At 71.6% G+C, this 112,050-nt stretch carries 104 protein-coding genes and 1 riboswitch (1 of these 105 running past the window's edge); of the genes, 57 read left to right on the top strand and 47 right to left on the bottom strand.

The window, feature by feature from the left end:
• Positions 1–92 carry the beginning of an esterase/lipase family protein gene (locus ACZ45E_RS29450; protein WP_468226215.1) on the bottom strand. It extends 649 nt beyond the left edge of the window, so 92 of the gene's 741 nt are visible here — the first part of the coding sequence; it begins with the start codon at positions 90–92; its stop codon lies off the left edge, out of view.
• A gap of 482 nt (positions 93–574) precedes the next feature.
• Here ACZ45E_RS29450 and ACZ45E_RS29445 point away from each other — a divergent pair, with 482 nt between their 5' ends.
• On the top strand, positions 575–1,516 hold the full coding sequence (locus tag ACZ45E_RS29445; protein ID WP_468226212.1) for an oxygenase MpaB family protein: 942 nt from the start codon (positions 575–577) through the stop codon (positions 1,514–1,516).
• Positions 1,517–1,545: 29 nt separating this feature from the next.
• Here ACZ45E_RS29445 and ACZ45E_RS29440 read toward each other — a convergent pair whose 3' ends face one another.
• The 3 genes from ACZ45E_RS29440 to ACZ45E_RS29430 all read right to left on the bottom strand — a co-directional run bounded on the left by ACZ45E_RS29440 (position 1,546) and on the right by ACZ45E_RS29430 (position 5,140).
• Positions 1,546–2,172, bottom strand: coding sequence for a TetR/AcrR family transcriptional regulator (locus ACZ45E_RS29440; RefSeq protein ID WP_468226210.1), 627 nt, complete (start codon positions 2,170–2,172; stop codon positions 1,546–1,548).
• Positions 2,173–2,211: 39 nt separating this feature from the next.
• The gene (locus tag ACZ45E_RS29435; protein ID WP_468226207.1) at positions 2,212–4,050 is read right to left on the bottom strand and encodes an AMP-dependent synthetase/ligase; all 1,839 of its coding nucleotides are present in this window, start codon (positions 4,048–4,050) and stop codon (positions 2,212–2,214) included.
• Between the two features lie 64 nt (positions 4,051–4,114).
• Positions 4,115–5,140 (bottom strand): LLM class F420-dependent oxidoreductase, encoded by a 1,026-nt coding sequence (locus tag ACZ45E_RS29430; protein WP_468226205.1) that lies wholly within the window; start codon positions 5,138–5,140, stop codon positions 4,115–4,117.
• 376 nt (positions 5,141–5,516) lie between these two features.
• On the opposite strand from ACZ45E_RS29430, the gene ACZ45E_RS29425 reads away from it, so the two are divergent.
• From ACZ45E_RS29425 to ACZ45E_RS29415, 3 genes are all read left to right on the top strand, one after another.
• Positions 5,517–6,254: a TetR/AcrR family transcriptional regulator gene (locus tag ACZ45E_RS29425; RefSeq protein WP_468226202.1), complete on the top strand. Its 738-nt coding sequence runs from the start codon at positions 5,517–5,519 to the stop codon at positions 6,252–6,254.
• Positions 6,255–6,355: 101 nt separating this feature from the next.
• Entirely contained in the window at positions 6,356–6,865 is a 510-nt protein-coding gene (locus ACZ45E_RS29420; protein WP_468226199.1) for a DUF4334 domain-containing protein, read from the top strand.
• Complete coding sequence (locus ACZ45E_RS29415; RefSeq protein ID WP_468226197.1) at positions 6,862–7,953, top strand: NAD(P)-dependent alcohol dehydrogenase; 1,092 nt, start codon at positions 6,862–6,864, stop codon at positions 7,951–7,953. The genes ACZ45E_RS29420 and ACZ45E_RS29415 overlap by 4 nt, the downstream gene beginning before the upstream one ends.
• An 82-nt stretch (positions 7,954–8,035) precedes the next feature.
• Here ACZ45E_RS29415 and ACZ45E_RS29410 read toward each other — a convergent pair whose 3' ends face one another.
• Positions 8,036–9,235 carry an oxygenase MpaB family protein gene (locus ACZ45E_RS29410; RefSeq protein WP_468226195.1) on the bottom strand — a complete coding sequence of 400 codons (1,200 nt, stop codon included), beginning with the start codon at positions 9,233–9,235 and terminating at the stop codon, positions 8,036–8,038.
• 348 nt (positions 9,236–9,583) lie between these two features.
• Between ACZ45E_RS29410 and ACZ45E_RS29405 the strand changes: the two genes are divergently transcribed.
• The gene (locus tag ACZ45E_RS29405) at positions 9,584–9,814 is read left to right on the top strand and encodes a hypothetical protein (protein ID WP_468226193.1); all 231 of its coding nucleotides are present in this window, start codon (positions 9,584–9,586) and stop codon (positions 9,812–9,814) included.
• A 159-nt stretch (positions 9,815–9,973) separates the two neighbouring features.
• Here ACZ45E_RS29405 and ACZ45E_RS29400 read toward each other — a convergent pair whose 3' ends face one another.
• Positions 9,974–10,627, bottom strand: a complete 654-nt coding sequence (locus tag ACZ45E_RS29400) for a hypothetical protein (protein WP_468226190.1) — start codon at positions 10,625–10,627, stop codon at positions 9,974–9,976.
• Between the two features lie 171 nt (positions 10,628–10,798).
• Positions 10,799–11,254 (bottom strand): VOC family protein, encoded by a 456-nt coding sequence (locus ACZ45E_RS29395; RefSeq protein WP_468226188.1) that lies wholly within the window; start codon positions 11,252–11,254, stop codon positions 10,799–10,801.
• A gap of 164 nt (positions 11,255–11,418) precedes the next feature.
• Between ACZ45E_RS29395 and ACZ45E_RS29390 the strand changes: the two genes are divergently transcribed.
• Positions 11,419–11,751, top strand: a complete 333-nt coding sequence (locus ACZ45E_RS29390) for a hypothetical protein (protein WP_468226186.1) — start codon at positions 11,419–11,421, stop codon at positions 11,749–11,751.
• 51 nt (positions 11,752–11,802) lie between these two features.
• On the opposite strand, the gene ACZ45E_RS29385 is transcribed toward ACZ45E_RS29390, so the two are convergent.
• Entirely contained in the window at positions 11,803–12,678 is an 876-nt protein-coding gene (locus ACZ45E_RS29385) for a LysR family transcriptional regulator (protein WP_468226183.1), read from the bottom strand.
• Between the two features lie 55 nt (positions 12,679–12,733).
• Here ACZ45E_RS29385 and ACZ45E_RS29380 point away from each other — a divergent pair, with 55 nt between their 5' ends.
• From ACZ45E_RS29380 to ACZ45E_RS29350, 7 genes are all read left to right on the top strand, one after another.
• Entirely contained in the window at positions 12,734–12,985 is a 252-nt protein-coding gene (locus ACZ45E_RS29380) for a hypothetical protein (RefSeq protein ID WP_468226182.1), read from the top strand.
• On the top strand, positions 12,982–13,344 hold the full coding sequence (locus ACZ45E_RS29375; RefSeq protein ID WP_468226179.1) for a DoxX family protein: 363 nt from the start codon (positions 12,982–12,984) through the stop codon (positions 13,342–13,344). The genes ACZ45E_RS29380 and ACZ45E_RS29375 overlap by 4 nt, the downstream gene beginning before the upstream one ends.
• A 309-nt stretch (positions 13,345–13,653) precedes the next feature.
• A complete protein-coding gene (locus ACZ45E_RS29370) occupies positions 13,654–13,860 on the top strand; it encodes a hypothetical protein (RefSeq protein ID WP_468226176.1) in 207 nt (68 codons plus the stop codon).
• A 76-nt stretch (positions 13,861–13,936) separates the two neighbouring features.
• Complete coding sequence (locus ACZ45E_RS29365; RefSeq protein ID WP_468226173.1) at positions 13,937–14,749, top strand: DUF2637 domain-containing protein; 813 nt, start codon at positions 13,937–13,939, stop codon at positions 14,747–14,749.
• A 213-nt stretch (positions 14,750–14,962) separates the two neighbouring features.
• Positions 14,963–16,606, top strand: coding sequence for an alkaline phosphatase D family protein (locus ACZ45E_RS29360; protein ID WP_468226171.1), 1,644 nt, complete (start codon positions 14,963–14,965; stop codon positions 16,604–16,606).
• A 227-nt stretch (positions 16,607–16,833) separates the two neighbouring features.
• The gene (locus tag ACZ45E_RS29355; RefSeq protein ID WP_468226168.1) at positions 16,834–17,568 is read left to right on the top strand and encodes a dienelactone hydrolase family protein; all 735 of its coding nucleotides are present in this window, start codon (positions 16,834–16,836) and stop codon (positions 17,566–17,568) included.
• A 201-nt stretch (positions 17,569–17,769) separates the two neighbouring features.
• A complete protein-coding gene (locus ACZ45E_RS29350) occupies positions 17,770–17,994 on the top strand; it encodes a hypothetical protein (RefSeq protein WP_468226166.1) in 225 nt (74 codons plus the stop codon).
• A gap of 78 nt (positions 17,995–18,072) precedes the next feature.
• On the opposite strand, the gene ACZ45E_RS29345 is transcribed toward ACZ45E_RS29350, so the two are convergent.
• From ACZ45E_RS29345 to ACZ45E_RS29295, 11 genes are all read right to left on the bottom strand, one after another.
• Complete coding sequence (locus tag ACZ45E_RS29345) at positions 18,073–18,933, bottom strand: DUF72 domain-containing protein (protein ID WP_468226163.1); 861 nt, start codon at positions 18,931–18,933, stop codon at positions 18,073–18,075.
• Positions 18,934–19,027: 94 nt separating this feature from the next.
• A complete protein-coding gene (locus ACZ45E_RS29340; RefSeq protein ID WP_468226160.1) occupies positions 19,028–19,894 on the bottom strand; it encodes an AraC family transcriptional regulator in 867 nt (288 codons plus the stop codon).
• A gap of 17 nt (positions 19,895–19,911) precedes the next feature.
• The gene (locus ACZ45E_RS29335) at positions 19,912–20,685 is read right to left on the bottom strand and encodes a phytanoyl-CoA dioxygenase family protein (protein WP_468226158.1); all 774 of its coding nucleotides are present in this window, start codon (positions 20,683–20,685) and stop codon (positions 19,912–19,914) included.
• Between the two features lie 30 nt (positions 20,686–20,715).
• Entirely contained in the window at positions 20,716–22,995 is a 2,280-nt protein-coding gene (locus tag ACZ45E_RS29330; RefSeq protein ID WP_468226155.1) for a SpoIIE family protein phosphatase, read from the bottom strand.
• Positions 22,996–23,021: 26 nt separating this feature from the next.
• Positions 23,022–23,465 carry an STAS domain-containing protein gene (locus ACZ45E_RS29325; RefSeq protein ID WP_468226153.1) on the bottom strand — a complete coding sequence of 148 codons (444 nt, stop codon included), beginning with the start codon at positions 23,463–23,465 and terminating at the stop codon, positions 23,022–23,024.
• Positions 23,466–23,574: 109 nt separating this feature from the next.
• Entirely contained in the window at positions 23,575–23,730 is a 156-nt protein-coding gene (locus ACZ45E_RS29320; RefSeq protein WP_468226151.1) for a DUF6131 family protein, read from the bottom strand.
• Between the two features lie 129 nt (positions 23,731–23,859).
• Positions 23,860–24,771: a Gfo/Idh/MocA family protein gene (locus ACZ45E_RS29315; RefSeq protein WP_468226148.1), complete on the bottom strand. Its 912-nt coding sequence runs from the start codon at positions 24,769–24,771 to the stop codon at positions 23,860–23,862.
• A 38-nt stretch (positions 24,772–24,809) separates the two neighbouring features.
• The gene (locus ACZ45E_RS29310) at positions 24,810–26,039 is read right to left on the bottom strand and encodes an ROK family protein (RefSeq protein ID WP_468226146.1); all 1,230 of its coding nucleotides are present in this window, start codon (positions 26,037–26,039) and stop codon (positions 24,810–24,812) included.
• A gap of 16 nt (positions 26,040–26,055) precedes the next feature.
• The gene (locus ACZ45E_RS29305; RefSeq protein WP_468226306.1) at positions 26,056–26,922 is read right to left on the bottom strand and encodes a carbohydrate ABC transporter permease; all 867 of its coding nucleotides are present in this window, start codon (positions 26,920–26,922) and stop codon (positions 26,056–26,058) included.
• Positions 26,923–26,936: 14 nt separating this feature from the next.
• Positions 26,937–27,959, bottom strand: a complete 1,023-nt coding sequence (locus ACZ45E_RS29300; protein ID WP_468226144.1) for a carbohydrate ABC transporter permease — start codon at positions 27,957–27,959, stop codon at positions 26,937–26,939.
• 41 nt (positions 27,960–28,000) lie between these two features.
• Positions 28,001–29,413 carry an ABC transporter substrate-binding protein gene (locus ACZ45E_RS29295; protein WP_468226141.1) on the bottom strand — a complete coding sequence of 471 codons (1,413 nt, stop codon included), beginning with the start codon at positions 29,411–29,413 and terminating at the stop codon, positions 28,001–28,003.
• A gap of 130 nt (positions 29,414–29,543) precedes the next feature.
• Between ACZ45E_RS29295 and ACZ45E_RS29290 the strand changes: the two genes are divergently transcribed.
• The 6 genes from ACZ45E_RS29290 to ACZ45E_RS29265 all read left to right on the top strand — a co-directional run bounded on the left by ACZ45E_RS29290 (position 29,544) and on the right by ACZ45E_RS29265 (position 35,375).
• Positions 29,544–30,590, top strand: a complete 1,047-nt coding sequence (locus ACZ45E_RS29290; RefSeq protein WP_468226139.1) for a zinc-dependent alcohol dehydrogenase — start codon at positions 29,544–29,546, stop codon at positions 30,588–30,590.
• Between the two features lie 11 nt (positions 30,591–30,601).
• Positions 30,602–31,402: a sugar phosphate isomerase/epimerase family protein gene (locus tag ACZ45E_RS29285; protein ID WP_468226136.1), complete on the top strand. Its 801-nt coding sequence runs from the start codon at positions 30,602–30,604 to the stop codon at positions 31,400–31,402.
• Positions 31,399–32,751, top strand: coding sequence for an MGH1-like glycoside hydrolase domain-containing protein (locus ACZ45E_RS29280; RefSeq protein ID WP_468226134.1), 1,353 nt, complete (start codon positions 31,399–31,401; stop codon positions 32,749–32,751). Before ACZ45E_RS29285 ends, ACZ45E_RS29280 begins: the two co-directional genes overlap by 4 nt.
• Complete coding sequence (locus ACZ45E_RS29275) at positions 32,748–34,655, top strand: amylo-alpha-1,6-glucosidase (RefSeq protein WP_468226132.1); 1,908 nt, start codon at positions 32,748–32,750, stop codon at positions 34,653–34,655. The genes ACZ45E_RS29280 and ACZ45E_RS29275 overlap by 4 nt, the downstream gene beginning before the upstream one ends.
• Before the next feature lie 99 nt (positions 34,656–34,754).
• Positions 34,755–34,901: a hypothetical protein gene (locus ACZ45E_RS29270; protein WP_468226129.1), complete on the top strand. Its 147-nt coding sequence runs from the start codon at positions 34,755–34,757 to the stop codon at positions 34,899–34,901.
• 6 nt (positions 34,902–34,907) lie between these two features.
• Positions 34,908–35,375, top strand: coding sequence for a YdcF family protein (locus tag ACZ45E_RS29265; protein WP_468226127.1), 468 nt, complete (start codon positions 34,908–34,910; stop codon positions 35,373–35,375).
• Here the strand turns inward: ACZ45E_RS29265 and ACZ45E_RS29260 are convergent.
• Positions 35,354–35,929 (bottom strand): hypothetical protein, encoded by a 576-nt coding sequence (locus ACZ45E_RS29260; RefSeq protein ID WP_468226124.1) that lies wholly within the window; start codon positions 35,927–35,929, stop codon positions 35,354–35,356. The genes ACZ45E_RS29265 and ACZ45E_RS29260 overlap by 22 nt on opposite strands.
• A 184-nt stretch (positions 35,930–36,113) precedes the next feature.
• A riboswitch (cobalamin riboswitch) is annotated at positions 36,114–36,232 on the top strand.
• Between the two features lie 192 nt (positions 36,233–36,424).
• On the opposite strand from ACZ45E_RS29260, the gene ACZ45E_RS29255 reads away from it, so the two are divergent.
• The 3 genes from ACZ45E_RS29255 (at position 36,425) to ACZ45E_RS29245 (ending at position 39,339) form a co-directional block, all read left to right on the top strand.
• Positions 36,425–37,453 carry a FecCD family ABC transporter permease gene (locus ACZ45E_RS29255; protein WP_468226303.1) on the top strand — a complete coding sequence of 343 codons (1,029 nt, stop codon included), beginning with the start codon at positions 36,425–36,427 and terminating at the stop codon, positions 37,451–37,453.
• A 57-nt stretch (positions 37,454–37,510) separates the two neighbouring features.
• Complete coding sequence (locus tag ACZ45E_RS29250) at positions 37,511–38,272, top strand: ABC transporter ATP-binding protein (protein ID WP_468226122.1); 762 nt, start codon at positions 37,511–37,513, stop codon at positions 38,270–38,272.
• A gap of 62 nt (positions 38,273–38,334) precedes the next feature.
• Positions 38,335–39,339, top strand: coding sequence for an ABC transporter substrate-binding protein (locus tag ACZ45E_RS29245; protein ID WP_468226120.1), 1,005 nt, complete (start codon positions 38,335–38,337; stop codon positions 39,337–39,339).
• 91 nt (positions 39,340–39,430) lie between these two features.
• On the opposite strand, the gene ACZ45E_RS29240 is transcribed toward ACZ45E_RS29245, so the two are convergent.
• Positions 39,431–40,435, bottom strand: coding sequence for a YdcF family protein (locus ACZ45E_RS29240; RefSeq protein WP_468226118.1), 1,005 nt, complete (start codon positions 40,433–40,435; stop codon positions 39,431–39,433).
• A gap of 150 nt (positions 40,436–40,585) precedes the next feature.
• Here ACZ45E_RS29240 and ACZ45E_RS29235 point away from each other — a divergent pair, with 150 nt between their 5' ends.
• Positions 40,586–40,939, top strand: a complete 354-nt coding sequence (locus tag ACZ45E_RS29235) for a hypothetical protein (RefSeq protein WP_468226116.1) — start codon at positions 40,586–40,588, stop codon at positions 40,937–40,939.
• Positions 40,940–41,078: 139 nt separating this feature from the next.
• Here the strand turns inward: ACZ45E_RS29235 and ACZ45E_RS29230 are convergent, their stop codons facing one another.
• Entirely contained in the window at positions 41,079–41,321 is a 243-nt protein-coding gene (locus ACZ45E_RS29230; protein ID WP_468226113.1) for a DUF7848 domain-containing protein, read from the bottom strand.
• Positions 41,322–41,630: 309 nt separating this feature from the next.
• Positions 41,631–42,578, bottom strand: a complete 948-nt coding sequence (locus ACZ45E_RS29225) for an MBL fold metallo-hydrolase (RefSeq protein WP_468226111.1) — start codon at positions 42,576–42,578, stop codon at positions 41,631–41,633.
• A 160-nt stretch (positions 42,579–42,738) separates the two neighbouring features.
• On the opposite strand from ACZ45E_RS29225, the gene ACZ45E_RS29220 reads away from it, so the two are divergent.
• From ACZ45E_RS29220 to ACZ45E_RS29200, 5 genes are all read left to right on the top strand, one after another.
• The gene (locus ACZ45E_RS29220) at positions 42,739–42,945 is read left to right on the top strand and encodes a hypothetical protein (RefSeq protein WP_468226108.1); all 207 of its coding nucleotides are present in this window, start codon (positions 42,739–42,741) and stop codon (positions 42,943–42,945) included.
• The gene (locus tag ACZ45E_RS29215; protein WP_468226105.1) at positions 42,932–44,323 is read left to right on the top strand and encodes an amidase; all 1,392 of its coding nucleotides are present in this window, start codon (positions 42,932–42,934) and stop codon (positions 44,321–44,323) included. The genes ACZ45E_RS29220 and ACZ45E_RS29215 overlap by 14 nt, the downstream gene beginning before the upstream one ends.
• 70 nt (positions 44,324–44,393) lie before the next feature.
• The gene (locus tag ACZ45E_RS29210; RefSeq protein WP_468226102.1) at positions 44,394–44,954 is read left to right on the top strand and encodes a TetR/AcrR family transcriptional regulator; all 561 of its coding nucleotides are present in this window, start codon (positions 44,394–44,396) and stop codon (positions 44,952–44,954) included.
• A gap of 97 nt (positions 44,955–45,051) precedes the next feature.
• Positions 45,052–47,763, top strand: a complete 2,712-nt coding sequence (locus ACZ45E_RS29205) for a hypothetical protein (protein WP_468226099.1) — start codon at positions 45,052–45,054, stop codon at positions 47,761–47,763.
• A 100-nt stretch (positions 47,764–47,863) separates the two neighbouring features.
• Complete coding sequence (locus ACZ45E_RS29200) at positions 47,864–48,550, top strand: TetR/AcrR family transcriptional regulator (protein ID WP_468226097.1); 687 nt, start codon at positions 47,864–47,866, stop codon at positions 48,548–48,550.
• Between the two features lie 51 nt (positions 48,551–48,601).
• Here ACZ45E_RS29200 and ACZ45E_RS29195 read toward each other — a convergent pair whose 3' ends face one another.
• The 4 genes from ACZ45E_RS29195 to ACZ45E_RS29180 form a co-directional block, all read right to left on the bottom strand.
• Entirely contained in the window at positions 48,602–50,209 is a 1,608-nt protein-coding gene (locus ACZ45E_RS29195; RefSeq protein WP_468226094.1) for an FAD-dependent oxidoreductase, read from the bottom strand.
• Between the two features lie 61 nt (positions 50,210–50,270).
• Entirely contained in the window at positions 50,271–51,239 is a 969-nt protein-coding gene (locus tag ACZ45E_RS29190; protein ID WP_468226092.1) for an AurF N-oxygenase family protein, read from the bottom strand.
• Positions 51,240–51,339: 100 nt separating this feature from the next.
• Positions 51,340–52,875 (bottom strand): flavin-containing monooxygenase, encoded by a 1,536-nt coding sequence (locus tag ACZ45E_RS29185; RefSeq protein WP_468226090.1) that lies wholly within the window; start codon positions 52,873–52,875, stop codon positions 51,340–51,342.
• 231 nt (positions 52,876–53,106) lie between these two features.
• Positions 53,107–53,559: an Lrp/AsnC family transcriptional regulator gene (locus tag ACZ45E_RS29180; RefSeq protein ID WP_468226087.1), complete on the bottom strand. Its 453-nt coding sequence runs from the start codon at positions 53,557–53,559 to the stop codon at positions 53,107–53,109.
• A gap of 147 nt (positions 53,560–53,706) precedes the next feature.
• Here ACZ45E_RS29180 and ACZ45E_RS29175 point away from each other — a divergent pair, with 147 nt between their 5' ends.
• Entirely contained in the window at positions 53,707–54,669 is a 963-nt protein-coding gene (locus ACZ45E_RS29175) for a DMT family transporter (RefSeq protein ID WP_468226084.1), read from the top strand.
• A 114-nt stretch (positions 54,670–54,783) separates the two neighbouring features.
• On the opposite strand, the gene ACZ45E_RS29170 is transcribed toward ACZ45E_RS29175, so the two are convergent.
• The 7 genes from ACZ45E_RS29170 to ACZ45E_RS29140 all read right to left on the bottom strand — a co-directional run bounded on the left by ACZ45E_RS29170 (position 54,784) and on the right by ACZ45E_RS29140 (position 61,675).
• Positions 54,784–55,269, bottom strand: a complete 486-nt coding sequence (locus ACZ45E_RS29170) for an iron chaperone (protein WP_468226083.1) — start codon at positions 55,267–55,269, stop codon at positions 54,784–54,786.
• Between the two features lie 54 nt (positions 55,270–55,323).
• Positions 55,324–55,755 (bottom strand): helix-turn-helix transcriptional regulator, encoded by a 432-nt coding sequence (locus tag ACZ45E_RS29165; protein ID WP_468226080.1) that lies wholly within the window; start codon positions 55,753–55,755, stop codon positions 55,324–55,326.
• Positions 55,756–55,855: 100 nt separating this feature from the next.
• Entirely contained in the window at positions 55,856–56,266 is a 411-nt protein-coding gene (locus tag ACZ45E_RS29160; protein WP_468226078.1) for a VOC family protein, read from the bottom strand.
• Positions 56,267–56,384: 118 nt separating this feature from the next.
• The gene (locus tag ACZ45E_RS29155) at positions 56,385–57,551 is read right to left on the bottom strand and encodes an acyl-CoA dehydrogenase family protein (RefSeq protein ID WP_468226075.1); all 1,167 of its coding nucleotides are present in this window, start codon (positions 57,549–57,551) and stop codon (positions 56,385–56,387) included.
• Positions 57,552–57,615: 64 nt separating this feature from the next.
• Positions 57,616–59,247: a succinic semialdehyde dehydrogenase gene (locus ACZ45E_RS29150; RefSeq protein WP_468226072.1), complete on the bottom strand. Its 1,632-nt coding sequence runs from the start codon at positions 59,245–59,247 to the stop codon at positions 57,616–57,618.
• A gap of 228 nt (positions 59,248–59,475) precedes the next feature.
• Positions 59,476–60,639, bottom strand: a complete 1,164-nt coding sequence (locus ACZ45E_RS29145) for a TetR/AcrR family transcriptional regulator (protein WP_468226069.1) — start codon at positions 60,637–60,639, stop codon at positions 59,476–59,478.
• A gap of 202 nt (positions 60,640–60,841) precedes the next feature.
• On the bottom strand, positions 60,842–61,675 hold the full coding sequence (locus tag ACZ45E_RS29140) for a PIG-L family deacetylase (protein WP_468226066.1): 834 nt from the start codon (positions 61,673–61,675) through the stop codon (positions 60,842–60,844).
• A 357-nt stretch (positions 61,676–62,032) separates the two neighbouring features.
• Between ACZ45E_RS29140 and ACZ45E_RS29135 the strand changes: the two genes are divergently transcribed.
• From ACZ45E_RS29135 to ACZ45E_RS29115, 5 genes are all read left to right on the top strand, one after another.
• Positions 62,033–62,560: a hypothetical protein gene (locus ACZ45E_RS29135; protein ID WP_468226064.1), complete on the top strand. Its 528-nt coding sequence runs from the start codon at positions 62,033–62,035 to the stop codon at positions 62,558–62,560.
• 528 nt (positions 62,561–63,088) lie between these two features.
• Positions 63,089–64,501 (top strand): family 2B encapsulin nanocompartment shell protein, encoded by a 1,413-nt coding sequence (locus ACZ45E_RS29130; RefSeq protein ID WP_468226061.1) that lies wholly within the window; start codon positions 63,089–63,091, stop codon positions 64,499–64,501.
• A 125-nt stretch (positions 64,502–64,626) separates the two neighbouring features.
• Complete coding sequence (locus ACZ45E_RS29125) at positions 64,627–65,964, top strand: family 2 encapsulin nanocompartment cargo protein terpene cyclase (protein ID WP_468226059.1); 1,338 nt, start codon at positions 64,627–64,629, stop codon at positions 65,962–65,964.
• Positions 65,965–65,980: 16 nt separating this feature from the next.
• Positions 65,981–66,868, top strand: coding sequence for a geranyl diphosphate 2-C-methyltransferase (locus tag ACZ45E_RS29120; protein ID WP_468226056.1), 888 nt, complete (start codon positions 65,981–65,983; stop codon positions 66,866–66,868).
• A gap of 366 nt (positions 66,869–67,234) precedes the next feature.
• Positions 67,235–69,112: a transketolase gene (locus ACZ45E_RS29115; protein WP_468226054.1), complete on the top strand. Its 1,878-nt coding sequence runs from the start codon at positions 67,235–67,237 to the stop codon at positions 69,110–69,112.
• A 12-nt stretch (positions 69,113–69,124) separates the two neighbouring features.
• On the opposite strand, the gene ACZ45E_RS29110 is transcribed toward ACZ45E_RS29115, so the two are convergent.
• The 5 genes from ACZ45E_RS29110 to ACZ45E_RS29090 form a co-directional block, all read right to left on the bottom strand.
• The gene (locus ACZ45E_RS29110; RefSeq protein ID WP_468226051.1) at positions 69,125–69,310 is read right to left on the bottom strand and encodes a hypothetical protein; all 186 of its coding nucleotides are present in this window, start codon (positions 69,308–69,310) and stop codon (positions 69,125–69,127) included.
• A gap of 77 nt (positions 69,311–69,387) precedes the next feature.
• On the bottom strand, positions 69,388–69,810 hold the full coding sequence (locus tag ACZ45E_RS29105) for a lipocalin-like domain-containing protein (RefSeq protein ID WP_468226048.1): 423 nt from the start codon (positions 69,808–69,810) through the stop codon (positions 69,388–69,390).
• 75 nt (positions 69,811–69,885) lie between these two features.
• The gene (locus tag ACZ45E_RS29100) at positions 69,886–71,136 is read right to left on the bottom strand and encodes a PucR family transcriptional regulator (protein ID WP_468226045.1); all 1,251 of its coding nucleotides are present in this window, start codon (positions 71,134–71,136) and stop codon (positions 69,886–69,888) included.
• Positions 71,137–71,315: 179 nt separating this feature from the next.
• The gene (locus tag ACZ45E_RS29095; protein ID WP_468226042.1) at positions 71,316–72,638 is read right to left on the bottom strand and encodes a lipase family protein; all 1,323 of its coding nucleotides are present in this window, start codon (positions 72,636–72,638) and stop codon (positions 71,316–71,318) included.
• 206 nt (positions 72,639–72,844) lie between these two features.
• Positions 72,845–74,332, bottom strand: coding sequence for an MFS transporter (locus ACZ45E_RS29090; protein WP_468226039.1), 1,488 nt, complete (start codon positions 74,330–74,332; stop codon positions 72,845–72,847).
• A gap of 258 nt (positions 74,333–74,590) precedes the next feature.
• Between ACZ45E_RS29090 and ACZ45E_RS29085 the strand changes: the two genes are divergently transcribed.
• The 3 genes from ACZ45E_RS29085 to ACZ45E_RS29075 all read left to right on the top strand — a co-directional run bounded on the left by ACZ45E_RS29085 (position 74,591) and on the right by ACZ45E_RS29075 (position 81,561).
• Entirely contained in the window at positions 74,591–76,354 is a 1,764-nt protein-coding gene (locus ACZ45E_RS29085) for a fatty acyl-AMP ligase (RefSeq protein ID WP_468226036.1), read from the top strand.
• The gene (locus tag ACZ45E_RS29080; RefSeq protein ID WP_468226033.1) at positions 76,351–80,370 is read left to right on the top strand and encodes a beta-ketoacyl synthase N-terminal-like domain-containing protein; all 4,020 of its coding nucleotides are present in this window, start codon (positions 76,351–76,353) and stop codon (positions 80,368–80,370) included. The genes ACZ45E_RS29085 and ACZ45E_RS29080 overlap by 4 nt, the downstream gene beginning before the upstream one ends.
• A gap of 132 nt (positions 80,371–80,502) precedes the next feature.
• Positions 80,503–81,561, top strand: a complete 1,059-nt coding sequence (locus ACZ45E_RS29075) for an alpha/beta hydrolase (RefSeq protein WP_468226031.1) — start codon at positions 80,503–80,505, stop codon at positions 81,559–81,561.
• A gap of 40 nt (positions 81,562–81,601) precedes the next feature.
• Here ACZ45E_RS29075 and ACZ45E_RS29070 read toward each other — a convergent pair whose 3' ends face one another.
• The gene (locus ACZ45E_RS29070; protein WP_468226029.1) at positions 81,602–82,585 is read right to left on the bottom strand and encodes an acyl-CoA desaturase; all 984 of its coding nucleotides are present in this window, start codon (positions 82,583–82,585) and stop codon (positions 81,602–81,604) included.
• 425 nt (positions 82,586–83,010) lie between these two features.
• Here ACZ45E_RS29070 and ccrA point away from each other — a divergent pair, with 425 nt between their 5' ends.
• A complete protein-coding gene (ccrA, locus tag ACZ45E_RS29065; RefSeq protein WP_468226026.1) occupies positions 83,011–84,336 on the top strand; it encodes a crotonyl-CoA carboxylase/reductase in 1,326 nt (441 codons plus the stop codon).
• Between the two features lie 92 nt (positions 84,337–84,428).
• The gene (locus tag ACZ45E_RS29060) at positions 84,429–84,920 is read left to right on the top strand and encodes a glutathione peroxidase (RefSeq protein ID WP_468226023.1); all 492 of its coding nucleotides are present in this window, start codon (positions 84,429–84,431) and stop codon (positions 84,918–84,920) included.
• A 207-nt stretch (positions 84,921–85,127) separates the two neighbouring features.
• On the opposite strand, the gene ACZ45E_RS29055 is transcribed toward ACZ45E_RS29060, so the two are convergent.
• The 3 genes from ACZ45E_RS29055 to ACZ45E_RS29045 all read right to left on the bottom strand — a co-directional run bounded on the left by ACZ45E_RS29055 (position 85,128) and on the right by ACZ45E_RS29045 (position 87,455).
• Positions 85,128–85,796, bottom strand: coding sequence for a class I SAM-dependent methyltransferase (locus tag ACZ45E_RS29055; protein WP_468226021.1), 669 nt, complete (start codon positions 85,794–85,796; stop codon positions 85,128–85,130).
• An 82-nt stretch (positions 85,797–85,878) separates the two neighbouring features.
• Entirely contained in the window at positions 85,879–86,793 is a 915-nt protein-coding gene (locus ACZ45E_RS29050) for an ANTAR domain-containing protein (RefSeq protein ID WP_468226018.1), read from the bottom strand.
• Positions 86,794–87,011: 218 nt separating this feature from the next.
• Positions 87,012–87,455 carry a glutaredoxin domain-containing protein gene (locus tag ACZ45E_RS29045; RefSeq protein WP_468226016.1) on the bottom strand — a complete coding sequence of 148 codons (444 nt, stop codon included), beginning with the start codon at positions 87,453–87,455 and terminating at the stop codon, positions 87,012–87,014.
• A gap of 143 nt (positions 87,456–87,598) precedes the next feature.
• On the opposite strand from ACZ45E_RS29045, the gene ACZ45E_RS29040 reads away from it, so the two are divergent.
• The gene (locus ACZ45E_RS29040) at positions 87,599–88,714 is read left to right on the top strand and encodes a serine hydrolase domain-containing protein (protein WP_468226013.1); all 1,116 of its coding nucleotides are present in this window, start codon (positions 87,599–87,601) and stop codon (positions 88,712–88,714) included.
• Positions 88,715–88,842: 128 nt separating this feature from the next.
• On the opposite strand, the gene ACZ45E_RS29035 is transcribed toward ACZ45E_RS29040, so the two are convergent.
• Complete coding sequence (locus ACZ45E_RS29035; RefSeq protein WP_468226010.1) at positions 88,843–89,298, bottom strand: GNAT family N-acetyltransferase; 456 nt, start codon at positions 89,296–89,298, stop codon at positions 88,843–88,845.
• A 274-nt stretch (positions 89,299–89,572) separates the two neighbouring features.
• Here ACZ45E_RS29035 and ACZ45E_RS29030 point away from each other — a divergent pair, with 274 nt between their 5' ends.
• From ACZ45E_RS29030 to ACZ45E_RS29020, 3 genes are all read left to right on the top strand, one after another.
• Complete coding sequence (locus ACZ45E_RS29030) at positions 89,573–90,595, top strand: LacI family DNA-binding transcriptional regulator (RefSeq protein WP_468226007.1); 1,023 nt, start codon at positions 89,573–89,575, stop codon at positions 90,593–90,595.
• A gap of 251 nt (positions 90,596–90,846) precedes the next feature.
• Positions 90,847–91,977: a glycoside hydrolase family 12 protein gene (locus tag ACZ45E_RS29025; RefSeq protein ID WP_468226003.1), complete on the top strand. Its 1,131-nt coding sequence runs from the start codon at positions 90,847–90,849 to the stop codon at positions 91,975–91,977.
• A gap of 156 nt (positions 91,978–92,133) precedes the next feature.
• Positions 92,134–93,216, top strand: coding sequence for a lytic polysaccharide monooxygenase (locus tag ACZ45E_RS29020; RefSeq protein WP_468226000.1), 1,083 nt, complete (start codon positions 92,134–92,136; stop codon positions 93,214–93,216).
• 67 nt (positions 93,217–93,283) lie between these two features.
• Here ACZ45E_RS29020 and sigJ read toward each other — a convergent pair whose 3' ends face one another.
• Positions 93,284–94,243 (bottom strand): RNA polymerase sigma factor SigJ, encoded by a 960-nt coding sequence (sigJ, locus tag ACZ45E_RS29015; RefSeq protein ID WP_468225998.1) that lies wholly within the window; start codon positions 94,241–94,243, stop codon positions 93,284–93,286.
• A gap of 168 nt (positions 94,244–94,411) precedes the next feature.
• Between sigJ and ACZ45E_RS29010 the strand changes: the two genes are divergently transcribed.
• The 7 genes from ACZ45E_RS29010 (at position 94,412) to ACZ45E_RS28980 (ending at position 103,323) form a co-directional block, all read left to right on the top strand.
• Positions 94,412–95,899: an MFS transporter gene (locus ACZ45E_RS29010; protein WP_468225995.1), complete on the top strand. Its 1,488-nt coding sequence runs from the start codon at positions 94,412–94,414 to the stop codon at positions 95,897–95,899.
• Positions 95,900–95,953: 54 nt separating this feature from the next.
• A complete protein-coding gene (locus ACZ45E_RS29005) occupies positions 95,954–96,130 on the top strand; it encodes a hypothetical protein (RefSeq protein WP_468225992.1) in 177 nt (58 codons plus the stop codon).
• Between the two features lie 249 nt (positions 96,131–96,379).
• A complete protein-coding gene (locus ACZ45E_RS29000) occupies positions 96,380–97,864 on the top strand; it encodes an alpha/beta hydrolase domain-containing protein (RefSeq protein WP_468225989.1) in 1,485 nt (494 codons plus the stop codon).
• Positions 97,865–98,130: 266 nt separating this feature from the next.
• Positions 98,131–99,000 carry a nucleic acid/nucleotide deaminase domain-containing protein gene (locus ACZ45E_RS28995; RefSeq protein ID WP_468225987.1) on the top strand — a complete coding sequence of 290 codons (870 nt, stop codon included), beginning with the start codon at positions 98,131–98,133 and terminating at the stop codon, positions 98,998–99,000.
• A 52-nt stretch (positions 99,001–99,052) separates the two neighbouring features.
• A complete protein-coding gene (locus ACZ45E_RS28990) occupies positions 99,053–100,741 on the top strand; it encodes a hypothetical protein (RefSeq protein ID WP_468225984.1) in 1,689 nt (562 codons plus the stop codon).
• A gap of 221 nt (positions 100,742–100,962) precedes the next feature.
• A complete protein-coding gene (locus ACZ45E_RS28985) occupies positions 100,963–102,654 on the top strand; it encodes a WXG100-like domain-containing protein (RefSeq protein WP_468225981.1) in 1,692 nt (563 codons plus the stop codon).
• 63 nt (positions 102,655–102,717) lie between these two features.
• Positions 102,718–103,323, top strand: coding sequence for an SUKH-4 family immunity protein (locus ACZ45E_RS28980; protein ID WP_468225978.1), 606 nt, complete (start codon positions 102,718–102,720; stop codon positions 103,321–103,323).
• A 150-nt stretch (positions 103,324–103,473) separates the two neighbouring features.
• Here ACZ45E_RS28980 and ACZ45E_RS28975 read toward each other — a convergent pair whose 3' ends face one another.
• Complete coding sequence (locus tag ACZ45E_RS28975) at positions 103,474–104,367, bottom strand: NADP-dependent oxidoreductase (protein WP_468225975.1); 894 nt, start codon at positions 104,365–104,367, stop codon at positions 103,474–103,476.
• A gap of 70 nt (positions 104,368–104,437) precedes the next feature.
• Between ACZ45E_RS28975 and ACZ45E_RS28970 the strand changes: the two genes are divergently transcribed.
• The 7 genes from ACZ45E_RS28970 (at position 104,438) to ACZ45E_RS28940 (ending at position 110,712) form a co-directional block, all read left to right on the top strand.
• Positions 104,438–105,025, top strand: coding sequence for a TetR/AcrR family transcriptional regulator (locus tag ACZ45E_RS28970; protein WP_468225973.1), 588 nt, complete (start codon positions 104,438–104,440; stop codon positions 105,023–105,025).
• Positions 105,026–105,369: 344 nt separating this feature from the next.
• On the top strand, positions 105,370–105,630 hold the full coding sequence (locus ACZ45E_RS28965) for a hypothetical protein (RefSeq protein ID WP_468225971.1): 261 nt from the start codon (positions 105,370–105,372) through the stop codon (positions 105,628–105,630).
• Between the two features lie 151 nt (positions 105,631–105,781).
• The gene (locus tag ACZ45E_RS28960) at positions 105,782–106,753 is read left to right on the top strand and encodes an ABC transporter substrate-binding protein (protein WP_468225968.1); all 972 of its coding nucleotides are present in this window, start codon (positions 105,782–105,784) and stop codon (positions 106,751–106,753) included.
• Complete coding sequence (locus ACZ45E_RS28955; RefSeq protein ID WP_468225966.1) at positions 106,750–107,535, top strand: ABC transporter permease; 786 nt, start codon at positions 106,750–106,752, stop codon at positions 107,533–107,535. Before ACZ45E_RS28960 ends, ACZ45E_RS28955 begins: the two co-directional genes overlap by 4 nt.
• Positions 107,502–108,341, top strand: coding sequence for an ABC transporter permease (locus tag ACZ45E_RS28950; RefSeq protein WP_468225964.1), 840 nt, complete (start codon positions 107,502–107,504; stop codon positions 108,339–108,341). Before ACZ45E_RS28955 ends, ACZ45E_RS28950 begins: the two co-directional genes overlap by 34 nt.
• On the top strand, positions 108,338–109,945 hold the full coding sequence (gene mdlC, locus ACZ45E_RS28945) for a benzoylformate decarboxylase (RefSeq protein WP_468225962.1): 1,608 nt from the start codon (positions 108,338–108,340) through the stop codon (positions 109,943–109,945). The genes ACZ45E_RS28950 and mdlC overlap by 4 nt, the downstream gene beginning before the upstream one ends.
• A gap of 8 nt (positions 109,946–109,953) precedes the next feature.
• On the top strand, positions 109,954–110,712 hold the full coding sequence (locus ACZ45E_RS28940) for an ABC transporter ATP-binding protein (protein WP_468226300.1): 759 nt from the start codon (positions 109,954–109,956) through the stop codon (positions 110,710–110,712).
• 41 nt (positions 110,713–110,753) lie between these two features.
• Here the strand turns inward: ACZ45E_RS28940 and ACZ45E_RS28935 are convergent, their stop codons facing one another.
• Entirely contained in the window at positions 110,754–111,863 is a 1,110-nt protein-coding gene (locus ACZ45E_RS28935; protein ID WP_468225959.1) for a peptidase C39 family protein, read from the bottom strand.
• Between the last annotated feature and the right edge of the window lie 187 nt (positions 111,864–112,050).

Genomic DNA, 112,050 nt, shown 5'->3' with positions numbered 1-112,050 from the left:
GCCGAGGCCGAGGAGAAGAGGGTGAAGGCGACGGCGGTGGCCGCCAGTACGCCGAGCAGCCGGCGCGGGGAACGACGAGGTGTGGAGCCCATGGAGCCCTCCTGGGGGGTGCGGGTACCTGGCCCGACCAGGGTGGTGCGGCCGGGTCCGCGCGCCATCGGCTAAATCACCAGTGCCCGTGATGAACCGCACCCGTGACCCGCTGCCGGCGGAGGTCCAGGGGAACGTCGTGGCCCCCGGCCTTCAGGCCGACATGTCAGGTGTCGGCGCCGACCACCGAGCCGGTGACCGGCGGGCCGCGCATGTTCCAGACGGCCCGTCATCTGCGCTTAGTTATAAGGGAGTTGGTGGCGTACGCGGCTTCCGGGGCACAGCCATGGGCGCCTTCGCGCCCCGTCGCGTCCGGAGTATTGACGCCCGGTGAAACACTTCAATAGTTTCAGTATCTTCGACTCATAAGGGGGCTCCCCATGCAGTCCGGCACAGTCGTCACCACGACGATCCGCTCCGCAGCGGGGGCATGACCGCTCGCACCGCGAACCGACGGCCGCGATTGCCGCAGGAGGGATCACCCATGGGGCGCTACAGCCGGCTCCGCCGCATCCAGCAGATGGATCCGCGGCAGGACTTCGAGCAGATCTACCGGTGGATCACCCTGTACGAGTTCCCCCGGGACTATCTGCACGGGACGTCGATCGCGTTCCTGCGCGACTACGGCATCCCCCGCATATCCCAATTACTGGATCGCACGCAGGAGTTCGAACGCGCCGGTCAGAAGCGGTACGACGACACGGTGCTGCTCGCGTACGAGATGGTCCGCGAGGGAATGGACTCGGAGCACGGCCGGGCCGCCGCCCGCCACCTGAACCGTATCCACGGCCGCTACCAGATCCCCAACGAGGACTTCCTCTACGTCCTTGCCACCACGGTGGTGGGTCCGAAGCGGTGGATCGACCGGTTCGGCTGGCGACGCCTGTCCGCGCAGGAGATCGAGACGCTGGCCCTGGTGGGCCGCCGGACGGGCGAGATGATGGGCATTTCCGGCGTGCCCGACACCTACGCCGCGTTCGAACGGCTCCACGACGCCTACGAGCGGCAGATGTTCGCCTATCACCCCGCCAACCGCCGGGTCGCGGCGGCCACTTTGCGGATCATGGCTTCCTGGTATCCGGCCCCCATACGGCGGTCGGCGATTCGGGCCTCGCTCGCGGTCCTGGACGAACCGCTCCTGAAGGCGCTCGGCTTCCGGCCGGAGCCGCGCCCGGTCCGGGCCGTCGTCCACCGCGTGTTCCGTGCCCGGGCCGCCCTGATCCGCCTCCTGCCCGGGCGGCCGGAGAGGTTCCCGCGCAGACCCAGGCCGCGCACCTACCCTTTCGGCTGGACACTGGACGATCTGGGTCCGCACTGGGCGCATTCCCGCCCACTGGCCCCGCTCCAGGACGAGGCACTACCGGAACGGGCCGCCGTCCCGGAGCAGCTGTCCGCACCCCGTGTTCCCCATCAGGGGAGCTCCTGACCGGCGCCGCCCCGGCCGGCGCGGGCCGTTCAGGCCTTGAGGAGCGGGGCCAGGTAGCGGCGGGCGAAGGCCCGGGCCTGGTCCTCGTCGTCCAGCTCGATGCAGCCGGCGGGGTTGAGCAGGAAGGACACGGCGATCCGCACCATCAGTTCGGCCATCGGCCGGGGGTCCTCGCCGGGGCGGCCCTCGGCCTGCTGGGCGCGGCGCAGATGTCCCGTCAGGTAAGCGACGGTGGCGGAGAGCGAGGAGCCGCCCTGCACCGTCAGGTAGGGCAGCACGACCTCGGGTTCGAGGCGCAGCAGGCCGCCGAGGAGCGGATGGGCGCGGGTGTGGCGCAGGGCGACCACGAACCCCTTGACGACCCGCTCCTCCATGGTCGGCAGCGTCTCCACCGCAGCGTCGAGGTGCTGGAAGAAGCGGCCGAGCTCGCGCAGCAGGGTGGCCTCGACCAGCTTGTCCTTGGTCTGGAAACGCCGGAACACGGTGACGCGGGAGACGCCGGCGCGCTTGGCGACGTCGTCCACGGAGGAACGGCGCAGGCCCAGCAGGGTGAACTGCTCCAGCGCGGCGTCGAGAATCGCGCGCGCCGTACGGTCCTCCGCCTCCGGCCGGGCGATGACGCGCGCGATCCCTGAGTCGTCCGTGTCAGTCCTCATGGCGCCCAACGATACCGGCGCGCCCCCGCCCGGCAGCGGTTACCGCCGCGCCTCGTAGAGCCCGTGCAGCAGGTCCGCGTACTTGTCCCGGATGACCCGGCGGCGCATCTTCAGCGACGGTGTCAGCTCGCCGGTCGCCGGGCCCCACTCCCCGGCCAGCAGCTCGTACCGCTTGACCTGTTCGGTGCGGTTGAGCCTGGCGTTGGCGGCGGCCACCGCGCGGTCCACCTCCGCCCGGACGGCGGGGTGTTCCGCGAGGCCGGCCGCTCCCCCTTCGGCGGTGACGCCGTTGGCAGCGGCCCAGGCAGGGGCGGCGTCCACGTCGAGCACCAACAGGGCGACCAGGTAGGAACGGTTGTCGCCGTGCACGAACGCCTGGCCGATCAGCGGGTGTTCCTTGAGCGCGTTCTCCACCAGGGCGGGCGAGACGTTCTTGCCGGTGGAGGTGATGATCATCTCCTTCTTCCGGTCGGTCAGCCAGAGGTAGCCGTCCTCGTCCGTGCGGCCGATGTCGCCGGTGGCCAGCCAGCCGTCGGCGTTCAGGGCCGAGCGCACCGAGCCGTCCCGCTGGAGGTAGCCGGAGAAGACGGATGCGCCCCGCACCAGAATCTCGCCGTCCTCGGCGGTGCGGATCTCCACGGACTCCACCGGGCGGCCCACCGAGCCGAGCCGGAACCCGGTCCGGGGGCTGTTGCTGGTGGCCACCCCCGTGGTCTCGGTCAGCCCCCAGGCGTCCATGATGACGATGCCGAAGCCCGCCCAGAACCGCACCACCTCGGCGGACATGGGCGCCGACGCGCTGGCCGCCCACGTCACCCGGTCCAGTCCGCCCGCGGCCAGCATCGGCAGCAGGACGTCCTCGCGGACACGGGCGTACCGCTTGTCGAGTTCGGCCGGCGGTGTCTCGCCCCGGTCGCGGTAGCCGACGTGCTCGCGGGCGACCTCGAACGCCGCGTCGATCTCCGCCCGTTGCTCGGCCGGCATCAGCGAGAGGAGTCCCCGCACGGCGGCGGACAGCTTCTCCCAGATCCGCGGCACACCGAAGAACTGCGCGGGGCGTACCTTGCGCACCACGGCGGCGACGCCCGTCGGATCGGCACAGAGGTAGACGTGCGAGGCCCGGTGGCAGGGCAGGTAGATGCCCAGCATCCGCTCGGCGATGTGGGCGAAGGGCAGGTAGCAGATGTGCTCGACGTGCGGGGGCAGCTCCACGACGGCGTCGAGCGCCTCGGCGTTGGACATCACCTGGCGGTGGGTGATGACGACACCCTTGGGTTCGCCGGTGGTGCCGGAGGTGTAGACGACGGTCAGCGGATCGTCGGGGCGGGCGGCGTCCAGTTCCTCGGCGAACCGCTGCGGTACCGGTGCGCGGAGCAGGGCGTCGAACGAGAGGTGTCCGCCCGCCTGCTCCGCCTCGGCCACCACCAGCCGCTCCAACGGGGTGTCGGGGTCGGCCAGCAGCGGCTCCCACACCGACACCTGCGCCGCCCCCTCGACCACGGCGACGCGGGCCCGGCAGTTCCGGGCGATGTGGCTGATCTGCTCGGGGGCCGCGGTGCCGTAGACACTGACCGGGACGGCGCCGAGGCGGACCAGTGCCAGGTCCGACAGCCAGTGCTCCGGCCGGTTGGCCATCATCAGCAGTACGTGGTCGCCGCGGCCGACGCCGAGGGCCCGGTAACCGGCGGCGAGGACCCGGGTGCGCTCGTGGGCCCCGGCCCAGCTCAGCGTCGTCCAGTCGCCCTCCGGGCCCGCCGACTGCCAGGACAGACAAGGGAGTTGAGGGTGCTCGCGCGCGTTGCGGGCCAGCAGCCGCGGGAGCGTCCGGTCGGCCGGGGTGTCGGCCGGGTCGCCGGTGATATCTGGTGCTGATGTCATCGTGGCGTCCTTGCGGGTCGGAAGGGAGCGTCTGGGGAGGCCGGGGCCGGTGCCCGTTCCGCTGTCACAGCCAGCTCCTCACCTTCTCGATCAGCCGGGCGGGATCGGGGCCGACGGGGGTGACGTTGAGCATGGTCACGCCTGCCGCACGGAAGACCTCGACGCGGTCGCGGACGTAGCCCTCCGGGCCGGCCAGGCAGAGCTGTTCCAGCAGTTCGGCGGGGACGGCGGCCTCCGCGTCCTTCTTGCGGCCCGCGAGGTAGTGCTTCTGGATGGCGGCCGCGGCGGACTCGAAGCCGTAGGAACGGACCAGGTCGTGGTAGAAGTTGCGGCCGGGCGCGCCCATGCCGCCGACGTAGAGGGCGACGGTGGGGCGCATCAGGTCGCGGACGGCCCCGGCGTCGTCGCCGATGGCCAGCAGGCCGCCGGCCACGACCGAGAGCGGGCCGAGCGCGGGGTCGCGGCGTGCGGCGCCCTCGGCGAGCGGCTTCTCCCAGACCTTGGCGGCGTGCTCGGGGGCGTAGAGGAACGGCAGCCATCCGTCGGCGATCTCGGCGGTCATCCGGACGTTGGCCGGGCCCAGCGCCGCGACGTGGACCGGGACGGTGTCACGGACCGGGTGGTTCAGCAGCTTCAGGGGCTTGCCGAGCGTGCCGCCCTTCTCGGCCGGCAGGGGCAGGTCGGTGATGCCGTGGTGCTCGATCACTTCGCGGCGCCAGATCCGCCGGGACAGTTCGATCACCTCGCGGGTACGGCCCAGCGGGCGGTCGTACCGCCGGCCGTGCCAGCCCTCGACGACCTGGGGCCCTGAGGCGCCGATGCCGAGGAGGGCGCGGCCGCCGCTGAGGGCGTCGAGTCCGGCCGCGGTCTGGGCGATGAGGGCGGGGGTGCGCGAGTAGACGTTGAGGATCGCGGAGCCGATCCGCAGCCGTTCGGTCCTCGCGGCGAGGTACCCCATGATCGTCGGGGAGTCGAAGCCGTACGCCTCGGCCACCCAGACGGCGTCGAGGCCCGCGGCCTCCAGGGCGGCGGCCCGGTCCGCGGCGGCGCGCGGGTCGCCCGTGTAGGTCAGGGGTGTGGACAGTTCCATCAGCGGTGGTCCTTCGGCAGTTCGGGGCACGCCCCGGTCGCGGGCCACATCGGGGTGTGCGCGCCGGGGGAGCCGGGTGGTGCCGTACGCGCCGGCTCATGGGATCCCTTCGCGGTGCACGGCCCTCGGTGCACGGCGGGCTCACTGCCGCCGCGTCGGGGTCTTACTTAGCGCTCGCTAAAAACGTAGAATCGCGATGCGGGTTGGTCAACTCCCCGCGCAGCACGAGTTTTTATCGATGCCCCGCCCGGAAACGACACCGGGCAGGGCACCTGCTGCTAGGTTTCCTGATCGATCGCTAAGTAGCCGGAAGAGGATGCTTTCGGAAGCACGGTCGTACGCTGCCGCCGATCGCCGCCCGCCCCGAGGAGAGTCGTTGAACATCGAGCCGAGCCAGGACACCGCGCCCGCGGCGGAGCACTGGCGCTCCTACGGACCGCTCGGTCTGCACCCGATCCTGGTGCGCACCATGGAGGCCTTCAACGAGCAGGGCTACCACGGCACTTCGGTCCGGGACATCGCCGGCCGGGTCGGCGTCACCGTGCCCGCGCTGTACTACCACTACGAGAACAAGCAGGCTCTGCTGGTGACGTTGCTGGAGACGTCCATCAAGGACGTCCTGGACCGCTGCTGGGCGGCGGCGGCCGAGGCCGGGGACGACCCGCTGGCGCGGTTCTGCGGCATGGTCGAGTCGATCGTGCTCTACATGGCCCACCGGCAGCAACTGGCCTTCCTGGACACCGAGATCCGCAGCCTGGAGCCCGAGAACCGGGCGCGCTACGTCGCCCTGCGCGACTACCTGGAGCACATGCTCCTGGACACGGTCGAGGCGGGCCGCGCCCAGGGTGTGTTCACCACGCCGTTCCCGGCCGACGCGGTGCGTTCGGTGCTCATCATGTGCCAGGGAGTCGCCAACTGGTTCCGCGCGGACGGCCCGCTCACCGCGGAGGAGGTCGCCGAACGCCACGTACTGCTGAGCCTCGGCACCGTGGGCCACCCCGGCGCGGTCACCGGCGCCCCTCCCCTGCCGTTCCCGCGCCGCACGTCCGCCCGGCCCGCCTCCCCCGCACGGAGCTCCGCCTCCCGGGGCCCCGCTCCGCACACCCCCCGGTGACTCGGCGCAGCGCGGCCGTCGCCGCACGTCTCGTACCGGCACCATCCTGACCTCCCCCCTCTCCGTTTCTCCGTGTGTCAGCACCGACGAAAGGACCCCGCATGGACGTGTCCGAGGCCCGCGCCCGCTTCCAGGAGCTACGGAACAAGGACGTTCCGGTCGCCGCCTCGGAACTCGACGCGATCTGGGGGGCGTTGGCCACCGTCCGCCCCGAGGAGATACTCGGCGAGTGGAAGGGCGGCGAGTTCCGCACCGGCCACCCCCTCGAGGGCATGCTGGCCGAGGCCGGCTGGTACGGGAAGACGTTCGTCTCCTTGGCCGACGCCAAGCCGCTGATGTGCCGCAACGAGAGCGGCGAGCTGTACTCCAACCGCGAGCTCGGCCAGGGCGAGGCCAGCCTGTGGACCGTCGAGTTCCGCGGCGAGTCGACGGCCACGATGGTCTACGACGGCCGGCCGGTCCTCGACCACTTCAAGCAGGTGGACGACACCACCCTGATGGGGATCATGAACACCAAGGGGGTGCCCGACGAGGGGCCGTTCTACTACTTCTTCCTGGAGCGCGCGACCGGGGCGCCGCGCGAGGGCGCGCCCGCCGGAGAAGGTTCATGAGGCGGGTCCGTGCCGCGGTCGCCGAGTCGCCGGGAGCGGCGTTCACCGTCCGGGACGCGGACCTCGGGGAACCCGGGCCGCACGAGGTGCTGGTGCGGATGGCCGCGGTCGGCGTCTGCCACACCGATCTGCGGATGCGGGACACCTGGCCCCGGCAGCTCACCCCCATGGTCTTCGGCCACGAGGGTGCCGGCCGGGTCGAGGCGGTGGGCGCCCAGGTGACCGGCGTCGCGTCGGGGGCATCCGTCTGTCTCACCTTCGCCAGTTGCGGGGTCTGCGCGCAGTGCGTGGCGGGCCACCCGGCCTACTGCCATGACGCGCGGGCCCGGAACCTGTCCGGCGGACGCCGCGACGGCACCACTCCGCTCGCTCTCGACGGCTCACCGCTCCACGCGGGCTTCTTCGGCCAGTCCAGCTTCGCCACGTACGCCGTCGTCCATGAACGCGGCGTGGTCGAGGTGGCCTCCGACCTGCCGGCCGTGCTCGCCGCGCCGCTGGGGTGCAGCGGCCAGACGGGCGCGGGCACCGTGCTCAACCGGCTGCGCCCCGAACCGGGTTCCTCGCTGGTCGTCCTCGGCTCCGGCGCGGTCGGCCTGAGCGCGCTCATGGCCGCGGTCGCCGTGGGCTGCGACCCCGTGGTGGCCGTCGACCCGGTCGCCGCCCGTCGCGCCCTGGCCGTCGAACTCGGCGCCATGGAGGCCCTGGACCCCGGGGACAGGCTGGTGGCGAGGGTGCGGGAGCTCACCGGCGGGGGCGCGCACCACGTCGTCGAGACCACCGGCCGTCCGGAGATGGCCCGCCGGGCCGTCGCCGCGCTGCGCCCGCGCGGCGAGCTCGCCCTCCTCGGCCTCGGCGGTGAGGTGACGTTCGACGTGATGGGCCTGCTCGCCAAGGGTGTCCGCGTCCACGGGGTCATCGAGGGCGACTCCGACCCCCGCCGTTTCATCCCCGAGCTGATCGGCCTGCACCGGCGTGGCCTCTTCCCCGTGGAGCGGCTGGTCACCACATTCCCGTTCGAGGACATCGGGGCGGCCGTGGCCGCCATGGAGGACGGCCACGTGATCAAACCGGTTCTCACCTTCACCTGACACGGCCGCGGCGACACGGGGAACGCGATCCCCCTGGGGACCGCGCCCCGAGCCTGTGGGGCACTGGTCGCGGAGCGACGGCTCAGGCTGCCCTGTTTCCGGTGGGGATCGTGATGGGGGTGGTGGTCCCCGAGGAGCCCTTGTTGAGGAACAGCATGGCCAGGGCGCGGATGAACTGGTCGAACGTGTAGAAGGCGCCGGGCATGACGGGCGACAGCCCCTCACGGAACAAGATGAACGCCGGCCAGACGGTACGGACGAGGGCCGCCGAGGCGTAGTCGCGTTTCAGGCCCAGCCAGTCACCGACCTGGTCGTTGAGGACGTAGCGCACGAACTCGTTCAGGAACCCGCGTGTGACGCCGAGGTCGATCTGTGCGGTCAGTCCGAGCAGGTCCTCGGCCAGTGCGATGCCCTCGGTCGACGGGGTGAGGATCGGGGTGAGCACCTGCGCCGCCTGCTTCTCGGCCGCCGCCCAGGTCTTGGGGATGTGCTCGTCCGGCACACCGAGCAGGTGGATGGCGACCTGCCACGAGTGCAGAAACGCCTCCTGGTCCGCGGCCGGGAACGGGATCTTCCAGTCGAGCAACTTCCTGTACACGTAGGTGCCCAGGCTGTGGAAGGTGACCAGGATGTCGGCGGCGCTGATCGGGACGGTCTCGTCGGCCACGGCCCGCCAGTGCGGTGACTGCGGCAGCAGGTGGCGTACGGCGGCGTGCACCACGCGCGTCTTGTTGGCGGTCACGACGAACTGACCCGTCGGCTTGAAGGCCCCCAGTTGGGACAGGTCGTAGCCGAAGGTGAACGTCTTGGCGGCGCGGTCCTGCATGTTGGCGCCCCCGGCGGACCAGTAGACGCTCTTGGCCTCGCGCGGAATCACGGTGCTCATGATCCCGCTGCCGAGGCCGTACAACATGAAGAGGTACGTGTCCCTGCGCCGGTTGAAGTCGGCGGCGCGGGCCAGTTTGACGGGGTCGGCCCAGGAGGGCAGCCGGTTGACCTGTCCCAGGTAGGCGGCGAACTCGGTCGGCAGGCCGCTGGGCAGCGGGTCGTTGTTGTTCACCCACGACGCCCAAGCGGTGTTGATCGCCGGCACGTGGCCGTTGTCGACCATCGAGGCCATCAGCGGGTCAGCCGCGCCGTCCCAGATCCACGCCGGGCCGGTCCCCGCGGTGGCACCCGTCACCGAATCCGTCGCCGCCCACGCCTGAACGGGGTTCGCCACGCCGGCGAGACCGAGTGCGGCACCGAGGGAAAGAATCTTCCGTCTGTTGAGATTCTCCATTGACTTACCTGCTCTCCCTGATGGGGGCCAGATGGTTAAAGATCCTTTGCAGAACAGCACATTGCACGACAAGGGCGCGAGGAGCCTCGTCGCACAGATGTGATTTTTGATTAACATAGCGAGGCGCGTAGCTGTCGGCAATGGGGGCGACGGAGGGCATGCGGTCAATGTCGTTCACGGGGCGGCGGGCGGCGTGCAGCCGCGATGCCCCTTGCGGCGAGCAGCCGCCGCCCCGCACATCCCGCCCGGCCACCGCACGGGGTCGGGTACGCGTGGCGAACCTGGCGCAAGGCTGGCGCTTCGCCGGCAGGCCATGTCCGTGGCGCCTCCCGGACCGTTGCTCCGGGCATGCACGACGACGACGTCAACACCGCGGCGGGAATGGTCCAGTTGACCGACGCCTACTGGCTCAGCACGCCGCCCGCCCTGAGGGCGCACAAGCCCTGCCCGTACTGCGCCCCCGTCTCCCCCGGCCACGCCCCGCCGCTGCAACCGGTGTGGTGCCGGCACACGCACACGGTGATGACGGCCGTATCCGTACTGACGGTGGCCGGCGCGCTCGTCACGGCCGTGCGATAGACCTGGCCCCCCGCATGTCGGGCCGGTACGAGGTCGGTGCCCGCGCGGTCAGTCGGGGCACGACACGAAGCCCGGCAGTCCGTCGCGCTCTGAGCCGAGAAGCCACGAGGGCAAACGGGAGCGGAGGATGACCAGGTGGGCCGCAGTGCCGGGGGGCAGCTACTTCACGTCTCCGGTGAAGATCGCCGTCTCCGTCCCGGCGTCCGGCGACACCTCGATCTGGATCGTCTTCTCCGACTTCGGGAGCGCGCACGCCCACGTCACCGTGATCGACCGGCCCGCGAGGAGCCGCGTGGTCGGGCCACCGTTCAAGCCGTCCTCGGAGTCGAAGATCGACTCCCCCATTGCGCCCTCCTCGCCGTAGGAGCAGTTCGCCGTGAACGACGACGTGTCGACGGTCGACGTCCCGCCATTCTTCACCCGTACCGCGAACTTCACGTAGGGCGTGTTCTTCGGCTCGGCGTACTGCCCGGACGCGCCGCGGGAGAACTTCGAGAGGCTGACCTCGACCTTGTTGATGTACGAGACGGTGTCGTTCAGGCCGGACACCTGGGGGCCGGTCTCCGCGGGCTCCGGCTCCTCCGGCGGCTCGTTGTCCGCGGCGATCATGTCATCGGACGTGGCGGACTCGGCGGTGCTCGCCACGTCCGAACTCACCTTGTCGTCCCGGCTGTTGACGACGACGATGCCCGTGGCGACGACGGCCGCGATCACGGCGGCGGCCGAACCGATGACGACACCGTTGCTGAGACCCTTCTTCGCCGGCGGAGGCGGCGGGAAGGCGGGCGGCGGCGGTGGCACGGTGTTGCTCATGGGTCCCCCCTGCGCTGATGCTCTCTCTGCGCATGATGCGGCCTCATGCGGAAGGCGTGAAGCAGAAGTGTTCGATTCGTGACACAAAGTAGACGCCAACACGTCAGGCAGACGAGGTGGGGAAACCGAACAGAGAAGCGCGCGGCCGGCCCGTCACGCCAGGGAACCGGATCAGTGCACGCAGAACTCGTTGCCCTCCGGATCACGCATGACGACGAAGCAGGAACCCGTCCCCTCGTCGCCCTCGACGCGCAGGCTTCGGGCGCCGACGGCCTCCAGTCGTGCCACCTCGGCGAGCACGCGTTCCTTACGGACGGCATAGGGGACGCTCCGGCCTCCGCTCACTCCCAGATCCAGGTGGAGGCGGTTCTTGGCGACCTTGGGCTCGGGCACCTGCTGGAACCAGATCCGAGGACCGCCGCCCCCCGGGTCGATGACCGAGTCGCTGCAGTCACCTTCGCCCAGCTCCTCCTCGGGCAACCCCTCCGCCAGCCAGTACGCGCGCCAGGTCGCGAACGGTGCGGGCGGCGGTTCCACGGAGTAGCCCAGCGCGGTGGCCCAGAACGCCGCGAGCAGCTCAGGATCAGCACAGTCGATGGTCAGCCCGAGCGTGGGATGAGTGTTCATCGGCCAACCGTACGGGCCGTACGCGGCACCCCGACCGGCGAGGCAGGTCGTAGGGTTGTGGTTGCTCCCGGCTACCGAGCCACCAGGCTCCGCTCGGCACGGAGAGGGCCGGTCACGGCATGCCGCGCCTTCCTGAGGCTGACATGCTGAGGCACCAGGCATCCATGAGGCGGGACATTATGGTCAGTTGTGAGCAGTCCAGCACCGCGCCGCAGCCGCGGCGTACGGGATGCCACGCGCAACGGGCCGAGCGTGCTCGCGCCCGCTCCGCCGTCGCGCTGGGCTTCGCCGAAGACCACGAACTCGCGGCGGAGTTCGGGGGCCGGGCCTTCCATCAGCGCATGAGTCTGCTGTTCCGCTCGAACTCCCGGATGCACCTTGCCACCGCTCACGCCCACGACATTTCCGCGCTCCTGCTCCTGCGCCGCGGAACACCCGTGGCAGCCGTCCTCGGCGTGCGGGTCGAGCTTCGCCCGACGGTGGGTGAAGTCGCCTGAGAATGAGCCGCGGGCAGGGCTGTCGGGCTCACGCTTTAGGGCGTGTTTCCCTCAGGGGCGGTACGCGGCCGTCGCGATCTCGACGAACGAGCGGATCAACGGGTTGGTGTCCCCTTCGTTCCACGCCGCCACCACTCGGCTCGGCGCCATGTCGATCAGCGGCACCACGGCCAGCTCCGCGGTCAGATCGTGTCCGAGCGGGGCCAGGCCGACCGTGCCGTTCCACAGCACGGCCTGAAGACACTCCTGGACGACGCGCACCACTGGGCCCTCACGCGGCTCGCCACCGTTCCAGTACGCCTGCCAGACCGGGTCGGTGCCCTGCGGGAACTGGAACCAACGGCGCTCCCCGAGGTCGGCGAGGCGCAGCCGGCCCCGGCGGGCCAGCGGATCGTCGGCACGCAGGACCACGCCCACCGGATCGGTACGCAGTTCACGTACCGTCAGGGCGCTCTCGTCGAACGGCGCCCGGGTCAGGGCCACGTCGACCAGTCCGGCGCGCAACCCGCACGTCGGGTCGGTCAGATCGGTGTCGCGGATGCGGATGTCGACACCGGGGTGGCTCCGGCGGTAGGCGGCGGCCAGTCTCGTCGCTCCCGGATCGGTGCTGTCGCCCAGGATGCCGACGGTGATGGTCGCGGCTCCGGCCGCCTCGCTCACGCGGACCCGGACGCGTTCGGCGTGGTCGAGCAGCGCCCGCGCCTCGTCGAGCAGGACCGCGCCCGCGGGGGTGAGCGTGACTCCCTGGGGCGAGCGGACGAACAGCAGGGCCCCGATCTCGCTCTCCAGCTGCTTGATCGCCCGGCTCAGGGGCGGCTGGCTCATGTGCAGTCGGGCGGCGGCCCGGCCGAAGTGCCGTTCCTCGGCGACCGCCACGAAGTAGCGCAGGGTACGTAGCTCCACGCTGCGACGATACCCACACGGCATCGGCGCTGCGGAACAGGTCTTGGACAGTCGCGGGGAACGGCGGTGCACTTGGATCATGACCGAAGAAGCGAAGACCGGCGCATCGCGGACCGACCCCGCCGTATCGGTGGTCGGCCCCGGCGACGGCGAAGTGATCATCCTGGGGGCCGCGCGCATGCGCGTCCTCGAAGACGGCAGCCATACCGGGCGCCGCCTCGCCCAGGACGTGATCGCCGCCGGCCGGCCGCTGACGCCGCAGGCCGGCGCCCACGCGATGAGCCGCTACGCGACCGAGTCCGCCACCGGTGAGCGTGGACAGGAATCATGAACATCGCATATTGGATCGTCGCCGGACTGCTCGCCCTCTTCTATCTCTACGCGGGCGCGGTGAAGGTCACCCGTGACCGGGATCGGCTCCGCCCGATGATGGCCTGGGTGGATCGCATGCCCCTGCCGGCCGTGAGGACGCTCGGGGTGGTCGAGATACTCGGCGCGGCCGGGCTGATCCTGCCGCCTCTGACCGGCATCGCCCCCTGGCTCGCCCTGGTCGCGGCCATCGGGTTCGTGCTCCTGCAGATCGGTGCGATCGCCGTCCACCTGACCGGCGAGGACCGCAGGATCGCCCTCAACTTCGGGCTCATCGCCTCGGCGGCCGTCCTCGGTCGGCTGGCCACGATCTGGCTGTGAGGCAGGACGCCTGCTCGCTCGACGCCTCCCCTCAGCAGGCGTTCCGGTCGGCTCGGCTGTCCCACCCATCGCATCGCCGCTGCGCGTGTCTTCGGCGGGCACGGCGGAGCCGTGGGTGGGCGGGTGGCCGCGACTCACTAGCCCGAAAGACTCAATATGCGACAAAGAGGTCACTCGATTGCCGCGCACCCTACGTAATGCGGGCGCGTTGGTGAGGATATGACGACAACAAGGCCGAGGTCTGCTACGGCTGACCTCCTGGCCGGCACGACGAGCAGTTCCGCCGCCGCGATTCGCATGGGGGGCTGGGTGTACACACCGGCCCGTACCGAGGGCGGGCACGCGACCCTGCACAACGCCTTCGAACGAGTCGACCTGCGCCACTGCGCCGAACTCATCGGCACCCTTCTGACCGGACTCGGCTGCATCGAGGCCGACTTCGCGGCCGGAGCCGACCGCCCGAAGGGGTCAGGACACCGCTCCCGCGAGCCTCGAACGCAGCTTTCCCATGTATGAGGCGCGAGGCCGGCACAGCCGCCCGGAACCGTCCGTCCCGGGCCCTGCCACAGGGTACGAGGCGCCGGCCGACCACATGCCGGCGTGGGAACAATCCGCGGCCCCGCTGGACGCGGTGGACATGCAGTGGGATCCGGCGGAGGAACTCGCCCACCTGCTGCACCAGGCCGTCGAGGACGAGCGAAACGGTACTTCTCCTGTCGTGGAGGACGCCTACCTTTCGGACGCCTACCTTTCGGACGTCCGCGTCCCGGACGCCGGTCTGCCGGACGCCGGTCCCCTGGACATCGGCCCCCCGGACATCAACCTCCCGGACGCCGACCGGTTCGCCGAGGAGCCGCTCGCCAACCTGACCCGGATCACCAGCGAGCTGCCTCCGCTGCGCCCCGCCCCCGACCGCCGACGTCGTCGACGGTCCCGTTCTCGTAAGCGGGCGCCCGGGGTGCTGCGCACCACCAGCTTCCTGCTCGCCGCGGCCGCCGCGGTCGCCGTGTGCATGGTGTGCGTCTTCGGCGGCATCGTCAGCTACGACCCGCTGCGCCACCTCGCCCTGTACCGCACCTCCGCCCACGCGGTCGGCTGGTGGCCCCTGCTGATCTACGGACCCTGGACCGTCGCCTCCCTGTCGATCCTCCGCGCCGCCCTGCACCGGCGCCGCGCGGCCCACTCCTGGGCGGTCGTCATCGCGTTCTCCGGCGTCTCCATGCTTCTGTGCGTCGCGCAGGCGCCCCACACCCCGGTCGACGCCACCGCGGCCGCGCTCCCTGCCCTGGCCTGTCTTGCCTGCTTCCAGCAGCTCGTCCGACAGGTCACCCTCACCCGCCCGCCCCGCCAGGCCAACCCCCGCCACCGCACCCCGGCACGCCCCGCGGGCCAGCGCCCCTCATGACCGTGACCGGCGGCACGGGTCGAGGCGACGTGGTGCTCCTCCGCCGCTGTGGCCCGCACCGGTTCCGGGGCGGGTGCCCCGAGGCGCAGGGCACCCGCACCTCCCCTTCCGCCAACTACCGCCCGCAGTTGGGCTGTTCGTTGCTCCACCGTCCCTCCGTCTCACCAGGCTCACCCGGGTCGCCGCACCTTCCCCACCCGCGAAGGAGAACTCGTGAGCCACAGCCCCACCCCGGCCAGACGCACCGTCCTCACCGGCGGAGGTCTCGCGCTCGGCGCGTTCGCCGCGCCCGCGCTGCTCGCCCCCTCCACCGCGACGGCCGCCGAACTCAGCGGCAGCGCCGACCGGTTGCCGGCCGGCCTCTTCACGCTCGGCGTCGCCTCCGGTGACCCGCTGCCCGACGGGGTCGTCCTGTGGACGCGGCTCGCCCCGGACCCGCTCGGCGGGGGAGGCATGGCGCGGCGCAACGTTCCCGTGCACTGGCAGGTCTCCGACTCGCCGCGCTTCACCCGCGTCGTCGCTTCCGGCGTGGAGGTCGCCCGCGCCGAGCACGCGCACAGCGTCCACGCCGAGGTGCACGGCCTGCGCCCCGACCGCGAGTACTACTACCGGTTCCGCGCGGGCACCCAGCTGTCAGGGACGGGCCGCACCCGCACGGCGCCCGCCCGCGACGCCCGCCTCTCCAACCTCCGCTTCCTGTTCGCCAGTTGCCAGAACTGGCAGGACGGCTACTTCACGGCCTGGCAGCACGCGGCGCAGGAGGACGTGGACTTCGTAGCCTTCCTCGGCGACTACATCTACGAGTCCACGCCGAGCGCGACCACCGTCCGCCGTCACGAGGGCACCGGCGAGCCGTACAGCCTCACCGAGTACCGCAACCGGCACGCGCAGTACCGCACCGACCCCGCCCTCCAGGCGGCGCACGCCCACGCGCCGTGGATCGTCACGCTCGACGACCACGAGATAGACAACAACTGGGCCGACGATGTCCCCCAGGACCCCGCGGCGCAGTCCCCCGAGGTGTTTCGCGCCCGCCGCGTCGCCGCGCTCAAGGCGTACTGGGAGCACATGCCACTGCGCCGCTCCTCGATGCCGCGCGGCCTGGACATACAGCTGTACCGGTCGATCGGTTACGGGCAGCTCGCGACCGTCCACGTCCTCGACACGCGCCAGTACCGCAGCGACCAGATCACCACGCTCGCCGAGTCCTACGACGCGTCGCGCACGATGACGGGCGACGCGCAGGAGCGGTGGCTGACGCGCGGCATGGAGCGCTCCGGCACCCGCTGGAACCTCCTCGCGAACCAGGTGATGTGGGCGCAGAACGACCGCAAGGCAGGCCCCGAGAAGGTCTACGACTTCGACAACTGGGACGGTTACCAGGCCCAGCGTCGCCGCCTCCTGGAGTTCTTCGGTTCGGGACGCGCCGCCAACCCGGTGGTCCTCACCGGCGACCGGCACGCCACCTGGGCATGTGACCTGAAGCCGGACTTCGACGACCCGGACTCCCCCGTGGTCGGCGCCGAGATCACCGGTTCGTCGATCACCTCGGGCGGTGACGCCGACGTGGCCGGTTTCCACACCACGTACGACCCGATCATGGCCGAGAGCCCGCACTGGAAGTACATCGACAACCGCCGCGCGTACGTCCTGTGCGACGTGACGCGCGAGCGGATGGTGGCGTCGCTGCGCACGGTCGACACCGTGTGGCAGCCGGGCGGGACCTCGATGGCGACGGCCGCCGAGTTCGTCGTCGAGTCCGGCCGGCCGGGCGTCGACGTGACGGCGGAGGCGAAGACCCCGCAGGCGATGCGCCTGTCCGGCCGCCGGTACGACGTGGACGACGACCAGTTCTGACCCCGGTCACCCCCGGTCTCCGTGGTCGCCCGGGCATGCGGCCACGGAGCCGCCACGTAAAACCGTTTGGCAGAGCGTGCCGGCCGCTGCTACTTTGCCGGAGGCCGTGCGAGAGAACGAGGAGATGGTACCCGTGAACGTTTCCACATGGGTGCTCTCCTCCGGGGTCACGGTCGGGCGATAGGTCGTCCGGGAGCGCCGTCAAGGCACTCGCGAAAGGCACGACCATGCACTTCACCTCTGAACAGCGTCTCGACGACAGCACTCTCGAACGCCGTTTCACCCTCGATGAGATCCCCGGCATCCTGTGGACACCTTCGTCCGCATCCGTGCCGGTGCCGCTGATCCTGCTCGGACACCCCCCGCTCGGGCTGGACAAGATGTACCCCCGGCTGGCGGACCGGGCCCGGCGCGCCGCGGCGGACGGCTTCGCCGCCGCCACCATCGAACTCCCCGGCAGTGGTGACCGGCCCCGTCAGGCCGCCACCGAGCAGGCCCGGGCCGACCTGCGCCGGGCCATGGAGGCCGGTGAGCCGGTCAGCGACGAGATCGTCGACGCCCTCGTCCTCCCGCTCGTCGAGAAGGCCGTCCCGGAATGGCGGTCCGCCCTGGACGCCCTCCTGTCGCTGCCCGAGATCGGCGGCCCGGTCGGGTACTCGGGTGGTGTGATGGCCCTCGCGACCCGGCTGGCGCTGGTCGAGCCGCGGATCTCGGCCGCCGTTCTGTTCGCCGGGAGTTTCGTGCCACGCGTCACGTTCGAGGACGCCCGCCAGGTCACCGTTCCGCTGCACGTGCTCCTGCAGTGGGACGACGAGGGGAACGACCGGCAAACGTCCCTGGACCTGTTCGACGCTTTCGGCTCGAAGGAAAAGACGTTGCACGCCAACATGGGCGGGCACGCGGGCGTCCCGCAGTTCGCGGGGGACGCCGCGGCGCAGTTCTTCACCCGGCACCTGAAGTGAGGCGAGGCCGCCGGGCCACCGGCGGCCGGTAGGCGGCGCGTACTGGCTGCCTGTGGCCGGAGAGTCAAACGGATGGGCGATGTCCTGCGGACGACCCCGCTCGTTGACCGATTGCTGATCTTGCACGGCGGTGGTCGAGCCGACGCAGGACGGCATGGATCTCCGGAGCGTTCCGCTTCGGCGCGAGAAGAGGAGAACGTAGTGCGTCGGATGAGCATGGCCCTGGCCCTCGTGGTGGCCGCAGGTGGGCTCGGTCTGTCGGCGGTGTCCGCCGAGGCCGCGCCGGCATCCCCTGTGCTGGGGCCCCCGTTTCCGTACCAGGACTGCCTCAACGCGACCAAGCAGAAGGGCGAGAGCCCTTCACAGGGCAAGTGGCACTGTGACCAGCTGGTCAAGAAGGGGTGGGTCAAGCCGCCGACCAGGTGACCTGCGTTTCCGGGGCCACCTTCACCGGTGGCCCCGGGCCGGGGCGCCCCTCCCTCATCGAGAGCGCCGAGGAAGTTGCTACGCGTGCAGGCGGGCCTCGCGCAGCAGCCGGCTCATTCGTTCGGCGGCCCGCACGGCGGCGTCACCGCAGCAGTTGTTGAACAGCACGTGAACCCGCTCGACGCGCTCGGCCAGTTGCCGCAACCGTGGCAGCCACTCGGCCAGTTCGTCCTCGGAGTACGCGTACCGGAAGCGGTCCTCCTTGCTCCCGCGGCCCCATGAGGCGCTCCGTCCGTGGAACCGTACGATGGCTCGCCGAGAGTCGGTGACAGGCGTGACCGGGGGCAGGGAGGACGACAGCCCCTGCGCCATGTCGACGGCGACGGCGGCCATGCCGTGGTCCGCGAGGAGTGCGCGCGTCGTCTCGGCCTGCTCCGCACGCCACCAGTCCGGGTGCCGGAACTCCACGGCGACCGGCCAGCCGGCCGTGCGCCGCGCGGTCTGCGCCAGTACCCGTTCGGCTCGCTCCCCGGGCCGCAGCCACGGCGGGAACTGGAAGAGCACGCTGCCGAGTCGCCCGGCCTGCCGCAACGGTGCGACGCCTTCGGTGAACCGTGCCCACACCTCGTCGATCACACCGGGATCCTGTGCGTCGGCCGGCAGTCCGTCCGGCATCACCGCCTCGCGCGTGGGGTGGCCCGTCAGCAACGAGAACGCCTTGACGTCGAAGGTGAACCCGTCCGGGGTGCGCTGCACCCACATCCGGCTGACGCGCTCTTGAGGCAGGGCGTAGTACGACGCGTCGGCCTCGACGATCGGAAACCGCCCGGCGTAGTACCGGAGCCGTCCTTCGGCGTCCCGGTGCCCGGTCGGGTACCAGCCGCTGCGCACCAGCGCCGGGTCTGTCCACGAACACGTGCCTATAAGAATGTCGCCCATGGAGATCCAGTACCCACGGGGCGCGAGACTGCGCCTGCGTTTGTGTGCTGTGCGGACAGGCGCGAACTCCGGGGCCCGCGGGCGTACACCGGTCTCAGCCGTGCTCGGGCTCCACCGGGAGCCACAGTTCGGCGTCGGCCTCGTTCTTCTCCGGTGACAGGCGGGTGCGCAGGATCTCGGGGCCGATGCGGGTGCGGTAGGGGTTCGACGGGAACCACTCGGTGAACACGTCCCGCCACAGCTCCTGGATGGCTTGCGGCGCCGGGCCGGAGGTGGTGAAGACCGCCCAGGTGCCGGCTGGGACGGCCAGCGCGGTCGTGCCCTCCGGAGCGGCCTCGGAGGTGATCACGCCGTGGTGGTAGTCCAGTTCCGTACCCTCGGCGCGGCTGGGATCCATGTCGTCGCAGACCGAGACGATGCCGTAGGGCTCCTGGTCCGACAGCTTCTCCAGGCGCTCGACGGTCCGGGGATCGATCCCGCGCACGAAGTCCATGAGGGCCTGGTTCGGGCCGGCGTGCACCAACGGGATGCGGGTCCTGAGCCCGACGACAGCGAAGTGCGCCTTCTCCACGACGCGGTACCGCATGGTGCTGCTTCCTTCGATGGTGAGGCGGAAGGCCATCCGGGACTGGGAGTTGAGCGCGGCGCCGGTACGTCGGGCCTCGCCCGGTCCGATGCCGTGCATGGCACGGAACGCCCGCGCGAACGCCTCGCCGGAGCCGTAGCCGTACCGCACCGCGATCTCCAGCAACGTCCGGCGTCCCGCGAGTACTTCGGCGCCCGCGAGGGTGAGCCGGCGGCGCCGGACGTACTCCGACAGCGGCATGCCCGCGAGCGCGGAGAACATCCGGCGCAGGTGGTACTCCGAGGTCGCCGCGATGCGTGCCAGCTCCTTCACCTCGATGGACTGGTCGAGATGGCGTTCGATGTGCTCCATGGCCTGGTTCAGCCGCTCCAGCATGCCCGGCTCCTTCTCCCTCACTCGCCGCTTCCCAGGCCCCGGCGGATCGCGATCTCCACCGGCGAGTACGCACCGTCGGCCCGCTCCAGTTCGTACGGCGTAGCCGGCAGCAGCGGCGGCTGCGCCATGAAGCGTGGCCGCGCCCCGTGGTGCGGCTGCGCCGCGTGCACCAGGAACGGATGGCAGAGGAACACATCGCCCGGAGAGCCCGTGGCGAGAGCGACGGACCGGTGGTCGGAGGCCGCCATCAGATCGGGGGCGAGGGTCAGCCCGCTCGCTCCCTCCTGCCCGTACTTCTCCAGCACCTTCGGCACGTCGAGGTGCGAACCGGCCCGGATCCGGGTCGGGGCGTCCTCCTCGCCGACCTCGCTGAACAGGAAGAGCATCAGCAGCGCCCGGTCCCGCGAGCGCAGGTTCGTGAAGTACCAGCTCTCCCCCTCGGGCAGATAGCTCCCCTCGATGTGCCAGCCCGCGTCGTCCGGCTCCTCCTCGTGCGGAAAACGCAGCGGGAACGTGCCCATCGAGTAGCGCGGCTCCCAACGCCCCTCCCCGACGAGCAGGTCGTACGCGCGCTGCAGACACGGCGAGTTGGGTGCGGCGGCGAACGGTCCCTGCGCCATGCCGCCCACCCAGTGCACGGGTTTCGTCCACGTCGACGGGTCCTCCGGGTCGCAGCCCGTCTCCCGCCACAACAGGCGCGCGCAGTCCGCGGCCACGCGCGGCGCGACGGCACCCTCCAGCTTCACGAAGCCGTCGCGGAGGAAACGGGAGACCAAGGTCGTGTCATCCATGACCTCATCCTGCGGCGGCCCCGGCGCCGGTCACCCGACTTTCTCCGCACCGCTTGTGTCGGGTCCGCCCCGCGGTCGAGCCGCCGCGCGGGCCCTGTCGTCGTCCGGGCCGGCGAGCTGCCTGCTTTCTTCGTTCGCCGTGCGCTGCTCGGTGGCCGGAACCGGGAGGGTGGCGGTCAGGACGAGTACGGCCTGGTCGTCGTCGACGTCACGGCCGTCGGTGAAGGCGGCGACCGCGGCGGTGAGGACGCTCAGGACGTCCGGGGCCCGCTGCGGCGGCGGGGTGAGCGCCTGGGCGAGGCGGTCCTCCTCGAACTGCTCGTCCGCGCTGTTGCGGGCTTCGGTGATGCCGTCGGTGTAGAGGACGAGGCTTTCCCCGGCGGCGAGGGTGATGCGGCGGGAGCCGAGGTCGGGGTCCGGCAGAACGCCCAGGAGCGGACCGTCACTGCTGACCGGGCGGGCTCCGTCGGCGGTGAGGTGCAGGGGCAGGGTGTGGCCGGCGCGGACGAGTTCGATGTCCAGTCCGGTGCCGGTGGGCGTGAAGTGGCCGTAGACGAGGGTGACGAAGCCGGTGCCGTGACTGCCGTGCCGCTTTGTCAGGGCGCGGTTGATGGCCTCGACGACGGCCCGTGGTCCGGGCAGGAACGAGGCGACGGCCCGCGCGGTGTGACGTACCAGGGCGGTGGTGGTGGCGGCCAGCGCGCCACGGCCGCAGACGTCACCGAGCATGAAGGCCCAGCCGCCGTCGTCCAAGGGGAAGACGTCGTAGAAGTCCCCGCCGATCTCCAGTCCCTCGCCGGCCGGGTGGTAATAGGTGGCCAGCTCCGCACCGGGCAGGGTGGGCAGGTCCGGCAGGAGGAGGCCGGCCTGGAGGTCGCGGGCGAGGGCGGCGCGCCGGGTGTACTGGCGGGCGTTGCCCGCGGCGGTGGCGGCGCGGCGGGCGAGCTCCTCGGCCAGGGCGACGGCGCGCCCGTCGAGGACGTCCTCACCGGTGGTGAGCAGGGTCAGGGTGGCGAAGGTCTGTCCGCGGTCGGTCAGGGGCACACACAGGTACCCGGTGACGCCCAGGTCCTGCCAGGGGCCGGGCCCGGTGGGGACGCGACGGGCGATCTCGGAGAGCGAGGAGGCCAGCACGCGGGCCACGGCGTCGTAGACCGGGATGTGCGAGGCCAGCTGCTGCCGCGCGTGCTCGGTCGGGGCGGCCGTGGCGATACGGCGTACCCGGCCCTGCTCGACGACGTCGACCGCGCACAACGAGGCCAGGGCCGGCACGCACAGCGCGGCCAGCCGTTGCAGTGTCTGGGCGTAGTCGAGGTCGGCGCTCAGCGCGGTACTGGCCCTGAGGAGGAAGGCCAGGTCGTTGCGGGCGGCCTTCTCCCGTGCCTCGGCGGCGAGGCGGGCCCGCTCGGCGTGGTGGCGTTCGACGGCCAGCGCCGCGGTGTCGGCGAAGACACCGGCGAGCGCGAGGTCGGCCTCGTCGGGGGCGCGGGGCACGCGGTGGTACATCGCGAAGGTCCCCAGCAGCTGCTCGTCGCGGCCCAGTATGGGAGTGGACCAGCAGGCGGCGAGCCCGGCGCGCTTGGCCAGATCGCGGAAATCGTCCCAGAACGGGTCGGTGGCGATGTCGGAGACGATGACCCGCCGGCGACGGTACGCGGCGGTACCGCAGGAGCCGACGCCCTCTCCGGTGGCGATGCCGTCGATGGCCTGGTTGTAGAAGTCCGGCAGGCTCGGGGCGGCGCCGTGCCGCAGGTGACGACCGTCGTCGTCGGCGAGCAGGACCGAGACCAGCACGTCGGGCGACAGGTCCTCGATGGCCTTCGCCATACCCTCCAGGACGTCTTCCAGCGGGGCCTGGCGGGCGATCTGCTCCAGCAGGGCCCGGTGCTCGGCCGTCATCCGCTGGGCGTGCTTGACCTGGGTGGTCTCCACCCCGATCAGCCGCACCCCCATGACGTTGCCGCCTTCGTCACGGCGAGGCTCGTAGGTGAAGTCGAAGAACGCCTCGCGCAGGTGCGTTCCCTCACCCAGCAGCACGCGGGCATCACGTCCGGTGTAGGGGCGGCCGGTGCGGTAGACCCGGTCCAGGAGGGCGGTGAAGCCCTGTTCGGCCAGCTCGGGCACCAGCTCGCCGATCGGCAGCCCGGTACGCTCCGGAGCGCGGCCGACGGCCGTGTAGAAGGCCGGGTTCGCGGCCTCCAGGAGATGGGCCGGGCCGGACATCGAGGCGAACACCACGGTCGACTCGCCGAACAGCGCTCGCAGGTCCGCCTCCGCGGCGGACGGCGCGTCACCCTTGGGACTGCGCACCGCAGCCGCTCTCTTGGGCGTGCCGGTCACGCCGTCCCCCCTTCCCCCGAAGCCATCCCCGTACGTTCGCCGGACACCTTGTCATGACCGGTCCGGGCGGCGGCAAGGGCCTCCCCGGTGCTGGAGTGCACGGGGATCACGACGTCGAGGCCCGTCAGCGAGAAGACCCTGGCGACCGGTGCCGGCGCGGACGCCAGCCGCAGCTGTCCTCCCTGCGCCGACAAGCGCTGGTAGAGCCGCACCAAGCCTCCGATACCGGACGAGTCGCAGAAGGTGAGCGACGTGCAGTCGACCACGACCAGCCGCGGAGCCGGTCGCGCGGCGAGCGCCGTCTCCGCGGCCTCGTTCAACTGCACCACGCTCTCGACGTCCAGTTCCCCGAGAAGCCGGAACGACACAGCCCCTTCCAAGGCTTCGACCTGTACCGAAAACACGCGCCGCCACGCCTCCTGTCCGTCGGTCAAGAACACCGGACCTCATGGTAGAAGCGTGTCTTTCGCCTGGTGAAGGCAGCCTGGGGGACGGCGCAGGGGCAGCGGCCCGGGGCGCCGATGGCAGCCTCGGGCGCTACCCTGCCGATCACCAATAGTGCTTGCGACCGCCCACCGCGTGGCCCGCGGCTCCGAGGATCCACAGCGCCGCGCCGATGACGACGAGGACGACGCCGATGGTCCACAGGATGGAGATGCCGGCGATGAGGCCGATGATGAGCAGGATGAGTCCGAGTGCGATCATGGAGTCCTCCGACCCTCAGAATTACTTCGAGTATGCACCTTTCCAGCCTGTTCGGCCTGGTCGAGGCAGGCTCTTCCGCATGCCCCGAGTCGCACGGTCCCCCGGAGCACCTGCCGCCCCGCGGCCGGATCAGCTCCGCGTCGCCGCTTGCGCGAGCAACCGCTGCAAACGCAGGCCGCGGTGGGCGTCGAGGTCGCCGGAGTGCCCGGACCTGACCGCCGCGGCGAACTCGCGCCGCAGCACCGGCCAGCACTCCTCGTGGTTGATGCCCGCGGTGTCGTAGACGAGCTCCGGCTGCGGGCCGAACAGCTCGATCCGGGTCAGCGCCCGCTCGCGGGAGACCGCGCCGGACAACGACGCCTGGCTCACGGCTCCGTTCTCGTGCTCGCAGGTCAGCTCCATCCAACGGCGTGCGTCGCCGGTGCCGCGGACGTCGGCGATGGGCCCCACCGCGGCGTCGAGCAGGTCGAGCAGGTGAGGGCCCAGGTCGAGGAGCGCGCCGTGTTCGAGCCGCCAGGACGTGGCGAACTCGCCGCCGAGGAAGGCGCCGTGGAGGTAGCAGGAGCGGGCGCCGGTGACGTCGAGGCGCCGCGCGTCCGCGAGGAAGCGCCGGGTCACCGGGTGGTAGCGCTTGGTCAGCACGAGCTGGGAGACGACCCCCGCCTCGTCGATGGCGTCGACGAGCCGCTCGGCGCCTGCGAGGTCCAGGGCCAACGGCTTCTCCAGGAGGAGCGCTCTGCCCTTCTTGGCGGCGAGGGGGGCGAGTTCGGCCTGAATGGACGGCGGCACGGCGAAGGCGACGGCTTCGCAGTGCTCCAGGAGGTCGTCGAAGCTCGTGGCCACCCGCGCGCCGTGGGGCGCCGCGGTCTCCCGGGCCGCCTCCGTCCGGCGGGCCCAGACGGCGGTCAGCCTCGTCTCGGGGCCCGCGGCGAGCGTCCGCGCGTGCATCGCGCGGGCCCAGGGCCCCGCTCCGACGAGTCCGACGCGGACGGGTGGGTGGGGCCAGACCGCAGTGCCGGTCTCGGTCTCGGTCTCGGTCACGTGGTGTCCTGCTGTTCTTGTGCGGTACGGACGAGAGGTCATCGCGCGCTGGGGGCGGGCGACGGGGCCGCTGCCCGGGCCTTGAGCCGGGCGTCGGCGCGCTCGGGCGCGTAGAGCACGCCGACCACCATCGCCGCGGCGCCGATGAGGCCCGCGTGGTCGCCGAGCCGGGAGGTGACGACGTTCAGGTGGGCGGTGGCGCGGGGCATCGCGCGCTGGTACAGGAGTTCGCGGACGCCCGTCATGAACGGGATGCCCGACAGGTCTCCGGCGAGCATGAGTACGCCGGGGTTGAGCAGGGTCACGACGGTGACCAGCACCTCTCCCACCCGTCGCCCGGCTTCGCGGGCCAGGCGGACGGCGTCGGGGTGGCCCTGGTCGAGGAGCGCCTTGACCTCGGTTCCGGAGGAGACGTCGAGGCCCAGGCCGCTGAGCTCTCTGGCCAGGGCGCGTCCGCTGGCCACGGCGGCGAGGCAGCCCGTGGAACCGCACATGCACACGGCGTCGGGCCGGTCGTGCAGGCGGATGTGCCCGATGTCGCCGGCGCCGCCGTCGATGCCGCGGAAGACGTCGGCGTTGATGACGACACCGGCGCCGATGCCGGTGGAGACCTTCACGAGGACGAAGGCGGCGCAGTCGGGGTGGCCCGTCTGCTGTTCGGCGAGGGCCATGAGGTTGGCGTCGTTGTCGACGAACACGGGTACGGACGCGCCCTCCAGGCCGGCGCCCACGTGCTGGGCGTACGCCTCCTGCAGGCGCCGGCGGATCGGGTACCCGTCCCAGCCCGGCATGATCGGCGGCTGCACGACCTGCCCCGTCTCCCAGTCGACGGGGCCCGGTACGGACAGCCCGATCCCGCAGATCCGCTCGCCCGGTGTCCCGGCGGCGACCAGGAGATCCGGGAAGCAGCGGGCCAGCCGGTCGAGCACGCGGTCGGGTCCGTCCCCGATGTCCAGTTCGGTGCTGTGCTCGGCCAGGACGGTGCCCGCCAGGTCCAGGACCGCCGCGCGGGCGTACCGGGTCTCCAGGTCCACCGCGATGACGGCGGCGTGGCCGGGGTCGAAGGCGAGGCGGTGCGAGGGCCGGCCGCCGGTCGAGGTGCCGGTGTCCTGGCGCAGCCAGCCGGCCCGGTTGAGTTCGTCGAGGCGGTGCCCCACGGTCGACCGGGACAGGCCGGTCGCGCGTTGCAGGTCGGCCCGGGTGTTGGCCTGGCCGCTGCGGATCAGCTGCAGCAGTCGGCCCGAGCTCGCCGGACTCGGCGTGATCATCGCTGCTTCCCCCTGTTCAACTCTTGTCGGCGCCGCTGGTCAGGCCCTCGGTGAGCAGGCGTTCGGCGGCGAAGAACAGAACTACCACGGGAATCGTCAGCACCACGGAACCGGCCATGAGAACCGTCTTGGAGACCTCGATGCCGTTGGACAGCTGGGCCAGGCCCAGCGAGACCGTCCACTTGCCGGGGTCGGCGGCGAGGAACAGCAGGGCGAACAGGAACTCGTTCCAGGCGATCATGAACACGTAGAGGCCGGTCGCCATGAGGGAGGGCAGGGCCAGCGGGAGGATCACCTTGCGCACGGTCTGCACACGGCTGCAGCCGTCGAGGGCGGCGGCCTCCTCGATCGAGTACGGGATGGTGACCAGGTAGTTCTTCAGCATGTAGATCGCCACGGGGACGGTCTGTGCGACGTAGACGATCGCGAGGCCGACGAGGCTGGACGACAGGCCGATCTTCGCGAACATCACGAAGAGCGGAACGGCGAGGAGCGTCGAGGGGAACAGGTAGACGGCGAGGAAGAGCGCGCTGACCTGGCGGCTGCCGGAGAACTTCAGGCGGCTGATCGCGTACGCCCCCGGTACGGCGGCGAGCAGGGTCAGGGCCACGGTGCCGAGCGAGACCAGGGCGGAGTTGCGCAGGAGCTGGAGGAAACCCTGGCCGCCGTCGTCGGTGGAGCGCAGCACCTCGGTGTAGGTGGCGAAGGTGAGCTGCTCGGCGGAGACCCACAGGGAGCCGGGGTCGAGCAGCAGTGAGTCGATGGGCTTCAACGACAGCAGGAGCATGTAGAAGAAGGGCACGAGGGTGATCAGGGCGAGGAACGCGATGACCACCCAGCGCGCGACGCCGAAGAACCGCTCCTCGAACCGGGCTCGTGTCATGGCCGCTTTGTGGGTCACGACTCCTCCTGCGTCTTGTTGCCGAAGAGCTTGAAGTACAGGCCCAGCAGGACCATGAGGGCGGCGGCCAGGACGAGCGCCTGGGCGGCGGCGGCGCCGACGTCGTAGCGCGAGGTGAGGAAGTCGTAGACGCGCACGGCGGCGACGTCGGTGCCGGCGCCGCCGCCGGTGAGCAGGTAGACGTCGTCGAACTTGTTGAACGTCATGATGAAACGCAGGACGCAGAGCAGCGCGATCACCGGCATGAGCTGGGGCAGCAGGACGTGCCGGAAGCGCTGGGTGGGGGTGGCGCCGTCGACCTTCGCCGCTTCTTCGAGTCCGTCCGGCACCGCCTGGAGGCGGGCGAGGATGAACAGGAAGGCGAAGGGGAAGTAGCGCCAGCATTCGAAGGCGATGACCGTGAGCAGTGCAAGCGGGATGTCGAAGTGCAGGCCGAGCAGGTGCACTTCGTACGCGCGGGTCGACAGGAACGCGATGGGGTCGTCCCAGCCGAAGAGTTTCTGTCCCCACGCGTTGACGATGCCGTACTGCGGGCTGAGCGCGACCTCCCAGACGAAGGCGACGGCGACGACGGGTGCGACGTACGGCAGCAGCATCGCGGCGCGCAGCAGGCCGCGGCCGCGGAAGGGCTTGCGCAGAGCGAGGGCGGCGACGAGGCCGAGCGCGACCGAGCCGAAGGTGCCGCCCACGGTGTAGAGGACGGTGGTGCCGAGGCTGGACCAGAAGCCAGCGGAGTCGAAAACCTGCTCGAAGTTGCGCAGGCTCCAGTTCCCGAACAGGCCCATGCCCTGGATGTCGACGAGCTTGGCGTGCTGGAAGGCGAGCAGCACCGTCCACAGGATCGGCAGCACCACGACGACGAGCACGACGAGGAAGGTGGGGCTGACGAAGGCGAGTCCCGCGCGGTTGGTCCGGCGACTCGCGGTCAGCGGCTTACGGCTCCGGCGGCCGTCGGCGGGCGGTGTCGGCGATCCGTCGGGAGGGTTGCGGCGCTGCTGGGCGCCGGGGGCGGTAGTCATGGCATGGCTTTCGACGAGGCGTTCACGAGGCACGGGGGCGGCTACTGCAGGGACTTCTTGAGGGCGGCGACTTCTTCCTCGGACTCCCGGGCGGCCTCGGAGGGCGTCGCCTGACCGCTGGTCATGGAGCCGATGGCCTTGGGTACGGGCAGCTCCCCGTTGGTGGCGCCGACGAGTGCGCCCTCGCCCTGTTCGATGCCCCAGCGGCGGATGTCGCCGACGCCGGCGGCCAGTTGCCCGAGGAGCCGCGGCGAGTACACCTCGTCGAGGGGCTTGCGGGTGCCGACGCCGAGCTTGCTGTGGCGCCAGGCGCTCACGTAGCGGTCGGGCCAAGCGGCCGTGCCGTGGCGGACGGGGATCTTTCCCTCGGGGGCCATGCCGAACCAGGATTCGTAGCCGCTGCTCATCATGTACTCGATGAAGGTGCGGGAGGCCGCCGTCTCAGCCGTCTTGGTGGTCACCCACGACGTGACCTCACCGAACTGCGCCGGCTGGGCGGTGCGGCCGGGGTCCGCGCCCTTGAGCGCGGTGACGATCCCGGTGTGGTCCGAGAGGAACCGCGGGTCCTCGCCGCACTCCTCGCAGCTGGGCAGGGCGTCCTTGCGCAGGCCCGCGAGTTCGTCGAGGAGGAACGACGACCAGATCATCATGGACGAGCGGCCGGAGAAGTAGGTGGCGCGTGTCGAGTCGACCGTCTGTGTTCCGGGGGCGCCGTACTCGCGTGCCAGCTGGTCGTAGGTGTCGAACGCCTTGACGCACTGCGGCGAGTCGAGCGTGACGTCACCGTGCCCGTCGACGAGCTGGCAGTCGTTGGCGAGGGCGAGGCTCTCGAAGCTCTGTGACGTGAAGACGTCCGAGGGGTCGGTGGCGGCGGACATGCCGTCGTGCCCCTTGGTGGTGAGCTTCTTGGCTGCCTTGAGGATCTTGGCGTACGTGTCGGGCGTGCCGAGGCCCGCCCGGTCGAACCGGTCCTTGCGGTAGACGAGGAGCTGGAGCCAGGCGTCGGAGGGGACACCGAGGTTCACGTTCCCGTCGGTCGTCAGGTCCAGGGCGTTCTTGTCGAACGTGTCGCGGCCCAGCTTCTTTACGATCTGCTGGGGAATGTCCGTGTTGAGCAGGCCGTTGGTGTACATCTGCCAGGTCTGCCCCATGGGGGCGGCGCCGATCACGTCCGGCAGATGCCCGGAGGCCGCGGCCGACATGATGAGTTGGGGCATCTGGCCCTCGTCGACACCGACGAGATGCACCTTGATGCCCGTCTTCTTCTCGAACCCGTCGACGATCTCCTGTGTCGCGGCGACACGGTCCGGAAGGTTCTCCTGGGACCACACCGTGATCTCGCGGTCCGGGGTGCCCGGGCCTGTACTGGTGGAGCAACTCGTGAGCAGTCCGATGCCCAGAGCCGCCGTGACGCCGGCCGCGGTCGTCCTCGACCGCCGGGTCCTGGTGCGCATTGCCTGTCCTCATCGCCGACTTACGTCTATACGTGAGGCATCTCAGCACTACTTTTGCATGTTGACAAGACATAAGTTGGGGATATTGTCGACGCAACCAACACCCGCACCACCCCTTTCGGAGTCGTTCGTGGAACGCGTCGTTCAATTCACAGGCCCCCGCCAGGTGGAGGTGGCGCAGCACCGCAGCGCCGATCTGCCGCCCGGCCATCTGCGCGTCCGCACCCGCTACTCCGGCATATCGGCGGGTACCGAACTCACCGCCTACCGGGGCACGAACCCCTACCTGACCCGGACCTGGGACGCCGGGGCCCGGCTGTTCCGCGACGACGAGGCCGGCATCAGCTACCCGGTCGCCGGCTGGGGCTACTCCGAGGTCGGTGAAGTCACCGAAATCTCTCCCGAGTCGACCGACGCGCCGGGCATGCCCGCCGTCGGCGACCTCGTGTGGGGCATCTGGGGCCACCGCAGCGAAGGCATCGTCCCCGCCGAGCGGATGATCGGCCACACGCTGCCCGCGGGCCTGGAGCCGCTGGCCGGCGCCTTCGCCCGGGTCGGCGCCATCGCGTACAACGCGGTCCTGGCCGGCGGCATCAACCTCGGCGAGGACGTCGCCGTCTTCGGCCAGGGAGTCATCGGCCTGATCGCCACCCGCCTCGCCCGGCTCAGCGGCGCCCGCGTCACCGCTGTCGACGCCCTCGACAACCGGCTGGAAAAGGCGAAGAGTTACGGGGCCCACAGCACGCTCGACGCACGCTCCGGGACCGTCGCAGAGAACATCCGCGCGGCCACCGGCGGCCGCGGCGCCGACCTCGCGATCGAGATCAGCGGCGCCTACCCGGCGCTGCACGAGGCCGTCCGCTCGGTGACCGCCGGCGGCCGGGTCGTGGCGTCCGGCTTCTACCAGGGCGACGGCGTCGGACTGCGCCTGGGCGACGAGTTCCACCACAACCGCGTGGAGATCGTCTGCTCGCAGATCGGCGGAGTGCCGGCCCCGCTGTCCGGCCGCTGGACGGTGGAGCGACTGCAGCAGACGTTCCTGCGCCTGGTCACCGAAGGGCAGGTCGACGTGGATTCCCTGGTCAGCCACGTCGTTCCGGTGGCCGACGCCGCCGACGCCTACGTCCTGCTCGACGAGCGGCCCGCCGACGCCCTCCAGGTCGTCCTGGAATTCTGAGAGGAACCGACATGCTGAAGTTCGCGGCCCAGGAACAGCTGCTGCCCGGCGAGACCCTCCAGGAGAAGTGGGACTTCGCGCAGCGGGCCGGCTACGACGCCATCGAGCTGCGCGCCAAGGGCGACCTCCACTTCGCCTCCCGGCTCCCGGAGTTGCGGCAGGCCCGCAAGGACGGCGTCGTCATGCCGACCGTCTGCGTCGAGATGCTCCACTTCTTCGGCGCCTTCGACGACGACCTGCGCCGCGACGCCATCGAGCAGATGAAGTCGCAGCTCACCGTCGTCGCCGAGCTCGGCGGGCTCGGTGCCCAGACCCCCGCCTCGTACGGCATGTTCTCCCGTCGGCTGCCGCCCTTCGAGCCGCCGCGCTCCGAGGAGCAGGACCGCGAGATCCTGCTGTCCGGGCTCACGGAACTCGGCGAGCACGCCCGGGCAGAAGGCGTCACGCTCTACCTCGAACCGCTCAACCGGTACGAGGACCACATGGTCAACCGCCTGGAACAGGCCGCCGACCTGATCAAGGAGGTCGGTCTCGACTCCGTCCGCATCGGCATCGACAGTTACCACATGAACATCGAGGAGAGCGATCCCGCCGCCGCGATCCTCGCCCACGCGCTCTACATCGGGCACGCCCAGGTGTCCGACTCCAACCGCTTGCAGCCCGGCGCCGGCCACCTCGACTGGCCGGCCTGGCTGAACGCCCTGCACACCATCGGCTACGAGGGCTACCTCGCGGCCGAGTGCCGGCTGACCGGTGACCCGGTCGAGGCGGTCCGTGCCGTGCCCGCCTTCCTCAAGGGGTCCGGCGCGTGACGTCCCTGATCGAGCGGCCCGCCCGCACCCGCGCCGCGGACCTGACCCTGCGGCGCGGGGCGGCGCGTGTCCTCCTCGACAACTGGCGGGGCACCGGCACCGTGCCCTCCCGCACCCTGTACCCGCACCAGTGGAGCTGGGACTCCGCGTTCATCGCGATCGGCCTGCGCCACCTGTCGGCGCGCCGCGCACAGCGCGAGCTGGAGTCGCTCTTCGCCGCCCAGTGGAGCGACGGCCGCGTCCCGCACATCGTCTTCAACTCCGCGGTGCCGAACGGCGCCTACTTCCCCAGCCCCGACTTCTGGCGGTCCTCCACGGCGGGCGCCGCCGCCGGTGCGCCCGCGGCGCAGGAGACCTCCGGCATCATCCAGCCGCCCGTGCACGCACTCGCGGTCTGGCTCACCCACCAGGCCGACCCCGGGCAGTCGCGGCGCCGCGGCTTCCTGGCGCGGCTGTACCCGCGGCTCGTGGCCTGGCACCACTACCTGACGGCCGCGCGTGACCTGGGCGGCGGCGGGCTCGTCGCCGTCGTCCACCCGTGGGAGGCCGGCATGGACAACAGCCCGTGCTGGGACGCCCCGTTGGCGCGTGTCACCCCGGCGGAGCCCGGCACCTTCCGCCGCGCCGACCTGGAGCACGGACACCCCGCGGACCGGCCCACGGACCTCGACTACGGCCGCTACGTCCAACTCGCCGTCGACTACCGCGAAGCGGGCTACGACGACCGCACAGCCCGGCCCGCCTTCGCGCTGGAGGACCCGTGCGTCAACGCTCTGCTGATCGCCGGTGAGCGGGCCCTGGCCATGATCGCCGCGGAGGTGGGCGAGGAGGCCGCGCCGCACGAGGAGCGAGCCGCCCGGCTCACCCGGGCCCTGGTGAGCCGCCTGTGGGACGACGAGGCGGGCATCTTCCTCGCACGCGACCTGCGCGGCGGCACCCTGGTGCCCGAGCGCAGCGTGGCGGGGCTCGTCCCCCTGCTCGTCCCCGGCCTCCCCGCGGAGCTCGTCGACCGTCTGGTGGCGACCCTGGAGGGGCCCCGGTTCCGGGCCGGGGCCACGGGCCTGGTCCCCAGCTACGACCTGGCCGGCCCCGCCTTCGACCCGACCCGGTACTGGCGCGGACCCGCCTGGTTCAACACCGCCTGGCTCGTCGAGCGCGGCCTGCGCACCCACGGGCGCCGTGCCCAGGCCGACCGCATCCGGTCCTCGGTCCTGGAGACGGCCGGTGCCTCGGAGTTCGCCGAGTACGTGGACCCGACCACGGGCCGGGGCCGCGGCGCCCGGGCGTTCTCCTGGACGGCGGCGCTCACCCTCGACCTGCTCGCCGCCGATCAGGAGACAGACCGATGAGCAACGCGGCCCCCCGCGCGCAGTTGGTGCGCGACGCCACCTTCGTGCACCTGGACGCCGACGGCGGTATCACCGGCGCGCGCGGCGCCTCGCCGGACGGACTGTTCGTCCGCGACGGCCGTCACCTCAGCCGGTGGCACCTCACCGTCGACGGAAGCAGACCGGCCGTCCTCTCCCCCGTCACGCCCGCGGGGGACGGCGCCGGGGAATCCGTACTCACCCCCGAGGGCACCCGGGACGCGCCGCCCGCGTACACGGTGCTGCGCCGCCAGTCCGTCGTCGCGGGCGCCTTCACGGACGTTCTCAGCGTGGTGAGCAACAGCTCCGCTCCGCTCGTCGCCGAGGTGGCCGTCGGCGTGGACGCGGACTTCGCCGACACCTTCGAGCTGCGGGCGGACGAGCGCCACTACCCCAAACCCGACGCCGTGCGACGAGTGGACCGTACGGAGACGGGCCTGGCGTTCGACTACCGCAGGGCCGACTGGCACGTACGGACCACGGTGAGCGCCGCTCCCGCCCCCGACGACGTACGCACCGGGGCCGAGGGCCACGTACTGGTCTGGCGTCTCGCTCTGGAGCCGCACGGCAGCGCCGAGCTGCGGCTACGGGTCGAGGCGCACCCGCACGGCGCCCCCCGACTCGCCGTGCGGGGAGCCGACGAGCCGGCGACCGAGGCGGTCGACACCGCGGACGACGATCTGGGCAGGGCCTGCGCCCAGGGCCTCGCCGACCTGGACCTGCTGACGATCTCCGCCACCGGGGTGGACGGCGAACCCGTGGCCGTGCCCGCCGCCGGCGTGCCGTGGTTCCTGACCCTGTTCGGCCGGGACTCGCTGCTGACCTCGTACTTCATGCTGCCCTACCGGCCCGCGACGGCGGCCGGCACCCTCAGCGCGCTCGCCGCCACCCAGGGCCGGGACCACGACGCCTTCCGCGGTGAACAGCCCGGCCGCATCGTGCACGAGATACGCCACGGCGAGCTCGCCCACTTCCGTCAGGTGCCCTACGGCCGCTACTACGGGACGATCGACGCCACGCCGCTCTTCCTCGTCCTGCTGCACGCCCACTACGAGACGACGAAGGACGCCGCCCTGGCCCGACGCCTGGAGCGGCACGCCCGGTCGGCGGTCGACTGGATGCTCGGCGACGGCGGCCTCACCGAGCACGGATACCTGGTGTACACGCCGGACCCGGGCGGCCTGGTCAACCAGAACTGGAAGGACTCGGCAGGCGCCGTCTGCCACAAGGACGGAACCCAGGCGCGCGGCCCGATCGCGGTGTCCGAGGTCCAGGGCTACGCCTACGACGCGCTGCGCCGCACCGCGCGCCTGGCCGGCGCCGTGTGGCAGGACCCCGCCTACGCCGAGCGGCTGAACCGGCTCGCCGACGCGCTGCGGGCCCGTTTCGCCCGGGACTTCTGGCTGGTGGAGGACGACTTCCCCGCCCTCGCCCTGGACGGCGACGGGCGCCAGGTCGACGCGCTCGCCTCGGACGCGGGGCATCTCCTCTGGTCGGGCATCCTCGACGAGGACCGCGGTCGACGCGTGGGCCGGCGGCTCCTGGAACCGGACTTCTTCTCCGGCTGGGCCGTCCGCACCTTGGCCGCGGGGCAGCGGCCCTACCATCCGCTCTCCTATCACCGCGGCAGCGCCTGGCCGCACGACAACGGCGTCATCGCCCTGGGCCTCGCCCGTTACGGCCTCACCGCCGAAGTGGTCCGAGTGGTGAACGGCCTCGCGGAGGCGGCGGCGCACCACGGTCACCGCCTTCCCGAGGTGCTCGGCGGCTACGACCGGGCGGTCTCGTCCAGGCCCGTGCCCTACCCGCACTCGTGTTCCCCGCAGGCCTGGGCGGCCGCGACCCCGTGGGCTCTGCGCTCCGCTCTGCACGGCGTGCTGAGCTGACGCCGGACACCTGCCGCCCTCCGCAGTGACAGGTGTCCGCCCCCGCGTGCGCGATTGGTGCCCTCGCTGCCCGACACGGCCCTGTCCTACAGTCGCCGCATGCGGCGATGGACACGAACGGCGATGGCTGGGGCCGCGGTCCTGGCGTGGGGCGAGTGGGTGAACCGGCGCTGGTCCCGCGCCCTCGTGGGGAGCGGCGAGGGCGCGTGCGAGGCCGTGGTGGTGCTGGGCTACCGGAACCCCTGACCGACGGTGAACTGCATCAACCGGTGGCGGGTCCGTGCCAGCATTCGCTCCGTCACCGCCGGCCGTACGCGCAGCACTGTGATCTTCAGCGGCGGCCCGGCCGGCAGTCCCGTAGCGGAGGCCCGGTTGATGGCGGAGTACGCGAGGTCGGTGCTTGCGTTCGACGGCGTGGTGCTGCTCGAAGACCGCAGCGCGACGACGTGGGAGAACATCACGCAGGTGATCCCGCTGCTGGAGAGCGCCGACCGCATCAAGATCGCCTCCCAGCCGGCGCATGCGCTCAAGGCCCGCGCGTACCTGCGGCGGCAGCGCCCCGATCTCGCCGAAAGGCTCGTGCGCGCGCAGGACTACCGCCCTGGCGAATGGCTGCTCGCCAAACCGCTGTTGGCTCTGTACGGGCTCTGGTCGCTCCGCGGGCTCACGGCCGAGGAGCGGACGGGACAGATCCGCGGCTACGGCACGCTCCGCTCCTGATGCCGGGCTCCGTGATGGTGCCCGTGGACAGGTCGCGTCTCGCCCGGCGCGTCGTGCAGGGCCGCGTCCATGGCGCGTAGACGGCGGGTCTGAAGATTGCTGATGCAGACCATCCAGCCGATGAACACCACGGTGAGCACAGCGAAGCCGACCGTCTGGCGTGTGCCCGCCGTGAAGGCCGTCAGCACCGTGATCGTCACGAACATGAGCGCCAGTCCGACGAGAGCGAGCACGCGGTGCCGCGTCCTGTGCAGGCGCTGGTCGACCAGGTCCCGCATCGCCCGCCGTTCAGCGGGATCGGTCGGGGTCTCCCCCTTGCGCAGCCTCTGGTCCAGCGACGTGAGACCGTCGGTACTTCCGGCAGCGCGTTTCTCCCGGCGGCGTACCGCCAGCACCACGCCGATCCCGCCCGCCGACAACACCACCATGCGGGCCAGCACCGCGAGGAACGAGCGTCCCGGGTACAGCAGTTGCACCAGCACGGTGGCCACGAGCACCGACAGCGCGAACTGCACCCACAGATGCTTGGACAAGAACACGTGGACGCGCTCCATACCCCACCCCCTCGGTCCGGCCGCGGCTCCTCCGCGGGCCCGTCCGTCACCGCGCCCGCCGGCCGGCGGGGCTGAGCTTTTCGGATACCCGCTCCGGCAGCGCCCACGCGGCAACACACCCGAGGCGGCCGGACGCGCGGGGCGGTAAGCACCATCCACCTGGTGCGCCCCTGACTCCGGTTGCTACGCTTCGCTTGCCTCTCGTGGGGGAAGCCGGTGCGAATCCGGCGCTGTCCCGCAACGGTGTGCGTGGCCCGGTCAGGCCGCGCGAGTCCGGTCACCCGCGGCAGGCGCGACCCGTCGACCGCTCGCCGTGGACTGCGAGCAGGGACCGCCGGAGCCTTCCGGGCTCTCCTGGCACCCTGCGCGTTGTGCCGGTGGCGCCAACCCGGAGGAAGTGCGCCAGCCTTGCCCCGCACCCCCGCTCCGTCCGATCTCTCGGCCGCCCCGGCCGCCCCGGCTTCCTCGGCCGCCCCGACCTGCTCGGGTGGACGGCTGCCCACCGCCCCTCTGGTCGTCGGGCTCGCGCTCGTGCTGCTCGTCTCGCTCGTGGCCGGGGTCGGGCTCGGGGCGACCGGACTGGGCTGGCAGCAGGTGCTGCGGCTCCTGTGGGCGGGGCTCAGCGGTGGGAGCCTCGGCACCGGCGACACGGGGGCGTACACCATCGTGTGGGAGATCCGGTTCCCGCGGGTGGTGCTCGCCGCGCTGGTCGGAGCGGGGCTCGCCGCGATCGGTGTCGCCGTACAGGCGCTGGTGCGCAACGCCCTGGCCGATCCCTTCGTGCTCGGGATCTCCTCCGGGGCCGCGGTCGGCGCCAACGCGGTCATCCTGTTCGGCGCGCTCGCCGGGTTCGGCATATGGGCGCTCTCCTTCTCCGCCTTCCTGTCGGCCCTCGCCGCGACGCTCGTCGTGTACGCGGTGGCCCGCTCCCCCATCGGACTCAGCCCCCTGCGTCTCGTCCTGACCGGCACGGCACTCGCCTACGGGTTCCAAGCGGTCACCACCGTCATGGTGTTCGGCGCGGAGCGCGGCGAGGCGGCTCGCGCGGCGATGATGTGGCTGCTCGGGAGCCTGGGCGGGGCGACGTGGCCGAAGGTTCCGCCGGCCGCCGCGACGGTGGCGGTGGGCTGGCTGTGGCTGAGAGCGCGGGCGGGCTCGCTCGACGCGCTCTCGATGGGTGACGAGACGGCGGCGGCTCTGGGGGTGCCGCCCGACCGGCTGCGACGTGAGCTGTTCGTCGTGACCGCCGCCGTGACGGGCACGGTCGTCGCCGTCAGCGGGGCGATCGGTTTCGTCGGACTGATGGTTCCGCACCTCGTGCGGATGCTCGTCGGAGCCTCGCACGCCCGGGTCCTCACGGTCGCGCCGCTCGCCGGGGCCGTCCTGCTCGTCTGGGCCGACGTGCTGTCACGGGTGCTGCTCGCGCCGACCGAACTGCCCGTGGGCGTCGTGACGGCCGCCCTCGGGGTGCCCGCTTTCCTGTTGCTCATGAAGCGCGGCGGCCACGCGCTGACGGGACGCTGAACACACGCGTCCCGCGTCCCCGCCCGTATCCGTACCGAAGGTGGTTGTGGAGAAGACATGCGGCTCGACATCGAAGGCGTTTCGGTCGAAGTGGCGGGAGCCCGGCTCATCGACGAGGTCACCCTCGACGCGCCGGCCGGCACCTTCGTGGGGCTGGTCGGGCCCAACGGCAGCGGGAAGTCGACGCTATTGCGGTGTGTCTACCGGGCCCGGCGTCCCGACACCGGGGTCGTCAGCGTCGAGAGCGAGGACGTGCACCGCATGACGCCCCGGGCCGCGGCGCGCCTGATCGCCGCGCTGCCGCAGGAGTCGGCCGCGGACTTCGACTTCACCGTCACCGAGGTCGTCGCGATGGGCCGGCTGCCGCACCGCGAGCGCACCGCCGCGGGCGACCGGCGGATCTGTCGAGAGGCGCTGGAGCAGGCAGGGGTGGCGCACCTCGCCACACGCGCCTTCCTGTCGCTCTCCGGAGGCGAGAAGCAGCGGGTGCTCATCGCCCGCGCGCTCACCCAGGAGCCGCGCGTCCTCGTCCTCGACGAGCCCACCAACCACCTCGACATAGCCCACCAGCTCGATGTCCTGCGCCGGGTTCGCGCCGGCGGACCGACCGTGCTCGCGGCCCTGCACGACCTCAACCTCGCCGCCGCACACTGCGACCGGCTGCACGTCCTGCACGGCGGCCGCGTCGTCGCCTCGGGCCCACCGGCCGACGTCCTCTCCCCGGAGCTCCTCGCCGAGGTCTTCGGCGTCCGGGCGCACCGGGTGCGCCACCCCGGGACCGGCGCCACCCAGTTCCTCTTCGACCCACTGACCTCCTGACCGCCCTGGCCCCCTGCCCCCTCTGCCTTGCTGACCACTCTGTCCTCCACCGAAAGGCTCCCGTGCACAAGCTCGTGTCCACCGCCTCGCTCGGCCTCGCCGCCGTCCTCACCCTGACCGCCTGCGGGGCGGAGGTGGCACCCGAGGGCAAGAGCACCGGCCCCACGGCGGTGACGGTCACCAACTGCGGCAAGAAGGTCTCCTACGACCGGCGCCCCGAACGGGTGGTGACCAACGATGTCGGCATCACCGAGCTCATGTTCGCGCTCGGCCTGGAGGACCGCATGGCCGGTTACGTCATGCCCGCCGACAAGGGTTCCACCGATGGCCTGCCGTACAAGGACGCGTACGACAAGGTGAAGTGGCTCGCCAAGGACCGCATCACCAAGGAGACAGCGCTCTCCGCACGCGCCGACCTCGTCCTCGCCGGCTGGAACTACGGCTTCAACGAGAACGCGCTGACCCCGGACGAACTGCACGAGGCGGGTATCGACACGTATCTGCTCACCGAGTCCTGCCGCAACGCCCGCACCAGCACCTCGCGCGGCATCATGCCGCCGCTCGACGCGCTCTACACGGACCTGGAGAACCTCGGCCGCATCTTCGGCGTCGAGTACCGCGCGCGGAAACTGGTCCAGCGGTACAGGGCGACCGTCGCCGAGGTGCGGGCGAAGGCCCCGAAGGGCGCGGACAGGCCGTCGGTGTTCCTCTACGACAGCGGCCAGGACCAGCCCTTCACCTCCGGCCGCTACGCCGCGCCCGAGCAGATCATCAGCGAGGCAGGCGGCGTCAACATCCTGCACGACCTCGATGACTCCTGGACGACGATCGGCTGGGAGACGGTCGTGAAGAGGAACCCGGACGTCATCGTCATCAACGACTACGGCTCCACGAGCGCGGAGCAGAAGAGGAAGTTCCTGCTCTCCTACCCGCCGCTGCGCAATGTCTCCGCGATCAAGCACAAGCGGATCCAGACCCTGGACTACGCCGATCTCGTCGAGAGCCCGCGCAACCCGTCGGCGATCGAACGGCTCGGCTCGTACCTGCGTCAGGTTGCTCACGATTGAGCGGCGAAGTCTCTCCTACCCGAACGGCTGGGTGAACCTGGGGACGGGCGCGTGACCGCGAGCTTTCACAGGGCGCCGGGGCCGCCGCGGTTCACCTGAACCACCAGATGGCCGCGCCGCCGAGGAACAGGACGAGGCAGATACCGAGGTTGGTGCGCCGGTACGCGAGGAAGAGCGCCACGAATTCGCGGATCATCGCGCTGGGCCAGAAGTACGCGGCTGTCCGGGCGCCCACGACGTCCCCCTTGACGCCGACCTGGCGTGCGGTCACCGCCGCGCGGAAGACGTGGTAGTCGTTCGTGACGATCACACACCGGTAGTCCGGATGGGCCTTTTCCATGATCGCCCGACTGAACCTCAGATTCTCCTCGGTGGTGGTCGAACGGTCCTCACGCCGGATCAGCTCGCCCGGCACACCGCGTTCTTCCAGGTAGTCGGCCATGGCGTGGGACTCCGGCAGGTGTTCGTCCGGGCCCTGGCCGCCCGAGGTGAGGAGCACCGGCTGTCCGCCTCGCGCGGTGAGCCTGGCGTGCACCGCCCGGGCCCGTTCGAGACGGCTCGCCAGCAACGGTGGCACCGTCGAGCCGCCGACGAGGCCCGAACCGAGGACCACGACGTAGTCGGCCTTCCGGCGCACCTGCAGGCGTGCGTAGAGGAACGCGTAGACGAGGAAGCACAGGCAGAGGAACGCGACGTAGCCCGCCAGCGCGACCACCGTCCCCGCCGCGACGAGCAGCGTGTGGGTACGCAGAACGTAGGCGACGATCAGCAGCGCGAGCAGCCCCACCAGTGCGAGCCCCGCGAACAGCGACAGCAGGTTGCCGAGGCTCCGGCCCTCCTTGCGCAGCATGGTCACGCCGTTGGAGACCAGGAACCAGGCCAGGACGATGATGACCAGCGCCGCGAGAGCGAGCAGCGCCCACAGCACCGATCGCCCCAATTGCGCGTCGTCGCGGGTCAGTTCGACGAGCCACCCGGCGAGGGCGAACACACCGGCCAGCCCCAGCAGGACGGCGTTGCTGAAGCGTCTCCGCTCGCGCAGCACGCCCGCGAGGAACAGGAGAAGGCACGACGCCGCGGGCACGTAGATCGACATGCAGGGCAGCCTAGGGCCTGTCCGCGCCGCGTCCCGTTCCCGGGTGGCCGATCCGGTCCCGCCGAACGGGCGCATCCCGAGTGCGGCCCGCGCCGACTGCCGCATGAATGGAACGGGAGCACCACCACCCGTCTCGTTCCGAGGAGAATCATGCGCACACGCAGCACCCTGGCCGGTGTCGGTCTGGCCGCCGCCGCGGCTCTCGGCGTCTTCGCCGCACCGGGCGCCGCGGCCGCGGCCGAGCCGCCGCCGGCCGCCGACACCACCCAGAACTCCGGGGTGACGGACCTCATCTGTCCGGCCGTGCAGAACATCCTTCAGATCATCCAGGTCATCCCCCTCGTCGACAGCAACGCCGTGTCGTCGGCCTTCATCGCGCCCTGCAAGGCCGATGACGCTCCCGACACCGCGAAGCAGGAGAAGGGTCTGCTCGGCAGCCTCCTCGGGGGCCTGGGCGGCGTCACCAACGCGGGGCGTGCCGGTACCGCCGTCGGCGGCAACTGAGCCACGGGCGTCTCGATCTCACCGTCCGGCCCGGGCGCGGGGTGCGCCCGGGCCCGCCCGGGTTCCCTGCCGCCCGTGGGCCGGTGCGCGTCACCGGCCCACGGGCGGCAGGGCCGCGTGTGCGTCCCGCGACGGGACGTCAGTGGCGGGACGCGGACGGCGCGTCGTCGACCACGGCGGCTTCGAACAGGCCGACCAACGCGACTTCGTAGGCCGTGTGCTGGGTCTGGCCCGCGTGTTCGATGCACCACTGCTGAGCCTGTTCCGGCCCCGTGACGTCCGGCGACACCGCGTCGCAGGTGAGGCAGGTGCCTCGGTAGCGGGGCGGCGCCGGGGCCTGGCGCAGCTGCCACACGGCGAACCGGAAGCGCTGGCGGGTCATGGTCCGACCTCCGGGTGCCGCGACGGCGCGGGTACCCACGCATGGCAGGAGCGGGCCTGCGCCGTGGGGAGCGCGGCGGGCGCCGCGCGGACGGCTCGGTGGTACGCGGCCCGCAACGGCCTGCGTAGTGCCCGTCCGGGCGGGGGACGGTCGGCGTGCGTCATGTGGTCGAGCCCCTTGGCTGATCGATACCGCACCCCGGGGCCGTTCGCGCGGTCGCCGGGGTTTCCTTTGCTGGTCTTCTGGTCGGACGCGGGAGACGGATGCGGGAATCAGCCTTGCGGATTCGCCGCGCGCAGGGCGACTGTCCTAGCTGCCCAGGAGCGGCCCGTTGCCCGCGGGCTCGACCGGCACCAGCCGGTACGCGTCACCCGCACGCCGCACGTGACCGGCGGTCGGCGGCGGGAAGTGGCTGCCGAGCAGCAGGGTCGAGGTGCCGGCCAGCGAGTCGAGCAGCCGCCGCCGGGTCCTGAACGCGAGTTCGGGTGCGATGTCCACGCAGCTGCAGAGCTCCGGATGCCCCAGCTGGACCGGGTGGTGGATGCTGTCCCCGGTGATGAGGGCGGTCTCGCCCCGGCTGCCCAGCTCCACCGTCACCTGGCCCGGGGTGTGGCCGGGGCTGGGCAGCAGGCGGACGCCGGGCGCGATGTCCGTCCCCTCGTCCGCGACGTCGACGAGGTCGAGGAGGCCCGCGTCGCGGACGGGGAGCACCGAGTCCCGGAACATCTGCCGGCGCGCCTCCTCCATCTCGACGCCGGCCCAGTAGTCCCATTCGGCGTGTGAGGTGAGGTAGCGCGCGTTGGGGAAGGTGGGCACCCAACTGCCGCCTTCGGAGCGGGTGTTCCAGCCCACGTGGTCGGTGTGGAGGTGGGTGAGGACGACGATGTCCACCGTCTCCGGTGCGAAGCCCGCCGCTGTCAGCCGTGCTTCGTAGTCACTGTCGAGCTGGTGCCAGGCGGGGTTGGCGCGCTGCTTGCCGTTTCCGATGCCGGTGTCGACCAGTATCCGCAGCCCGTCCGCCTCGACGGCGAAGGTGTGGCTGGCCAGCCGCAGGACGCCTTCTTCATCGGCGAAGTCGGGGCGCAGCCAGGGGGTCCCGGTCACGACCTCCGCTGTCGCCCCGGGCAACAGCCAGGGGCCGGTCGCGGCGGGAAGGGCTGTCTCGTCGATACGTCGCACGAGGTGGTCCCCCACGGCCCAGGCCGGGGTCGAGGTCGGCGAGCCGGCGGAGGTACTGAACGGCGAGGTCGTGGACATGGTGATCTTCCCTACGAGAGCTAAACGCAACGAGTTTGCTTTAAGTCACCGTAGGACCTACCGTCACCTAAAGCAAACGATTCGCTTTTAGATGGGCGGGGCTCCCGGACCGGTACCTGGACGGACGCACCGCACCGAGCGGGAAGGACTCTCGACACTCATGACCAGCGAACTCACTCCTCAGCAGGCTGGAGAGGCCGCACTGCGGGCGGGACTCGCCCTCAGGGACGACCGGCACGAAGGAGTCGCCGCGACCGCCAACCACATCCACTCCGTCATCACGACGCTGAGGGAACTCGACTTCGCCGACACGCCCCCCGCGATCTCGTACCGAGCCGGACAGGAGAACGTCGATGCAGCCCTTTGAGCTGTCCCTCACCGAGGCGGCCCGCGCGATAGGCGCACGGGAACTGTCCCCGGTCGAACTCACCGAATCCGTACTGGGCCGCGTCGAGGCGGTCGACGGACGGCTGCACGCCTACGTGACGGTCACGGCGGACGCCGCCCGCGCCGCGGCGGCCCGGGCCGAGCGGGAGATCTCCGCGAGGGGACCGCGCGGCCCGCTGCACGGGATCCCCATGGCGCTCAAGGACCTGTTCGACGCCGAGGGCCTGCCCACCACGGCGAGCTCCCACGTCCGGGCCGGGCACGTCGCGGACCACGACAGCCAGGTGGCCGCGCGCCTGAAGGCCGCCGGGTCCGTTCTCCTGGGCAAGACGCACACCCATGAGTTCGCCTATGGTCTGACCACCCCTCAGACCGGCAACGCCTGGGATCGCGGCCGCGTCGCCGGCGGGTCCAGCGGGGGTTCGGCGGTGGCGGTCGCCGCCGGCGGGGCGACGTTCGCCCTGGGCACCGACACCGGAGGTTCGATCCGGGTCCCCGCCGCGCTCAACGGCGTGGTCGGCCTCAAGCCGACCTACGGTCTCGTCCCCCGTACCGGTGTGACCTCACTGTCCTGGTCCCTGGACCATGCCGGCCCCCTCGCCCGCAGTGCGCGGGACGCGGCTCTGGTGCTGGCCGCGACCGCCGGGTACGACCCGCGCGACCCGGCGAGCGTGTCCGCGCCCCCGCTGGATCTCACCGGCGGCGCCGATCTGAAGGGGCTCCGGGTCGGCGTCCCCCGCAATCACTACTTCGACAGGGTCTCGCCCGACGTCGAGGACGCCGTACGCCGGGCGATCGAGCGGCTAGCGGAGCTCGGCGCACACCTCGTCGACGTGGAGATCCCGATGGCGCGCCATGTCCAGGCGATCCAGTGGGGGCTGATGGTCCCCGAGGCCTCGGCCTACCACGAGCGGTCGCTGCGGGCCGCCCCCGAGCTGTACACCCCGGACGTACGCATCCTGCTCGAAGCCGGTGAACTCACCTCGGCCGGCGACTACCTCCGCGCCCAGCGGGCCCGCACCATGATGCGCGACGAGTGGGCCCGTATGTTCGACGGGATCGATGTCCTCGCCGCCCCGACCGTGCCGATGACGGCCGTGAAGTCCGGGCAGGACACGGTCGAATGGGCCGACGGCACCGTGGAGGCGGTGTCCGACAGCTACGTCCGGCTTTCCGCCCCGGCCAACATCACCGGCGTTCCCGCCCTCACCCTGCCGGTCGGCCACGATCACGCGGGGCTGCCGATCGGCATGCAGCTGATGGCACGCCCGTTCCAGGACGCGACGGTGCTCCGCGTCGGCCAGGTGTACGAGGAGTCGATCGGCGCTCTGCGGCGACTCGCCCCGGTCGCGGCCTGAGAGCCTGCGGACGGCCGGAGGGCCACTCACGCTCGGCCAGAAGCAACATATTCGCATTAAGGTGGGAGGCATGAGCCCCAAGCCCATGGCGCGCCCCGGCGGGCGCAGCGCCCGTGTACAGGAGTCCGTTCATGCCGCGGTCCGCGAACTCGTCGCCGAGACGGGCCGCGCGTCGCTGACCGTTCCCCTGGTGGCGGCGCGGGCCGGAGTCACGCCTTCCACGATCTATCGGCGCTGGGGCGATCTGCAGGAACTCCTCTCCGATGTCGCGGTCGAACGGCTGCGCCCGGAGACCGACCCCGACGATCTCGGCAGTCTGCGGGCCGACCTGGACGCGTGGGCGGAGCAGTTCCTCGACGAGATGGCCTCTCCGCCCGGGCGCGCCTACATCAGGGACGCGCTCCTCGGCGACCCGGACGGCAGCAATGCCGGGCAGTGCTCCGCCTACGCCGTGGAGCAGATCGACGCCGTCCTGCACCGTGCGGCGCGGCGCGGTGAAGCGGTGCCCGACACGGAGCGGGTGATCGACCGGGTCGTCGCACCGATGATGTACCGCATCCTCTTCCGCCCCGCCCACCTGGACGCCGCCTACGCACGCGAACTCGTGACGAACGCCCTCGACCGGCGCTGAGCCGGTAGCGTGCGCGCGAGTGCTACCGTGCCCGCGCGGCGTCAACGGGCCGCCGTACCACGGGCGTTGCGCCGGATCTTCCCGGAGTGGTGAGTTCATGGGTGCAGGAGCCGACGCGGGGGCCGACGCGGAAGCCGACGTGGAGCGGCCGGAGTTGGGGCGTCGGCGCCGCGTCTACCGGCCGCAGCGCAAGAAGCCCTCCGCGTACGCGCTGCTCCTGATGCGTCTGGTCCCGCTCGCCGCGCTGGTGTGCCTCCTGACGATCCTTCTCGGCGCGCTCCTCGAATGGGACACGGCCGTCCCTGCCGAAGTGTCGGGCGGGCTGGCGCTGTTGGGGCCGTTCCTCCTCAGGGTGCAGTGGCACCGGCGGCACTCCCGAGTGGAGCTCCACCTGTACGAGCGCGGTCTCGCGGCGATCGCGGCCGACGGCGGGGAGACGGTCTGTCTCTGGCCGTCGGCCTCTGTGTTCACGAACGGCTCGCGCCGCTACAAGCTGGCCGACCCCGACGGGACCGTCATCACGCTCGGGCCGGCGGACCGCGGGCCCGTGATCGGCGGGGAGAGGATTCGGGGCCGTCGCACCCGCACGGTGATCAGGGGCGCCCAGCTCCCGCAGGAGGAGGAGTGGGGCCCGGCGATCCTGCGAGGTGTCCGGGAGGCACAGTCGGCCCCCGCCCTCGCGACAGCCCTGAGCGGCGGCACGGTACCTTTCGGGGACCTCGTGGTGAGCCGGGACGGGCTGACCGTGCGGCGCAGGCGGGGCCGGGACGACTTCACGCCCTGGCAGGACGTGGTCTCGCTCTCCGTGACGGCCGAGGGCACTCTCCATGTCGCCTCGCGCGGCAGCGACTTCCCGACACATTTCCTGCGGCAGCGCTACCGGGTGCCCAACTTGGAAATCTTCCTCGACGTCTCCCGCCGACTGTGCGAGCGCGCGCCGCGGACCGCGCCCGTTCCGGCCTCACGGGCACCGGGCGCCCCCGAGGACGAGGGGTCGACGAACGACGTACCGGGCCTCCTGGCCCTGTACGTCACTTTCGGGATCAGCGTGTGGGCGGCCTGGCGACTCGGCAGCCGACAGGAGATCAACGGTCTCGGGTCCGCACTCCTCGGCGTCCTCGCGACGGTTCTCGGCGGGATCGGCGGGGCGGTCCTCGGCCTGGGTCTCGCGGCAGCACTCAGTGCCGTACCTAAAGCGGTGGGAGAGCTGCTCGTCGAAGCGCTGATCCGGTGGTTCCGGCACGGCCGGTACGTCGCCGCGGCCCTCCTCGCCCTCTGCGCCGTCGTACCGCCGCTGGCACTGCTCCTCGTCCTGTTCCGCGCCCTCCCCTCCCACCTGGTCCCCCTGGTGGTGCTGCTCCTCTCCGGCGGCTGGGCCCTCCTGCTCGCGGTGCGGCGGTGTCACGCCTCCGAGCGCCTGCTCGTGCGGCACCTTCCGGATCTCCCCGGCGTCTTCCTGGTCGCCCTCGCCGTCGAACAACTCGTCTCCGGCGACGTACTGACCACGGCGCCCGCCGCCGGGCTCCTCTTCCCGCTCGCCGTCTGGCTCTCCTGGCGCGGCTGGCGGAGGCTGAAGGACGCCGCACGGCCGACGGTCCAGGCGGTCGCCGACATCGTCGTGTCCGTGGAGCTCGGCCTCGTGCTGACCGTGTTCGTGGTGTGGCTGGCGAACGTGCTGGCTCTCACGCCACCCCAGGTCACCGTCGTGCGCGCCGTGGTGGAGAAGATGCAGGGCCTGACGGAGGTGGACTGGTGGTACTGGCTGGCGGCCTACACGCTGCTGGCCGTCGGCAGTTACGTCGTCCTGCGGTGGCCCGACCGTGTCGCCCGGGTCAGGCGGCGGCTTCGTCCGGCGCGCTTCGGCGGCGCCCGGTTGCCGCTCGGCCTGACCGCCAACTTCGGGCGGCGGTCGCTGTCGGGCATCAACGTCGGCATCATGGTCGCGCTGCTGTTCCTCGTCGTTCCGGCCCCGGTGTCCGAGGGGACGTGGAGGCGTCCGGTGGCCCAGCGGTACGCACTTGAGGTGCAGCGCCGGCAGTACGCCGAGGGCGCCGAGGCCGCGTACAAGGAGATCCACCGGCACGTCCTGGCGCATCCCCGGTCGGCTGCCCGCCTGCGGGACATGGTCCTGGCCGTGCAGCGGGCCGCCCCGTCGGAGCCCGGCGGCACCGTGGACCGGACCGCACGGGACATCGCCCGGCAGGTCGGCCGTTTCCAGGCCGCCACACTCGCTCCCGACGAACCGGAACCGGACCCGCCGGCGGCCGACCCTGCGCCCGGGTCCGACGACGACCTGTCCGACAGCCTCGGCCGGCTCGACGAGAGCCAACAGCGCGCCGCGGAGCGGGAGCGGCAGACCGACCGGTTCGCCGAGCTCGCCTCTCTCGCGATCACCCGCACCTTCGACGCTCTGGACCTGGGGGACAACCAGGTCGTGGCGCTCGTCAAGGAGTACCTCGGCGGGATGGTGGAGGACGGCCCTGTGAAGAAACTCTTCCTGCGCTGGGGCGAAGGGGTCGGCCGGCCCCCGCCCGACGGCGGCCGGCTCGTGCGCGTCGACGTCCCCCGACTGACCGGCGTGGCCTACGACCGCACCCGGGCGGCCGTCGAACGTGCCGATGCCGGTTTGCTCGCCTTCTACGGCCGGTTCGGCATCGGCATCCCGGCCGGCGACACGTCGCTGGCACCCGCGGTCGACCTGGCGAACCAACACCGGTATCTCCGGCAGGGCACCGGCCCCTGCACCGGCTGTGTCGACTCCACGCACACCGGCTCCAGCACGGGCGGAGGGGGCGGCGGGCGCCGCTGAGCCGTTCAGGCGCCCTCGCCCTCGCGGACCAGCGCGCCCCGCAGAACCGGCCCGCGGGGGACGAGCCGGGATCGCACACCTGCCCCGATATCCTGGCGGAATGGCGGACAGAACCGGCGGCGAGCCGCAGATCGACAAGCGCTCCACCCGCTGGGACGAACACAAGGCGCAGCGCCAGGTCCAGTTGGTGGACGCGGCGGTCGCGCTCATCGAGGAGGAGGGCGTCCGCTTTCGGGTGCAGCGCCTGGCGGAGCGCGTGGGCCTGCCCCGGTCCGTGCTCTACCGGCACTTCAAGGACCGGGCCACTCTGGACGAGCTGATCCGCCGCCGGGTGGTGGAGTCGTTCATGCGCCGGATGGAGCCCACGCTCACCTTCGAGGGGACGATCGAAGAGGCCGTGGAGCGCGTGGTGGGCGCGCATCTGGACTGGGTGGCCCAGCATCCGCGCCTGTACGCCTACATGGGCGTCGGGGAGCACTCGATGGGTGACGGCTCGCTGGTGGCGGACACCAAGACGGCCATCGCGCTGATGCTGGGCGAGCGGTTCGGTGACGTGCTCAAGGCGCTCGGTCTGCGGGAGGCGCCGATCCGTTCGGTGGCCGTCGGGATCGTGGGGTTCGTGGACACCGCGGTGAATCAGTGGGTGCGTGACCCCCGGCGTGAGCTGTCCGAGGAGGAGTTGCGCGCGATGCTCTGCCGTTCCGTCTGGGCCGTGCTGGACGCGACACTGCGGGATCTGGGAGTGGAGCTGTCGCCGCGGCAGCGGGTGACGGACCTGGAGGCTTGACCGCGCTCGCCGCCCGTCGGCACCCCAGGTCGGCCCTTCGGGGCGTGGTGGTCAGCCGCGCAGTGCCGGGGTGGCCCGCGCGGCCCGGTGCAAGGACTCGGTGTCCGTGAACTTGACGCGGGGACGGCCCTGCGCCGCTCCCTCGGCCCGTTCCGCACGGTCTATCGCGCGCCACGCGTCCAGGCCCGGAGCGTCCGCCGCGGGGCTCACGCCGGGCGCCGGGGGTGTGAGACGGCCGGCGGCGAAGTCGTCCAGGAGGGACTCGACCGTCTCGTGCGCGCAGGTCTTGTTCGTCCCGATGAAACCGGTCGGCCCCCGCTTGATCCAGCCCGCGACGTACACCCCGGGCTCGACCCGGCCGCCCTCGTGCGGGACCGTCGCGCTGTCCTCGTCGAAGGGCAGGCCGGGGACGGGCCGGGCGCGGTAGCCGACGGAGCGCAGGACGAGGCCGGTCTCCAGGGTCTGCGTGTCGTCGGTGGGCACGGCGCGGACGGTGCCGTCCTCGTCGGTGTGCAGCGTGGTGCCGGTGATCTCCAGCGCCCGCACGGCGGCCTCGCCGATGAGCCGCACCGGGCTCGTCAGGAAGCGAAGCACGATACGGCGGCGGCCCTCGACCGGTGTGCGGGCGGCCAGTCGCGACAGGAGCCGGGTCTTCTCGGTGGCGCCGGTTTCCAGGCCCTCGGGCCATCCCTCGACGCGCACGTCCACGTCCTCGATCGCGGAGAGCGCGAGGAGTTCGGGCACCGTGAACGCCGCCTGGGCGGGGCCTCGCCGGCCCAGAAGGACGACCTCGCGGACCTTGCTGCCGCGGAGTGCGGCGAGCGCGCGGTCGGAGACGTCGGTACGGGCGAGGGTGTCGGGGTCGGCGGTGAGGATGCGGGCGACGTCGAGAGCGACGTTGCCGTTGCCGATGACGACGGCTCGTTCGGTGTCCAGGGCGTGGTCGTCGAGCGCGTGGTCGGGGTGGCCGTTGTACCAGGCGACGAAGTCCGTCGCGGAGACGCTGCCCGGCAGGTCCTCGCCCTCGATGCCGAGGCGTCTGTCGGTGGCGGCGCCGACGGCGTAGATGACCGCGTGGTGCTCGCGCAGGAGATCGGCGTGGGTGACGTGGGTGCCGACCTCGACGCCGAGCCGGTAGCGGAAGCCGGGCTGCGACTCGATGGTCCTAAACAGCTCGGCGACCTGTTTGGTGTCCTGGTGGTCCGGGGCGACACCGGCCCGTGCGAGGCCGTACGGGGTCGGGAGCCGGTCGTGGACGGTGACGCGCACGCCGGGGTGGCGGAGCAGTTCGTCGGCGGCGAAGAGGCCGGCGGGGCCCGCTCCGACGACCGCGACGGACAACTCGCCCGCCGGAAGCCCACGTTGCCGGGGCACCACGTACATGGGCGTGCGGTCGAGGTGCGGATTCTCCTTGTAGTAGGAGGCGTTCAGTTCGAGGAACGGCAACTCCGCCTCACCGAGGGCCGTGTGTGGCTTCAGCGCGTCGACCGGGCAGGCCGTCGTGCAGGCGCCGCAGTCCACGCAGGTGCGCGGGTCGACGTACAGCATCTCGGCCGTCCCGAAGCCGGGCTCCCCCGGCGCGGGGTGGATGCAGTTGACCGGGCAGGCCAGCACGCAGGAGGCGTCGGCGCAGCAGGATCGGGTGACGACGTACGGCACGGCGGGCTGGTCTCCGTTCGGGGAAGGGCGGTGCGGAGCGTGCGGGCGCTCGGAGCCTGTCTCAGTCGGTGCGCAGGGCGGGCTCGCCGCGGAAGCGCGCCGGGCGGCCGTCGATGCGCAGGGCCTTCCACACCGGGCGGGACGCCTTGTTCATCAGACCGATGTCCTCGGCGAGCATCCGTACGTCGGAGAAGAGGTCGTGGAGCATCTTCTGGCCGGCCTCGGACTTCCAGAAGACGTCCTTGATCACCCAGGCGGGGATGCCGACTTCGGCGGCGGACTTCCGGTCCGGGATCATGATGACGTCGCAGAGGACCCGCATGATCAGCGGGAAGAGGACGGACAGAGCGGCGCGGCGGGCCTTGCCGAAGCGCGGGACGCGCAGGCGCAGGAACTCGTGGGCGAACGAGATGTGCCGGGCCTCCTCGGCTATGTGGATCTGCATGATCCGCTGCGGGAGCGGGTGGACCGGCTCCCCGCTGCGCAGGGCCGACTTCTGCAGGTGGTCGATGGGCTCCTCGCCGGCCAGGATCCCGGTGAAGAACGCCTCCGGGTAGAGGGAGCCCGCCAGCGGGAGGAAGCGGCTGACCTTGCGGAACCAGCGCTTCCCGCCGGCGGTGTCAACGCCGGTGCGGTTGACCAGTTCCTGGAACATCTGGGTGTGGTGGGTCTCTTCGGTGATCTCGTGGGTGAGATACCTGAATTCCTCGTTCCTGTTGCCCAGTTCGTAGAGGTAGTCCAGCGCGCCGCGCATGAGGATGTTCTCGAACTGCATGCCCACCTTGGCGATCACCGCCCAGCGCCAGATCCCGATGCGGATCTGCGTCTCCAGCGGCTGCTCCCGGTACCAGGGGTGGGCGCCGAGGGCGTCCGCGGTGGTGAGCACCCAGCGGGGGTCGCTCTCGTCCACGGCGAACTCCGGATCGTCCCACTTGATGTCGAGGAAGGCGTTGAAATTGACGTTCACGGAGCCCTCGGACAGGGTCCGCAGGCGCTCGTCGTAGAGCTTCCTGGTCAGATTCGCGGTCATCTTCGTCCTCGGTTGTCTGCTCGGCCGCCCGGGGGAAGGCGGGTGCGCGGGCCGGTGCGATGGGGCAGTCGTACGGGGCTGGTGGTGCGGGGCCCGTCGGTCAGGCGGCGCGGGTCGAACCCTGGGCGCCGGCCGCGGTGTCCGTACCGGAGGGGTGTGCGGAGCCCGGGGTGCCCGCCGTGTCGAAGCGCAGGGCGCTGTCGTCGACGGGGGTGTCCTGGAGCAGGGCGCGGTCGCGGTAGTAGTTGTTCCACAGCCGCCACGGGTCGCGGGTGCCCTGGCGCGGCATGACCTGGTCGGCGCGGGCGATGTAGCCGGAGGTGAGCGCCTCGCCCATGACGGAGAACTTCGAGCGGTCGCCGTCGGAGGCCAGCGGGGTGGCGATGTCGTGCCCGTGGCGCCGCATGTGGGCGAGCAGCCGGGAGGTGTAGGCGGCCGCCAGGTCGGCTTTCAGGGTCCAGGAGGCGTTGGTGTAGCCGATGACGAGGGAGAGGTTGGGGACGCCCTCCAGCAGGACGGCCTTGTAGAGGACGCGGTCCGTGATGTCCACCGGGCTGCCGTCGACGGTGAGTGCCATGCCGCCCAGGAGGCGGACGTTGAGGCCCGTGGCGGTGATGACGATGTCGGCCTTCAGCTCCGCGCCGGACTTCAGGCGGATGCCGTCGGCGGTGAAGGTGTCGATGTGGTCGGTGGCGATCGATGCCTTGCCGCTCTTGAGCACCTTGAACAGGTCGCCGCCGGGGACCACGCACAGCCGCTGGTCCCAGGGCTTGTACGTCGGGCTGAAGTGGCGCATGTCGACGCTCTTGCCGGCCTGTGCGCGTACCAGCCCGAGGAGCACCTTGCGGGCCAGGCGGGGGTACTTGCGGCAGAAGGCGTAACTGCCGCGCTGGAGCGCGATGTTGCGGGCGCGCACGATCCGGTGGGTCAGCCGGGCGGGGGCGCGCAGCTTCTGCAGGACCGAGGTGAGCGGGTCGACCTCGGGCAGCGCGAGGATGTAGGTGGGAGAGCGCTGGAGCATGGTGATGTGCGCGGCGTCGTCGGCCATCGCGGGCAGCAGGGTGATGGCGGTGGCGCCGGAGCCGATGACGACGACGCGCTTGCCGGTGTGGTCGAGGTCCTCGGGCCAGTGCTGCGGATGGACCAGGGTCCCCCGGTACTCCGCCTCGCCGGGGAACCGCGGGCGGTAGGGGGTGTCGTAGTCGTAGTAGCCGGTCGCTCCGACGAGGTAGCCGGCGCTGTACGACTCGCGCTCGCCGGTGGTCTCGTCCTCGACCTCGACGGTCCAGCGGCCGCTGTCGTGCGAGAAGTCGGCGCTGAGCGCCCGGCGGCCGAAGCGGACGCGCTCCAGTACGCCGAGGTCGTCGGCTGCGTCCTCGACGTACTGCCGGATCCGCGCGCCGTCGGCGAGGATGCGCGCGTCGCGCCAGGGACGGAAGCCGAATCCGAAGGTGGGCATGTCGGAGTCGGAACGGATGCCGGGGTACCGGAAGAGGTCCCAGGTACCGCCGACGCGGGCGCGGCGCTCGAGCACGACGAGCGAGGCGCCGGGGTTGTCACGCAGGACGTGGCAGGCGGCGCTGATGCCGGATATACCGGCGCCGATGACCAGGACGTCGACGTGCTGCTGCTCCATCGCGGAGGTCCTCACTCTCACTCGCGGGCCCCGGGAGAGGCAGCCGACGGTTGCTCAGGCACTGGTTCGCATCTGCGTGTTACCGCAACTTACCTGCGACACCGTGTTTCAGATACCTCCGGTAACATGATGTGGGTCACATATAAATCAGGGTGAATCACCCAAAAGCCATGGACAGCGCGGATACTCTCCCCAGGCAGATGCCCATGAAGACCCGGGCCGACGCGGGGGTCACGTCGGGCCGATGACCTTCCTGCGCATGTGCCCGTAGACCACCGAGGTCCGTACGTCGGCGAGCTCCGGGCGCTTGGTCAGCTTGTCCAGGACCACGGCGTGCAGATGGTCGGTGTCCCGGACGGCGACGTGCACGAGGAAGTCGTCGTTCCCGGTGAGGACAAAGAGCGAGATGACCTCGGGCATCTGCTCCAGGAAGGTCTGGAAGGACTCGATCACGGCGCGGGTCGGCGGCCGGACCCGTACGGCGATCACCGCCTGCAACCCGCGGTCGATCGCCGCGAGGTCCACCTCCGCGTGGAATCCGGTCAGGACGCCGCTTCTGCGCAGCGCCCGGATGCGCTCCAGGCAGGTGGAGGGGGCGATACCGAGTTCCTGGGCCATGTCCCGGTTGGTGCGCCGACCATCCTCCTGCAACATGCGCACCAGCGCCGAATCTAGTTCGTCCACGCGTCCTCCAACTCACCGGAATCCGAAGCTAATTCGGACTGTTCACATCATTCTCGATGATGTTGTTAGCCTCCAGCCCAATTGGCCGGTGTTTGTTCGGTAACGATGGGATCGACGCCGACGGACTGCGATGAGAGGCGACCTGAGATGCGGCAACGCGGACCGACGGCGGGGGCGGTGTGTGCCGTCATGGTGGCCGCGCTGATGTGGAGCAGTTCGTACGCGGTGACCAAGCGGGTCCTCGACGATGTCGGCCCGCTCAGCATCGGCGCCGCCAGATTCGTCCTCGCGGCGATACTCCTCGGCGCGCTCGTACGGCTGCGCCGGCGCCGGCCGGCCCGCCCGGACCCCGCGCAGCGGCGACAGCTCTACCTGAGCGGATTTCTCGGCATCACCGTGTACTTCGTCCTGGAGAACGTGGGCGTCGACCTGTCCACGGCCTCCGACGCGTCGCTGATCGTGGCGACCTACCCGCTGATGACGATGCTCGTGGAGCTGGTCGCCTTCCGGGCCCGGCTGCCTCTACCGAGGGTGGCAGGGGTGCTCCTCGCCACCCTCGGGGCCTTCCTCGTCGTCCGCAACGGCGCCGAGGTGGGCGGCAGTTCGCGCTGGCTGGGGGACGTACTGCTGCTGCTCGGCGGGGTGGCCTGGGCCGGGTACAACGTGCTGGGCAAGCGCGCGAGCGCCGGCCAGGACGCCTTGGGCGTCACCTACTACCAGACCCTGGCGGGCGCGGCCGGGTTCCTGCTCGCCTCACTGCTGGAGGCCGGCGAGTGGCGGCTGCCGGACGCGACGGCCTCGTCGCTGCTGGTCTACCTGGCCGTGGCGTGCTCGGTCGGCGGCTTCCTGCTCTACAACCACGGCCTGCGCGGGATGACTTCGAGCGTCGCGGTGAACATCCTCAACCTGGTCCCGGTCTTCGGTGTCATCGGCGCCATAGTGATCAACGGGGAGTCGATCAGGCTCACCCAGGTGACAGGCGGCCTGATCATCATCGCCGGCGTGGCGCTGGGCATGATCGAACGGCGACGAGGACCCGCGGCCGAACCGGACTCGGTGGCCGGCGGGCCTACGAGCGGCGTACCGGACGTGATCGGACGCCGATCCTAGGAGGGCCTGCGCACGGCACGCCATCTGCGCGCCGCACCTGAGCCGCACCTGATCCGACGCACGCACCGGACAGCTGCGGCACAGTGACGTTCCGCCGACGCAGGACCGGACGGCTCAGCCCACCGCCTTCTTGACGAGCGCGCTGATGCGCTGTTCATCGGCGGCGGTCAACTCCTTCAACGCGTAGGCGGCGGGCCACATGGCGCCGTCGTCGAGTGCCGCCTCATCACTGAAGCCCAGCGTGGCGTACCTCGACTTGAATTTCTGCGCGCTCTGGAAGTGGCAGAGAACCTTGCCGTCCTTGGCGTACGCGGGCATGCCGTACCAGAGCTTGGGCGCGAGCCCGGGAGCGGCGCTCTTGATGAGCTCGTGGATCCGTTCGGCGAGCACGCGGTCCGCCTCCGGCATCTCGGCGATCTTCGCGAGCACGTCCCGCTCCGCCGCCGCGTCCTTCTCCGCCCGGGACGCACCGCGCCGCGCCACGGACTTCTTCTGCTCCTGAGCGTGCTCCTTCATCGCGGCCCGCTCCTCGGCGGTGAATCCGTCGTACTTCTCGCCGGTGGAGCCGGAGTTCTCGGTGGACGGCTTCGTGGACGGCATGGCGTTCCTCTTCCTCGTACGGGGTTCAGGGCTGGAGGGCGGTCGGCAGACGGCTCAATAAGCCGGCCTGATGGCAGACCCCGACGCGTGGGCTCCGCCCCCTTCGGCCGCGGCCTCCCGCGCCTTGCGCTGGAACGCCTCGGGCTCCAGGCCGACCAGCTCGGTGAAACGCGTGATGAACGTGGCCGGTGACGCACAGCCGACCGTGGAGCAGACCTCCGCGACGCTGAGGTCCCCTCGCCGCAGCAGCACGGCGGCACGCTCGACGCGACGCGCCATCAGGTACGCGTACGGCGATGCGCCGTACGCGGCGCGGAACTGCCGGCTGAGATGCCCGGCGGGCATGTGCGCGGCGCCGGCGAGCGCCTCCACGTTCAGCGGCTGGGCGTACCGCCTGTCGATCCGGTCGCGTACGCGGCGCAGCCTCGCGAGATCGGTCAGGCGCTGCGCCTGCACACGTGCGCGCCGCCACTCGGGCTGACACATGAGAAACCCTCCCCCTCCACTCGTCTTCCCCCGCCGTTCGCCGGTCGGCCCCGGGCACCTGCTTCGACAGGCGGCCCGGGCGCCGGTGGTCCCGTACCGCTCAGCGGAGTTCCTGGATGCGGATGAGGTTGCCCGCGGGATCGCGGAAGGCGCAGTCGCGGATGCCGTACGGCTGCTCGGTCGGCTCCTGGACCACCTCGGTGTCGCCGGCCTGCACCTTCTCGAACGTGCCGTCCAGGTCCGGGGTGGCCAGCAGGACCCAGCCGTACGTCCCCTTGGCCATCATCTCGGTGATCGTGCGGCGCTCGTCCTCCGTGATGCCGGGATCGGCGGCGGGCGGCGCCAGCAGGATCGCCGTGTCGGGCTGACCGACCGGGCCGACCGTGATCCAGCGCATCCTGCCCTGCCCGACATCGCTGCGTACCTCGAAGCCGAGGACGTCGCGGTAGAAGGCGAGCGACGCGTCCGGGTCATCGTGCGGGAGCGAACTCATGTGGATGGTGATGTCCATAACGGGAACATTAGAGGCAGCCTCCTCGACCGCGCTTCTCCATTCCTGATCGTCCGGGCCGCCGCGACGACGGCGAGGAGTGCGCCGATGCCGAGGCCGGTCGGCTGCTCCCCCGGGCCTACAACAGGCCCAGGTCGCGGGCGACGATCTCCTTCATGATTTCCGTCGTGCCGCCGTAGATGGTGGTGATGCGCGAGTCGAGGTAGTCGTGGGCGATGCGGTATTCGAGCATGTAGCCGTAGGCGCCGTGCAGTTGGAGGCAGCGTCCGACGATGTCGACGTACCGTTCCGTGGCCCAGAACTTGGCCGACGCGGCGTCCACCGCGCTCAGTTCTCCGCGGGAGTGCCTGGCGAGAAGGTCGTCGATGTAGGCGCGGCCCACGCGGGCGGTGGTGACCATGTCGGCGAGTTCGAAGCGGGTGTTCTGGAAGGATCCGATGGCCCGGCCGAACGCCTTGCGTTCCTTGACGTACTCCACGGTCCGTTCCAGGACGCCCTCGATGGAGGCCATGGCGTTGGCGGCGATCGAGATCCGCTCCTGGGGGAGATTGCGCATCAGGTCCTTGAAGCCCGAACCCTCCTCGCCGAGCAGGTTGGCGGCCGGTACACGGACGTCCTGGAAGAACAGTTCGCTGGTGTCCTGTGCGTGCAGGCCGATCTTCTCCAGGTTGCGGCCCCGCGAGAAGCCGGGCCGGTCGGTCTCGATGACGAGCAGGCTGATCCCGCCGTGGCGGTCCGGACCGGTCCGCACCGCGGTGACGACCAGGTCGGCGTTCTGGCCGTTGGAGATGAAGACCTTGCTGCCGTCGACCACGTAGTCGTCGCCGTCGCGGACGGCGGTGGTCGTGATGCCGGCCAGGTCGCTCCCGGTGCCGGGTTCGGTCATCGCGACCGCGACGACGAGCGTTCCGGCGGCGATGCCCGGCAGCCAGCGGGCCTTCTGCTCGTCGTCGGTCAGGTCGGTGAAGTAGGGCACGACGATGTCGTTGGAGAGCCCGACCCCCGCGAGGCCGTCCGACGCGGGGTGGCGCGAGAACTCCTCACCGATCACCGCGTTGAAACGGAAGTCGGTGATGCCGCCACCGCCGTACTCCTCGGGGATGTTGAAGCCGAGGATTCCGGCCCTGGCGGCCTCCTCGAAGAGTTCCCGGTCGACCTTGCCCTCGGTCCGCCACCGCTCGGCATGCGGCGCGGCGTGCTTGTCGGCGAACGCACGGACCGTCTTCCGCAGAAGCTCGTGATCGCTCTCGTAGAGCGACCGTTCAGCGAAGAGCGCACTCGTCATCAGTACTCCGATCCGGACTGCTCTCGTACACGGGCAAGGAGAAGTAGGTGCTGCGTCCGGCTGCTCATCGCACACCCAGTCGGCGCAGCAGGGCGAGCTGTCCGTTGGTGCGGCGGACGAAGCTCCGCGCCGCGCTCGGCCCCGGCTTCGTCGGTCCGAGCTGCAGGAGTCGCTGCGTGGCGACTGTCTGGCTCTCGGTGTACTTGCGGATCCCCTCGGCCCCGTGGCGTCTGCCGAGTCCGCTGTCGCCCATGCCGCCCATGCCGGCCTCGATGCTGCCGGCCGCCGCTGCGGCACCGTCGTTGATGTTGACCGAACCGGCCCGGACGCGGCCTGCCATCCGGCCGGCTGCGCGGGTGTCCTTCGACCAGATCGACGCCGAGAGTCCGTAGCTTCCCTGGTTGGCGAGGCGCACTGCCTCGCTGTCCGTGGCGTAGGCGTACAGCGAGATCACCGGCCCGAACGTCTCCTCGCCGCACACGGTCATCTCCGGCGTGACGCCTTCGAGGACGGTCGGCTCGTAGAAGAGCGGGCCGATGTCGGGGCGGGCCCGGCCGCCCACGAGCACGGTCGCTCCCTGGGCCACCGCGCCCTCGACATGGGCCTCGACAGCGGTGAGCTGCGCCGCCGAGGTCAGCGACCCGATGTCCACCGAGTAGTCGTAGGACCGCCCGAGGCGCAGCGCCCGCGTCGCCTCGACGAGTGCGGTGCGGAAGGCGTCGTACACGTTCTCGTGCACGTAGACGCGTTCGATGTGGATGCACATCTGCCCGGTGTTGGCGAAGGCGGCCACCACCGCGCCGGCCGCCGCCGCGACGACGTCGGCGTCCGCACGGACGATCAGCGGGTTCTTCCCGCCGAGTTCGAGCGAGACGCCGATCAGTCGCCGTCCGGCGCGCTCCGCGACGGTGCGCCCCGTGGCGGTCGACCCGGTGAAGCAGACGTAGTCGACGGCGTCGACCAGGGCTGTCCCCACCACGGCCCCGGGACCGGCCACGATCTGCCACAGGTCGGCCGGCAGTCCGGCCTCCGTCATCAGCGCACGCGTCCACAGCATGGTCAACGGGGTCTGGGAGTCGGCTTTGGAGAGCACGGCGTTGCCTGCCAGGAGTGCGGGCAGCGCGTCGCCGACACCGAGGTAGAGGGGGTAGTTCCACGGAGAGATGACCCCGACGACGCCCTTCGGCGCGCGTACCTCCTTGACCTTGGTCAGGCCGGGCACCATCCCGCGGACGTGCCGTGGGGCCAGGTAGTGCCGGGCGCGGCGTGCGTAGTGCCGGGCGATCGTCGCGACCTGGGCGACCTCCTGCCAGGCGTGGTAGCGCGCCTTGCCCGTCTCCCACTGGATCAGGTCGAGGACCTGGTCCTGCCGCGCCAACAGCAGGTCGTGAAAGGCGAGTACGACGTCGGCGCGGCGCTTCGACGGCGTCCGCGCCCACTCCGCCTGGGCCACTCGGGCGGCGGCCAGCGCTGTCGCGACGTCCTCCGGGTCGCACGCGGGGACGGCCGCGATCGGCGTCAGGTCGTACGGGGCGACGGCGGTCACCGCCTCGGCTCCGTCGGGCCTGTGCCGTGCGGTGTCCCGGCGCACACCCGTGCACCATCGCGCGATCAACTCGTCCGTCACCCAAGCGGGCCGGGAGCCCGCCGCCGAGGGGCCCGCAGGCGCGGGGATCTGGTCCTGCTCCGTGGTCATACGGGCTCCTCGGTCGGACGGGACTGGAACGCGTCGGAGGTGGCGTCGACTCTCCCGACGACAGCAGCACACCTCGGTATGTTAATCAAAAATCACATGAGGGAACAAGCTCTTGGACATAGCGAAGCCATCAACTGCACTGGAACAACAGCGCTTTGAGTAACCCCTCCCACCAGGAGGGCGAACAAGTAGGCGCGGCGGACGCGCGGGTCCGCCCCGACGGTCCTGTCAGAGGCCCAGGGCGCCCACGACGAGCCCGGTCACGGCGGCGCGGTGTTCCGGGCTGTCCTGCCACCTCAGCTTGCGCCCGGCCTCGACCACCACGCCGAATCCGGCGTGGACGAGGACCCGGGCCTGGCGCGGGTCGAGGTCCGGGCGGGCCAGTCGTACTTGCTGCTCCCAGACGGCGATGTGTTCACGCTGCGCGAGGAGCAAGGGGCGCCGTTGGTCGGGCGGCAGGCCGACGACCTCCGCTTCGGCGACGCTCGTGAGCGCGGTGTGCTCGAAGCTGTAGGCCACGTACGTCGCCGCCAGTGCGGCGACGGCCTCCCGCGGATCCGCCACGCCGCGCAGGCTCTGGTCCACCGCCTGCGCCAGCAGTCCCGCGGCCTGCAAGCAGGCCGCCGCCAGGATGTCGACCTTGCCGGGATAGTGCCGGTAGAGCGCGGAGGGGGCGAGGCCCACCGCCTGGGCGATCTGGCCGTTCGTGACGTTGGCGAAGCCGTCCCGGGCGAACAGCGGGACGGCCGCCGCGAGGATCTCGGCTCGCCGCGAGCGCGGCACCGGCAACTCCGGGAGCTCGACCGGCCGCCCGGTCCCCGCGCTCGGCTCGGGGTCGGTCGCGATCACCCGCAGGGCGCACGCCAACAGCAGTTCCTCGACCCGGCGTCGGGCGATGGAGGTGTGATGCATCGTGATGGACCCGATCGCGCCGAGAGCGGCGTCGACCCGCAACTCCGCGTCGGCCGACGGGTACTCGCGCCGCACCGCCTCGCTCACCCGCCCGACGACATGCGCGAACTTCGCCCGCAGAAGCCGACGGTCCTCACGGTCGAGGTACCTGGCCTCCCACCGGTAGACGCCGCCCGACGCACGATGCGCGACGGTGACCCGGACGAGGGCGGTCAGTACCTCCGCCGAGTCCGCCTCGGCCCCCACCTCGTCCAGCGCGGCCACGAGCCGGTCCACCATGGCGTGGGCGCACTCGGCGAACAAGGCGTACTTGTTCGGGAAGTGCCGGTACAGGGCCGTGGCGGTGATGCCCACACCGGCGGCGATCTCCTCCATGGACGCGGCGTGGTAGCCGCGCTCGCTGAAGAGCCGGCCGGCCGCCTCGACGATGAGCTGCTTGCGGTTGCGGGGACGCGTGGCCGCGGTCGACTCGACGCTCATGACCGAACGGACAGGTGCGGGGGCAAGGCCATACGGGCCAGTCAATCACACGTCGGGCCAGGCCCGACGGCCGTCCGCGCGAGGACAGCGCGAGGCGTGGGGGCCGAGGGGCCTACGCGATTCTCCATTAACAACAGCCTGCACCCGAACCTAGAAGCTCAACCCGACTTGAGGTCGACCTCGCTGTCTTTGCCCGCGATGATCAGCGCAGTCCGGCGAAGAGATCGTTCTCCGGTACGGCCGCGCCGGTGGCGTCCTTGACCCGCAGGAACGTCTCCACGCCCATCAACTCGCCGAACTTCTCCTTGCCCATCTTGAGGAAGAAGATGTTCTCGCCCTGGCTGGCATGAGCGGCCAGCGAGTCGAACTTCTGGCCACTGAACGCGGTGGTGTCCACCCATGTGGTGATCTCGTCGTCGGGGAGGCCGATCTCGGCCATCGCGGCCGCCTCGGCGGGATCCGGCTCCGGCATGTCCTCGTGCAGCTCGCGCACGATCTCGCCGAAGCGCTGCATCATCGAGCGGGGCATCGTCGTCCAGTACACCTTCGGTGTCAGCCCGGTCATCTCCAGCGCGGCCATCGTGATGCGATGGGCCTGGATGTGGTCGGGGTGACCGTAGAAGCCGTTCTCGTCGTAGGTGACGACCACGTCCGGGCGGTAGTGCCGCATGAGCTCCGCGAGTCGGGCGGCGCCTTCCTCCACGGGGGTCTGCCAGAAGGCCCCGGGGGCGTCGTTGCTCGCCCAGCCCATCATCCCGGAGTCGGCGTAGTCCAGCAGCTCCAGATCGCTGATCTTCAGGACGTCACGGCTCGCCTCGAGTTCTTGCCGGCGCATCGAGGCGACGGCCGCCGGATCGTGGCCCGGGTCGCCCGGCTTGACACCTCCTGGCCCGTCCCCGCAGCCGCCGTCGGTACACGTCACCAGAACCGTGCGGATGCCTTCCGCCGCATACCGCGCGAGGATCCCACCGGTTCCGGTGGCCTCGTCGTCGGGGTGGGCGTGCACGGCCATGAGCGTCAAGGGGCGGTCAGTCATGAAAAAGTCCTCCTACGGGAAACGTCCAGGTCCGGGTGCGCGGCGTGCGACCGCGACCTTGAGGGCCCGGATCCTGGCGGAGCGGACGACCTGGTGGTCTCCGCATTCCCCGCCTGTACGACGCCGGGCCCTCGGTCGATGCAACAGCGCAGACCGGACCGACTGTTCCCGCACAGCCGGTCGATCTTGCGGCCTCCGCGATTGCACCGCCGGTGCCAGTGGCAGGGGCACGACCTGCGCGGGCTGCGGCGCCTGGGACTGCCGGGCCCGTCTCAGGCGGGCCCGTCAGTTCGACGATCGGCTACGGCATGTACCACCGTCTGTTGTGGAGGCGCTGCCTCTGGCCACAATCGAGGAATGGGGGATGGATCCGTCTGGATCGCTGTTCTCACGGCGTGCACCGCAATCGCCGCGAGCTGGGTGACGAGCCGCGGTGGCTTGCGCGCCGCGCGGGAGCAGGCCGAGTTGATCGCCGTGGCGCAACGAACGTCGTGGCGCGCGGAGTCGCGCCGTACGTCGTACATCGAGGTCGTCCACAGGGCACATGATCTGGGCGCCCTCTACCGCGAGCTGCCTCCCGTCCTGGCTCTGCCCTCGGGGCCGGGCAAGGAGGCCGAAGTGGCTTCGCGGGCTGCGGAATTGCGGGCCGCCTACGGGCCGTTCACGCGGGCCTGCGATGTCCTGATCGTTGACGGCGGGAACACGGTGGCGCTGGCGGTGCGGGACGTCTTCACGTACTCGCGCGAGATCTATACGTGCCTCTTGCGCTCCCCCGAGGATGCCGATGCCTGCCGTTCCTATGAGGCCGCTATCCGCCGCTACTGGGATGCCGTCTATGCCCTCGTGACCGCGATGCATCAGGAAGCGTCGCGGGACGGACAGTGAGGTCCTTCGGTGGAGCCCGACACGTCAAGGGCCGGATCAGTCGCGAAGTGACGGACAGGACGCCACCTGTCCGGATCTCGACGTCGTGACCTGTGGTCGACCGTGCCGCGCGTGGACGGCCGCGGCAACGAACCCGTGTCCTACCGAGGGCCCGAGCTAACGCACTGACCTGGCCATACGCCACTCAGCGCGTTCCGTGACCCGTCGGCCGCGCGCGGGGCGATCCCCGGTCGACACACCAGGAGACGCGGTGCGAGAACGAGGCCGAGATCCGCCGTCACCCTGGCAAACATGCGGGCGACCGTGATCAACGTATCGGGTTAATGTCCACGACTTCGCTTGCTCCGACCGCCGGAGCGAACCTTACTGTTCTAGCGAAATCCGGGCGAAATCCCGCCCGCATCCCTGCGCTCCCACGCCCTCTGTCCCTGCTCCACCCGCGTTCCCGCGTTCCCGTGCTTCCTCCTGCCGCCCACTCGATCACCCCCAGGCATACGCGTTGCCGTCCGACCAAGGAGAGCTCTCCCGATGACCGTTGACTCCACCCCGGAAGCTCGCCTGGAGCCGCCCCGGCAGACCAGCCTGGGCACGGCGGCTGCCCGTAACCTCTCCACCACCACCAAGTCCGCACCGCAGATGCAGGAGATCACCTCCCGCTGGCTGCTGCGGATGCTTCCCTGGGTGGAGACGACGGGCGGCACCTACCGGGTGAACCGCCGTCTGACCTACACCGTCGGCGACGGACGCGTGGAGTTCGTCCAGGACGGCGCCGACGTCCGCGTCATCCCCCGTGAGCTCGGCGAACTGGCCCCCCTCCGGGGCTTCGACGACGTCGACGTGCTGACCGCCATCGCCGACCGGTGCGTACAACGCGACTTCCGGGCCGGCGAGACGCTGGTCGAGCGCGGAGCGCCCGCGGACCAGCTCCATCTGATCGCCCACGGCCGCATCGGCCAGTTCTCCGTCGGGGAGTACGGCTCCGAGGTCGCTCTCGACGTACTCGCGGACGGCGACCGGTTCGGGGACAACGCCCTGCTCGACGAGGACGCCCGCTGGGAGCAGACCGTCGTCGCCGAGACCCCGGGCACGCTGCTCACCCTGTCGCGCGCCGACTTCGCGGCCGTGCGGGACTCCGCGCCGGGCCTGCGGGACCACGTGGAGAAGTTCGCGTCGCTCTCGCGTCAGCGGCAGAACCATCGCGGCGAGGCGGAGATCGCGATGTCGGCCGGCCACCGGGGCGAGCACGAGCTGCCCGGCGCGTTCGTCGACTACGAGTCGAAGCCGCGGCAGTACGAACTCTCGGCCGCGCAGACCATCCTGCGGGTCCACACCCGCGTCGCCGACCTCTACAACCAGCCGATGAACCAGACCAAGGAGCAACTCAGGCTCACGATCGAGGCGTTGCGGGAGCGGCAGGAGCACGAGCTCATCAACAACCGGGAGTTCGGCCTGCTCCACAACGCCGACTTCAAGCAGCGCATCCAGACGCACTCCGGCCCGCCCACACCGGACGACCTGGACGACCTTCTCTGCCGCCGTCGCGGTTCGAAGTTCTACCTCGCACACCCCCGGACGATCGCGGCGATCGGCCGCGAGTTCAACGCGCGCGGGCTCTATCCGGACCATGTCGACGTGGGCGGCCAGCAGGTCCTGGCCTGGCGCGGCGTCCCGATCCTCCCCTGCAACAAGATTCCCATCACCAAGGAGCGGACCAGCTCGATCCTCATCATGCGTACCGGTGAGGAGAACCAGGGCGTCATCGGTCTGCAGCAGACCGGTCTGCCGGACGAGTACGAGCCGGGGCTGTCGGTCCGCTTCATGGGCGTCGACGAGCAGGCGATCACCTCCTACCTCGTGAGCACCTACTACTCCGCCGCCATCCTCGTTCCGGACGCGGTCGGCGTCCTGGAGAACGTACAGATCTCCCGCTGGCCCAGGTAGCGATCCGGGCCGTCCCGCACGGCAGGTCACCCCGGGCCCGGGCGCACGGGTCACGCAGGTCCGAGGCCCCCCTGGGGTCCGGGAACGGCCGCCCATCCCGCCAAGGAGCCCTCAAGGAGTCATGCATGCCACCGCCTGAGCCGACGCCTGATCCGACGCTCGCGCAGCCGAGCGCGTCAGAGGCACTCCCCCGCTTCGGCGCCCACGTCCTGGCCGAGGCCGCAGCCCGCGCACGCGACATCCTCGCCACCACCGGCGGTCCGCCCGGCGCACCGTCCCTGCACGCCGCACCCGCGGTGCCCGCCCCCACCACGGCCGCCCCCGAGGCCCCGCCAGCCCCGGCCCCCGCGCCCAGTGGCGACCTGGGGCGGATCCTGCGCGGCCCCAGCGGCGTCGGCACGGCGGGCCTGCGGTTGAGCCTGCGGGAGGAAGCGCCGGCCCAGCCGGAACCGCCGCATCCGGTGCCTGCGTCAACTGCCGGGCAGGGCACGCCGATTCCCGGCCTGTACCACCACCCCGTACCCGACCCCGATCCTGTGCGGGTCGAGGAAGTCAGCAGAAGGATCAAGGCCTGGGCGTTGGACGAGGTCTCCCTCTACCCCGACGACTGGGAGGAGGAGTTCGACGGGTTCTCCGTGGGCAGCTACATGGTCGGCTGCCACCCCGACGCGCCCACCGTCGACCACGTGATGATCGCCACCCGGTTGATGGTGGCGGAGAACGCGGTGGACGACTGCTACTGCGAGGACCACGGCGGCTCGCCCATCGGCCTCGGCGAGCGGCTGCTGCTGGCCCACACCGCCCTCGACCCGCTGCACACGACGGAGGAGTACCAGCCGGACTGGGTGAAGTCGCTCGGCTCCGACGCGCCGCGGCGCGCGTACCGCTCCGCGATGGAGTACTTCGTCCGGGCGAGCAGCCCGTCCCAGGCCGACCGGTACCGGCACGACATGGCCCGGCTGCACCTGGGCTACCTCGCCGAGGCCGCCTGGGCCCAGATGGGCGAGGTCCCCGAAGTGTGGGAGTACCTGGCGATGCGCCAGTTCAACAACTTCCGCCCCTGCCCCACCATCACCGACACCGTCGGCGGCTACGAACTGCCGGCCGACCTGCACGCACAACCGGCCATGCAGAAGGTCATCGCACTCGCGGGGAACGCGACGACCATCGTCAACGACCTGTACTCGTACACGAAGGAACTGAACGCTCCCGGCAAGCACTTGAACCTGCCGGTCGTGATCGCGGAACGCGAGGGCCTCTCCGAGCGGGACGCCTACCTGAAGTCGGTCGAGGTCCACAACGACCTCATGCACGGCTTCGAGGAGAACGCCGCGGCCCTGGCCGCCGACTGCCCGCTGCCGAACGTGCAGCGCTTCCTGCGCGGTGTCGCCGCGTGGGTCGACGGCAACCACCACTGGCACCAGAACAACACCTACCGCTACAGCCTGCCCGATTTCTGGTAAGAGAATGGACCCATCTGTGACCAGCACCGAACTCACCGAGCCCACCCGCGACCTGCCGCTGTTCGTCCCCCATCCGGCCACGCCCTACCAGGGCGACATCGCCCGTTACTGGGACGGGGAGGCCCGGCCGGTGAACCTGCGGCTCGGCGATGTCGACGGCCTCTACCACCACCACTACGGCATCGGTGAGGTCGACCGCTCCGCGCTCGGCGACGGCCGGGGCGCCGACAGCGAGCAGAAGCTGATCGCGGAGCTGCACCGCCTGGAGTCGGCACAGGCCGACCTCCTCCTGGAGCACCTCGGTGACATCGGACGGAACGACACCCTGGTGGACGCCGGCTGCGGCCGCGGTGGCTCGATGGTGATGGCGCACCAGCGCTTCGGATGCACGGTCGAAGGAGTCACGCTCTCGGCCAAGCAGGCCGACTTCGCCAACGGACGGGCCGCCGAACTCGGCATCCAGGACCATGTCCGCGCGCGCGTCTGCAACATGCTCGACACGCCTTTCGAGACCGGGCAGGCCGCGGGCTCCTGGAACAACGAGTCGAGCATGTACGTCGACCTCCACGACCTCTTCGCGGAGCACTCCCGCGTTCTTTCGGTCGGCGGCCGCTACGTGACCATCACCGGTTGCTGGAATCCGCGCTACGGCCAGCCCTCGAAGTGGGTGTCGCAGATCAACGCGCACTTCGAGTGCAACATCCACTCGCGCCGGGAGTACCTGCGTGCCATGGCCGACAACCGCCTCGTGCCGCAGGCCGTCATCGACCTCACCCCCGACACGCTGCCCTACTGGGAGCTGCGCGCCACCTCCTCGCTCGTCACGGGGATCGAGGAAGCGTTCATCAACTCCTACAGGGACGGCTCCTTCCAGTACGTCTTGATCGCAGCCGACCGCGTCTGACTGCCTGACGACCGCCTGAAGACCACACGATGAACGCATAACACTGCTTAACACCGCTTAACACCGCATGACGGCCAGTTGATGATCGGGAGGGCCCGGACGCCTCGGGTCCTCCCCTCGCCACGACGCGGCAGGGTCGCCGTCGAGCCGAGGGGGTGCAAGTGGTTCCCCGCGATCCGAAAAGATTTCCGGAGCTATGTCTTAAACCTTCCGGAATGGTTACTTGATCGCCGGGACTCGAGGCAGGGGCAGCGGTGCCGTTCGGCGGACCGGTCCGCCGAACGAGCGCAAGTTCGTGCCCGCTGTGAGCAGAGACCCGAGCCGGGAACCTCTCAACCAACCCCTCAGACATCGGAAAGGCCCGTCATGAGCAGCACCGACCAGCCGAGCACCCTCGACGCCGGCAGCAGCCTGTCCCAGATCTTCGAGCTCGCTCAGCAGCTGCGGGTGGACTCGGTGCGTACCAGCACCTCGGCCGGCTCCGGGCACCCCACCTCCAGTCTCTCGGCCGCCGACCTGATGGCCGTGCTGATGACCCGGCACCTTCGCTACGACTGGCAGCGCCCGGATCATCCCGCCGGTGACCACCTGATCTTCTCCAAGGGCCACGCCTCGCCCCTGCTGTACTCGATGTTCAAGGCGGCCGGTGTCGTCAGCGACAAGGAGCTGATGACCACCTACCGGCGGTTCGGCGAGCGCCTGCAAGGACACCCGACCCCGGTGCTGCCCTGGGTGGACGTGGCCACCGGTTCCCTGGGCCAGGGCATCGCGTACGGTGTGGGCATCGCGCTGGCCGGCCGTGACCTGGCCGAGCAGCCCTTCCGGGTGTGGGTGCTGTGCGGGGACAGCGAGATGGCCGAGGGCTCCGTATGGGAGGCCCTCGACAAGGCCGGGCAGCACAAGCTCGGCAACTTCACCGCCATCATCGACGTGAACCGCCTGGGCCAGAGCGGCCCCACGGAGCTGGGGTGGGACACCGACACGTACGCCCGCCGCGCCGAGGCCTTCGGCTGCCGGGCGCTCGTGGTCGACGGCCACGACCTGGACGCGATCGACCAGGCGCTGACCACCGCGGACGACGGCCAGGCCCCCACCGTCATCGTCGCGAGGACCGTCAAGGGCCAGGGCGTCAGCGAGGTCGCCGACCAGGAGGGGTGGCACGGCAAGCCGCTGCCCGAGGACCTGGCCGAGCGGGCCGTCGAGGAGCTGGGCGGGATCCGTGATCTGCGGGTGCGCGGTCCGCAGCCGCCCGAGGCCGCGCCCGCCCCCGCCTCCACCGCGAAGGCCGTGGAGCTGCCCCGCTTCGAGGTGGGCGAGAAGGTGGCCACCCGCGTCGCCTTCGGCAAGGCGCTGACTGCCCTTGGAGCGCGTCCCGACGTGGTGGCGCTGGACGCCGAGGTCGGCAATTCCACGCACTCCGAGGACTTCAAGAAGGCCTACCCCGAGCGCTTCTTCCAGACCTACATCGCGGAACAGCAGATGGTCGCGGAGGCCGTGGGCATGGCGGTCTGCGGATACCGTCCGTACGCCACCACCTTCGCCGCGTTCCTCACCCGCGCGCACGACTTCATCCGCATGGCTGCCGTCTCGGAGATCACCATGGCCCTGTGCGGAACGCACAGCGGTGTGGAGATCGGCGCCGACGGCCCCTCCCAGATGGGCGTGGAGGACCTGGCCATGATGCGGTCCGTCCGCGGATCCACCGTCTTCTATCCCAGCGACGCCACCTCGGCCGCCGCCCTGACCGTGGGCATGGCGGACATCGACGGGATCTCCTACCTGCGCACCACCCGGGGCGCCTATCCCGTCCTGTACGCCGACGGCGAGAGCTTCCCCGTAGGCGGCTCCAAGACCCTCCGCCGGAGCGACCACGACCAGGTCACCCTCGTCGGCGCCGGCGTGACACTGCACGAATGCCTCGCCGCCGCCGATGATCTCGCCGCCGAAGGCGTCCAGGCCCGCGTGATCGACCTGTACTCCATCAAGCCCGTCGACGCCGACGCCCTCGCCCGCGCCGCGCGGGAGACCGGCGCCCTCGTCGTCGTGGAGGACCACCACCCCGAAGGAGGCATCGGAGAGGCCGCCCTCTCCGCCCTCGCCGCCACCGCGAGCCGGCCCGCCTTCGCTCACCTCGCCGTCATCGACCTGCCGGGGTCCGGCACCACCGACGAGCTTCTCGAGGCAGCGGGCCTCTCCCGTACCGGTATCGCCCGAGCGGCTCAGGGCCTGCTCCGTCAGCGGTGACGAACACGGGGCTCAGCTGTCCGGGTGGGCGTCCGTCTTCAGTGCCCACGCGCCGCCCGGGCAGCCCGCCGGGAGGGGCGGGAAGCGGTGGCCCTTCACGTCCGTGCTCCAGTGGTGACCCGCACCGCAGTCACATTCGTAGATCCCGCTCTCGGGCACGATCTCGCCCGGGTGCCATGTCGTCTGCGCGTCGCTCATACCTTCTGGTGTACGTCGCTCCGTGCGCTCTCGCGACTCAGGCGGTACGTGGGCCCTGCCCGGCCCCGGCCGCCGCTCTACAGGAACGGTTCGCGTCTGCGCCACGCGAGGACGGGCTGGCCCTCGGCCCGGGTGGGCGGGCGCAGTATCAGCAGGTCGCCGTCGAGGTCGTAGCTGCGGCGCAGGACCAGCCCCAGCCAGGTGGGGTCGAAGCTGCACTCGATGTGGTGCTCGACGGTGCGGGAATCAGGGTCGAGCAGGTAGCGGCCCGCGTACGCGATGAAGCGGGGGAAGGGAGCTGATGCCCCCGCTCCGGGTTCGGCCGCCGCGGGATCCGGCTCCGCCATGAGCTGGGCGGAGACGAGGCCCTTCGGTGTGTAGATGCCGAGGCCGGTCGGATGCTCCCCGAAAGGGTGCGCCACCCGGCCGCCGGCTGTCAGGACCTCGAAACTCACCAGATCCCAGGCGCCGGTCAGCAACGCCGTCGACGAGACTGTCATGTCCACTCCTCGGTGTGGGCGGTGCGCGGGATGTTCGTGTGCGGGCTCGCGGGCGGGTCCGTGACGAGGGCCCGATCAGGTTCCGGCGACGGCCGTGCGGCGCAACTCCCGGGCGTGCAGAGCGAGTTGCATCTCGAACTGGGTCGCCGGGTCGTGCAGCCGGTCGCCGAAGACCTCGTCGAGCTGGCGCAGGCGGTAGCGGACGGTCTGCGGGTGGACGGCCAGGCGGTTGGCGACCTCACTGGCGTTGTGGCCGCAGCGCAGCCAGCAGAGAAGGGTCTCGGCGAGCCGCTCCCGCTGCGGGGAGCGCACTTCCTCCAGCGGCAGCAGGTGCCGCTCCGCGATCGCGTCGACCAGCGACTCGTCCTGGAAGAGGAGCAGGGTCGCCAGATGGTCCGCGCACCGGGTGGGTCCCGGCCCGGGCACGATGCCCCGCCGCGACAGCTCAAGCGTGGCGGTCGCCCAGCGCAGGGACCGGGCCCCGCTGTCCAGGGTGACGGTCGGCCCGACCGCCGTGCGCAGCCCGTGGAGCGCGGAGGCGACCGCGCGGGCGCGACCGGGCCCGGCGGGGTCCGGGATGACGATGATGCCGGGCTGCACGTCGAAGCGGGCCAGGAACTCCGGCGGCACGATCGGACGTCCGGCGCCGGGCTGCCCGCCGTGGTCGGTGACCGCGACGGCCAGCTCCTTAGGCACCGGCCACTGCGCGGTGTGGGCGAGGTCGCTGATGGCCTCGGCGGCGACCGGGGGGCTGGCCGTGAGCAGATCGATCAGCCGGGCCCTGCGCTGCTGGAGTTCGCCCGCCGCGTGCAGCCGGGCCTCGGTGTATCCGGTGGTCGTCGCCGCGGCCATCTCGTCGAGGTGCAGCAGCATCGCCTCGCCGAAGGTCGCCAGGACCTTGCTCGGCAGCTGTCCCGTCTCGACGAGTTCGCTGACCCGGTGCCATGTCACGCGGGCGCCCAGGCGCAGCGCCGACTGGAACGAGTCGAGGCTTCGGCCTTCGGTCGCCTCGCCCCTGCCGATGCTGTGGAAGGTCGCCTTGACGGGTTCCCAGTCGGCGTCGGGCCTGACCATCCGGTCGAGGAAGCCGACGAGCGCCTGTTTCACTCCGCGGTGCACGACGTGCATGTACGTGTCGTCCATGGGCCGCGCGTACTCGGCGATGGTGGTGCGGATGGCGCGTACCACCTCCTCGATCACGTCGGCGACGAACGGCTGGAGATGTGTGGAGAGTTCGGAGGGCAGCGCCTTGAAAGCGGCGTAGGTCGCCTCGGCGGACCCGTTGACCGGTAACTCACCGGCCGGCGGCTGTGGTCCGATCACCATGGGGGGCTTCCCTCTGCGCGGGGGTCAGGGGCGTGGTGACGATACCGCCGCGTCGGGTGAGGGGCCCGTCGCGGGCGAACAGTGCGGAAGTCGCTCGTTGTCACAGAAGTGACAACGAGCGTTCCGGCGCCGACGAGCCGCCGGGCGGCCGCGGCGCTCCCCCTGCCGGGGGCCGACTCTCAGGGCAGCAGGCAGCTGCCCAGTTCGGGCCGTCCGGCGAAGCGGTCACCGAGCCACTTCACCACGTCGTCCTTGGCCTGCTGGTCGGTGAGCAGGTGGTCGCCGGGGTAGAGCTTCCACTGCGTGGTGATCCCGGCGTCGCAGTACGCCCTGCGGGTCGCGTCCTCGGTCGAGGTGGGGATGACCTCTTCGAGCAGGCCGCGGTATTGCAGGACGGGGAATCCGACCTCGTAGCGGGCGCCGGAGCCCTTTCGGCCGACGCCGGTGCCGAGTTTCTGCTCGTCGATGACCTGGCCCCAGGTCTTGCCGTCGGTGCCGGTCAGCGCGTAGATCTGGTCGAGCGACAGCCCCTTCTCGGTGTAGTTCTTGAGTTTCTGCCCCACGAATCCGGCGACGGTCCCGGCCAGGCAGAGGGACGTGGCCCGGGCGACGGCGTCCCGGCCCGCGTCGTTGAGCAGTTCGTCGAAGGGCATGGCGGGGTGGGAGGCGGCGAGGCCGATCACCGCGTCGGCGAGGAAGCCCGCGAAGGCGCCCCCGTCGAGGCCGGACGCGACCACCTTCAGGTCTCCCGGTACGCCGCCCGAGGCGTCGCCCACGATCTTGAGTTCCGGGGCGTACGTGCTCGCGAGTTGTGCGGCCCAGAGGCTGGCCGCACCGCCTTCGGAGTAGCCCCAGAGGCCGACCGGGGCGGTCTTGGCCACGCCGCTGCCCGGTACCGCCGATGCGGCGCGGACGACGTCGAGCAGCGCGTGTCCCGCGTCGCCGCCGGAGACGTAGGGGTGGGTCTGGCCGTCCAGGTACCCGGCGCCGTCCGTCGCGGCGACCGCGTAACCGGCCTTGAGGAGCGCGGCGATGTTCTCGCCCTCGTACTCGTCCTGGAAGGCCCCGGACAGTTGCTTGGAGAAGGCGCACTGCGGGCCGAGCCCCAGTGTGCCCGGGTTGAAGGCGACGACCGGCCTGCTGCCCGAGCCCTTCCAGGGCGCGTCGGGTACGGCGACCGTGCCGGACACGGCGACCGGGGCGCCCTCGTTGTCCTTGGAGCTGTACTGGACCTTCCACGCGTGCAGCGGGACGGAGCCGGGCACGTGCGGCAGGGCGGTCGCCCGGCAGGCGATGACGCTGCCCGGGGTCCCCGGCGCGGCGGCGGGCGGGCGGTAGACGTCCGCGTCGCTCGCCGCGCAGCCGGCCGCCGCACGGGGCGCCGCGCCGGCCGTCGTGGCGGGCACGCCCAGCGCGCCGCCCACCAGAACCGCGGCGAGGAGCGGGCCGATCGCCCGCCGGCCGCGCGTCACTCTCGGGCTGTTCGCCTCCGAGCCGCTCATCGCTGACCGGCTCGCTGCCGATCGGCTCGCTTCTGCTCTGCGCACCATGTACTCCCTGGGGTCGGTGGTGGGCCGTTGCGGTAGCCGTGAAGTTACGCAGCGGTAACTGAGGCTCGATAGTCAGCGGACCCACACGCGCGCCGCCGGGAACTGTGCCTGCCGCACAAGAGGGGTCCTGAGCCAACGGACTGTGAGGCAAGGGGAGTTCATCCGCGCGGCGCAGCCGGCGCGACCCGCTCGGCGGCCGTCCCGCGCGCCGCTCCCCCGCTCTGCGCGGACCGCCGGTGACGTCCTGGCCGCCGGTGACGCCCGGGACGCCGCAGGGTCACCCAGGTGACCGCCGCCCCGGCCAGGACGCACGCGGCGGCCAGGCGCAATCCGCTGTCGTAGCCGTCCAGGAAGGCGCGGGACGGCGCGACCCCGTCCCGCAGCGCGGCGCGTTCGGTGCGGGTGAGGACCACGCCGACGAGGACGACACCGAACACGCCGGACACCTCGCGGGCCGCGCTGATGAGGCCGGAGGCCATCCCGGTGCGCCCTGCGGGCACGTCGGCGAGGGAGCGCACCGTCAGCGGGGTGGTGAGCGCGGAGCCCGCGCCGATCAGCAGCAGGCCGGGCTGGATGTCCCAGTACCCGGCGTGCAGGCCCGTTCCCGACACGTAGACGAGGCCCACCGCCACCAGGGCGAGGCCCGCCGCGATCGAGCGGTGGACCCCGAGGACGCGTCCGGCCCGCTCGGCGAAGGGCGTGACCGCCAGGAGGGCGCCGGCCAGCGGCAGGAAGGCCAGGCCCGCCTTCGTGGGCGAGAATCCGATGACGCGCTGGAGGTAGAGCGCGGTGAAGAAGAAGACGCCGTTGACGCCGATGCCCCAGAGGACCTGGGCCGCCGTGCCGCCGCTCAGCGCCCGGTCGCGCAGCAGCCCCAGCTCCAGCAGCGGCAGCCCGGACCGCGTCTCGACGAGGAGGAAGGCGAGCCCGGCCGCGCCCGCCAGGCCCAGGCAGAGGGGCACGGGCGCGGCGCTGAAACTGTGTTCGCCGCCGCGCACCAGGCCGTAGGTGAGCAGGAAGAGCGCGGCGGCCGACAGCAGGGTGCCGGGGAGGTCGAGCCGGGAGATCGGCGGGCGCCGCGCCGGTCCGGGCACGGTGGGCACGGCGGGGACCAGCAGCAGGGCGAGCAGACCGAAGGGAACGTTGAGCAGGAACACCCAGCTCCAGCTCCAGTGTTCGGTGACGAACCCGCCGACCACAGGTCCCAGGGCGAGCGCGACGGCCAGCGCGGCCGTCCACAGCCCGACGGCCATCGCCCGGTTGCGGGCGGGCAGATCGGCGGCGACGACGGCGAGCGACGCGGGGATCACGAGGGCGGCGCCCACGCCCTGGACCGCGCGGGCGGCGATGAGCGTGCCGCCGCTGTCGGCGAGGGCGGCGGCCGCGGAGGCGAGGACGAACACGGCGAGACCCGCCGCGAGGACGGGACGCCTGCCGACCAGGTCGGTGAGCCGGCCGCCCGGCAGCAGGAGCGCCCCGAACGTCAGTACATAGCTGCTGGCCACCCACTCCAAGTCGGTGACGTCCAGGCCGAGTTCGCGCTGGACCGTCGGCAGGGCGACATTGATGACCGTGTTGTCGAGGGTGGTGATGAAGCCCGCAAGGGCGAGCAGCGCCAGCAGTGCGAGCAGCCTTCTGCGACTCACCGGGCCGGTCCTCTCCCCCGCCGTCCGTGCGACGGGATGCGATTCTCCGGGCCGCCGGGCGGTCACCACTGCTGTCTGGGCGCCGAATCCCCGCGCTCCGCTTGTCACTCGACTGACAGCTCACTCGGTCCGAACTGTCAGCGACCCGTCTTACTCATCAGTCACATCGCGGCGGAACCTGGGGCCCCGTCGGCAGTCCCGCTCCCCGCACCCCGGCGCGCAACCCCCGTCCCCGACGCCTGACCAGCTGGAGTTCCCATGACTTCCGCTCAGCCCTCCGAAGACCTGTTGCTCACCGACCACCTGCGGCACTGGGCCACCGAGCGCCCGCAGCAACGCGCCTTCACCTACGTGGACTTCCCCGAGGCCGACTCGCCCGGGCTGCACCGCACGCTCGGCTGGCGCGGTCTCGACCGACGCGCCCTCGCCGTCGCGGCGCGCCTGGCGAAAGCGGCGAACCCGGGCGACCGTGCCGCCCTGCTGCTGCCCCAGGGCCTCGACTACGCGGCGGCGTTCCTGGGCTGCCTGTACGCCGGGGTCATCGCGGTGCCGCTGTTCGGGCCGGAACTCCCCGGTCACCAGGGCCGGCTCGCGGGGGTGCTCGACGACTGCGAGCCCGCCTGTCTGCTCACGGACACGGCGACCGCGCCCGGCGTCCACACGTTCACCGCCCGCCACGGACTCCCCGCCCTGCCGGTCATCGCCGTCGACGCGCCTGCCGGGACGCCGCCCGCCCCTGCCCCGGTGATGCCACGCCCGGGTCCGCAGGACATCGCCTACCTCCAGTACACGTCGGGCTCCACCCGCAGCCCGGCCGGGGTGATGATCAGCCACGCCAATGTGGTCGCCAACGCCCGCCAGGCCGTCGACGCGTTCGGGGCACTGACCACAGCCAGCACCACGGTCGGCTGGCTGCCGCTCTTCCACGACATGGGGCTCGTCCTCAGCGTCGCGGCACCCGTCGTGGGCGGTTTCCCCTCCGTGCTAATGGACCCCGTCGCCTTCCTCGCGGACCCGCTGCGCTGGCTGCGACTGCTCGGCTCGTACCCGGGGACGATCAGTGCCGCTCCCAACTTCGCGTACGACTACTGCGTCTCGCGCGCCGACGACGACGCCCTCGACGAACTGCGCCTGGACCGCGTCAAGGTGCTGATCAACGGCAGTGAGCCGGTGCGCCCCGCGACCGTGGACCGTTTCCACTCCGCCTTCGGCAGGGCCGGGCTGGCGCGGGAGGCGCAGTGCCCGTCGTACGGGCTGGCCGAGGCCACCGTCTTCGTGACCAACGACTCCCGCACCGCGGCCCCGCGCACCGTTTCCTGCGACGCGGACGCGCTCACGGCGGGCCGGGTGGCGCCGTGCCATCCCGCCGACCCGACAGCGGTCCGCCTCAGCACGTGCGGCGAACCCGCCGGCCAGGAGCTGCGCATCGCGGACCGCACCACCGGCCGCTCGCTCGCCGCGGGCGAGATCGGCGAGATCCAGGTGCGCGGGCCCAACGTCGGCCTCGGCTACTGGAAACGGGCGGACCAGTCCGCCGAGGTCTTCCAGGTGCGCGCCCCCGGAGCCCCGGACGAGGAGACCGGCTGGCTGCGCACCGGTGATCTCGGCGCGCTGCACGAGGGACGCCTGATCGTCACCGGCCGTCTGAAGGACCTGATCATCGTGGACGGCCGCAACCACTACCCGCAGGACATCGAGGAGACCGTGCAGGGTGCCGTCGACGCGCTGCGCCGCGACCGGCTGGCCGCGTTCTGCGTTCCGCGCGCGGACGGCTCCGGCGAGGACGATCTGGTGGTGGTCGCGGAGCTCCGCCGCGGCGGCGAGGACATCGCCGACGCCCTCGCGGCCGACGCGGAGCGCACGGCACGGGCCGCCGTCTTCGCGCGCCACGGTCTGCGTCTGTCCCGGCTCGTGCTCGCGGCCCCCGGGGCGGTGCCCCGCACCTCCAGCGGCAAGGTCTCGCGCGCGGCGAGCCGTCGGTGCTTCACCGAGGGCGCCTTCGAACCGACGGACCACCGGTGAGCCCCGGCGCCCAGGAGGTCCGTGCGGTCGTCGTCGAGCGGCTGCGGTCCTGGTACGGCCTGGCCGAGGGCGAGGTGCGCGAGGACCGGCCGCTCGCCGAACTCGGGCTCACCTCCCGCGACGCCGTCGCCCTCACCGCGATCCTCGGGGACCTGGTGGGCAGGCGGCTGCCCGCCACGCTGCTCTGGGAGACACCCACCATCGGCGCTCTCGTGGAGCGTGTGCTCCGCGCGGAGCAGACGCCGACGCCACCGGCGCCGTCCGCCCCGTCGGTGGGGCCGGGACCGGTGCCGGTCGCGGTCGTCGGGATCGGCTGCCGCCTGCCGGGCGGGGTGCTGTCCGCGGCGGACTACTGGCGGCTGCTCGTTGCGGGGCGGGACGCCGTGGGGAGTGTCCCCGAGGACCGGTGGGCCGGCTTTGCGGCCGAGGCCGACCTGCCAGAGGGCATCAGCCGGCACGGCGCGTTCCTGGACGACGTGGCCGGGTTCGACGCGGAGTTCTTCGGTATCGGGGCCCACGAGGCCACGGCCATGGATCCGCAGCAGCGGCTGCTCCTCGAAGTGGCACGGGAGGCGCTGGACCACGCGGCGATCCCCGCCGCCGCGCTGGCGGGGACCCGCACCGGCGTGTTCGTCGGCATCAGCGGCAACGAGTACGCCCATCTCACGACCGCCGACCCGCGCTCCGTCGACGCCTGGACCCCGCCGGGCGCGGCCCTGAGCGTCGCGGCGGGCCGCCTGTCGTACGTACTGGATCTGCGCGGGCCCAGCATGGCGCTCGACACGGCGTGTTCCTCGTCGCTGGTCGCGGTCCACCACGGGGTGCGCAGCCTCGCCGCGGGCGAGAGCGACACCGTCCTGGCCGCGGGCGTCAACCTGCTGCTCTCCCCGTCCATCACCTACGGGTTCCAGCGGGCCGGGGCCCTCGCCCCGGACGGCCGGTGCAAGGCGTTCGACGCCGCGGCCGACGGCATCGTACGAGGTGAGGGGTGCGGTGTCGTCGTGCTGAAGCGGCTCGCGGACGCCGAGCGCGACGGCGACCGGATCCTCGCTGTCATCACGGGTTCCGCGGTGAACTCAGACGGCCGCTCCAACGGCCTGACCGCGCCCAACTCCCAGGCGCAGCACGCCGTACTGGCCGAGGCGCACGCCGACCCCACAAGCGTCGACTACGTCGAGGCGCACGGCACGGGCACCGCGCTGGGCGACCCCGTCGAGGCGGGCGCGCTGGGCGCGGCGCTCGGTGCGGGGCGGGGGCGCGCCGCCGAGCGGCCGCTGCTCATCGGCTCGGCCAAGACGAACCTCGGGCATCTGGAGGCCGCGGCGGGCATCGCCGGTCTCATCAAGACCGTACTCGCGCTGCACCACGGCGAGATTCCGCCGCAGCTGCACTTCACCGCGCCGGGTCCGCACGCCGATCTCGAAGGGCTCGGGCTGCGCGTGGTGACGGAGTCCGAGCCGTGGCCCCGGTACTCGGGCACGGCGACCGCGGGCGTCTCGGCGTTCGGGTTCGGCGGGACCAACGCCCACGTCGTCCTCACCGAGCACCGGAGGAGGACGCGGACGCGGCGCCCGGCCCGGTCCGGGCGGGCGCCGTCCGTCGTCCTGTGGGACGCGCACACCGACGACCGGCTGCGGGCGTACGCGGGCGAGTTGGCCCAGTGGCTGGCCGGTCCTTCGGGCGCCCGCGCCCACCCGGCCGACGTGGGCCGCACGCTCGCCGGGCGCGTCGGCCGCGGCCGGCGCAGGGCCGCGGTGGTGGCCGACTCCCCGCAGGACATGGCCGCGGCGCTCAACCGGTTCGTGGCCGGCGAACCACATCCGCGGCTGATCACCGCCGACCGGGACCCCGGTGGGCCCGGTCCTGTGTGGGTGTTCTCCGGTTACGGGTCGCAGTGGCCCGGCATGGGCCGGGCGCTCCTCGACGCCGAACCGGAGTTCGCCGCCGCCGTCGGGCGGATCGAGCCGATCCTGCTGGACCGGGCGGGGATCTCACTCCTGGCGAGCCTGGAGCCCGGCGCGGACCTCTCGTCACCCACCACCGTCATGCCCGTCCTGTACGGGCTCCAGGTGGCGCTCGCCGCCCTGTGGCGCTCGTACGGATTCCGGCCCGCCGCGGTGATCGGGCACTCCCTGGGCGAGATCGCCGCGGCCGTCGTGTCCGGGGCCCTGGACGAGGCGGACGGCGCCCGGATCGTCGCGGTCCGCTCGCGGCTGCTGGCCTCGCTCGCGGGTGGCGCCATGGCGGTGGTGGACCGCTCGGGCGACGCCGTCGCCGAGCTGGCCCGGGAGTTCCCCACGCTCCAGGTGGCGGTGCACTCCTCGCCCGCCCAGTGCGTGGTCACCGGCAGCGCGCACGACGTGGAGGGGCTCATCACCCGCGTCGGAGCGGAGGGCGGGTTCGCGCGGTCGATGCGGGTCACGGCCGCCGGGCACTCCTCCGCCGTCGATCCGCTGCTCGACCGGTTCGCGGCCGAACTGGGGGACGTGGGGCACGCTCCGCCCCTCTGCCCGCAGTACTCGACGGTCCTGGCCGATCCTCGTGCGCCGGCCGAGCACGGCACGGCCTACTGGGCGGCCAACCTCCGCAGGCCCGTGCGGTTCGCCCAGGCGGTGACCGCGGCCGCCGAGGACGGACACCGCGTCTTCGTCGAGGTCGCCCCGCACCCGACCCAGTTGCATCCGCTCCTGGAGACGCTGCGGCACGCGGGCGCGGACGACGCGCTCGTGGTCGGGACGCTGCGCCGTGACACGGACGACGCGCTCACCTTCCACTCCTCCCGGGCGACGCTCCTCGTCCACGGGGTGCGGCCGGCCGCCGAGCCGCCCCCGGGCGGCCGCGTCGTCGACGTCCCGTCGCCGCGCTGGCGCCACCGGCGCTTCTGGGCCGGGGAGGAGTCCGCCCCGGCCGGGCCCCCCGCGGCGGCCGTCGCCCGCTCCGGCACCGGTGTGCTCGACCGGCTCCGCGCCTGCGTGGCCGGGGTGATGGGCTACAGCGCGGAGCGCATGGACCCGGACACGGCGCTGACGGACCTCGGCCTCGATTCGCTGACCGCGGTACGGATCAGGACGGCAGTCGAGCAGGAGTTCGCCACTGTGGTCGAACCGGGGGTGCTGCTGCGCCAGGGCACGCTCCGCGGCGTCGCCGCGCTGCTCCCGGACACGCGATCCGGCACCTCCGCGCCCGCCGGCCCGGACGGTGACCGGGGCGTCCCGGGCCGGCTCCGCGTCTTCGACGGTGAGGGGCCCGGCGCGCCGCTCTTCCTCGCGCACGCGGCGGGCGGTTCCTCGCAGGTGTACGGGCGGCTCGCCCGGCGGCTGGCCGGTCGGCGGCGCGTCCTCGGCCTCGACCGGCTGCCGGAACTCCCCGAAGTGGCCGACCGGGCACGGGAGTTCGCACGCCGGATCATCGAGGTGGCCCCCGACGGCCCCTGGCTGGTCGGCGGTTGGTCGTACGGCGGGGTGGTCGCCCAGGAGACGGCCCGGCTGCTGTCGCGGCGCGGCTCCGTGTCCGCGCTCGTCCTCATCGACTCGGTGCTGCCGCTGCCCCTGCCCGGCGGACTCACGCCGGCCCAGGCGGCCCGCCGCCGGTTCGCGGGTTTCGCCGCCCACGTGGAGCGCACCTACGGCTCCGCCCTGCCGCTCGCCTACGAGGAACTCGCGGGACTGGACGACGCCGGGCAGGTCGACCTCGTCCTCAAGGTCCTGGAGCAGACCGTGGACCTGCCGCCCGCCGTCCTGGAGCACCAGCGCACGTCCTACCTCGACCTGTGCGGCGGCGAACGCCATGTGCCGGGCGCGTACGGCGGCCGGACCTTCCTGTACCGGGCGAGCGAACCGGCGCCGCACACAGTCCGCGATCCCCGCTACGAGCGCACCGACGAGTCGCTGGGCTGGCACGCCCACTGCGGCGACCTCACGGTCACTCCCCTGCCGGGTCATCATCTGGCCCTGCTCGACCCGCCCGTGGTCGACACACTCGCCGGTCTGCTCACCCGGGACCTGCGCGACGTATGACCGCGGGGCGCCCCGTACGTGTCACGACGTACGGGGCGTCCGGCCGCCCCGTCACCGCACGAACCGGCATCCACCGCGTACACACCGGACCGAGAGCACCCCTCACGGCATCGAAGAATGAGGAGTCACCCCATGCCCCGACCGACCCAGCCACCCGCGCGTCCCACCGCACCGGCGCGTCCGTCCGGACCCTCGCGCGCGGGCTTCGCCATGCTCGCCACCGCCGCCCTGCTCACCACGGGCGGCCTCGCCGGTGCGCCCGCCGCGCTGGGCGCCGCGCCCGATGCCAGCCCTGCCGTGGCGAGCGCCACGGCGGCCGACGGCGCCAGGATCGTCGCGGAGAAGTGGCTCGACCCGCGGACGGTCGACCTCACCGTCGACTCCCCCGCGGCCGGTGCCCGGCTTCCCGTGCGCGTCATCCTCCCCGCCGCTTTCGCCTCACAACCCGCCCGGACCTGGCCGGTCCTGTACTTGCTCCAGGGGGCGCACGACGACTACACGTCCTGGACGCGCGAGACGGACATCGAGGGCTTCCTCGCCGACAAGGACGTCATCACCGTCATGCCGTCGTCGGGTTCCACGGGCATCCCGACCAAGTGGTGGAACTACGGCATCGGGTCCACAAGGGACTACGAGACGTTCCAGGTGGAGGAGGTCATGCAGCTGCTCCGGGCGAACTACCGGGCCGGTTCCGTCCGGGCCGTCGCGGGCGTCTCGACCGGCGGCTACGGGGCGCTGGCGTTCGCCGCCCGCCACCCCGGTACGTTCGGGGCCGCCGCCTCGTACAGCGGTGTGCTCGACACGACCTCGATCGGCATGCCGACGGTGGTGAACGCGATCGTCGCCCGGGAGCTGGAGCTGCCGCTCGCGCTGTGGGGCAGCTACCTGCTCAACCGGAACATCTGGAACGAGCACAACCCCTACGCGCAGGCGCCGCGGCTGGCGGGGACCCGGCTGTACATCTCGCAGGGGTCGGGGGTGCCGAGCACCGACTTCGGCAATCTGCAGGGCGCCATCCTGGAGGGCACCCTGTGGACTCAGGCCCACCGGTTCACCGACCACCTCGCCGACGTGGGTGTTCCGGCGCAGATCCACTACTACAGCGGGGGCTCGCACGCCTGGTCGTCCTGGCAGAAGGAGTTCACCGCCTCCTGGCCGACGCTGGCGGCGGGTCTTGGGCTGCCAGGCTGACGGCCACGCGCGGCGGCGAAGGACCGGGCCGGTCCCGCGTTCAGCGGACCGGCCTCCGCGCGCGTCGCCCGGCCGCGAGGCCGTCCGCGTCGACGGCCCTCGCCGCGAGCCGGCGCTCGTCGGGCCAGCGGACCTCGCGCGCCCAGGACAGCGCCTCGAAGACCCGGATCAGCCGGGCGCTGGAGTCGAGCTGTCCGCGCAGCACACCGTGGCGCGCGGACGTCGGGTCGGCGTGGTGCAGGTTGTGCCACGACTCGCCGCCGGACAGCGGGGCCAGCCACCAGACGTTGCCCGAGCGGTCACGGGCGCGGAAGGGGCGGTCGCCGCTGATGTGGCAGATCGAGTTGATCGACCAGGTGACGTGGTGCAGCAGGCCGATGCGCACCAGCCCCGCCCAGAAGAACGCCGACCAGGCGGCGCCCGCGTCCCAGGCCCCGTCGCCCCACAGCCCGCCGGCCACGGCGGGCGCGCCGAAGGAGAACAGCACGATCAGCGGCTGGAGGCGGCCCACCACGACCAGATCAGGGTCGGCGAGGAGATCGGGCACGTACTTGCGCCGGTTGGTCTTCTCGTTGTTGAACGTCCAGCCCACGTGGGCCCAGGCCATGCCCTTCAGCAGGGCCTTCACGGAGGTGCCGAACCGCCAGGGAGAGTGGGGGTCCCCGGGCCGGTCGGAGAACTGGTGGTGGCGTCGGTGGTCGGCGCACCAGGTGATCGGATCGCCCTCGACAGCGAGCGAACCGGCTACGGCGAGCGCGATCTTCAGGGGTCTGACCGCCCGGAACGCCTTGTGGGTGAAGAGGCGGTGGTAGCCGACGGTGATGCCGTGCACGGCGACCGCGTACAGCACCGCGCCGATCACCAGATCGTGCCAGGTGACCCCCCATCCCCAGAGGACCACGACGGACGCGATCACCGCGATGAAGGGGACACCGACGAAGAACCCCACGACGACGCGGTCGGAGGTGCCCATGCGTTCGCCCCAGGCGTCGTCCGGCGCCGCGGCCGTCTGCGACTGTGCCATCAGAGGTGTCACCTTTCGTGGAACGGTCGGGTGAGGGAGTGAGCGGGACACTACGGAGCCCGCCGCCTCCGGTTCTACGCACCGGCCGCGCAGCCGGGAGCGACCGGTCCTCACCCAACTGACAGCGCCGCGGCGCCGGCCCGCGGCGCTGTCCGGAAGTGATGAGCCGCCGGTCGGCGATTGGCGATCGGGGCGAACAACCCGCGATCCCCTTGTCGGCGCGAAGAATCGCACCGCACCCTTGGAGCCTGTCTTTGAACCCCCGTCGTCCGCGCGCAGACGGGAGTTCAAAGACAGGCTCTCAGGACTCCTTCCGCCCCCGCGTCCACAGGGGGCGTGATCCGCCGGACGCGCTCTCGCGATCCGCGGTGGCGCCGCACGGAGACACCCAGGACACCAAGACACCGGAGACAAGGGAGAAACCCATGGACCCGCTCGCCCAGGCAGTCGTGGCCGGCGCCGCCCCTCAGGAGCTGGAGCGGTTACCCGTGCCCACGGAGTACACCGCGGCGCACCTGCGGGTCGAGGACGTCGGCAGTTTCGCCGGGGTCGCCGACAAGGACGTCCGCAAGTCGATCCACGTCGGCAGCGTGCCGATGCCCGAACTGGCGCCGGACGAGGTCCTGGTGGCGGTGCTGGCCAGCGGCATCAACTACAACACGGTGTGGTCCGCCATGTTCGAGCCGATCCCGACGTTCACGTTCCTCGAACACTTCGGGGCGAGCGACCGCTGGGCGGCACGGCACGACCAGCCGTTCCACGCCCTCGGCTCGGACGCGGCCGGGGTCGTCGTCCGCGCGGGGTCCGGGGTGCGCCGGTGGAAGGCCGGCGACGAGGTCGTGATCACCACGGCGTACGTGGACGACGAGGACCCGGCGACCCACGCCGACGGCATGCTGGGCGCGGGCCAGCTGGCCTGGGGGTTCGAGACGAACTTCGGCGGCCTTGCGCACTACTGCGTGGCCCGCGCGAGCCAGGTACTGCCCAAGCCGGCCCATCTGACATGGGAGGAGGCGGCCGCCAACCCGCTGTGCGCGGGGACCGCGTACCGCATGCTGGTCAGTGACCGCGGTGCCCGGATGAAGCAGGGGGACATCGTGCTCATCTGGGGGGCGGCCGGCGGCCTCGGCGCCTACGCCTCACAGCTGGTGCGGGCGGGCGGTGGCATCGCGGTCGGTGTGGTCAGCAGCGAGGAGAAGGCGGAGCGGGCCCGCACCCTCGGGTGCCAGGTCGTGATCGACCGCGCGGAGATCGGCCTGACCGGCGACGAGCCGGCGGATCCGAGCACGGTCGGCAAACGCCTCGGCAGACGCATCAGGAGTGCGGTGGGCGAGGACCCCCACATCGTCTTCGAGCACGTGGGGCGTGCCACGTTCGGGGTGTCGGTGTTCGTGGTCAGGCGCGGCGGCACGGTCGTCACCTGCGGGTCGAGCACGGGCTATCTGCACGAGTTCGACAACCGATACCTGTGGATGCGCCTCAAGCGGATCATCGGCAGTCACGGCGCCAACCTGGAGGAACAGGCCGAGGTGAACCGGCTGTTGCGGCTCGGGCAGCTCCGGTCGGCTCTCTCCGTGACGTATCCGCTGGCGGAGACCGCGGAGGCGGCACGGCTGGTCCAGCGCAACCGCCACGCGGGGAAGGTCGGCGTCCTCGCGCTGGCGCCCACGACCGGTCTCGGAGTCAGCGATCCGGAGCGGCGCGCACAGCTCGGCGGGGACGCCGTCGCGCCCTTGCTCGCCGGTACCTGACATGGTCCCCGTGGGCGGCGCTCCCCCGCTCCCGGGCGTGGCCGCGAGGGCGGGAGCCGGTCATGACAGTGCGGCGGCGTACCCTCCGGACCATGACCGTTTACGACGCAGTAGAGATCGACCGCCTCCAGGGCGGCTCCGCCGATCTGTCCCAGTACCTGGGCAAGGCCGTCCTCATCGTCAACGTCGCTTCGAAGTGCGGCCTGACCCCGCAGTACGCGGGTTTGGAGAAGCTGCACGAGCAGTACGCGGCGCGCGGCTTCACCGTACTCGGGGTGCCCTGCAACCAGTTCATGGGCCAGGAGCCCGGCAGCGCCGAGGAGATCGCCGAGTTCTGCTCGGCGACGTACGGCGTGACGTTCCCGATGACGGCGAAGGTCGACGTCAACGGGGCGGACCGGCACCCCCTGTACGCGAAGCTCGTCGAGGTGGCGGACGGCGAGGGGTACACCGGCGATGTCCGCTGGAACTTCGAGAAGGTCCTGATCGACGCCTCCGGCAACGCGGTGGCCCGCTTCTCCCCGCAGACCGAACCCGACGCGCCCGAGCTGATCGCCGCCATCGAGGCCGTGCTGCCGGAGTGAGCCGAGCTGTCCGGGATGCCGCACCGTCCCGGACACCATCGCCTCGCCTCGCTCGCCCGGTTCCGGGCCGCGGAGCGTGCGGTCGAACCACCATGACCGACCACGGCACCAGAGCCCGACCGGCTCGGCAGCGGTGACCCGCTCCGGCAGCGCCGCCCACGGTCGGGCGGGGCCGGACGGCCCGGAGTCAGCGTGCGGCTGGCCGTCTCAGGCGGGGCGTTCGGCCATGACGACCACGCCGGGTCCGGTCTGCTCGTCCGCGGGAAGCCGGAGTTCGGCGACCAGCCGCAGTCCGGCCCGCTCGACCATGTCCACCAGCTGCTCCGGGCGCCACTTGTGCGTGGTCCACTGAACGGGCACTCCCCCGTAGGCCTCGGTGCGCACCACGTCCTCGTCGCCCACATGTGTGGCGGCGATGAGGTGCCCGCCCGGCTTCAGGGCGTACACGAAATGGGCGAGCACCTGAGGGAGCACGTCCCGGGGGAGGTTGAACAACGACCACCACCCGAGTACGCCGCCCAGGGACGCTTCGCCGAGGTCGAGCTCGGTGGCGGACGCGACGCTGAAACGGCATTGCGGATAGAGACGCCGCGCGTTCTCGATCATGCGGGGAGAGAGGTCCACCCCGGATACGTCGAGCCCGCGCTCGGCGAGGTAGCCGGTCACGGTGCCCGGGCCGCAGCCGACGTCGAGAACGGGCCCGAGCCCGCCCACGGTGTCGGCGAAGGCGTCGATCGACGCCTTGAGCCAGGGATGGCGACGGATGTCACCCATACCGGTCGTGACCATCATGTGGGCGTAGGTGTCGGCCACTTGGTCATAGGACTCACGGACGACGTCGAGATCGGACGGGCGGTCGATACGGTGTGCGTGCATCAGCCGACAATAGGGCTCGGCGCTTTTCCCGGGGGTTCGGAAGCGCAGCCCCCGCGGTCGGTGTGTGCCGCGGGTTCCGTGCTCAACCGTGGTCGCGCGGCGGGTGGCCGGCTCTGTGATGAAGGTCTTCCAGGGCGTCGAGGATGACGTTGTGGTGGTGCCAGTGCAGGTAGGCGCCGATCTGCTGCCGCACCTGTTCGAGGGCGTCCAGCTGGGCGGGTGCCAGCCCCTCGTCCAGGCGCTGGTGGTAGTGGCTGGAGATGACGCCGCGCGCGACGCCGTCCGGGCCGGTCAGCGGGAGGCTGTGCACGGCACGGCTGCCGGTGTCCAGGAGGAACTGGCGGGTCTCGTCCGGGAAGACGTCATGTGCGGCGGCGATGTCGAGGACCGTGTCCTGCGCTCCGTCCGCGGCGGCCCGCGCGCACAGGGTGCCGTCCTCGACGAAGGCGAAGTAGTCCGTGAACAGCGGGCTGTGGCCGTGGTGCTGGGCCAGGCGCAGCAGGCCGGCCTCGACGAGCTGGACGTTGCCCGCCCGGCCGTGTGTCACGTCCAGTACCCGGTGCAGTGCGGCTTTGAGTACCGCGCCCTGGTTGCGGGCGTCCAGATCGTGCGGGGCCAGGCCGCGCAGGGACGGCACGGGCGTCGGGGCACGCCCGGGGAACCACTGTGCCGCGCCCGGGGCGGGGGCGGTGGTCGTGGTGAGGGCGGCGGCGATCTGATGCAGTTTGATGTTGTTGCGCTGCGACACCTCGCGCAACATCGTGAACGCGGCTTCCGGGCCGTCGACTCCGTACCGGCCCACCAGCAGACCCTGCGCGTAGGAGACGGCGGGGCGGGCGCGGAGCTGCTTGTTCAGGCTGGCCACCCGGTCGCGCAGGGCCTGGATCTCGGCGCGTGTGCTGTCGGCCCGCGCTGCCGGGAGCCCTGCCGCGGTGGGGCCGGTGCGGGCGGCCGGGACGACGGTTCGGGCTCGTGCCTGGGGGTCTGAATGGTTCACGCCTGCATCTCCACGACAGTGTGCTCATGACGAAGCCCACGGACCTCGGTCTGCGCACAGCGCCCCGCCGTCCCAGGCACTGACCAGACCGTAACCCGTGCCGTTCACGCCGTCATCACCGACCCGGCCCTGCAAGGTCACAGGCTTGTCGGCAGCCGCGGTCGGGCGATGGCCCGTACCGGCGCCGACCGGGCTCGTCCTGCCCGCCCGGCGCGGGCTCATGCCGGTCGGCGAGGGGGAGAGAGCTGTGCGCGCACCCACTCGGGGGCGGGGTTGGTGTGCGGCCGGCCCGCCACGACGACGGTCGGCACCGTCTCGTCACCGCCGTTGGCCGCCCTCACCGCTGCCGCTCCGTCCGGGTCACGCCAGATGTCGACCCAATGCAGCCGGCGGGCTTCACCACGCAACCGGAAGCGCAGCCGCATGCAGTACATGCAACCCGGCCGCCAGTAGACGACCGGCCGCCCATCGGCGGCGCTGCGGCGTTGTGCCTCCAGCGCCCCGATCGACCGCGGGAAGACCAGGGGCGAGTGCGCGCCCGCGAGCAGCACGAACACCAGCAGGAGCGCGGCGGCCTCGCCGGGGCGTCCGCTGAGGATCAACTCGGCGGCGATGGCCGCGCCGCAGAGCACGAGCAGTACCGGCAGGTTCCAGGTGCGCATGGTGCACCTGATCACAGCGCGGTCCTGGGGACAACCCCCGGCCCGGTACGCCGACGAGCACCATCGCCGCAGCCCCGCTCCCGTAGCAACCTCATTGCGTACCCGCTGAACTGCACCCGTGGACCACTCCTGAGGAGGGCGGCATGAGATACGTATCCCAGGCCCTGATGACCGTGACGACAGCGTTGGCGGTGATGGTGACCCCGGCCGCCGTCTCCGCGACGCCGGAGAAGGTGGACCGCGCCGAGCTGCAGAAAAAGTTGGACCGTGTCACGGACGCCGGCGCGGTGGGCGCGCTGGCGGAGGTGCGGGACGAGGACGGTGTGTGGCGGGGCACCAGCGGGGTCGCCGAACTGGGCACGACGAAACCGGTCCCGGCTGTCGGCAAGTTCCGGGTGGGCAGCGTCACCAAGACCTTCGTGGCCACCGTCGTCCTGCAACTCGTCGACGAGGACCTGCTGCGCCTGGACAACACGGTCGAGAAGTGGCTGCCCGGGGTCGTTCCTGGCGGTCACCGCATCACCGTGCGGCAGCTGCTCGGCCACACGAGCGGGCTCCACGACTACCTGCGCACCCTGGTGATGCCACCGTCAGCGGAGTTTCCGGCCGACCGGTTGCGGACCTGGACCGCGGCCGAGCTGGTTCGTCGCGCGGTGGCCGAGCCGCCGTCGTTCGAACCGCCGGGTTCGGCCTACGCCTACTCGAACACCGGCTACACCCTCCTCGGCCGGATCATCGGCAAGGTGACCGGCCGGCCGTACGCGGCGGAGATCGAGGACCGGATCATCCGGCCTCTGCGGCTGCGCGGCACCTCGGTACCGGGGACCTCGCCGCGCATCGACAAGCCCCATCCGCACGGTTACGTACCGGTCGAGGGGCCCGCGGGCACACGCCTTGTCGACTACACGGAGATGAACCCCTCCGTGATGGGCGCGAGCGGCGAGATCATCTCCACGACGCGGGATCTCGACCGGTTCATCGCCGCACTGCTCGGCGGGCGCCTCCTGCCGGACCGCCTCCTCGCCGCGATGAGGACACCGGGTGTCGAGGGCGGGCGGTACGGCCTGGGACTGGCCTGGCGGGACACCTCGTGCGGCGTGCGGGTGTACGGCAACGACGGCGACGCCCTCGCGTACCAGTCCTGGGTGTTCGCCACGCAGGACGGCCGGCGCCGGGTCACGGTCGCCCTCACGCCGAACTTCCGCGGCGATCCCGAGGAGGCCGTCGACGCCTTCCTGGACACGGCCGTCTGCGACTGACCGCCCGGCTGCCTCCGCGCCCGCGCGGCCTCCCCGGCGGTCCTCCCCGACCGCTGCCGGCTCACGCTCGTCCTGACCTGGCCCGAGCGCTGCGGCTCCGCCTCCTGCCCCGCGCCGGGGACCGTCCCTCAGCCCTCGGTGTCGATGTCCATCGAGTACGTCAGGAACGCCGTCTTCACCCCGTGCCGGTCGTACGCGGCGCGCCCCCGGTAGTTGTTCTCGGCCGTCCGCCAGCGCACGTTCGGCCATCCCTCGGCCGCGGCGACCCGGCGCAACTCCTCGAAGAGCGCGTCCACCACGCCGCCGCCCCGGTGCGCCGGATCGACGAGCAGGTCGTCGAGGAAGCCGCGGACGCCGCTGAGCGGGGATTCCTCGGCCCGGTAGTGGGCGAATCCGACCGGGGTGCCCTCGGCGTCCCGGGCGATCAGGCAGCGGGTGGTGCGGGCCGGATCGTGGATCCAGGCCCAGGCCCGGTCGATCTCGGCCTCGGACAGCTCGATCTCGTAGAACTTGCCGTAGGCGGCGAAGAGTCGGCGCCAGCCCGGCTGGTCGCGGGGCTCGGCGGCGGAGACGGTGACGATCATGGCTGCGACTCTAAGTGGCACATCGAACTAGCGTCAACTACCTTTTGCACTAATACAATTGGGTGGTCGTTGTGGCGGGCCGCCCCGCACGCGCCCCGGCCCGTGACCGGCTGGCCCGACCGCCGCTGAGGGGCGCCGGGCTCCGGCGTCCCGAGCCCTCCGGGGCCGCAACTCCCTGTCGAGTCAGGCCCGCGCGCTCTGCGCAGAGGGCCCCGCGCCCGGACCGACCGGGCCGTAGTATCGGGTGATCCCGGGTGGGAGATGGGGGTGGATCATGGGCAGGCGACGTCCTGGCGTCCCGACGCTGGAGGAGGTGGCGGCCCGCGCGGGCGTGGGGCGCGGCACCGTCTCACGCGTCATCAACGACGCGGCGGGGGTGCGCGGTTCGACTCGTGACGCGGTGCGCCGCGCCATCGCCGAGCTGGGATACGTACCCAATCTGGCGGCCCGCTCACTGGCCGGCCGTCGCGCCGACGCCGTGGCGCTCGTGATGACGGAGACGGACTGGAGGCTGTTCGGCGAACCGTTCTTCAGCGAGATCGTCCGCGCGGTCGGCGACGCCCTGACGGACAGCGGGATGCAGCTGCTGCTCACCCTGATCCGCTCGGAGACGGAGCGACAGCGCTTCGTGGAGTACGCGCGCGGCGGCCGGGTGGACGGCGTGCTGCTGATGTCCGTCCGCGCCCAGGACCGGCTGCCGGACATGCTCGCGGACGCCGGTCTGCCCACGGTGCTGCTGGGCCGCCGCTCGGGCGAGGAGTGCGTGACCTACGTCGACGCGGACAACGTCGGCGGCGCTCGCAGCGCCGTCTCGCATCTGCTGGAGAGCGGACGCAGGACCATCGCCGCCATCACCGGGCCGCTCGACATGTACGTCGCCCAGTGCCGGCTGCGCGGCTACCGTGAGGCCCTGGCGCGCGCGGGCGTCGAGGACGTGCCGTCCCTGGTCGTGGAGGGGGACTTCACCCAGGAGAGCGGGCGCCGGGCCATGGCCGATCTCCTCGAACGGCACCCCGGGATCGACGCCGTCTTCGCCGCGTCGGACACCACGGCCGCCGGCGCGCTCGACGCCCTGCGGGTGGCGGGCCGTCGGGTGCCGGACGACGTCGGGGTGATCGGCTTCGACGACTTCCTGCTGGCCGAGCAGACCGATCCGAAGCTGACCACGGTCCGGCAGCCGGTGGACGAGATCGGCCGGGCCATGGTGCGGCTGCTGGAGGAGGAGATGGAGGAGCCCGCCGTGGCCTGGCGGCACGTCATCCTCCGTACCGAGTTGGTGCTGCGCGACTCGGCCTGAGCGACCGGCCTACGCGGCAACGGGAGCGCTCCCAAAGCATGGCCAGATGTCGCTCTCCGCTTGTCCGAGCCCCGGACCTGGGGGTTCACAACCGGGTCGATGACGTTCCGTCCGGAGCCTTGTCAGGGACATGCGCGGCTTCTACAGTCCCTCTCGAGTCGCACCTGGGAGCGCTCCCACCCTGCCCCGGCTCGGGGCATGCCGCGCTCCGCCGTAGTCACCGGCCGCCCCTCCCAGAGAGGACCCCCCGCATGCGACCGTCAACCCATCTGACCCGCGCCGCGCGTGGACTGTTCGGCGCTCTGCTCACCGTTGTCGCTCTCGTGGCCGCACTTCTCACCGCCACGTCGCCGGCCCACGCCGACACCGCCATCTGCGACCCGTTCGGATCGACCACGATCCAGGGGCGCTACGTGGTGCAGAACAACCGCTGGGGAACGAGCGCCACCCAGTGCATCACCGCCACCGGCACGGGCTTCCGGATCGACCGGGCCGACGGTTCCGTGCCCACCAACGGCGCCCCGAAGTCATACCCGTCCATCTTCAACGGCTGTCACTACACGAACTGTTCACCGGGAACCAATCTCCCGGCGCGGCTCAGCGGCATCTCCACCGCACCCACCAGCATCTCCTACAGCTACGTCGGCGGCGCCGTGTACGACGCCGCCTATGACATCTGGCTCGACCCGACACCGAGGACCGACGGTGTGAACCGGACCGAGATCATGATCTGGTTCAACAAGGTGGGCTCGGTCCAGCCGGTCGGCTCGCAGGTCGGCACGGCCACGGTGGCCGGCCGCACCTGGCAGGTCTGGTCCGGCAACAACGGCTCCAACGACGTGCTGTCCTTCGTCGCTCCCTCGGCGATCACCAGCTGGAACTTCGACGTCATGGACTTCGTCCGGCAGGCGGTCTCGCGCGGACTGGCCCAGAACAGCTGGTACCTGACGAGCATTCAGGCCGGGTTCGAACCGTGGCAGAACGGAGCAGGGCTCGCGGTCAACTCCTTCTCCTCCTCCGTCAACACCGGCGGTGGCGGCGATCCGGGCAACCCCGGCGACTCCACCGCCTGCAAGGTCTCGTACGGCGCCAACGTCTGGCAGGGCGGCTTCACCGCCGATGTCACCGTCACCAACTCCGGCGCGTCGGCGGTCGACGGATGGAAACTCGCGTTCACCCTGCCCTCGGGGCAGCGCATCGCCAACGCGTGGAACGCCACGGTCTCCCCGTCGTCGGGCGCGGCCACGGCGAGCGGGCTGGCGCACAACACGCAGATCGCCGCCGGCGGCAGCCAGACCTTCGGCTTCCAGGGAACCTACAGCGGCACCTTCGCCAAACCGACTGCCTTCAGCCTGAACGGAACCGTCTGCGCGGCCGCGTAGCGGTGAGCCGGGGCGACGGCCAGGCGCCTGTGGCCGGACTGGTCCTCGGGCCGGACCGGTGCCGGGCTCGCGCGTGGGCCGGGCCGGTGCGTCCCGCAGTCAGACACGAGTGAATGCGACCGAAATACAGCCGAATATGACCGGAGAGGAGACATCATGGCTCGCCGCAGAACCATTCTTTCCATGGCAGCCGCCTTCGCCACTCTGCTCGCGGCGCTCGGCGTGACCCTGTTGGGACAGGGCTCCGCCGAGGCGCACGGGGTGGCGATGCTGCCCGGCTCGCGCACCTACCTCTGCTACCAGGACGCCCGTACCGGCAACGGCGCTCTGGACCCGACGAATCCCGCCTGCCGGGACGCCGTGAACAAGAGCGGTACGACCCCGCTGTACAACTGGTTCGCCGTGCTCGACTCCCAGGCGGGCGGCCGGGGCTCCGGCTACGTACCGGACGGCACCCTGTGCAGTGCCGGCGACCGGTCCCCGTACGACTTCTCCGCGTACAACGCGGCCCGCAGCGACTGGCCAAGGACGCATCTGACCTCGGGCAAGACATTGCAGGTGCAGTACAGCAACTGGGCCGCGCACCCCGGTGACTTCCGGGTCTACCTGTCCAAGCCCGGCTGGTCGCCCACGTCCGAACTGGGCTGGGACGACCTGGATCTGATCAAGACCGTCACCAATCCGTCCCAGACGGGTTCGCCGGGCACCGACGGCGGCCACTACTCCTGGGACATGGCCCTGCCCTCCGGCCGCTCGGGCGACGCCCTGATCTTCATTCAGTGGGTGCGCTCCGACAGCCAGGAGAACTTCTTCTCCTGCTCCGACATCGTCTTCGACGGCGGCAACGGCGAGGTCACCGGTGTCCGGGACTCCGGCAGCACGCCGACACCCACTCCCACCCCGACGCCCACACCGACGGATCCGCACACGGGCTCGTGCATGGCCGTCTACAACGTCGTGAACTCCTGGAGCGGCGGCTTCCAGGCGTCCGTCGAGGTGATGAACCACGGCACGGAACCCCGCAACGGCTGGTCCGTGGCGTGGAAGCCCGGCACGGGCACGAGGATCAGCAGTCTGTGGAACGGTTCGCTGTCCACCGGCTCGGACGGCACGGTCACGGTCAAGAACGTGGACCACAACCGCGTCATCGCCGCCGACGGCAGCGTCACGTTCGGCTTCACCGCCACCTCCACGGGCAACAACCTGCCCGCGGGCTCGATCGGCTGCGTGTCACCGTAGAGCCTGCCGGAGGCGTGCCGGCCGCGGTCCGCGCCGCGCGACCCCGCCCAGCACGCCTCCGGCAGGTCTACAGAGCCTCTTCCGGCCGTACGCGCGTCAGCTTCTCGGGGTTCGTCACCAGGTAGATGTCGGAGACCTGGTCGCCGTCGGCGGTGAGGTCCATGACCATGACGGCGTACGGGGAGTCGTCGGCGAAGACGACCGCGGACGGGTCGCCGTTGACGTGCCGGTACTGGATCTCCAGGTCCGCGGGCGCGCGCCGCTGCCCGAAGGCGGTGATCATGCGGCTGACCTGCTCGCGGCCATGCACCGGGCGCAGCGCCGCCGGGCGGACCTTGCCGCCGCCGTCGGTCCACATCGTGACGTCCGGCGCGAGGATCTCCAGCAGCGCGGCCACGTCGCCGCCGAGCGCGGCCTCCACGAACCGGCGCGTCGCCTCCCGCCGCACCCGCGGGTGCGCCGCGAACCGGGGGCGGCGGGCCTGGACATGGGCGCGGGCCCGGTGCGCGAGCTGGCGTACGGCGGCGGGGCTGCGGTCCAGGACCTCGGCGATCTCCGTGTGCGCGTAGCCGAACACCTCGTTGAGGACGAAGACGGCCCGCTCCAGCGGGCTGAGGGATTCGAGGACGACGAGCAGCGCGAGCGACACGGACTCCGAGCGCAACGACGCGTCGGCGGCGTCGCCGGTGTCCGGTGGCGGCGCGTCGGGTGCGGCGGCGACCAGCGGTTCGGGCAGCCACGGGCCGACGTACGTCTCGCGGCGGCGGCTGATCGCGGACTGCCGGGCGAGTGCGTGGTTCACCGCGATGCGTACGAGGTAGGCGCGCGGGTTGCCGATCTCCGCCAGCGGGATCCGGCTCAGCCGCCCGGCCAGTGACAGCCAGGTCTCCTGGAGCACGTCCTCGGTGTCGGTGACGCTGCCGAGCATGTTGTAGACGATGGAGAACAGCAGCTCGCGGTGGCCGACGAAGAGGCGGGTCGCCGCCTCCTCGGCCTCGGTCGCCGGGCCTGCGTCGCTTGCGGACATGTCAGTTGCCTCCCCGTGGGCGCTCGCACCCGAGACGGCGACGGCCACCGGGAATGTGACATCGCCGGTCGACCGTGTGGCACATGTCACTTCACCGGCCGTGATGTCACACCGGGCGTCCTCCGCGCTCTCTCGGGAGCAGAAGCACAAGCGGAAGGACACGACACAGTGCTGAAGAAGTGGCACGGCAACCCCTGGGCGATCCTGATCACGCTCTCCCTCGGGTTCTTCATGACTCTGCTCGACCTGACGATCGTGAACATCGCGATCCCCGACCTGGTCGATGACCTGGACGCGTCCCTCGACCAGATCCTCTGGGTCGTCAACGCCTACACGCTCGCCCTCGCCGTCCTCCTGATCACCGCGGGCCGCCTCGGCGACCTGCGCGGGAAACGGAACCTGTTCGTCGCGGGCGTGGCCCTGTTCACGCTCGCGAGCCTGGCCTGCGGCCTCGCCCGTGACCCGGCGCAGCTCATCGCGTTCCGCGCGGTCCAGGGGCTGGGCGCGGCGCTCCTCATGCCGCAGACCCTGTCGATCGTCGCCGACGTCTTCCCGGCCGACCGGCGAGGTGTCGCCATGGGCGTCTGGGGCGCCGTCGCCGGCGTCTCCGGGGCGCTCGGGCCGATCATCGGCGGCGTACTGATCACCGACCTCGACTGGCGGTGGATCTTCTACGTGAACCTGCCGCTGGGCGCCCTCGTCCTGTTCCTCGCGCTGACGCTGATCCCGGCGGCGACGGGGCGCACGGTCCATCACCGCCTCGACAACACGGGCGTCGGCCTGGCCTCAGCGGCCCTGTTCTGCCTGGCCTTCGCCCTCACCGAAGGCCAGCGCTACGACTGGAACGGCTCGATCCGAACGCTGTTCGGCGCGGCGGTGGCGCTCTTCGCCGCCTTCCTCCTGCACCAGCGCGGCCGTCAGGACAGGGAGCCGCTGGTCCCCTTCTCGCTCTTCAGGGACCGCAACTTCACCGTCCTCAACTTCGTCGGGATCGCGGTGTCGTTCGGCATCGTCGGCCTGTTCCTGCCGCTGACGATCTACCTCCAGTCGGTGCTGCAGTTCAGCGCGCTCAAGTCCGGGCTCGTCCTGTTGCCGCTCGCGCTCGGCTCGATCCTGACGGCGGGCCCCGCGGGCGTTCTCGCGGACCGGATCGGTGGCAAGTACGTTCTGATGGGCGGGTTGAGCGCCTACGCGGGCGGCCTCGTCTGGATCGTCGCCACCGCTGACGTCGGCCGTGGCTGGACCAGCATCGCGGGGCCGCTCCTCCTCACCGGGCTCGGCGCCGGCTGCACCTTCGCGCCGATGGCCACGGAGGTGATGCGCCACGTTCCGGCACACCTCTCGGGCGCCGCGTCCGGCGTCAACAACGCGCTGCGGCAGGCCGGTTCGGTGCTCGCCGGAGCGGTGATCGGCGCGGTGTTGCAGGGGAAGCTCGGCGTCGAGGCGGGCGGCGCGAGCGCCGCGGGGAGGGCGGCGTTCGGCCACAAGTTCGTCGACGCCATGGGCCCGGCGATGCTCGTGCCCGCCGCGGTGCTCCTGGTCGCGGCGCTCGCGTGCCTCGTCGTCCGGCGGCACACCGGGACTCCGTCGAACGCCCATGAGCTGCCCCCGGCAGCCGACCGGGAACCGGCGACGCCCACCCCCACGGCTCTCTGACCTCCGCCTGAAGCACCCGAGACCCCAGCCGACTGGAAGGTGTTCGCGGGCGGTATGCGCACCGCACAGGGGATGAAAGGCGCGGCGGTGTACGTCCCGTGGATCATCGACGGCGTGCCGGGTGCGGAACGCGACCGCTTCCTCGGCTCCATGCCCGCGCCCGTCAAGGTCCTCAACGGCCTTGTGTGGCAGCGCGGTTACCGTAAGCGCAATCTGTGGGGCACGCGCTGACGTCACCCGGCAGGCCGCCGCCTGCACACCTCGCACCGCGCACCGCGCACCCATGAGCGTGAGCGTGGGGGTGCCGTGCGGCGGTCACCGGTCATCCGTCACCGCTCCTGGGACACCGGTGGATTCGCCGATGGCAGCCCGTCGCGGTGCGCCGAAACTGCGGTCGCAGCTCATTGGGACACGCAATCACGGAGGCAACTCGTGCGCATACTCGCTCGGTTATCCCGGCGGTCCGTCACCGTCACCGCATTGGGGGCGCTGCTCTGCGGCACCCTCCTGGGCGCCACGCCGGCCGCTCCGGCAGCGGCGTCCCCCGCCGTGGCGGCGAGCCCCACGGTCACCGTGCCGCCCACGGGCAGCCACGGTTTCCCGTTCCTCGCCGCGGCGGAGGACCTCGGCTCGTTCGGCTACACCGAAAAGGAGTACTTCATCTCGGGCACCGCGACATCGTACGCCAAGTCGGGCCTGTGGAGCTCGGACGGCCGGTGGAACGTCCGTACGTCCGGCACCGCCGCCTACAAGAGCCGCCTGCTGGTGCGCCGCCCCGCCGACCCGGCGAAGTTCAACGGCACGGTGGTCGTGGAGTGGCTCAACGTCAGCGGCCAGATCGACCTCTCCCCTGACTACTGGTTCGAGCGGGACGAACTGCTGCGCCAGGGTTACGGCTGGGTCGGCGTCTCGGCGCAGGCGGTCGGGGTCAACGGCGGCCGGGGCCAGATCAAGGGCCTCAAGGGCTGGGACCCGGCCCGGTACGGCAGTCTCGTCCACCCCGGTGACGCCTTCGCCTACGACATCTTCTCCCAGGCCGGCCAGGCGCTGCGCACCCCGGACGGGCCCGACCCGCTCGGCGGGCTGCCGGTCAGGACGCTGCTCGCCGACGGCGAGTCGCAGTCGGCGGGCTTCATGACCACGTACGTCAACGCCGTCCAGCCGGTCTCCAAGGTCTACGACGGCTTCATGGTGCACAGCAACAGCGCGATCGCCTCACCGATCAGCGGCGTGCTCGCCGACACCCTGCTGATGCCCAACCCGTCCCGGATCAGGACCGACCAGTCGGTGCCGACGTTCGTCGTGCTCACCGAGACCGACGTGCCCGGCGCCGCGACCGCCCGCCAGCCGGACACCGACAGCGTCGTGCACTGGGAGCTGGCCGGCACCGCGCACGGCGACCAGTGGGCCTACGACCTCGGGGACCCGACCGTGCGGAAGTCGGCGGGAGAGGCCGCGCCGTCGGCCGACTGCGCGGCAGGGTCCGCCCCGTTCAACGACGGGCCCGGGCACTGGGCGATGAACACGGCGCTGCGCCACCTGGCCGGCTGGGCGCGGGGCGGTCCTCGGCCGCCGAGCGGTCAGCTGCTGAGCACCGTTCTGCGTGATCCGGCCACCGGGCTGGCCACCGGCGGTGTCCGACTGCCGGACGTCACGGTGCCCACCCGCACGCTCAGCGGGTCCCGCGACACCACCGACAGCGGTGTCTTCTGCGGCCTGTACGGCGCCCGCGACCCGTGGAACGGCGACGCCGACGCCTGGGACCGGCACGACGAAGGAGACCCGTCCGACCCGTCCTTCCCGGCGACGGCGGAACCGGTGCTCAGCCGGCTCTACCCGACCCACGCCGACTATGTGGGCAAGGTGCGTACGGCCGCGCAGAGGTCCGCCGGCGCCGGGTACCTGCTGCCGGAGGACGCGACAGCGATCGTCACCGCGGCACAGGACTCGGGCATCGGCGGCTGATCCACCGTCCGGTCGTTCGCGGCTCCGCGCCCCCGGCACCAGGGTGGCGCGGGGCCGCGGACTGCGACCCGGGTCCCGTCGTCCGGCTCCGTGCCCCGGTCCGCTCCGGTCCGGAAGGGCTCGCGCGTCGCCTCGGCGGTCCGCGGCGGAAGCCGCACGCCGGGCGTCCTTCCCGCCCTCGTCCCGGATTCGTCACAGCCCGTCGAGCCCCGCCCGACCTGCGCATAGGGTGGAGCCGGTAAGTCCGTCATCGTGAAAGGTCTGTGATGCCCGAGCTCCCCTCGGACCCCGCCGTCGACCAGTTCGGCCCGGAGGGGCTGCGCCGCATCAGCGTGCCCGCCTCGTACGGAACCGTGCCGGCCTCGGCCCGCACCCATCTCGCGCAGGTCGGTGTGCCGCTGCACGTCGGCCCGTACTTCATCGCGGCGGACGACTCGGACGGACCTACTCTCGGGATGTACACCGGCCACCGCGGCGTCGCCCTCCAGGGCGACTGGGCGGAGTGGGTGCGCATCGGCACCGACCGCCTGGCGAACCTGTGTGTGCGCACCGATGGTTGCGTGCAGGCCCTCTTCCTCGGCCGGGACGAAGCGGCCCTGTTCGTCAACTCGGACATCGCCGCCTTCACGCACTGCGCCGCCGCCCTGGACCGCGCCCTCCCGGTGATCGCCGCATCCGACGGGCTCCAGTCCGCCGCCGAGGCGTTCGCCGCGCTGGTCCAGGAGATCCGGCAGATCGACCCGGAGGCCGTCGCCGACCGCGAGAACTGGTGGTCGCGGGTGCTCGACGACGTCCGCCACACGCTCAACTTCCCCTTCTCATCGGCCTTCGAGTACGTCGGCGAGGACGGCGAGAAGCAGATCGTCACCGCCCGCACGGGCCCCGGCCGTCTGCACCCCGAGGAGCAGCTGTGGCAGCGGCTCTCCTCCGCCGGGGTGGAGCCCGAGCAGGTCAGCCGCGTCTACTGCGAACTCGAACCGTGCATGATGCCGGGCCACTACTGCTCCGCCTGGCTCCAGGCCGTTCTCCCGCACGCCGAGTTCACGCACAGCTTCGACTACGGCGACACCGCGGAGTCCCGCGAGGAGGGGCTCAAGGAACTCATCACCCACGCCGCTCAGCAGGCCCAGCAGTGACGCGGCCCGCGGCTGCCGCGACACGGGGTTCCGCGAGGACGGGGGCCGGGTCATGACCGCCGATCCCGCCCTGCCGTGGTCCCGGCCCGCCTCCGGCCGGGAGCCCGCCGCGGCGGCGCTGCTCTCCTGGCTCGGCGACCCCGGTGCTCCCGGGCTCGCCGTGGTCACCGGCGCCGAGGGCAGCGGGAAGTCGCGGCTGCTCGCCTGGCTGATCGGCCACGGCACCCGGCCCGGCACCGTCGGCGACCGCCGTATCCACGGCTTCGTACCGCTGCCCGGTCAGACCGTGACCACGGCCGCCTGGATGCTCGGCGAGCAGTTGTCGGTCGCCGCCCGCTCCCCCGGCGACCTGCTGGCCGCGCTCGCCGCCGACCGCCGCCGCACCGTCATCGCCCTGCCCGAACTGCACTCCGCCGAGCAACCCGGGCCGCTCGTCGAACTCGCCCTGGACCTGGCCTCGTTGGAGCACGTGCGGGTTCTCGTCGAAGTCCGCTCCGGTACGCAATGGGCGCAGGCGCTCACCGCCGTCCCCTGCGCCCGCATGGACCTGGACGAGCCCCGGTGGACCGACGAGACCCGCCGCGAGTCCTGGGACGCGACCCACCCCGCCGGCCCGGACGGGTTCGCCGGGCAGGCCCCGGAGCCGGAGGAGCCGTTCGACCTGGACGACCCCGCGTCGGTCTGCGCCGCCGACCCCTGGAGTGTGACCGCCGCGTACGAACGCTCCGCGGAGGAGCACGGCGGGCTCCGCGCCGCCTGGCTGCGGGCCGGGGCCTCGCTGACCCGCGACCAGCCCGCCGCCGAACGCGCCGTGGTACTCCTCGCCGCCCTCGGCGACGCCGGTGACCCGCGGCTCTCCGCCGCCCTCGACTCCGCCGCCCGGGACGGTTCCTGGACCGTCGTCTGGCACCGGGTGCGCGGCGACGTCACGCCGCCGTGGCCAGGCCCGGTCCGCTCCCTGACGGCCGGAACCGGCCCGCTGGCCGGACAGCTCGTCGCCGCCGACCACCAGGGCACCGTGCGCGTCCTGGACGCGGCGAGCGCCCGCTCCGCCGGACGCCTCCCGCATGCCGCGCCCGGCGCCCGCGCCATCGCCGAGCACGGTGACGGCACCGTCAGCGTCCTCGACGAGCACGGCCTCCTGCACCCGCAGCGCGCCGCCGAGTCCGCGAAGCCCACGGGGCTCGCCGCCCTCCTCGACGACGGCCCCTCCGTGCAGGAGCAACTCCTCGCGGCCGTGGAGGAGTACACGCGGCGTCAGCAGGAGAGGGTCACCGCGCTGACCGGCGCCGGGGACCGCGTCGTCCTCGGTGACACCGCCGGCACCGTGCACGTGGTGTCCGTCGGCGCCCAGCCGCGTACCGCCGCTCTGCACCGGGGGCGGGTCACCGCGGTCGCCGGGACCGCCCTGCCCGTCTCCGCGGAAGGTGACACCGTCCTGCTGCTGTACACAGGCGGCGCCGACGGCACCGTACGCGCGTGGGCTCCCCACACCGACCCCATGCCGGAGCCGGTGGCCGCCCGCAACTGTGCTGTCAACGCGGTGGCGGTGGCGGCGGCCGACACCGGGCTCGTCCTGGCGATCGCCTGGGCCGACGGCCTCGTCGAACACCGAGCCCTGGACGACGACCGGTTGCGTACGTTCCACCCCGGCAGCCAGGCCCACGCCCTCGCCTTCACGGCGGAGGGCGACCTGGTGGTGGGAACGGACGAGGCGCTCGTCCGGATGCGGGGGCGGTGACCGCTCCGTCCGGACGCGGGGGCGGCGGCCGCTCACACACGGTGGTCGGCGGCCACCCCTCCGCCTCCGTCACCAGGGAGAACTCCGTTGTGCGCATGGTCAGCTGCGACTCTTGTCACAGAATCGTGACGCCCCGGGGTTTCCTCTTGTGCACCTGACAACTCGCCCCGTTAGCTGGGGGAGCAAGATCAAGAGTTGACGGATACGGAGCACGCGGCGCAATGGGTCTGGTACTGCCGAGCATCATCGACGAGGCCCTCGACCTCATCGGAGTCAACTGGCCCAACGTCGACGAGGACGACTACTTCGAAATGGCGACGTCCATGCGGGACTTCGCCAAGGAGTTCGAAGGCCACGGCGGCGACGCGGACAAGGCCGTCAAGCGCATCCTCTCCTCCTCCGACGGCTGGGCCGTCGAGTCCATGCAGAAGCACTGGTCGCACGTGAAGACCGGCCACCTGGAGAAGATCCCCGAGGTGGCACGGCTGTTCGCGGACGCCTGCGACGGGGTCGGCGAGATCATCCGCGGCATGAAGGTCAAGGCGGGCGTCGAACTCGCGGTACTCGCCGGCACGATCGTCGCCGAACTCGCCGCCGCCCCCTTCACCCTGGGCATCTCCGCCGCGGTCGCCGCCGGTGAGATCGCGCTGATGCGCACCGTCGTGAAGCGGCTCATCGACGAGGCGGTCGAGCAGATCGTCGACGCGCTCATCGCGAAGGTCACCGAGCCCGTCACTGCCAAACTCGCCGAACTCGTCTCGGACATGGTCCTCGACCTCGCCGAAGGGGCCTTCAACCCCGGGGACAAGCCGGGCGGCATGAAACTGGCCTCCGCGGGCGACAGCGACCATGAGGGGTCCGGCAGCGCGGGCAAGAAGACGGCCATCGACCACATCGAGTTCGAGGACGGCGCCGGCAAGGTGTCCCGCCACGGCAGCGACATGGGCGGCCAGTCCGGCATCCACCTCAGCAAGTCGAAGACCTCCTTCGGCAAGACCAAGGGCAAGGACTCTTTCACCGATGCCTTCGACAGCATCCTCGAAGGTGCTCTCGACGGCATGGAAAAGGCCACCAAGAAGGTCACCGACCACGTCACCGACACCATTCCGGAACGGGTGAAGGCCGCCTCCCGGCACCAGAAGCGCAAGGACCACGACGTCCGCGACGAGGCCGAGAAAGTCGATGTCAAGAAGGTCAAGCGTGACGGCGGAACGCCCATGTACCTTCTCAGCGACGACGGTTCGATACGCCAGTTGCACTCGGACGGCACCACCAGCGCCGTTCCCCACAACGACTCCTCGGGCGTGAAGGACGTACTCGGCGACAAAGCCTGGTACCCGTGGAACAACAAGGGCGACAAACAGCGCAAGGACAAGCCCGGCAAGGGCAAGACGGTCACCTCCACGAAGGTCGCGCCCGGCTCCACCGAACTGGCCCGCGCCACCCAGCTCGGCCGCTACGCCAACCGCAACGAACGCCCCGGCTCCTACGTCGGCGGCGGCAACTACGCCTCGGCGCTGTACGACGACGGCAAGGGGAACCGGTTCATCATGGTCGGCGCCAGCGGCAAGGCGCACTCCGAACGCTCCATCGGTCACCCGCTGATAAAGAAGGGCCACGAGGGAAAGGTCGGCGAGCTCTATACGGAAAGAGAGCCCTGCCAGAAGAATCCCAAGTGCGACAAATACTTGGCGCGGGAATTCCCCGACCATCTCGAAGTGACCCACAGTCAGAAATACGACCAGACCGAGACAGGGCCGGACGGCAAAGAGCTCACCAAGTACAAGAAGGACCGGGAGCACCGCGCCTACGTCCAATGGCTGGAGGACCAGTGGAAGCAGGACGGCGCCGCCGGTGGCCGCACTGATACGGTGATGAACCTCTCGCCCTCGGACAATAAGTTCCGTCCATAGAGGGCGGGTCGGCCAAGAATCCCATGGCGCGTCCGCGCCGCCGCCGAGTTCGGAGTTCCGGAAGTGCTTTTCGACGTCACCCGCAGCGAGCTAGTCGACATCTTCGGCGAGGCCCGGATCGCGACCGTGCCCGCCTCGGCCTTCCCGGCCGCCGCCGCGGACACCGAGGGCGCCCGCCTCCTGCAGAGCGTCGGCGCCCCCACCGGGACGCTCGTGCTGCGTCAGCCCGACGAGAGCGACGGACTGCTGGCCCTCGTCCACGAGGTCGTCCACATCGAGGAGTTCGAGGACGCCGCCGAGGGCGCGGGTGACTGGCCCGTCATCGGCTGGCTGCTCAACGTGCACCTCGCCCTCGACCCCGTCTCCGGCAAGGTGCACGCCTTCGACGCCGACGAGGACACCGTCGTCGAGCTCCACGAGGACGTCTCCTCCCTCGTCCATGTCGCCCTCCGGCTCGAGCGCCTGCTGGAGGAGTTCACCTTCAGCGGCGACGAGGACGAGGAGGAAGCGGACTACGAGCGTCTGGACGCCGACGTCGACCGCATCCGCGAGGAGACGAGCGACATCGACCCGCTCCCCTTCCAGGACGACGAGACCGTCTGGTCGGCGGTGGCCGACGAGATCGCCATGGGTCAGCGCTTCAGGGGCGACCGGCGAGGAGCCCGCTAGCCGCGCCAACTCGCCGCGTGCGGCAGCGCGTCAGGCCCGTCACGGCTGTGCGCGAGCCGATGTCGAGGGTGCAGTCGGCCGTACCGGAGAGCACCGTGCACCAGCCGCACACCCGGCCTTCGGCCCGCTGCCTCGCCCCGGGGGAACACCTCAGACGACGATGACCCGGCGCCCGCGTGCGTGACCCGCCTGGCTGTCGCTGTGCGCGGCCGCGGACTCGGCGAGCGTGTACGACCGCTCGACCGGGATGTGGAGTTTGCCCTGGGCGATGAGTCCTGTGGCCTCGACGAGTGCGTCCGGCATGCTCCCGGCCACACCGGAGAAACGGACGCCGAGCGCCGGCGCGTCCAGATCGGCGATGGAGACCACCTTCCGCGGGTCCCCGGTCAGTTCGACGAGTTCGCGGATGACGCCCGAACCAGCCAGGTCGAGCGCGGCGTCCACCGCGCCGAGCTGCCACACTCTCTCGACCCAGCCGTCCCCGTATGTCGTGGCGAGGGCGCCGAGGCTCCGCAGATACTCCTGGTTCGCGGCGCCGGCGGTGCCGATCGCCGTGATGCCGCGGTCGCGGGCGATCTGCAGCACCGCCGATCCGACACACCCGGAAGCACCGCTGACGAGCAGCGTCTGCCCCGGCCGCACACCTACCTCGCGGATGATGCGCAGCGCGGTCTCCACCACGGAGGGGTACCCGGCCGCCTCTTCCCAGGTCAGCCCCTCCGGCATCCGCGCCCACGCCGACAGCACGGCGAACTCGGCGTAGGTGCTGGAGCCTTCCCCGAACACGTGGTCCCCGACCTCGACCCCTTCGACGCCCGCGCCGATCTCGTCCACCACCCCGGCGGCGTCCAGTCCGACCCCGCTGGGCAGCTCGAGCGGGTGGGCCCCCAGGACCTGACCTTCCCTGAGCCGCCAGTCGACGGCGTTCACACCCGCCGCCCGCACGGCGATACGTATCCGGCCCGGGCCCGCGTGGGGCTCCTCGGCATCAATGAGTTGCAGGACATCGGGACCGCCGAACTCGGCGAAGATCACCTTTTTCATGCGGCCGAACCTAGCACTAACGGTTAGCCTTCCATAACAGTTACACCTTCGCACCTGGTAGTTTTAGGCCATGAACGAGCCGCCCGGACGTCGCGAGCGCAAGAAGGCCGCGACCCGCCAGAAGATCGCCGACGCAGCCCTGCGGCTCTTCCAGGAGCGCGGGTACGACGCGGTGGGCATCCGCGAAGTAGCCGCCGAGGCCGACGTGGCCGTCACCACGCTCTTCTCCCACTTCGCCTCCAAAGAGGCCCTGGTGTTCGAGCAGGACGAGGGCTTCGAGCAGCGCCTCACCCAGGCCGTCACCGACCGGGCGCCACAGGAGCCGCTCATGCCTGCGCTGCGCCACGAGATCCTGGCGCTGGCCCGGCATTGCCGAGCGGACAGCGCCTCCCCGGTATGGCAGATGATCGACGCGTCACCTGCCCTTCGCAGGTACGAGGAGTCGATGAGGCTGCGTCACGCGGAGACGCTGGCCGCGGCCATCGCCGCCGATCCCGAACTGGCACGGACCCCGACCGAGAGCCGGACGATCGCCCGCTTCGTCATCGACGCCTATTCGCTGGCCCGCGAAGAAGCCGATCCGGAGGCCGCGGTCGATGAGATCTTCCGGATGATCGAGGCGGCTTGGGAGGCCACCGCCCCGTCTCCGCGTGCGTGAGGGCGCCGGCCTACTGGTCGGCATGGAGGGTTGCGGCCGGCGCCTGGTCCGCGCGACGACCGTCATCGTCGGCTTTCGTTCGACTCTTTACATTTTGCGCCAGATCTGGACCAACGGAATGAAACATTCCGTCCAGATACGCTCCACTTCGGGCGTCGATTGCTCCCGATAGCGTCCCATTCCATGAATGGCTGCAAGAGGCAGACATCACTCCGCGCCCCAGGGGCACCCTGATCACACCCCACAGCGTCACCCCGAGTTCCACCGCGCCACCTCCCCCCACTCCTGCCCCGGCCCACCACCCTTCGGCCCCGCACGGCCGGCACCCCGCCAGGAGTCACCCGGTGACCACCCGCACCGCCATCGCCCTCGCCCGCCACCTCGGTCGCGCCCTGTGCTGGCACCTCGCCCTCGCCATGACCAGCACCGCCGCCCTCGCCGCCCTCAACGCCGACGAGTACCGCAGCGCCCTCTACCGCTTGTGGGCCGCGCTCCCCGCCACCTTCGTCGCCTGGGCCCTCGCCAGAGGCAACGAAAAGCGCCACCTCCGGCGCGAACGCGACGCCGACACCGCCCAGCCCGCCGACTGGACCCCGGCCGCCTGACCGCACGAAAACGGCCCCGTCGCGGCCGCACCCGCAACGGCGGCGCGGAGGGCGCACCCCCTGCGCCCGGGCTCGCGCACCGCTCCGAAAGCCCGCGGAACAACGCGACAATAGTGGCGATCAGTGTCATGTCCCTGGTAGGCAGAGGCTTATGACGACACGTCAAGCAAGGGTCGCCGCCGCACGGGCCGGAGCCGCCGCCGCGGTCCTCGCACTGTTGGTCGCGGGCTGCGGGGACAGCGACTCGGGGGGATCGGGGGACGGGGAGGGGGGCCAGGTGACCGTGGCCGCCCTGCCGCTGACCGACTCCGCCGCGCTGTACATCGCCCAGGACCGCGGGTTGTTCGAGAAGGAAGGGCTCGACGTACGGATCAAACCCGTCCAGCAGAGCGTCCAGGCCCTGCCCGCCCTGTCGAAAGGCCAGGTCGACGTGATCGCGGGCGCGAACTACGTGACCTTTCTCCAGGCGTACGAGAAGGGCACCCTCGACACACGTGTCCTGGCCGAGGGGGCGCGGGTCACCCCGCACATGATGGACGTCCTGGTGCCGAAGGACTCCCCCATCAAGAACGCCGGCGACCTCGCGGGCAAGAAGGTGGCCGTCAACATCCTCCACAACATCCAGACGCTGACGCTCGACGCGATCCTCGACAAGCGGGGCATCGGCCGGCCCGCCTACCGGCAGATCGCGTTCCCGCAGATGGGACCCGCGCTGGAGAAGGGCCAGATCGACGCGGTACACGTCGTCGAGCCCTTCGACAGTGCGATCCAGGACGACTTGCGGGCCCGCGTCCTCCTCGACGGCGGGGCGGCGCCCGTCGAGTCGCTGCCGGTCAGCGGCTTCGTCACGACCGCGCGGTACGCGAAGGAGCACCCGGAGACCGCCGCCGCCTTCCGGCGCGCGATCACCGCCGCTTCGAAGATCGCGACCCAGGACCCGTCGGCCGTGCGCGAACAGCTGCCGAAGTACACCAAGGTCTCCGCGGCGCAGGCCGAGACGATGGCGCTGCCCGCCTACCCGGCCACCGGGGGTCCGGACGCGCTGCGGCGCCTCACCGAACTCATGCGTGCGCAAGGGCTGTTGAAGAAGCCCGTCGATCCGTCGACCTTGTTCGTCAAGTGAGCCGGCGCAGCCGCCGGGACGTCGGGCTGGGACTTCTCGGCGCGCTGCTGGCGTTCGGCGCGTGCGAGGCGGTGTCGCGAGCGGGCATCGTGCAGCGGACCTATCTGCCGCCCGCGTCCACGGTTCTGGCGCGCGCCGCCGAGCTGGCGGGGGACGCCGCCTTCCTCGCGGGGCTCGGCGCCACGTTGCGCGCCTGGGCGCTGGGGTTGGGGCTGGCGTGTGTGATCGCCGTGCCGGTCGGTCTGTTGCTCGGGAGCGTGCCCGTCGTGGATGCCGCGGTGCGGGTGATCGTGGAGTTCCTGCGGCCGCTGCCGTCGGTGGCGCTGATCCCCTTGGTGTCGCTGCTGCTCGGCTCCGGCACCGAGACGGAGGTCGCGCTGATCACCTACGCCGCGGTGTGGCCGATCCTGTTCAACACGATGTACGGCCTCCAGGAGAGTGATCCGCTGGCCAAGGAGACGCTGCGCGCCTTCGGTTTCGGGTGGGCGGCGGTGCTGCTGCGCGTCGAGCTCGCCGGCGCGGCACCGTTCATCGCCGCCGGAATCCGCATCTCGGCGGCCGTCGCCCTCATTCTGGCGGTGGCGACGGAACTGCTCTCCGGGTTCGGCGAAGGTCTCGGGATCTTCATCGCGCAGGCCCAACTGGCGCCGGACGGCACGAAGGACGTACTCGCCGGCGTGGTGTGGGCCGGGGCGCTCGGCCTGGTCATCAACAGCGTGCTGGTGTCGGGGGAACGGCGGTTGTTCCCGTGGGCCCCCGAGCGGCGGGCGGCGCACTCGTGACCGGCATGGCGACGGCCGGGCGTGCGCGGCCCGCGCTCGGGTGGATGCTGCGCCGGGCGGTCCTGGCCGTCGCGGTCGGGGCCTGGGAGGTGGCGGCGCGAACGCGCGGCAGCGTCTTCTTCCCGCCGCCCTCGCGGATCGTGCGGCAGAGCTACGACCTGTGGTTCTCGGGGCCGGTGAGCCATCTGTTCCTCACCGACGCGGCGGTCGGCACCATCGGGCCGAGCCTCGGCCGGATGACGGCCGGTTTCCTGCTCGCCGCCGTCGCCGGGATCGCCCTGGGGGTGGCGATCGGCCGTTCGCGCCGCGCGTACGCGCTGTGCGATCCGGTGCTGCAGTTCGCGCGCGCCGTCCCGCCGCCCGCCCTGGTCCCCGTCTTCGTCGTGGTCCTCGACTTCGGTACGCCGATGCAGATCGCGTCCATCCTCTTCAGCGCCGTGTGGCCGGTCCTGGTCAACACGGCGGAGGGCGCCCGCAACACGGATCCGCTGCGCCAGGAGGTCGCCGCCGTCCTGCGGCTGACCCCGGCCGAACGGCTCCGGTACGTGATCCTGCCGTCCGCGCTGCCCCGTATATGCGCCGGACTGCGGCTCAGTCTCTCGCTCGCGTTGATCCTCATGGTGTTCTCGGAGCTCCTGCCGGGCACCGAGAACGGCATCGGTTTCACGCTGACCGACGCCCAGTCACGTTCGGATCTGCTCACCGTGTGGGCGGCGCTGGTGCTGCTCGGCGCGCTCGGCCATCTGTTCAACACCGGCCTCCTGACGATCGAGAGGCGGCTGCTCCGCACAGGGAGGAAGGCATGACGACAACAGTCCTGTCCGCGGTGGTCCAGCTGCTGCGCGACACCGGCATGACCACCGTGTTCGGCAACCCGGGCTCCACGGAACTGCGCATGTTCCGCGACTGGCCCGACGACTTCACCTACGTCCTCGGGTTGCAGGAGTCCTCGGCGGTGGCCATGGCCGCGGGGCACGCGCTGGGCACCGGGCACGCCGCGTTCGTCAGCCTGCACTCGGCGGGCGGTGTCGGGCACGCGCTCGGCGCCGTCTTCAACGCGTACCGCGACCGGGTGCCGCTGGTGATCGTCGCGGGTCAGCAGGCGCGTTCCCTGATCCAGCTGCGGCCGTTCCTCGGCGCGGACGAACCTGACCGGTTCCCGCGCCCGTACGTGAAGTTCGCCCGCCAGCCCGAGCGTGCAGCCGACGTGCCGGCCGTCCTCGCCGAGGCGCACCGCATCGCGATGACGCGTCCGCGCGGGCCGGTCTTCGTGTCCGTCCCTGAGGACGACTGGGACCAGGCCGCCGAACCGGTCGCGCCGCGCGCGGTGCACAGCGGCTTCACCGCGGAGCCCGAAGCGCTCGCCGCGCTGGCCGCGCGCCTCGACGAGTGTGCCCGCCCCGCTCTGGTGATCGGGCCGGGCGTGGACGACGAGGCCGCGCTGCCCGAGGCTCTCGCGCTGGCCGAGCGGATCCGCGCGGGGGTGTGGATCAGCCCGCTGTCCGGCCGTTCCGGTTTCCCCGAGTCGCATCCGCTGTTCCAGGGCTTCCTGCCGCCCGTCGCCGGCCAGTTGGCCGCGCGGCTGGAACCGTACGACGTGGTGGTCGCGCTCGGGGCCCCCGTCTTCACGTACCACGTGGCGGACGACAGCCCGCCGCTGGCACCGGGCACCGAACTCTTCCACCTTGACTGCGATCCGGCGCAGGCGGCATGGCTGCCCACCGGCACCAGCCTGGTCACGACGCTGCGCCCCGCTCTGGTTCGACTCACCGCGCTGGTGGGCCGGTCGGACCGTGCGGCGCCACCTCCACGCCGGCGGGCCGCGCCGGTGAGCGTGGACGGAGCTCTGACGCCCGAGCTCGTCCTGGACCAGCTGTACCGTCGGCTGCCCCGCGACAGGGTGCTCGTGGAGGAGGCCCCCAGCCACCGGGACGCGCTGCACGCGCGCGTGCCCGTCGATCTGTCGGGCGGTTTCCTGACCACGGGCAGCGGCGCACTCGGCTGGGGCCTGCCGCTGGCCGTCGGCCGCGCGCTCGCCGACCGGCGGCGGGTCGTGTGCGTGCTGGGCGACGGTTCGGCGCTGTACTCGGTGCAGGCGCTGTGGACGGCTGCCCGGCACCGGGCACCGGTCACGTTCGTGGTCCTCGACAACGGCGGCTACGGGGCGGTGAGCGCGCTCGGCCGCCGCATCGGCATCACGCCGGTGCCCGGTACGGAGATCGGCGGCATCGACTTCGCCGGGCTCGCCGCCTCGTTCGGCTGCGCCGCGCAGGCCGTGGACCACGCCGACGGCCTCGCGGACGCCCTGGACCGGGCGGTGCGGGTGCCCGGCGACGACGACGGCCCGTTCCTCCTCCATCTGCGCGTCACCGGTACCGACGGCGTGCTCTACGCACCTTGGGCCGGGTGACCCGCCGGATGCTCCGGCTCGACTCCGTGAGCCAGTCCTACGGTGCGCATCGCGTCCTGCACGATGTGTCCCTGACCGTGCCGGACGGCCAACTCCTGTGCGTCGTGGGCCCGTCGGGGTGCGGGAAGTCGACGCTGCTGCGGACGATCGCCGGGCTGCTGCCCGTGCACGAGGGCACGGTCACGATCGACGGCTCGCCGGTCGTCGGTGTGCCGGACCGGCTGGCGGTCGTCTTCCAGGACTACGGCCGCTCGCTCCTGCCGTGGCTCACCGTCCGCGACAACGTGGCGCTGCCGCTGCGCCGCCAGGGCCTGCGCCGGGCCGCGCGACGGGCCGAGAGCGAACGTCTCCTGCGCCGCGTGGGCCTGGACGGAACGGCCCGCGGCTACCCGTGGCAGCTCTCCGGCGGCATGCAGCAGCGGGTCGCCATCGCCCGCGCCCTGGTCGTGCGCCCCTCGCTCCTGCTCATGGACGAGCCGTTCGGTTCTCTGGACGCCCAGACCCGTGAGGACCTGGAGGACCTGCTCCTGGAAGTGCACCGCGTCGACGGCACCACCATCGTGTTCGTCACGCACGACATAGACGAGAGCGTGTACGTGGGCGACCGCGTGGTCGTCCTCTCCGCGGGCCCCGACTCCCGCGTCGTCCGTGATCTGCCGGTCGGACTCCCCGCGGAACGCGACCAGATCGCGACGCGTGGTCTTCCCGAGTTCGTGACGTTGCGGGCGGAGGTGGGGCGGGCCGTGCGGACGCCGGGCCGGTCCTGAGCCGTGCGTCGTGGGCCGGCCCGGGCGCACCTGAACGGGGTCTACGCGTCGGCCGGTTCGGCGGCAGAGGCACCGTTCCCTCGCGGGCGGCCGATGGTCACGGCACCCCGGAAGCGATCCGTCGAGACGACCGCCATCGTGTCGAGGGACGCGTCGGTGACGGGCAGAAGGTGGGCGTCGACCCAGGTGTCCCCCGCCGCCGCGTCGGCCCACGGGTCCTCGATGACGACGGCGCCGGGCACGACGCCGTGGCAGAGCACCCAGTGCGGCACGTCGAATCCGTGCATCCCTGCGAGCGAGAGGAGGAGCAGCACGTGCTCCCCCCGGCCGAGCGCGTTGCGGATCGCGGTCATGGGGAGGTGGCCCGGGTCGATGGGTACCCCGGCCCGTTCTGCGTCCGTACGCGACATGCGCTGAAGCTCGGCGCGCCACTCCTGCTCGTTCTCCGCGAGGTGGTCGAGCAGGACGGGACGGTCCGCGTCGAGGTGGACCGCGACGGAGGACGACGGCCACGTTCGGCGCACGGCGACGCCCAGCCCCACGGGCTCGCACACGGGGAAGTTGGTCGCGTCGCGCCACAGCGTCAACTCCGCCCGGCGGTCGAGCGCCTCCCGCGGCAGCGCGCCCGCGTGCGCCTGCGCCATCAAGGCGGTGACGGCGCCGCACGTGAAGTGCGTGGTCTGCCCGTAGTACGGGGGTTCGGCCGGCGTGCTGCCACAGAGCCAGCGGACGTAGCCGGCGGCGGGTCCTGCCGTGTCCTGCGCCTGCGCGAGCGGCGGGCGCAGGGGGACGAAGCCGGCGGCAGCGGCGTCCTCGGGGCTTGCCGTCCATCCCTCCCACTTGACCTGCGCGAGCCCCTCGCGGCGGGCATGGGCGACGACGGCCTCGACGGCCGACGGCACGTCGCCCACCGCGTCGACGATCTTCAGATAGGCCGTGTGCGGACGGGCCGTCACCAGCGCGGCGGCGGTCACGTCCGCGCCGTCCGCCGCCGGAACGGTGACGAGGCGAGGGGCGTGGGCAGCACGGCCGGCCGCCTCCCAGCGCTCCAGCACACCGGGGTGGGCCAGCCGTCTCAGCGGGGCCTGCGTGGTGCCGGGCGCGAACGGGGCGATGCCGCTCGTCACGGGCGTTTCCTGCTGCGACGACATGTCGGGGGCTCCTGGCGGGTCGGAGTGGGAGGGGCGGGCCTGCGCCCGCGGGTACGTGGGGCTCGGGTCGTCGCGGGGGGGGGGGGGGGGGGGGGGGGGGGGGGGGGGAAGGGGGGGGGGGGGGGGAGGGGGAGGGGGGGGGGGGGGGGTGGGAAAAAAAGCGGAAAGAAGAAGAACAGACAGAAGA

This window comes from Streptomyces sp. NPDC030991 (assembly GCF_055571235.1).
Note: the sequence above shows the minus strand (reverse complement) of the source record. Positions and strands in the feature narration are given on the sequence as shown.

Excerpts from the sequence above, each read along its gene's own strand:
- ACZ45E_RS29445 (WP_468226212.1), top strand. The coding sequence starts at position 575 with ATGGGGCGCTACAGCCGGCTCCGCCGCATCCAGCAGATGGATCCGCGG.
- ACZ45E_RS29440 (WP_468226210.1), bottom strand. The coding sequence starts at position 2,172 with ATGAGGACTGACACGGACGACTCAGGGATCGCGCGCGTCATCGCCCGG.
- ACZ45E_RS29435 (WP_468226207.1), bottom strand. The coding sequence starts at position 4,050 with ATGACATCAGCACCAGATATCACCGGCGACCCGGCCGACACCCCGGCC.
- ACZ45E_RS29430 (WP_468226205.1), bottom strand. The coding sequence starts at position 5,140 with ATGGAACTGTCCACACCCCTGACCTACACGGGCGACCCGCGCGCCGCC.
- ACZ45E_RS29420 (WP_468226199.1), top strand. The coding sequence starts at position 6,356 with ATGGACGTGTCCGAGGCCCGCGCCCGCTTCCAGGAGCTACGGAACAAG.
- ACZ45E_RS29415 (WP_468226197.1), top strand. The coding sequence starts at position 6,862 with ATGAGGCGGGTCCGTGCCGCGGTCGCCGAGTCGCCGGGAGCGGCGTTC.
- ACZ45E_RS29410 (WP_468226195.1), bottom strand. The coding sequence starts at position 9,235 with ATGGAGAATCTCAACAGACGGAAGATTCTTTCCCTCGGTGCCGCACTC.
- ACZ45E_RS29405 (WP_468226193.1), top strand. The coding sequence starts at position 9,584 with ATGCACGACGACGACGTCAACACCGCGGCGGGAATGGTCCAGTTGACC.
- ACZ45E_RS29400 (WP_468226190.1), bottom strand. The coding sequence starts at position 10,627 with ATGAGCAACACCGTGCCACCGCCGCCGCCCGCCTTCCCGCCGCCTCCG.
- ACZ45E_RS29395 (WP_468226188.1), bottom strand. The coding sequence starts at position 11,254 with ATGAACACTCATCCCACGCTCGGGCTGACCATCGACTGTGCTGATCCT.
- ACZ45E_RS29390 (WP_468226186.1), top strand. The coding sequence starts at position 11,419 with ATGAGGCGGGACATTATGGTCAGTTGTGAGCAGTCCAGCACCGCGCCG.
- ACZ45E_RS29385 (WP_468226183.1), bottom strand. The coding sequence starts at position 12,678 with ATGCCGTGTGGGTATCGTCGCAGCGTGGAGCTACGTACCCTGCGCTAC.
- ACZ45E_RS29380 (WP_468226182.1), top strand. The coding sequence starts at position 12,734 with ATGACCGAAGAAGCGAAGACCGGCGCATCGCGGACCGACCCCGCCGTA.
- ACZ45E_RS29375 (WP_468226179.1), top strand. The coding sequence starts at position 12,982 with ATGAACATCGCATATTGGATCGTCGCCGGACTGCTCGCCCTCTTCTAT.
- ACZ45E_RS29365 (WP_468226173.1), top strand. The coding sequence starts at position 13,937 with ATGCCGGCGTGGGAACAATCCGCGGCCCCGCTGGACGCGGTGGACATG.
- ACZ45E_RS29355 (WP_468226168.1), top strand. The coding sequence starts at position 16,834 with ATGCACTTCACCTCTGAACAGCGTCTCGACGACAGCACTCTCGAACGC.
- ACZ45E_RS29345 (WP_468226163.1), bottom strand. The coding sequence starts at position 18,933 with ATGGGCGACATTCTTATAGGCACGTGTTCGTGGACAGACCCGGCGCTG.
- ACZ45E_RS29340 (WP_468226160.1), bottom strand. The coding sequence starts at position 19,894 with ATGCTGGAGCGGCTGAACCAGGCCATGGAGCACATCGAACGCCATCTC.
- ACZ45E_RS29335 (WP_468226158.1), bottom strand. The coding sequence starts at position 20,685 with ATGGATGACACGACCTTGGTCTCCCGTTTCCTCCGCGACGGCTTCGTG.
- ACZ45E_RS29320 (WP_468226151.1), bottom strand. The coding sequence starts at position 23,730 with ATGATCGCACTCGGACTCATCCTGCTCATCATCGGCCTCATCGCCGGC.
- ACZ45E_RS29310 (WP_468226146.1), bottom strand. The coding sequence starts at position 26,039 with ATGATCACGCCGAGTCCGGCGAGCTCGGGCCGACTGCTGCAGCTGATC.
- ACZ45E_RS29305 (WP_468226306.1), bottom strand. The coding sequence starts at position 26,922 with ATGACACGAGCCCGGTTCGAGGAGCGGTTCTTCGGCGTCGCGCGCTGG.
- ACZ45E_RS29300 (WP_468226144.1), bottom strand. The coding sequence starts at position 27,959 with ATGACTACCGCCCCCGGCGCCCAGCAGCGCCGCAACCCTCCCGACGGA.
- ACZ45E_RS29295 (WP_468226141.1), bottom strand. The coding sequence starts at position 29,413 with ATGCGCACCAGGACCCGGCGGTCGAGGACGACCGCGGCCGGCGTCACG.
- ACZ45E_RS29285 (WP_468226136.1), top strand. The coding sequence starts at position 30,602 with ATGCTGAAGTTCGCGGCCCAGGAACAGCTGCTGCCCGGCGAGACCCTC.
- ACZ45E_RS29275 (WP_468226132.1), top strand. The coding sequence starts at position 32,748 with ATGAGCAACGCGGCCCCCCGCGCGCAGTTGGTGCGCGACGCCACCTTC.
- ACZ45E_RS29270 (WP_468226129.1), top strand. The coding sequence starts at position 34,755 with ATGCGGCGATGGACACGAACGGCGATGGCTGGGGCCGCGGTCCTGGCG.
- ACZ45E_RS29260 (WP_468226124.1), bottom strand. The coding sequence starts at position 35,929 with ATGGAGCGCGTCCACGTGTTCTTGTCCAAGCATCTGTGGGTGCAGTTC.
- ACZ45E_RS29250 (WP_468226122.1), top strand. The coding sequence starts at position 37,511 with ATGCGGCTCGACATCGAAGGCGTTTCGGTCGAAGTGGCGGGAGCCCGG.
- ACZ45E_RS29240 (WP_468226118.1), bottom strand. The coding sequence starts at position 40,435 with ATGTCGATCTACGTGCCCGCGGCGTCGTGCCTTCTCCTGTTCCTCGCG.
- ACZ45E_RS29235 (WP_468226116.1), top strand. The coding sequence starts at position 40,586 with ATGCGCACACGCAGCACCCTGGCCGGTGTCGGTCTGGCCGCCGCCGCG.
- ACZ45E_RS29230 (WP_468226113.1), bottom strand. The coding sequence starts at position 41,321 with ATGACCCGCCAGCGCTTCCGGTTCGCCGTGTGGCAGCTGCGCCAGGCC.
- ACZ45E_RS29225 (WP_468226111.1), bottom strand. The coding sequence starts at position 42,578 with ATGTCCACGACCTCGCCGTTCAGTACCTCCGCCGGCTCGCCGACCTCG.
- ACZ45E_RS29220 (WP_468226108.1), top strand. The coding sequence starts at position 42,739 with ATGACCAGCGAACTCACTCCTCAGCAGGCTGGAGAGGCCGCACTGCGG.
- ACZ45E_RS29215 (WP_468226105.1), top strand. The coding sequence starts at position 42,932 with ATGCAGCCCTTTGAGCTGTCCCTCACCGAGGCGGCCCGCGCGATAGGC.
- ACZ45E_RS29210 (WP_468226102.1), top strand. The coding sequence starts at position 44,394 with ATGAGCCCCAAGCCCATGGCGCGCCCCGGCGGGCGCAGCGCCCGTGTA.
- ACZ45E_RS29205 (WP_468226099.1), top strand. The coding sequence starts at position 45,052 with ATGGGTGCAGGAGCCGACGCGGGGGCCGACGCGGAAGCCGACGTGGAG.
- ACZ45E_RS29200 (WP_468226097.1), top strand. The coding sequence starts at position 47,864 with ATGGCGGACAGAACCGGCGGCGAGCCGCAGATCGACAAGCGCTCCACC.
- ACZ45E_RS29190 (WP_468226092.1), bottom strand. The coding sequence starts at position 51,239 with ATGACCGCGAATCTGACCAGGAAGCTCTACGACGAGCGCCTGCGGACC.
- ACZ45E_RS29185 (WP_468226090.1), bottom strand. The coding sequence starts at position 52,875 with ATGGAGCAGCAGCACGTCGACGTCCTGGTCATCGGCGCCGGTATATCC.
- ACZ45E_RS29175 (WP_468226084.1), top strand. The coding sequence starts at position 53,707 with ATGCGGCAACGCGGACCGACGGCGGGGGCGGTGTGTGCCGTCATGGTG.
- ACZ45E_RS29170 (WP_468226083.1), bottom strand. The coding sequence starts at position 55,269 with ATGCCGTCCACGAAGCCGTCCACCGAGAACTCCGGCTCCACCGGCGAG.
- ACZ45E_RS29165 (WP_468226080.1), bottom strand. The coding sequence starts at position 55,755 with ATGTGTCAGCCCGAGTGGCGGCGCGCACGTGTGCAGGCGCAGCGCCTG.
- ACZ45E_RS29160 (WP_468226078.1), bottom strand. The coding sequence starts at position 56,266 with ATGGACATCACCATCCACATGAGTTCGCTCCCGCACGATGACCCGGAC.
- ACZ45E_RS29155 (WP_468226075.1), bottom strand. The coding sequence starts at position 57,551 with ATGACGAGTGCGCTCTTCGCTGAACGGTCGCTCTACGAGAGCGATCAC.
- ACZ45E_RS29150 (WP_468226072.1), bottom strand. The coding sequence starts at position 59,247 with ATGACCACGGAGCAGGACCAGATCCCCGCGCCTGCGGGCCCCTCGGCG.
- ACZ45E_RS29145 (WP_468226069.1), bottom strand. The coding sequence starts at position 60,639 with ATGAGCGTCGAGTCGACCGCGGCCACGCGTCCCCGCAACCGCAAGCAG.
- ACZ45E_RS29140 (WP_468226066.1), bottom strand. The coding sequence starts at position 61,675 with ATGACTGACCGCCCCTTGACGCTCATGGCCGTGCACGCCCACCCCGAC.
- ACZ45E_RS29135 (WP_468226064.1), top strand. The coding sequence starts at position 62,033 with ATGGGGGATGGATCCGTCTGGATCGCTGTTCTCACGGCGTGCACCGCA.
- ACZ45E_RS29130 (WP_468226061.1), top strand. The coding sequence starts at position 63,089 with ATGACCGTTGACTCCACCCCGGAAGCTCGCCTGGAGCCGCCCCGGCAG.
- ACZ45E_RS29125 (WP_468226059.1), top strand. The coding sequence starts at position 64,627 with ATGCCACCGCCTGAGCCGACGCCTGATCCGACGCTCGCGCAGCCGAGC.
- ACZ45E_RS29115 (WP_468226054.1), top strand. The coding sequence starts at position 67,235 with ATGAGCAGCACCGACCAGCCGAGCACCCTCGACGCCGGCAGCAGCCTG.
- ACZ45E_RS29110 (WP_468226051.1), bottom strand. The coding sequence starts at position 69,310 with ATGAGCGACGCGCAGACGACATGGCACCCGGGCGAGATCGTGCCCGAG.
- ACZ45E_RS29105 (WP_468226048.1), bottom strand. The coding sequence starts at position 69,810 with ATGACAGTCTCGTCGACGGCGTTGCTGACCGGCGCCTGGGATCTGGTG.
- ACZ45E_RS29100 (WP_468226045.1), bottom strand. The coding sequence starts at position 71,136 with ATGGTGATCGGACCACAGCCGCCGGCCGGTGAGTTACCGGTCAACGGG.
- ACZ45E_RS29095 (WP_468226042.1), bottom strand. The coding sequence starts at position 72,638 with ATGAGCGGCTCGGAGGCGAACAGCCCGAGAGTGACGCGCGGCCGGCGG.
- ACZ45E_RS29085 (WP_468226036.1), top strand. The coding sequence starts at position 74,591 with ATGACTTCCGCTCAGCCCTCCGAAGACCTGTTGCTCACCGACCACCTG.
- ACZ45E_RS29075 (WP_468226031.1), top strand. The coding sequence starts at position 80,503 with ATGCCCCGACCGACCCAGCCACCCGCGCGTCCCACCGCACCGGCGCGT.
- ACZ45E_RS29070 (WP_468226029.1), bottom strand. The coding sequence starts at position 82,585 with ATGGCACAGTCGCAGACGGCCGCGGCGCCGGACGACGCCTGGGGCGAA.
- ccrA (WP_468226026.1), top strand. The coding sequence starts at position 83,011 with ATGGACCCGCTCGCCCAGGCAGTCGTGGCCGGCGCCGCCCCTCAGGAG.
- ACZ45E_RS29060 (WP_468226023.1), top strand. The coding sequence starts at position 84,429 with ATGACCGTTTACGACGCAGTAGAGATCGACCGCCTCCAGGGCGGCTCC.
- ACZ45E_RS29055 (WP_468226021.1), bottom strand. The coding sequence starts at position 85,796 with ATGCACGCACACCGTATCGACCGCCCGTCCGATCTCGACGTCGTCCGT.
- ACZ45E_RS29045 (WP_468226016.1), bottom strand. The coding sequence starts at position 87,455 with ATGCGCACCTGGAACCTGCCGGTACTGCTCGTGCTCTGCGGCGCGGCC.
- ACZ45E_RS29040 (WP_468226013.1), top strand. The coding sequence starts at position 87,599 with ATGAGATACGTATCCCAGGCCCTGATGACCGTGACGACAGCGTTGGCG.
- ACZ45E_RS29035 (WP_468226010.1), bottom strand. The coding sequence starts at position 89,298 with ATGATCGTCACCGTCTCCGCCGCCGAGCCCCGCGACCAGCCGGGCTGG.
- ACZ45E_RS29030 (WP_468226007.1), top strand. The coding sequence starts at position 89,573 with ATGGGCAGGCGACGTCCTGGCGTCCCGACGCTGGAGGAGGTGGCGGCC.
- ACZ45E_RS29025 (WP_468226003.1), top strand. The coding sequence starts at position 90,847 with ATGCGACCGTCAACCCATCTGACCCGCGCCGCGCGTGGACTGTTCGGC.
- ACZ45E_RS29020 (WP_468226000.1), top strand. The coding sequence starts at position 92,134 with ATGGCTCGCCGCAGAACCATTCTTTCCATGGCAGCCGCCTTCGCCACT.
- sigJ (WP_468225998.1), bottom strand. The coding sequence starts at position 94,243 with ATGTCCGCAAGCGACGCAGGCCCGGCGACCGAGGCCGAGGAGGCGGCG.
- ACZ45E_RS29005 (WP_468225992.1), top strand. The coding sequence starts at position 95,954 with ATGCGCACCGCACAGGGGATGAAAGGCGCGGCGGTGTACGTCCCGTGG.
- ACZ45E_RS28995 (WP_468225987.1), top strand. The coding sequence starts at position 98,131 with ATGCCCGAGCTCCCCTCGGACCCCGCCGTCGACCAGTTCGGCCCGGAG.
- ACZ45E_RS28990 (WP_468225984.1), top strand. The coding sequence starts at position 99,053 with ATGACCGCCGATCCCGCCCTGCCGTGGTCCCGGCCCGCCTCCGGCCGG.
- ACZ45E_RS28985 (WP_468225981.1), top strand. The coding sequence starts at position 100,963 with ATGGGTCTGGTACTGCCGAGCATCATCGACGAGGCCCTCGACCTCATC.
- ACZ45E_RS28975 (WP_468225975.1), bottom strand. The coding sequence starts at position 104,367 with ATGAAAAAGGTGATCTTCGCCGAGTTCGGCGGTCCCGATGTCCTGCAA.
- ACZ45E_RS28970 (WP_468225973.1), top strand. The coding sequence starts at position 104,438 with ATGAACGAGCCGCCCGGACGTCGCGAGCGCAAGAAGGCCGCGACCCGC.
- ACZ45E_RS28960 (WP_468225968.1), top strand. The coding sequence starts at position 105,782 with ATGACGACACGTCAAGCAAGGGTCGCCGCCGCACGGGCCGGAGCCGCC.
- mdlC (WP_468225962.1), top strand. The coding sequence starts at position 108,338 with ATGACGACAACAGTCCTGTCCGCGGTGGTCCAGCTGCTGCGCGACACC.
- ACZ45E_RS28940 (WP_468226300.1), top strand. The coding sequence starts at position 109,954 with ATGCTCCGGCTCGACTCCGTGAGCCAGTCCTACGGTGCGCATCGCGTC.
- ACZ45E_RS28935 (WP_468225959.1), bottom strand. The coding sequence starts at position 111,863 with ATGTCGTCGCAGCAGGAAACGCCCGTGACGAGCGGCATCGCCCCGTTC.